The organism is Maribellus sp. CM-23 (assembly GCF_021354595.1).
Classification (GTDB): Bacteria; Bacteroidota; Bacteroidia; order Bacteroidales; family Prolixibacteraceae; genus Draconibacterium.
Genome location: NZ_JADWYJ010000001.1, coordinates 461,371 through 576,713, shown reverse-complemented (window position 1 = coordinate 576,713; position 115,343 = coordinate 461,371). Strand labels below are relative to the sequence as shown.

At 45.2% G+C, this 115,343-nt stretch carries 87 protein-coding genes and 1 tRNA gene (2 of these 88 only partly in view); 55 read left to right on the top strand and 33 right to left on the bottom strand.

What is annotated here, in order from left to right; genetic code table 11:
- The 4 genes from ruvA to INQ51_RS02155 all read right to left on the bottom strand — a co-directional run.
- Positions 1 to 89 carry the 5' portion of a Holliday junction branch migration protein RuvA gene (gene ruvA / locus INQ51_RS02170; RefSeq protein WP_119438126.1) on the bottom strand. It extends 493 nt beyond the left edge of the window, so the window shows 89 of its 582 coding nt (coding positions 1–89); its start codon is at positions 87 to 89; its stop codon lies beyond the left edge, outside the window.
- An 11-nt stretch (positions 90 to 100) separates the two neighbouring features.
- Positions 101 to 1,210, bottom strand: a complete 1,110-nt coding sequence (gene pdxA / locus INQ51_RS02165) for a 4-hydroxythreonine-4-phosphate dehydrogenase PdxA (protein WP_233376261.1) — start codon at positions 1,208 to 1,210, stop codon at positions 101 to 103.
- 143 nt (positions 1,211 to 1,353) lie between these two features.
- The gene (locus INQ51_RS02160; protein ID WP_233376260.1) at positions 1,354 to 2,772 is read right to left on the bottom strand and encodes a leucyl aminopeptidase family protein; all 1,419 of its coding nucleotides are present in this window, start codon (positions 2,770 to 2,772) and stop codon (positions 1,354 to 1,356) included.
- Positions 2,773 to 2,893: 121 nt separating this feature from the next.
- The gene (locus tag INQ51_RS02155; protein ID WP_233376259.1) at positions 2,894 to 3,820 is read right to left on the bottom strand and encodes a hypothetical protein; all 927 of its coding nucleotides are present in this window, start codon (positions 3,818 to 3,820) and stop codon (positions 2,894 to 2,896) included.
- 303 nt (positions 3,821 to 4,123) lie between these two features.
- Between INQ51_RS02155 and INQ51_RS02150 the strand changes: the two genes are divergently transcribed.
- Positions 4,124 to 4,197: transfer RNA gene (locus INQ51_RS02150), tRNA-Asn, on the top strand.
- A 202-nt stretch (positions 4,198 to 4,399) separates the two neighbouring features.
- Entirely contained in the window at positions 4,400 to 5,386 is a 987-nt protein-coding gene (locus tag INQ51_RS02145; protein WP_233376258.1) for a DUF1080 domain-containing protein, read from the top strand.
- A gap of 138 nt (positions 5,387 to 5,524) precedes the next feature.
- On the opposite strand, the gene INQ51_RS02140 is transcribed toward INQ51_RS02145, so the two are convergent.
- Both INQ51_RS02140 and INQ51_RS02135 read right to left on the bottom strand, forming a co-directional pair.
- Complete coding sequence (locus INQ51_RS02140) at positions 5,525 to 6,481, bottom strand: ester cyclase (protein ID WP_233376257.1); 957 nt, start codon at positions 6,479 to 6,481, stop codon at positions 5,525 to 5,527.
- Positions 6,482 to 6,615: 134 nt separating this feature from the next.
- Positions 6,616 to 8,787, bottom strand: coding sequence for an ATP-binding protein (locus tag INQ51_RS02135; protein WP_233376256.1), 2,172 nt, complete (start codon positions 8,785 to 8,787; stop codon positions 6,616 to 6,618).
- Between the two features lie 301 nt (positions 8,788 to 9,088).
- Between INQ51_RS02135 and INQ51_RS02130 the strand changes: the two genes are divergently transcribed.
- The 3 genes from INQ51_RS02130 (at position 9,089) to INQ51_RS02120 (ending at position 10,798) form a co-directional block, all read left to right on the top strand.
- Positions 9,089 to 9,640: a carboxymuconolactone decarboxylase family protein gene (locus INQ51_RS02130; protein ID WP_233376255.1), complete on the top strand. Its 552-nt coding sequence runs from the start codon at positions 9,089 to 9,091 to the stop codon at positions 9,638 to 9,640.
- A gap of 129 nt (positions 9,641 to 9,769) precedes the next feature.
- Positions 9,770 to 10,354 carry a peroxiredoxin-like family protein gene (locus tag INQ51_RS02125; RefSeq protein ID WP_233376254.1) on the top strand — a complete coding sequence of 195 codons (585 nt, stop codon included), beginning with the start codon at positions 9,770 to 9,772 and terminating at the stop codon, positions 10,352 to 10,354.
- 12 nt (positions 10,355 to 10,366) lie between these two features.
- On the top strand, positions 10,367 to 10,798 hold the full coding sequence (locus INQ51_RS02120) for a DsrE family protein (RefSeq protein WP_233376253.1): 432 nt from the start codon (positions 10,367 to 10,369) through the stop codon (positions 10,796 to 10,798).
- A gap of 72 nt (positions 10,799 to 10,870) precedes the next feature.
- On the opposite strand, the gene INQ51_RS02115 is transcribed toward INQ51_RS02120, so the two are convergent.
- A complete protein-coding gene (locus INQ51_RS02115; protein WP_233376252.1) occupies positions 10,871 to 11,698 on the bottom strand; it encodes a helix-turn-helix domain-containing protein in 828 nt (275 codons plus the stop codon).
- A 293-nt stretch (positions 11,699 to 11,991) separates the two neighbouring features.
- Entirely contained in the window at positions 11,992 to 12,612 is a 621-nt protein-coding gene (locus INQ51_RS02110; protein WP_233376251.1) for a YqaA family protein, read from the bottom strand.
- 338 nt (positions 12,613 to 12,950) lie between these two features.
- On the opposite strand from INQ51_RS02110, the gene INQ51_RS02105 reads away from it, so the two are divergent.
- From INQ51_RS02105 to INQ51_RS02095, 3 genes are all read left to right on the top strand, one after another.
- Positions 12,951 to 14,603, top strand: a complete 1,653-nt coding sequence (locus tag INQ51_RS02105) for a hypothetical protein (protein ID WP_233376250.1) — start codon at positions 12,951 to 12,953, stop codon at positions 14,601 to 14,603.
- A gap of 243 nt (positions 14,604 to 14,846) precedes the next feature.
- The gene (locus tag INQ51_RS02100) at positions 14,847 to 15,251 is read left to right on the top strand and encodes a hypothetical protein (RefSeq protein ID WP_233376249.1); all 405 of its coding nucleotides are present in this window, start codon (positions 14,847 to 14,849) and stop codon (positions 15,249 to 15,251) included.
- 10 nt (positions 15,252 to 15,261) lie between these two features.
- Entirely contained in the window at positions 15,262 to 16,485 is a 1,224-nt protein-coding gene (locus INQ51_RS02095) for an acyloxyacyl hydrolase (protein WP_233376248.1), read from the top strand.
- Positions 16,486 to 16,525: 40 nt separating this feature from the next.
- On the opposite strand, the gene INQ51_RS02090 is transcribed toward INQ51_RS02095, so the two are convergent.
- Together INQ51_RS02090 and INQ51_RS02085 are read right to left on the bottom strand one after the other, a co-directional pair.
- Positions 16,526 to 16,834 (bottom strand): hypothetical protein, encoded by a 309-nt coding sequence (locus INQ51_RS02090; RefSeq protein ID WP_233376247.1) that lies wholly within the window; start codon positions 16,832 to 16,834, stop codon positions 16,526 to 16,528.
- 170 nt (positions 16,835 to 17,004) lie between these two features.
- The gene (locus INQ51_RS02085) at positions 17,005 to 17,712 is read right to left on the bottom strand and encodes a FadR/GntR family transcriptional regulator (RefSeq protein WP_233376246.1); all 708 of its coding nucleotides are present in this window, start codon (positions 17,710 to 17,712) and stop codon (positions 17,005 to 17,007) included.
- 177 nt (positions 17,713 to 17,889) lie between these two features.
- Here INQ51_RS02085 and INQ51_RS02080 point away from each other — a divergent pair, with 177 nt between their 5' ends.
- The 10 genes from INQ51_RS02080 (at position 17,890) to INQ51_RS02035 (ending at position 34,140) form a co-directional block, all read left to right on the top strand.
- On the top strand, positions 17,890 to 21,243 hold the full coding sequence (locus INQ51_RS02080; protein WP_233376245.1) for a SusC/RagA family TonB-linked outer membrane protein: 3,354 nt from the start codon (positions 17,890 to 17,892) through the stop codon (positions 21,241 to 21,243).
- Positions 21,244 to 21,271: 28 nt separating this feature from the next.
- Positions 21,272 to 22,834 (top strand): RagB/SusD family nutrient uptake outer membrane protein, encoded by a 1,563-nt coding sequence (locus INQ51_RS02075; protein WP_233376244.1) that lies wholly within the window; start codon positions 21,272 to 21,274, stop codon positions 22,832 to 22,834.
- A 132-nt stretch (positions 22,835 to 22,966) separates the two neighbouring features.
- Entirely contained in the window at positions 22,967 to 24,598 is a 1,632-nt protein-coding gene (locus tag INQ51_RS02070) for a sialidase family protein (RefSeq protein WP_233376243.1), read from the top strand.
- A gap of 18 nt (positions 24,599 to 24,616) precedes the next feature.
- The gene (locus tag INQ51_RS02065; protein WP_233376242.1) at positions 24,617 to 26,581 is read left to right on the top strand and encodes a family 20 glycosylhydrolase; all 1,965 of its coding nucleotides are present in this window, start codon (positions 24,617 to 24,619) and stop codon (positions 26,579 to 26,581) included.
- Between the two features lie 9 nt (positions 26,582 to 26,590).
- Positions 26,591 to 28,711 (top strand): GDSL-type esterase/lipase family protein, encoded by a 2,121-nt coding sequence (locus INQ51_RS02060; protein ID WP_233376241.1) that lies wholly within the window; start codon positions 26,591 to 26,593, stop codon positions 28,709 to 28,711.
- Positions 28,712 to 28,792: 81 nt separating this feature from the next.
- Entirely contained in the window at positions 28,793 to 29,710 is a 918-nt protein-coding gene (locus tag INQ51_RS02055; protein ID WP_233376240.1) for a dihydrodipicolinate synthase family protein, read from the top strand.
- A 79-nt stretch (positions 29,711 to 29,789) separates the two neighbouring features.
- Positions 29,790 to 30,890: a hypothetical protein gene (locus tag INQ51_RS02050; RefSeq protein ID WP_233376239.1), complete on the top strand. Its 1,101-nt coding sequence runs from the start codon at positions 29,790 to 29,792 to the stop codon at positions 30,888 to 30,890.
- Positions 30,891 to 30,908: 18 nt separating this feature from the next.
- The gene (locus tag INQ51_RS02045) at positions 30,909 to 32,093 is read left to right on the top strand and encodes an AGE family epimerase/isomerase (RefSeq protein WP_233376238.1); all 1,185 of its coding nucleotides are present in this window, start codon (positions 30,909 to 30,911) and stop codon (positions 32,091 to 32,093) included.
- Between the two features lie 28 nt (positions 32,094 to 32,121).
- Positions 32,122 to 33,387 (top strand): MFS transporter, encoded by a 1,266-nt coding sequence (locus INQ51_RS02040; RefSeq protein ID WP_233376237.1) that lies wholly within the window; start codon positions 32,122 to 32,124, stop codon positions 33,385 to 33,387.
- 87 nt (positions 33,388 to 33,474) lie between these two features.
- Positions 33,475 to 34,140 (top strand): GDSL-type esterase/lipase family protein, encoded by a 666-nt coding sequence (locus tag INQ51_RS02035; protein ID WP_233376236.1) that lies wholly within the window; start codon positions 33,475 to 33,477, stop codon positions 34,138 to 34,140.
- A 380-nt stretch (positions 34,141 to 34,520) separates the two neighbouring features.
- Here the strand turns inward: INQ51_RS02035 and INQ51_RS02030 are convergent, their stop codons facing one another.
- The 3 genes from INQ51_RS02030 to INQ51_RS02020 form a co-directional block, all read right to left on the bottom strand.
- Positions 34,521 to 35,279: a YybH family protein gene (locus INQ51_RS02030; RefSeq protein WP_233376235.1), complete on the bottom strand. Its 759-nt coding sequence runs from the start codon at positions 35,277 to 35,279 to the stop codon at positions 34,521 to 34,523.
- A gap of 98 nt (positions 35,280 to 35,377) precedes the next feature.
- Positions 35,378 to 37,588: a patatin-like phospholipase family protein gene (locus tag INQ51_RS02025; protein ID WP_233376234.1), complete on the bottom strand. Its 2,211-nt coding sequence runs from the start codon at positions 37,586 to 37,588 to the stop codon at positions 35,378 to 35,380.
- An 82-nt stretch (positions 37,589 to 37,670) separates the two neighbouring features.
- Complete coding sequence (locus INQ51_RS02020) at positions 37,671 to 40,217, bottom strand: M14 family zinc carboxypeptidase (RefSeq protein ID WP_233376233.1); 2,547 nt, start codon at positions 40,215 to 40,217, stop codon at positions 37,671 to 37,673.
- Positions 40,218 to 40,565: 348 nt separating this feature from the next.
- Here INQ51_RS02020 and INQ51_RS02015 point away from each other — a divergent pair, with 348 nt between their 5' ends.
- The 3 genes from INQ51_RS02015 to INQ51_RS02005 are packed head-to-tail and all read left to right on the top strand — an operon-like array spanning position 40,566 to position 44,349.
- Positions 40,566 to 41,015 (top strand): (2Fe-2S)-binding protein, encoded by a 450-nt coding sequence (locus INQ51_RS02015; RefSeq protein ID WP_368077839.1) that lies wholly within the window; start codon positions 40,566 to 40,568, stop codon positions 41,013 to 41,015.
- A 44-nt stretch (positions 41,016 to 41,059) separates the two neighbouring features.
- On the top strand, positions 41,060 to 43,312 hold the full coding sequence (locus INQ51_RS02010) for a xanthine dehydrogenase family protein molybdopterin-binding subunit (RefSeq protein WP_233376232.1): 2,253 nt from the start codon (positions 41,060 to 41,062) through the stop codon (positions 43,310 to 43,312).
- Between the two features lie 26 nt (positions 43,313 to 43,338).
- The gene (locus INQ51_RS02005) at positions 43,339 to 44,349 is read left to right on the top strand and encodes an XdhC family protein (RefSeq protein ID WP_233376231.1); all 1,011 of its coding nucleotides are present in this window, start codon (positions 43,339 to 43,341) and stop codon (positions 44,347 to 44,349) included.
- 562 nt (positions 44,350 to 44,911) lie between these two features.
- On the opposite strand, the gene INQ51_RS02000 is transcribed toward INQ51_RS02005, so the two are convergent.
- Positions 44,912 to 46,117, bottom strand: a complete 1,206-nt coding sequence (locus tag INQ51_RS02000) for an MFS transporter (protein ID WP_233376230.1) — start codon at positions 46,115 to 46,117, stop codon at positions 44,912 to 44,914.
- 322 nt (positions 46,118 to 46,439) lie between these two features.
- On the opposite strand from INQ51_RS02000, the gene katG reads away from it, so the two are divergent.
- From katG to INQ51_RS01965, 7 genes are all read left to right on the top strand, one after another.
- Complete coding sequence (gene katG / locus INQ51_RS01995) at positions 46,440 to 48,659, top strand: catalase/peroxidase HPI (RefSeq protein WP_233376229.1); 2,220 nt, start codon at positions 46,440 to 46,442, stop codon at positions 48,657 to 48,659.
- Between the two features lie 433 nt (positions 48,660 to 49,092).
- Positions 49,093 to 50,265, top strand: coding sequence for a glycosyltransferase 87 family protein (locus INQ51_RS01990; protein WP_233376228.1), 1,173 nt, complete (start codon positions 49,093 to 49,095; stop codon positions 50,263 to 50,265).
- Between the two features lie 71 nt (positions 50,266 to 50,336).
- Positions 50,337 to 51,632 (top strand): acetylxylan esterase, encoded by a 1,296-nt coding sequence (locus INQ51_RS01985; RefSeq protein ID WP_233376227.1) that lies wholly within the window; start codon positions 50,337 to 50,339, stop codon positions 51,630 to 51,632.
- A 211-nt stretch (positions 51,633 to 51,843) separates the two neighbouring features.
- Positions 51,844 to 53,694 carry a helix-turn-helix domain-containing protein gene (locus INQ51_RS01980; RefSeq protein WP_233376226.1) on the top strand — a complete coding sequence of 617 codons (1,851 nt, stop codon included), beginning with the start codon at positions 51,844 to 51,846 and terminating at the stop codon, positions 53,692 to 53,694.
- A gap of 151 nt (positions 53,695 to 53,845) precedes the next feature.
- Entirely contained in the window at positions 53,846 to 54,562 is a 717-nt protein-coding gene (locus INQ51_RS01975) for a hypothetical protein (RefSeq protein WP_233376225.1), read from the top strand.
- A 62-nt stretch (positions 54,563 to 54,624) separates the two neighbouring features.
- Positions 54,625 to 55,137, top strand: coding sequence for a hypothetical protein (locus INQ51_RS01970; protein ID WP_233376224.1), 513 nt, complete (start codon positions 54,625 to 54,627; stop codon positions 55,135 to 55,137).
- 244 nt (positions 55,138 to 55,381) lie between these two features.
- Positions 55,382 to 58,192 (top strand): M16 family metallopeptidase, encoded by a 2,811-nt coding sequence (locus INQ51_RS01965; RefSeq protein WP_233376223.1) that lies wholly within the window; start codon positions 55,382 to 55,384, stop codon positions 58,190 to 58,192.
- A gap of 116 nt (positions 58,193 to 58,308) precedes the next feature.
- On the opposite strand, the gene INQ51_RS01960 is transcribed toward INQ51_RS01965, so the two are convergent.
- Positions 58,309 to 59,625, bottom strand: coding sequence for a TldD/PmbA family protein (locus INQ51_RS01960; RefSeq protein ID WP_233376222.1), 1,317 nt, complete (start codon positions 59,623 to 59,625; stop codon positions 58,309 to 58,311).
- Between the two features lie 107 nt (positions 59,626 to 59,732).
- Positions 59,733 to 61,148: a TldD/PmbA family protein gene (locus INQ51_RS01955; RefSeq protein ID WP_233376221.1), complete on the bottom strand. Its 1,416-nt coding sequence runs from the start codon at positions 61,146 to 61,148 to the stop codon at positions 59,733 to 59,735.
- A gap of 578 nt (positions 61,149 to 61,726) precedes the next feature.
- On the opposite strand from INQ51_RS01955, the gene INQ51_RS01950 reads away from it, so the two are divergent.
- Together INQ51_RS01950 and INQ51_RS01945 are read left to right on the top strand one after the other, a co-directional pair.
- Positions 61,727 to 62,740 carry a glutamine synthetase beta-grasp domain-containing protein gene (locus tag INQ51_RS01950; protein ID WP_233376220.1) on the top strand — a complete coding sequence of 338 codons (1,014 nt, stop codon included), beginning with the start codon at positions 61,727 to 61,729 and terminating at the stop codon, positions 62,738 to 62,740.
- Positions 62,741 to 62,816: 76 nt separating this feature from the next.
- A complete protein-coding gene (locus tag INQ51_RS01945; RefSeq protein ID WP_233376219.1) occupies positions 62,817 to 64,004 on the top strand; it encodes a pyridoxal phosphate-dependent aminotransferase in 1,188 nt (395 codons plus the stop codon).
- Here the strand turns inward: INQ51_RS01945 and INQ51_RS01940 are convergent.
- From INQ51_RS01940 to INQ51_RS01930, 3 genes are read right to left on the bottom strand one after another with little or no spacing between them, the layout of a single operon-like run.
- On the bottom strand, positions 63,961 to 64,818 hold the full coding sequence (locus INQ51_RS01940; protein ID WP_233376218.1) for an HAD-IIA family hydrolase: 858 nt from the start codon (positions 64,816 to 64,818) through the stop codon (positions 63,961 to 63,963). The genes INQ51_RS01945 and INQ51_RS01940 overlap by 44 nt on opposite strands.
- Positions 64,819 to 64,822: 4 nt before the next feature.
- Positions 64,823 to 65,869 (bottom strand): hypothetical protein, encoded by a 1,047-nt coding sequence (locus tag INQ51_RS01935; RefSeq protein ID WP_233376217.1) that lies wholly within the window; start codon positions 65,867 to 65,869, stop codon positions 64,823 to 64,825.
- A gap of 26 nt (positions 65,870 to 65,895) precedes the next feature.
- Positions 65,896 to 67,251 carry a glutamine synthetase family protein gene (locus INQ51_RS01930; RefSeq protein ID WP_233376216.1) on the bottom strand — a complete coding sequence of 452 codons (1,356 nt, stop codon included), beginning with the start codon at positions 67,249 to 67,251 and terminating at the stop codon, positions 65,896 to 65,898.
- Positions 67,252 to 67,493: 242 nt separating this feature from the next.
- Here INQ51_RS01930 and INQ51_RS01925 point away from each other — a divergent pair, with 242 nt between their 5' ends.
- Positions 67,494 to 69,683, top strand: a complete 2,190-nt coding sequence (locus INQ51_RS01925) for a glutamine synthetase III (RefSeq protein ID WP_233376215.1) — start codon at positions 67,494 to 67,496, stop codon at positions 69,681 to 69,683.
- Positions 69,684 to 69,727: 44 nt separating this feature from the next.
- Here the strand turns inward: INQ51_RS01925 and INQ51_RS01920 are convergent, their stop codons facing one another.
- The 11 genes from INQ51_RS01920 to INQ51_RS01870 form a co-directional block, all read right to left on the bottom strand.
- The gene (locus INQ51_RS01920) at positions 69,728 to 70,279 is read right to left on the bottom strand and encodes a DUF1697 domain-containing protein (RefSeq protein WP_233376214.1); all 552 of its coding nucleotides are present in this window, start codon (positions 70,277 to 70,279) and stop codon (positions 69,728 to 69,730) included.
- 65 nt (positions 70,280 to 70,344) lie between these two features.
- Positions 70,345 to 72,366, bottom strand: a complete 2,022-nt coding sequence (locus INQ51_RS01915) for an LTA synthase family protein (RefSeq protein WP_233376213.1) — start codon at positions 72,364 to 72,366, stop codon at positions 70,345 to 70,347.
- Positions 72,367 to 72,376: 10 nt separating this feature from the next.
- Positions 72,377 to 73,615, bottom strand: coding sequence for a YaiO family outer membrane beta-barrel protein (locus INQ51_RS01910; RefSeq protein WP_233376212.1), 1,239 nt, complete (start codon positions 73,613 to 73,615; stop codon positions 72,377 to 72,379).
- Between the two features lie 3 nt (positions 73,616 to 73,618).
- Positions 73,619 to 75,052, bottom strand: coding sequence for a glycosyltransferase family 2 protein (locus INQ51_RS01905; protein ID WP_233376211.1), 1,434 nt, complete (start codon positions 75,050 to 75,052; stop codon positions 73,619 to 73,621).
- Positions 75,053 to 75,055: 3 nt separating this feature from the next.
- A complete protein-coding gene (locus INQ51_RS01900) occupies positions 75,056 to 76,507 on the bottom strand; it encodes a hypothetical protein (RefSeq protein ID WP_233376210.1) in 1,452 nt (483 codons plus the stop codon).
- A gap of 39 nt (positions 76,508 to 76,546) precedes the next feature.
- Positions 76,547 to 76,915 (bottom strand): response regulator transcription factor, encoded by a 369-nt coding sequence (locus INQ51_RS01895; protein ID WP_233376209.1) that lies wholly within the window; start codon positions 76,913 to 76,915, stop codon positions 76,547 to 76,549.
- A gap of 396 nt (positions 76,916 to 77,311) precedes the next feature.
- Positions 77,312 to 78,829 carry an AbgT family transporter gene (locus INQ51_RS01890; protein ID WP_233376208.1) on the bottom strand — a complete coding sequence of 506 codons (1,518 nt, stop codon included), beginning with the start codon at positions 78,827 to 78,829 and terminating at the stop codon, positions 77,312 to 77,314.
- Between the two features lie 123 nt (positions 78,830 to 78,952).
- Positions 78,953 to 81,490 carry a TonB-dependent receptor plug domain-containing protein gene (locus INQ51_RS01885; RefSeq protein ID WP_233376207.1) on the bottom strand — a complete coding sequence of 846 codons (2,538 nt, stop codon included), beginning with the start codon at positions 81,488 to 81,490 and terminating at the stop codon, positions 78,953 to 78,955.
- Entirely contained in the window at positions 81,490 to 82,353 is an 864-nt protein-coding gene (locus INQ51_RS01880; RefSeq protein ID WP_233376206.1) for a FecR family protein, read from the bottom strand. Before INQ51_RS01880 ends, INQ51_RS01885 begins: the two co-directional genes overlap by 1 nt.
- Positions 82,346 to 82,849 carry an RNA polymerase sigma factor gene (locus tag INQ51_RS01875; RefSeq protein ID WP_233376205.1) on the bottom strand — a complete coding sequence of 168 codons (504 nt, stop codon included), beginning with the start codon at positions 82,847 to 82,849 and terminating at the stop codon, positions 82,346 to 82,348. Before INQ51_RS01875 ends, INQ51_RS01880 begins: the two co-directional genes overlap by 8 nt.
- An 84-nt stretch (positions 82,850 to 82,933) precedes the next feature.
- Positions 82,934 to 83,854 (bottom strand): hypothetical protein, encoded by a 921-nt coding sequence (locus tag INQ51_RS01870; protein WP_233376204.1) that lies wholly within the window; start codon positions 83,852 to 83,854, stop codon positions 82,934 to 82,936.
- 216 nt (positions 83,855 to 84,070) lie between these two features.
- Here INQ51_RS01870 and INQ51_RS01865 point away from each other — a divergent pair, with 216 nt between their 5' ends.
- Positions 84,071 to 85,705, top strand: a complete 1,635-nt coding sequence (locus INQ51_RS01865) for an alkaline phosphatase family protein (RefSeq protein ID WP_233376203.1) — start codon at positions 84,071 to 84,073, stop codon at positions 85,703 to 85,705.
- Between the two features lie 14 nt (positions 85,706 to 85,719).
- Here the strand turns inward: INQ51_RS01865 and INQ51_RS01860 are convergent, their stop codons facing one another.
- Entirely contained in the window at positions 85,720 to 86,124 is a 405-nt protein-coding gene (locus tag INQ51_RS01860; RefSeq protein WP_233376202.1) for a carboxypeptidase-like regulatory domain-containing protein, read from the bottom strand.
- 413 nt (positions 86,125 to 86,537) lie between these two features.
- Here INQ51_RS01860 and INQ51_RS01855 point away from each other — a divergent pair, with 413 nt between their 5' ends.
- The 14 genes from INQ51_RS01855 to INQ51_RS01790 all read left to right on the top strand — a co-directional run bounded on the left by INQ51_RS01855 (position 86,538) and on the right by INQ51_RS01790 (position 101,466).
- Complete coding sequence (locus tag INQ51_RS01855) at positions 86,538 to 87,023, top strand: complex I 24 kDa subunit family protein (protein WP_233376201.1); 486 nt, start codon at positions 86,538 to 86,540, stop codon at positions 87,021 to 87,023.
- Between the two features lie 10 nt (positions 87,024 to 87,033).
- Entirely contained in the window at positions 87,034 to 88,218 is a 1,185-nt protein-coding gene (locus INQ51_RS01850; protein ID WP_233376200.1) for an NADH-ubiquinone oxidoreductase-F iron-sulfur binding region domain-containing protein, read from the top strand.
- A gap of 18 nt (positions 88,219 to 88,236) precedes the next feature.
- Positions 88,237 to 90,027 (top strand): NADH-dependent [FeFe] hydrogenase, group A6, encoded by a 1,791-nt coding sequence (locus INQ51_RS01845; RefSeq protein WP_233376199.1) that lies wholly within the window; start codon positions 88,237 to 88,239, stop codon positions 90,025 to 90,027.
- 64 nt (positions 90,028 to 90,091) lie between these two features.
- Complete coding sequence (locus tag INQ51_RS01840) at positions 90,092 to 90,580, top strand: methylated-DNA--[protein]-cysteine S-methyltransferase (protein WP_233376198.1); 489 nt, start codon at positions 90,092 to 90,094, stop codon at positions 90,578 to 90,580.
- 236 nt (positions 90,581 to 90,816) lie between these two features.
- On the top strand, positions 90,817 to 91,776 hold the full coding sequence (locus tag INQ51_RS01835; protein ID WP_233376197.1) for an alpha/beta hydrolase: 960 nt from the start codon (positions 90,817 to 90,819) through the stop codon (positions 91,774 to 91,776).
- 145 nt (positions 91,777 to 91,921) lie between these two features.
- Entirely contained in the window at positions 91,922 to 92,755 is an 834-nt protein-coding gene (locus INQ51_RS01830; RefSeq protein ID WP_233376196.1) for an endonuclease/exonuclease/phosphatase family protein, read from the top strand.
- Between the two features lie 256 nt (positions 92,756 to 93,011).
- The gene (locus tag INQ51_RS01825; protein ID WP_233376195.1) at positions 93,012 to 94,433 is read left to right on the top strand and encodes an alanine/glycine:cation symporter family protein; all 1,422 of its coding nucleotides are present in this window, start codon (positions 93,012 to 93,014) and stop codon (positions 94,431 to 94,433) included.
- A gap of 106 nt (positions 94,434 to 94,539) precedes the next feature.
- Entirely contained in the window at positions 94,540 to 95,169 is a 630-nt protein-coding gene (locus INQ51_RS01820) for a YkgJ family cysteine cluster protein (RefSeq protein ID WP_233376194.1), read from the top strand.
- 46 nt (positions 95,170 to 95,215) lie between these two features.
- Entirely contained in the window at positions 95,216 to 95,824 is a 609-nt protein-coding gene (locus INQ51_RS01815) for a hypothetical protein (RefSeq protein WP_233376193.1), read from the top strand.
- A gap of 173 nt (positions 95,825 to 95,997) precedes the next feature.
- Positions 95,998 to 97,884: a DUF4139 domain-containing protein gene (locus INQ51_RS01810; protein ID WP_233376192.1), complete on the top strand. Its 1,887-nt coding sequence runs from the start codon at positions 95,998 to 96,000 to the stop codon at positions 97,882 to 97,884.
- A gap of 104 nt (positions 97,885 to 97,988) precedes the next feature.
- The gene (locus tag INQ51_RS01805; RefSeq protein ID WP_233376191.1) at positions 97,989 to 98,876 is read left to right on the top strand and encodes a LysR family transcriptional regulator; all 888 of its coding nucleotides are present in this window, start codon (positions 97,989 to 97,991) and stop codon (positions 98,874 to 98,876) included.
- Positions 98,877 to 98,951: 75 nt separating this feature from the next.
- Complete coding sequence (locus INQ51_RS01800) at positions 98,952 to 99,875, top strand: YeiH family protein (protein WP_233376190.1); 924 nt, start codon at positions 98,952 to 98,954, stop codon at positions 99,873 to 99,875.
- 27 nt (positions 99,876 to 99,902) lie between these two features.
- On the top strand, positions 99,903 to 100,613 hold the full coding sequence (locus INQ51_RS01795; RefSeq protein ID WP_233376189.1) for a sulfite exporter TauE/SafE family protein: 711 nt from the start codon (positions 99,903 to 99,905) through the stop codon (positions 100,611 to 100,613).
- A 283-nt stretch (positions 100,614 to 100,896) separates the two neighbouring features.
- Positions 100,897 to 101,466, top strand: a complete 570-nt coding sequence (locus tag INQ51_RS01790) for a DUF5362 family protein (protein WP_233376188.1) — start codon at positions 100,897 to 100,899, stop codon at positions 101,464 to 101,466.
- Positions 101,467 to 101,488: 22 nt separating this feature from the next.
- Here the strand turns inward: INQ51_RS01790 and INQ51_RS01785 are convergent, their stop codons facing one another.
- Positions 101,489 to 102,817 (bottom strand): saccharopine dehydrogenase C-terminal domain-containing protein, encoded by a 1,329-nt coding sequence (locus INQ51_RS01785; RefSeq protein ID WP_233376187.1) that lies wholly within the window; start codon positions 102,815 to 102,817, stop codon positions 101,489 to 101,491.
- 453 nt (positions 102,818 to 103,270) lie between these two features.
- Here INQ51_RS01785 and INQ51_RS01780 point away from each other — a divergent pair, with 453 nt between their 5' ends.
- From INQ51_RS01780 to INQ51_RS01750, 7 genes are all read left to right on the top strand, one after another.
- Positions 103,271 to 104,857: a hypothetical protein gene (locus INQ51_RS01780; RefSeq protein ID WP_233376186.1), complete on the top strand. Its 1,587-nt coding sequence runs from the start codon at positions 103,271 to 103,273 to the stop codon at positions 104,855 to 104,857.
- The gene (locus INQ51_RS01775) at positions 104,847 to 105,563 is read left to right on the top strand and encodes a 3-oxoacid CoA-transferase subunit A (protein ID WP_233376185.1); all 717 of its coding nucleotides are present in this window, start codon (positions 104,847 to 104,849) and stop codon (positions 105,561 to 105,563) included. Before INQ51_RS01780 ends, INQ51_RS01775 begins: the two co-directional genes overlap by 11 nt.
- Complete coding sequence (locus INQ51_RS01770; RefSeq protein WP_233376184.1) at positions 105,554 to 106,240, top strand: 3-oxoacid CoA-transferase subunit B; 687 nt, start codon at positions 105,554 to 105,556, stop codon at positions 106,238 to 106,240. The genes INQ51_RS01775 and INQ51_RS01770 overlap by 10 nt, the downstream gene beginning before the upstream one ends.
- The gene (locus tag INQ51_RS01765; RefSeq protein ID WP_233376183.1) at positions 106,224 to 107,558 is read left to right on the top strand and encodes an aspartate aminotransferase family protein; all 1,335 of its coding nucleotides are present in this window, start codon (positions 106,224 to 106,226) and stop codon (positions 107,556 to 107,558) included. The genes INQ51_RS01770 and INQ51_RS01765 overlap by 17 nt, the downstream gene beginning before the upstream one ends.
- Positions 107,559 to 107,624: 66 nt before the next feature.
- A complete protein-coding gene (gene pcaF / locus INQ51_RS01760) occupies positions 107,625 to 108,827 on the top strand; it encodes a 3-oxoadipyl-CoA thiolase (protein ID WP_233376182.1) in 1,203 nt (400 codons plus the stop codon).
- A gap of 173 nt (positions 108,828 to 109,000) precedes the next feature.
- Positions 109,001 to 110,548 carry an aldehyde dehydrogenase family protein gene (locus tag INQ51_RS01755; protein WP_233376181.1) on the top strand — a complete coding sequence of 516 codons (1,548 nt, stop codon included), beginning with the start codon at positions 109,001 to 109,003 and terminating at the stop codon, positions 110,546 to 110,548.
- 365 nt (positions 110,549 to 110,913) lie between these two features.
- Positions 110,914 to 112,263: a saccharopine dehydrogenase C-terminal domain-containing protein gene (locus INQ51_RS01750; protein WP_233376180.1), complete on the top strand. Its 1,350-nt coding sequence runs from the start codon at positions 110,914 to 110,916 to the stop codon at positions 112,261 to 112,263.
- Here the strand turns inward: INQ51_RS01750 and INQ51_RS01745 are convergent.
- Positions 112,260 to 113,060 carry an endonuclease/exonuclease/phosphatase family protein gene (locus INQ51_RS01745; RefSeq protein WP_233376179.1) on the bottom strand — a complete coding sequence of 267 codons (801 nt, stop codon included), beginning with the start codon at positions 113,058 to 113,060 and terminating at the stop codon, positions 112,260 to 112,262. The two genes, INQ51_RS01750 and INQ51_RS01745, sit on opposite strands and share 4 nt — an antisense overlap.
- A 96-nt stretch (positions 113,061 to 113,156) precedes the next feature.
- On the opposite strand from INQ51_RS01745, the gene INQ51_RS01740 reads away from it, so the two are divergent.
- Positions 113,157 to 114,431, top strand: coding sequence for a PQQ-binding-like beta-propeller repeat protein (locus INQ51_RS01740; protein ID WP_233376178.1), 1,275 nt, complete (start codon positions 113,157 to 113,159; stop codon positions 114,429 to 114,431).
- A 563-nt stretch (positions 114,432 to 114,994) separates the two neighbouring features.
- Positions 114,995 to 115,343: the 5' portion of a hypothetical protein gene (locus INQ51_RS01735; RefSeq protein WP_233376177.1), read on the top strand. The gene runs 1,319 nt beyond the window's last position; 349 of the gene's 1,668 nt are visible here — the first part of the coding sequence; the start codon lies at positions 114,995 to 114,997; its stop codon lies beyond the right edge, outside the window.

The following is a 115,343-nucleotide window of genomic DNA, read 5'->3' as shown; positions in this document are numbered from 1 at the left end:
ATATTGATGAAATACCCCAGCCCGCCGGCTTCAATTACAATGTTAGCCGGACTGATGTCAGCGATGTTTCCCCGGATGTATTCGTACATAATGGATGGCTTTATAACTCGTCTTCTTCGCTGGCTTCAATGTCAACGCTCTCGTCTACCTGGTTCGGGTTGATCTCGTATTTTCTTAGCGGATTACGTGTTATTTCCTCGTAAATTTCCCGGCTTTTGTAAATGTCGATGGCCAGATAAAGCGCCTGACGGAACGACTCGGGCGATGCTTTGTCTTCTCCTGCCAGTGCATAAGCGGTGCCATGCGCCGGCGAAGTACGGATTACCGGAAGTCCGGCAGTATAATTCACGCCTCTTTCAAACGAAGCCAGTTTAAACGGAATCAATCCCTGGTCGTGGTACATAGCCAGGATGGCATCAAATTTTCGGTAATCTTCCGAACCAAAAAATCCATCGGCAGGATAAGGTCCCAAGGCCATAATGCCTTCTTTTTTTGCCTGTGCAATGGCCGGAATAATGATGTCCTTTTCCTCGTTCCCCAAAAGTCCGTTATCTCCGGCATGCGGATTCAACCCAAAAACTGCGATGCGTGGCTTTGTAATGGCAAAGTCTTGCTGAAGTGATTTGGCAATGATCCGGATCTTCGAAAGGATGGCTTCCTTGCTCAGGCTTTGTGCCACCTGCGAGATCGGAATGTGCGTGGTAACAACGCCCACTTTCATGGTTTCGCTAACCATCAGCATAGCGTAATCATCGGTATTGAATTTTTGTGCCAGGTATTCGGTATGTCCCGGAAAATGGAAATTTTCATTCTGAATATTGTCCTTGTTGATCGGGGCTGTGATAAGCGCGTCGATGTATCCGTTCTGCAGGTCAGAAACAGCTCTTTCCAGCGCCTGAAAGGACGACATTCCGGCTTCGGCAGTTGATTTTCCCAACTCCACCCTGATGTTTTCATCTACACAGTTGATGATGTTCGCTTTTTGCGGATATACTTCCTTTGTATTGCGAATATGGTTGAAGCTTACGTCGTTAATGTTTAGTGCTTTGCGATGGTAGGCGGCAACTTTGGGTGAACCGTAAACAATGGGGGTGCACATTTCAAGAATGCGCGGGTCTTCCAGTGTTTTCAAGATTACTTCATAACCGATTCCGTTAATATCGCCGTGGGTTATACCTATTCTTATTGATTCCTGCCTATTATGTTTCATTTGATTATCTTTTCACTTTTAAGCCGTTTTTAAGCGAGCGGTGCAAAGTTAATTTTTTAATTGAAAGTTTCCTATAAGCGATGTACATGCGGATGTGTGTCAGAATATGCTGATTCTTAACCGCATGAAATCTGTTTTGCGGGTTAAATCATCGATTTTAGAAACTGGTACAAAAGCCTGGTTCCAAAACCGGTTCCGCCAGCTGGCCGGTAGGCATCAGCTTCCTTCAGAAAGGGGGTGCCTGCCGAATCGATGTGGATCCAGTTGTACGAGGTAAAGTGTTCCAAAAACTTTCCTGCGATGGTTGATTGCCCTTCGCGGCTACCCAGGTTGTTCAAGTCCGCTATTTTTGATTTCAGCGGTTTGGCATATTCTTCCCAAAGCGGAACTTCGATGAGGCGTTCGTAGGTTTGGAAACCAGCTTCCTTCAGTTTTTCTATGTTTTCAGAAGAATTTCCCATAACTACGGCAGCATGCGGTCCGGCCACTATGTCTGCTGCACCGGTTAGCGTGGCGTAATCGATCACCAGTTGCGGATCGTATTTCTTTGCATAGCTGAGTGCGTCGCCCAATGTCAATCTGCCTTCAGCGTCAGTGTTTAGTACTTCAACCGTTGTTCCGTCGAACATGGTAATGATATCACCCGGAACATAGGCATTGCCATCGGGGCGGTTGTCGGTTGCGGCAATTAATCCTACCACATGGAGCGGAAGTTTGTTCAGGGCCATTACATAAATAGCCGTTGCAATTACAGCAGCACCGGCCATGTCGGTTTTCATGTAATCCATTGAATTGGCGGTTGGTTTAAGGCTCAGCCCGCCGGTGTCGAACACAATTCCTTTGCCCACCAGTACAATCGGTTTTTTGTTTACCGCATTTTCAGGTTTCCATTCCAGAATATTGAATGTTGGAGGATCGATGCTGCCTTTGTTTACCGCCAGCAGTCCGCCCATTTTCAGCGTTTCTATTTTTTGTTTGTTAAACACTTCAATGGCAAATCCTGCTTTTTCACCCAGGCTTTCCAATTCGTTTGAAAGCTGAACGGCATTCAGAAACGAGTTGGGTTCGTTTACCAGGTCGCGGGCCGCAAAAACGGCACTTGTCAGGTTCAGGAGCTCTTCCGCGTCTTTGTCCGAAACTTCTTCGCCAACAACGAAAACCTCTTTTAGCTGAAACGTTTCTTTTTCTTTCAGGTATTTATCAAAAGAATAAGAGGCCAGCAGCAAACCTTCGAGAAATGCGCTTAAAAGAGGAGAGTTGTGCCGGTTCACCAGGTTGACAGCAGTAATGTGTGCATCCTTTAGTTCCTGGTAAAGTTTGGCCCCGGCTTTTCGGGCAGCTTCCTGTTCGAGATAAGCTTCTGCTGCTTTTATTTTGCCAAAGAAGCTTAGCTCGGGATATTTCAGGAACGAACATTCTGTGCCTTTTTTGAGCTTTTTCGAAAGAAATTCTTTCTCATTTTCGCTTAGACCGGCATGGCTTATTTGTTCCGTTTTTTCGAAAAGTGTTGCGGTTGAAATACCCTGTTTTGGGTCTTTTATAATTGAAATTGTTGGAAACATAATTTTAAAATTTCATCAAAATTAAACAATTAAGTGAATTCATAGGAATAACGTAAAAACACGAAAAATGATTTCCAAAAGGCGTTTCTCGTTTGTTTTTTTCGGATGGATGCAGTTCTGATTACTTGCTTTTGATGTATTCCTTCACATCGTTCATTCCCAAAACTTCGAAGCCATGCAAAAGATAAGCTTTGATAAAAGCATCGACTTTGGGAGTGCCGGCTGTTTTGGAAAGAACATTGTCCACTGCTTTTACATAGGCTGCCGACCGTTGTTCCTGGCTTAAGCCGGGTTGATTGAAAAGTACCAGGTAATCGAATATTTTGTCGGTATAGGCTGAGGAATGAATTAGGCTTTCGTCAGAAAAATCAACAGGATGGAGAAAGTTTTTCTGCAAAGATTCCTTGCGTTCGTCTTTTGATAAAAATGCGTCGGCCATGGGCTTTCTTTTAAGCGCAATAAGTTTTGCGGCAAAGGTGCCCTCGTTTTGTTGGGCGGTTTGTGCTACCCGAAGATCCCAATCCATTTGAAGCCGGTTAAATTCATCCGCGGTTTGAATGGCTTTGGCGGAGTCGTTCTTTTGCCAGAGCAGGTCCACTTCTTTTTCCATGAGGCTTAATGCGTTTTCGTATTCCATTTGGCGCCTCATAAAATCGTACCAAAGCCTGTTTTCTTCCGATCGAATAACTTTCAGACTGTTGACCGGATCTTTGAAGCTGAGAGCAAGCTCTATGTCTTCTTTGTTGAAAATCAGATCGATCTGTTGCGGGGCCTCCTTCATGATCCGGGCATAAGGTGTAAGTCCGAAAACCAGTCGAAGCACAGCGGGGGCGGCATCTTCAGGCAGCGAAAACTGAACTTGTCCGTTCACTGCCAGCGCACTGTCGGTTTTTGTAAGATTGTCTCCTTCCACCCAACCCAGTACCACCGGATTGTCGGGTTGGTTGCTGATTTTTACTGTAAGTGTATTGTTTTGCGCCTGTCCTTGTCCGGAAACTCCAAATAAAAGAAGGCAGAACGCCACTATGGATGCGAATGATTTGTTCATGTGAGCCGTTTTTGAGTGATCTAAAAATACAGAATCGGTGGAGAATCACGAAGAAGTACGAAAAGAAACTGTAAAAATAGATTTGTTGGTATTTTAATGCGATTTTTAGAAAAGAGAGCTTTTCTTTCAGAATGGTTTGATTGACAGGCACTCGTGAGAGAAAGAGCGCGTGGGGCTTGAAGCCCGGAGATTTTTTGATGAGAAAAATGAATGTTTTTTTAGAAAAATATTTTGAGTTTTAAGAAAAGCTATTACTTTTGCATCGCTTTTGAAAAGCAAACGTTCTACAGAACAACAAAATATTCCCTAGTAGCTCAGTTGGTTAGAGCGGCGGACTGTTAATCCGTAGGTCGTAGGTTCAAGTCCTACCTGGGGAGCTCAAAAAGGTCAATCAGAAATGGTTGACCTTTTTTGTTTCCGGATTTTGGAATTTGCAGTGCTCTAAAATCTTGAAATAATAAATAATTATCTTCAAAAACACCCTCGATTCGAATGTTGGAATTTAATCTGAAACAGTTTTTAAGTAGATTTGTACCTAAGCGAAAAAAATCGCATTTATTAATTGAACAAAATATTATCATGAAAAAATTAAAAGCATTCCTGTTATTATTTGTATTAGCCTTAGTTGGTTTCGTTCCTGCGCAGGCACAGCGCGTTGAAAGTGACTCGAAAGTGATCGGCAAATGGGATCTTACGATAACCATGGAGAAGGAACAGTTGGAGAATCTTGGAATTTTCAGACACGGTTTAATGGCTTCAGATGGTTTCCCCGGATGGCTGGAGATTAAATTATCTGGTTTCTCAACTCTTGTTGGATATTATGTTGGATATGAGGGAAGTGCAAGGCCAATTTCAGAAATTCATTACGATGCTGATAAGGATAAGTATCATTTCACAATCCCTCCGCAATGGATGGATATTGAAGACTTATATTTTGAGTTTTCTTTAAAAGACGATAAACTTACGGGGTATCAAATGCTTAAAGGCAATAAGCTGGAATGGACTGGTGTTCGGGCTCCGTCGTTGGAAAGAAAAGAACCACCGGTGTGGGGAAATCCGATCAATTTGCTTACCGATAACATGGACAGATGGATCATTCCGGCAAACAATAAATTTCAGATGGTTGACGGTGTGATGGTGAACAAAGAAAAGGGTGGCAACCTGGTTACCAATCAGAAATTTAACGATTTCAAACTGAGCATCGAATTCCGGTACCCGGAAGGAAGTAACAGTGGAATTTATCTTCGTGGCCGTTACGAACTCCAGATCGAAGATTCAAAAGGAAGAGCTGACGCGGTAAGTATCGGCGGTATTTACGGATTTATAGCTCCTTCGGTTAATGCAGCTAAAAAACCGGGCGAATGGCAAACTTATGAAGTAACGCTTGTTGGTCGCCATGTAACGGTTGTTCATAATGGTATCGAAACGGTTTCGAACCGTCCGATTCCTGGAATTACAGGAGGTTCGCTTGACAGCAAAGAAGGAGAACCAGGCCCTATTATGGTACAGGGCGACCATGGTCCTATCGAGTTCCGCAAATTCGTTATTACACCTGCTGTTAACTAAGCTACATTGCTAAGATTTGTTCCTTTAAAGAGATAATTGCTACAAGCAATTGCAAACCAGGTAGTAGTTTTCAACTGCCGGGAGAGCTAAAAAAGGCCGGAATCACTTCCGGCCTTTTTTTATTTGTTGGGGCCCGGCTTACGGAATAACACCGATCAATTGCAAAAAAGTGTTCCAGTCCCAGTAATCTTTGTTCCAGATTATTTGACCGTTTTCTATTTCCATGACAGAAATTCCCGGCAACTCAAAATATTTTCCAGTGGGCGGAATTCCCATCGATGGCCAGCCAACCGTGTTGGTTCCTTTCCAGATCCATTCAACAACAGCAAATCGTTCATTAGCCACGATGGAGACTACTTCAAAGCGGGTGTCGGGTATTCCGGCAATCGTGGCAGTGGCATACATGACAAGTGCATCTTTACTGGCATAAATATGTCCTGTTGTCACTTCGGTGTAGGTGAACTCATCGGCAAACAATGAAGTTAGCAGGTCGGTGTCATGTAGGTCCCATGCCTCAATAAATGATCCGGCAATCGATTCATTTTGTGTTACCGTTGCATTTTCGCCGCTATGGCTGCTTCCTACATTTGTGATCAGCCCCTCGACTTGCATATACATCGTGGCAATATTCATGGGATCATCGGCATAGCCGGTAAATTCCATGGAGCCCTGCGCCTGGCAAAACCGGCCGGTACCGCCATCAAAAACAGCTTGTCCTGTTATCTGATTATTTGGAATGCTAAACGCCCCGGAAAGTGTGTATTTCAGAAAATCGCCATTGGCTGCACAAACCGATCCAAACATTTCCCACGAAATCGTCCAGGTCTGCTCGTCCATTTCCACAGAAATGGTGTACCAGGTGCTTTTATCCATGATCAGCTTCCCCAGGTGTGAAATATTTCCGGATAGATTGCCAATTACCGGAACACCATTCAGGGATTCAGTTACATGCGATTGTATCTCGCCTTTGATGGGGACCATCTTCATTTCAGCTGATTTCAGGTCATTGTCGATCTCGTTAGATAAAGAATCGTTCATATCGCAGCCCGCAAAAAGCAGGCTTATGCTCCATAATAATAAAATCAATCGCTTCATTTTAGTTGAATTTTAAAGGATTAGAATGTTGATTCGTAAAGCAGAGAACGTACTGTTAAAGGTACGGCAACGCTGAAGCCCGTGCTTTGGTAATTGTCTCAGATGTTTTTGCTTTTGTCTCGAATGTGAGCTGGCTAACGGACAAGTTTATTGGGAGAGAAGCCAAACTCCTCGTGAAAGCAGGTGCTGAAATGTGATAGGTTTTTGAAACCGGTTTCAAAAGCTGTTTCAGTAACATTTTTGCCTTGGTTCTCCAGTAGCTCTTTTGCTTTGTACAGGCGAAACGAGCGAAGATACTTACCGATCGAATTATTGGTGATGGCACTGAACTTACGGTAAAGTTGTGCCCGGCTCATGTTCATCGAAAAACAAATGTCATTGATTCCAAAGTCTTCGTTACCCATTTCTTTTTCAATTAGTGCATTAATTCGTTTAATGAATAGGCCTTCCGGTTTAAAACTGGAATTTTCATCCTGGGGTTGAAAGGGGAGTGTGCCAAAGTGTTTTTGCATCTTCCTTCTTAATTCCAGCAGGTTGCCCAGTTTTAACCGAAGCTCTTTTTCGTTGAAGGGTTTAATCAGGTAGTGATCGGCTCCAATTGCGAGCCCGGCAAGTTTCGAATTGAAATCACCGCGGGCGGTTAGAATCACAACCGGAATGTGGTCGGTCCGAATATCAGCTTTCAACTTTTCGAGCATCTCAAAGCCGTCCATCAGGGGCATCATTACATCCGAAAGAATAATATCCGGGATGATTTCCATAGCTTTTTCATACCCAGCCTCTCCGTTGGGGGCAATTTCTAAATTGTATTCCTTTTGTAGAATTGTCTGAAGATATTCAACCACATCTTTGTTGTCTTCTACAATGAGGAGAACCGGTTTTTCCGCCTGTATCGTATCTGTATCATAGGTTCTATCATCGGCCTTGGCTTTCGTAATTCCCGCATGAGCCGTCTCTGAGCTTATCATGGATACACCATGGTCGGCAGCTTTTTCGGCCGTTTTCGAGACCGGAAGCAGAACGGTAAATACTGAACCTTTTCCTTCCCGGCTTTCTACACTGATCTTTCCATTCATCAACTTAATTAGTTCATAGGTAACTGCCAGTCCGAGCCCGGTTCCCGAAGTTTGATCGTGTTTGTCGGGGACCTGGTAAAAACGCTCAAAAATTTTACTCACTGATGCTTCGGGAATTCCCCGCCCGGTGTCACGCACTGAAATAAGAATGACTTCCTTGTTTTTTTCAGGTGCGATTGAAACTTCAAGGCATACAAGACCTCCGGGAGGCGTGAACTTAATGGCATTGGATAACAGGTTGGAAAGTACATGCATCAGTTTGTCGGGATCGTAATCGGTATAAATTGGGTCTTCCTGTTGATTCAGAATTAGTTCAACCTTCATGCTGTCCGCCAGACTTTGAAAGGTCCCTGCCACATAGCGGATAAACCTGCAAATGTCGCCATGGATTAACTCCAGGTGCATTTCATCGGCTTCAATTTTGGCAATGTTCAGCATCTGGTTTACAAGGCGAAGCAGAAGCTGACTTTGCATTTTAATCTTGCCCGGGCCACTTTGCATCCATTTTTCAGGATGTTGTTCCATCTGTTCCGCTATTCCTTGTATAACTGTTAGTGGTGTTCTGAATTCATGCGAAACGTTGGTGAAAAGTTTGGTTTTTGCCTCATCGATTTTTCGTAGTTTCTCTGCTTCTGATTTTTCATAACGGCTTTTGTCTTTCATAAATAAAATGACAATCAGCAAAATGCAGGCGTTAATCCAAACGGTAAGTCCGACAAAGGAGAGGGTATTAACACGTGGAGTAATGTATTCGGGTGTGGTGAGCGAAGATTGAAAAAGGCCGAGGATGATAATGGTCACACAGTAAGTGACAAACATGCCAATGGTCCAGCGCAGGTTTCCGGCCAGCATGGATCCCATGGCACAGTTCATCCCGATGAAAATAAATCCCAGTGAAGTGCTTATTCCTCCGGTTTGTAGCATGGCAAACAGTGCCGCGACAATAAAGACGGTAAAAAGAATGTTGATCACCAGATCGAAGCGTTTCATACGTCGGTACAGCGGAAAACCGATCAAATAGCCAGCCCAGAATATGAAGCCGAACCACCAGATAGGCCAAAGCTTCAGTATAACGAGTTCAACAAAAGAAGTGATAGCAACAAACACGCAGGTAACAACCATCCAAATCCAGGCCCAGCGCTTACGGAGTTGCGTTTCGGCATCAAGACGCGGATCTGCCAGGTAACGGTCGATCCGGACGATGATATCTTTTGTGGAAACGTATTTCATTCTTATGGGGCCTTTGTTAAAAACGGGTACCGAAATAAATACGTGAGGCAAACAGGAGAGTTTCGCTTTAGAAAGATTGATCCATAAAGAGTTGAGATGTTCTCCGGCCGTTCATCAACAGGAATAAGCATTTCTATTTTGCGGCCATAGTTCGGAAATCTCGGTTTCAATCAGGGAGTATGGGCGGCTTTTACACAAAAAGGGAAAAATTGATAAGCTCAAGGGAAAAACCTTCATTCCTGAGGTCATAAATCCGCCACATCTTTGTGCCGTAAATAATAACCTTTTAATTTTTAATAAAATGAAGAAAATTATCGTTCCAACAAAAGATGAGGTGGATGCAAAAGCAAAAACAATTTTTGGAGACCTTGAGAGTAAATTGGGAATAGTGCCTAACCTTTATGCCACAATGGGTTATTCGTCTGAGGTTTTGGCAGGGTACCTGAATTATGCGGAGGTGATAAGTGCCTCTAATTTTACCAAAAAAGAAACGGAAGCTATTAAACTGGCGGTTTCCGAAGTAAACAACTGCGAATATTGCAAGGCCGCTCATACTGCCATTGCCAAAATGAATGGCTTTACCGAGCAGGAAACCATTGCCATTCGGAAAGCACAACTTTCTGATAAACGAACCAACTTGCTTGTTGAAGCAGCGCAACAAATTGCGGCCAACAAAGGGAAGCTGAGTGAAGAGTTAAAGGAGTCGTTTTTTGAGGAAGGCTTTGATAATAAGGCTTTGGTTGATTTGGTTGCCATCGTTAATGTAACCAGTTTTACCAACTTCCTGCACAATGCAACACAAGTTCCGATCGATTTTCCTCTTGCCCCGGATCTGGAGAATTTCGCAGCATAACAAAAGATTCCTGAGGTTACGAGCATGAAAGCAATTGAGGTCATTTGGCTGTTGCCTGAAAGCCATGCATCATAAAATGGCACAGCTTTTAACGAATTAACAAACTGTACATCAAAACAATTACTTACCATGAAACACTTATTATTTTTATTCCTACTAATTGGCAACTATGCCATTGCACAAATACCGGCACTTCCGGAGCAGGTTTCGCCTCTGCTGATCGGAGAGCAAATTCCTGAAGCGGAACTAAAATCGGCAGGCAACACTACGCATCAGCTGAGTGAAATTCTGGCAGAAAAGCCAAGCATTTTGCTTTTCTACCGGGGAGGATGGTGTCCGTATTGCAATGCTCACTTGTCGGAAATACAGGAGGCAGAGCGTGAAATAATTGAGCTGGGATATCAGATTGTTGCGATAAGCCCTGATGCTCCGGAGAATCTGAAGATCACAGAAGATGATAAAAGTATACGCTATCAGCTTTATTCTGATGCCGACGGCCAGCTAATAAAAGCCATGGGTATTGCCTTTAAGGCCCCTGAGCAGTATTCTGGGATGTTGAGCGAGAAAAGCGGTGGCCTGAATAAAGGCATTCTGCCGGTGCCATCGGTTTTTGTTGTTTCTCCTTCGGGAAAAATACAGTTCGAGTACATTAATCCCGATTATTCTACCCGTTTGTCAGGGAAACTGCTATTGGCTATTTTGAAAAACATGTAAAATCCGCGAAGAATGAAGCATCTAAAATATTTGGTAGTTATTGTTGTGGTTTTTTTCTCAGTAAGCGCCGGTAATGCAATGAATCAGGAACAAAAGAATACGCAGGAAGACAAGTTGGTTGTTGTATGGACAAGTGACGATCCGTATGTGGCAGACAGGGTTGCCTTAATGTACACGCATGCCGCCAAAAAGAACAAATGGTTTGAGGATGTTACCCTGATTATTTGGGGACCATCAGCTAAATTGACGTCTGAAAACCGGAAGATTCAGGAGAAACTGAAAGCGATGAAAGACGATGGTGTTGAGATAAGGGCCTGCATTGCCTGTGCAAGTGCTTATGGTGTTACCGATGATCTGAAAGGACTTGGTTTTGAGGTAGCAGGCATGGGAAAGCCGTTGACTGATTATCTTAAAAATGATTCGGTAAAGGTTCTGACTTTTTAACTCGAATATCCGCAAGAGACCGGTTTTGTTGCTTACAAGCCGGTCTTTTTATATTATACAGGAGAGCTGCTGTTACTGAAATTCACTGGGGCTTTCACCCGTCACTTTTTTAAATAGCCTGCTAAAATGAGCCGGTTCAGAAAAACCCAGCTCAAAAGAAATTTCCTTAACCGATTTATCGGTGTAGTTCATTAATCTTTTGGCTTCGAGTACTATTCTTTCCTGTATTATTTGCAGGGGCGACTGACCGTTTAATTTCTTGAATGTGTTGGATAAAGTTTTAGGCGATTTATACATCATTTCAGCATAATCGGCCACTTTGTGTTTTTCCCTGAAGTACTTTTCTACCAGGGCCTGAAATTTCCGGATAATATCTGTTTCTTCCTGTGGAAGATCGGTGGCGATAAACAATTGTTTTTTGGCAAGCCTTACACACTTTATTATCAATTGCTTTAATAAAACACGCAGCATGTCGCCCTGGTTACTTTGGGCATAACTAAATTCTCTTTTTAGCATTTCAATCAGCCCGATATTGTCTGAGGCTTCTTCTTCCGGAAAATTCAAAACGGGAGGTTGAGGTAAGGCTCCGAAAAGCAAACCGTTGCACGATAGTTCTTTATCGTGTAACTCCAGGCAGTAAAAAGCCTGGTTGAAGTCAATGAAACAATGTCTTTGGTCCTTACTTTTTATCTTCGGAATGATGCTTCCGGGGTTTATACAGCAAATCTGATTATTCTGAATCTGGTATTTTTTTAGATCGATCTGAATATCGATTGCTTCCCCGTAGTTCAGTACAATACAAAAGGTTGATAACGGTTGACCGGCATTTCGCTGAAACCAGTTTTCGGCAACCGACATGGAGAAGTACCCGTTAAGTTTATCATTGTAAATCAAATTCATTGCTTGTGCTGTATTGGTAAAAATACTGTCAATAAGAAACATTGGTTTTTGTTGACAGAACGAAAATAAATTAAAAACGCAAAAACGGCTCTGTCTAAAGACATTTAAATCAGTGAGACTCTGATTTCAGGAGTGATAGTAAACTGAAATTATGAAGTCGAACTCTTGCCCGTTCCCGGCAGGACGAGGTAGCTCATTAAGTAAATGCGCATGCAATGGCTTCTAATATGAACAGGAGTAACAAGAACGTTTTTGTTCTTTTGTTTTGCTGATAAGAATGCCAAACTTTGGTTCTAAAAAATGCCAAAAATGATTAGTGCATAAATAATAAAACGCATGTAACGAAACAGAGCCCAAAGCAGGTAGTTTTTGAAGTTGTATTTGATCAGCCCTGAAGCCAAACTAACAATAGAGTGGGGAATAGGCGATACCGCACCCAGAAAAACGAAAATGCCTCCCCATTTTCTCAGGTTAATGATGTGCTTTTGTATTTTGGTTTCAATGTGTGTCTTAATAAAAGGGATGAGGAACAGGCGAGTACCCAAGAAGTAGGCAATTACTCCTCCAATGTATGATAACGAAGCCAGCACGAAAAGAGCGATCCAGGGAGTTTCCAGTTTCGCGGCCCAGGCAATAAACATCTCAGGTGGCAATAGTCCCAAAGCGGTTTCTGATAAAAGAAAAACCGAGTAAATTATTTTGGGCGAATACATCGTCACCAGGTTGTTGAGTAATAAATTAAAATCCAGTAGAAATATCTCCAGGCTAACCAGCAACAACACAAAAATGGCGGTAACCGTGCCTCCTTTATAAGCCGTGCTTTTCAAAAATGAATAAAACTGTGTGATTTTATAATATCGGTTCAGGATCGATAAGCGCCTGGGCGAAAAGTTGTACAACAGATTTTTTATCATCGTTTTATTTTGATCGGTATCAGTTCACAAAAAATGACCTTTTATAACAAGGCACCGCCGTGAAATGTTGCGCAAAACTAGTATTATTTTGTTCCGGTGAGTTGGTATTGATGCTGTGACAAGCACTTTTCCGCATTTTGTTTTTATGGGTGCAGGGAAAGTTAAGATTGATGAGAATATTTATTCGTTAGGAAGTCTCAAAATAAAGGTGGTAATTATGCCTGCAATCTTTTTCTGTAGCCTTTTGAGCGGTTTTTTAGAATTGGAAAGATGTAGCATAAATTTGTTGGTTTAATTTATAGTTTATATTTTCAAATCCTTACTAAACCATAATACCTATGAAACCTGCGATTTTATTTTTCAGTTTACTTTTTTTAGTAACGGTGTCTTTTGGCCAAACTGCCAGTAAATCACTTGATAATGTGGTGATAACGTTCAATAAGAACAAAACAGCAGTTCAGACAACCGGGAATGGGGAGATGCAAATAAACGTATCTCCCAAAGATTTAAGAAAGTTTAAAGCCGAAGGAGTTGTTCTGTATAGCGATTTTGGTGCTGCAGGCGACGGGAAAACGGATGACATGGAGGCTCTGGTAGCAACACACGCTTTTGCAAATCAGGAAGGTCTTGGAGTAAAGGCTGACGATGGAGCTACGTACTACCTGGGAGGAAAGAACCGCACCGCAGTTATTCGTACCAATACTGATTTTGGAACGGCCACTTTCATTATCGACGATACAAAAGTGGAGAACCGAAATGCGCCTGTTTTTCTGGTGAATTCCGCTTTGGAATCATTCAAGCCTGAGGGGATCGTTTCGTTGAAAGCAAATCAGAAAAAAATAGATGTTTCTCTACCTGCCACTTGCCTGGTTACTGTTACCGATTCAAATGTAAAACGCTACATCCGGTTTGGCCCGAATCAAAACAACGGATCTTCGCAAACTGATATTTTTATTGTTGACAAAAACGGAAATGTGAATATGGATGCTCCGATCATTTGGGATTTTGATCAGGTAACTAATGTAACTGCGCTTCCCATTGATGAGGAGACACTTACCATTACGGGCGGACGTTTTACGACCATCGCGAACTGTGCCGAATCGAAATACACGTATTACAGTCGGGGCATATCCATCAAGCGTTCCAATGTGTTGGTAGATGGATTGGAGCACCGTATCGTTGAAGAAGGAGACCACGGTGCACCTTACGGCGGCTTCTTCAATATCAGTGAATGTGCCTGGGTGACAATTAAAAATTGCGTTGTTACGGGGCACAAAACCTACCAGACAATCGGTTCAGCAGGTGTTCCGGTGTCGATGGGAACCTATGATATTACAGTGAATCGTGCGCTCAATGTTTCCTTTATCAACTGTAGCCAGACAAACGATATTAACGATAACAGGTATTGGGGCATAATGGGATCGAACTACTCTAAGAATCTTTTGTTCGACGGTTGTACGTTTTCCCGTTTCGATGCGCATATGGGCGTCGCCAATGCGACCATTCGTAACTCGACGCTCGGGCATCAGGGAATTAATGCCATTGGGAGCGGCACTTTTACGGTTGAAAAGTCAACCATTAGGGGACGAAGCTTGATTAATCTGCGTTCGGATTACGGCAGCACCTGGAAAGGAAAAATGATTATTCGCGATTGTGTTTTTGTTCCGGCAAACGGCAATAAAATCAGTGCCTCTCTCATTGGTGGTTCCAATTCAGGCAAGCACAACTTTGGCTACACCTGCTATATGCCCGAAGAAGTAATCATCGAGGGGCTTTATGTCGACGACACGAATCATCCCGATGAATACCAGGGACCCGCCATTTTTTCCAATTTCAATTCGAAAATGACCGACGAAACTTACGAAGAACCTTTTCCCTATGTCAGAACCCGGAAAGTGATCTTAAAAAAGGTAAGTACAGCCAGCGGAAAGAGTTTAAGACTTAGTGATAACCGCTACATGTTCAAAGATGTAGATATCATCAACGAGTAAAGGGGGTAGCTCTCTTTTTTGACGGCCTCTTGTGTAATTTTGAGAGTGGATGGTGAAGGTTTTAAGGCATTATTGTTAATCGTAGTGTTTCTTTTGGTATCAAACATTATCGTTAAAACATAAATGACACGTTATTTTAAGGAGAAGCCCGGCACCTTTCGTAAGGTCTAATAAAACCATTTTCGTAATTTGAAATAACTTTGCTGGCCACACATGACGGGAAAGTTCATTAATCCGGGTTTTATGAGAAATAGTGTTCAGAATTCATTCAGCAGGTTATTTCTCTCAATGGTAGCACTTTCAATTTTTAGCAGTTGTGCTACTGTTTTGGAGGGGAGGTCGCATCGCCTGGTATTTTCCAAAGAAAGTTTGCCAAAGGCTGAAGTTATTATTGACGGAGAGAAAGTAGGGGAAGCCCCTGGAGCCGTAATGGTTCCTAAAAAGAAAATACAACATGGAAGTATTCTTGTGCTGAAAGCAGAAGGTTACGAATCACAAGAATATGTTTTGCTTCGAAAACAAAGTGCGGCATATTCGGTTGTCGACCTGCTTATCGGGGGCGTTCCGCTTATTATCGATTACACAACCGGGAACATTTACCAACCCAGTCCCCGAAGATTCAGATACGAACTTATAAAGCAAAACTAAAACGGCAGCAATGAAAAGATTTATAAGTTCAGTTACGGCTTTATTTCTCTTGTTTGTAGTGAATGCACAGGAGTTTTCAACTTTCAAAAAAGAGGATTTAAAAAAGGATGATAATTACGGTTGGTTCAATTACATCCAGGTTACAGGCTATAAAGGCGGGCACATGGTGGAAGGAGGTGCTCCGGGTGTGTTACGCGATGGATTTTGGGGAACAGGGATTCGCTTGGGCACCCAATCAACCGGTAGAAAAGAATGGCAAAGGGTGCATGGATATCCGCAATATGGATTGGGAGTTTCGTATTTCGACCTGGGAAAAACAGTGGTTGATTCGCTGTTAGGAAAGCCGGCTTCTTTCTATTTTTTCTATGGAGCGCCCATTGCAAGGTTTGGCAAATTCAGGCTAAACGGAGATGTGGAGATTGGTATTGCTACTGATTTTGTGCCTTACGATGCCGAAACCAATCCTTACCAGAAATACATTGGAGCCAAGAGTAACCTGCATTCAAATTTTTCGCTTCAGTTGTATTACGAATGGTCAAATCGGATGGACATTGCGCTTGGCTTTTCGTTCCTTCACTTTAGTAACGGGCGGTCGTTTACTCCGCAAAAAGGCATAAACCTGGTGGGATTAAACCTGGCCACTGCCTATCATTTCAATCCTGTAAAAAATTTCACCAAACATGCTGACCCTGGTTATCAGCCGGCAGTTCGTCCTACCTACATCGATGCAGATGTAAGCGAATTTGAGCCAAAGCATGAGTTTATTCTGATGAGTAGCATCGGAACCATGCAGGAAAGTCCCGGAAGATTTAAAAATGAATTTGGCGAAGTGGATACAACCGGGGCCGAAGGTCCCAGGTATCTGACGAGTTCGGTTACTGTTGAGTACGCCTATCAGTTTTCGCACCGCTTAAAGGCAATCGGAGGATTGGATGTGTTTTACGACGGATCGGTTGAGAATTATTACGACAATTTGTTGCCACAGCAAACGGCTTTTTCCGACAAAACTTTTTACGGGGCGCATGTGGGATTTCATTACCTGATTGAGCGAATTTCCTTTATGTTTAATTATGGCCGGTACATTTACAAGCCGTTTACACAGCGCGGAAAGTGGTTCATGCGAGTCGGGGGCCGAATTGGAATTTCGGAACACACCGATATTCACATTGCACTGAAAACCCGCAACGGGGGAAGTGCCGATTGGATTGAATGGGGTGTAGCCTACAGATTTTAGGGAAGTTGGAGCCAGAAATATCAGTTAATGACTCTGGCTTTTAATCCCGCAATTGAAATAAAATACCGGCTACTTCTATGGACGGAGGTTCAACTCCCTGGTACGCCTGGGCAATGGTGGCTGCCAGTTCCGACTGCCGGAATTTCTGCAGCGATTCAGGAGAATCCCAGATGTAAACACCACCGAACTCGCCCGGCGTGTCCATTTTGATGTAATATTTCTGAACCAGGCCAGAAATAGCTTTAAACTGCGGTTCACGCTCGTGGGCTATTTTCAGCATCTCTTCTTCGCTGAGTTTTGTTTTTAGTCGAACAATCTGCATAATTGTTCCTTGTTTTTGCGCGCTCATACCTGCTTTTTTTGAATGAATAGAATCATTACCAACAACAATCAGCTATTTGTATGGTTTACTGATTGTTTGTTTGAGCGTTTGTGCGATGGCCTGCTGACAGGAAAAAGAGCTCTGTCCTGAAATTAGAGGCAGATCATTGTTGTTGTCAGTGAAAACGGGATAGAACTTTAATCAAACAAGCGGCTGAAATGATTATCCAGGTGCTTTCGCATGGCTTCCCTGAACTTTTTCGGATTGCCCGTTTTTAGGATTTCAACCAGACCCTTGTGTGAAATGTGTTTTTTCTTTTTGATGGGTTTGTTGATCAATCCACTGTCGTAAGTAAAATTGAAAGCCGGAAGTAAAATCGTCTGAAAGTTTTTCAGTGTTTCATTGTTCGTTATCTCATACAGTTTGCCATGAAATTTAATTTCATGATCAATATCAAACAAAACATCTTCGGTTGATGTCGGTTCCGAGTCTGTGATTTCTTCCAGCTCGCGGATATCGTCATCAGTGATATGATGAAAAATAGAATCGGCCATGCCTATTTCAAGGATCAGGCGAATCTCAAAAATGTTTTTCAGTGTTTCGTCGTCCAGTATCTTGGGAATCATGGAGCGCTGAAGTATTTGTGCCAGGTTGGGGCTGGTAAGAACGGTTCCTTTGTGTTTTTTTGAATCAATTAAACCCATTGTTTTTAAGCGGGTTAAGGATTCTCTTATTACGGTCCGGCTCACGCCCATGGCAGCGGCAAGTTCAACTTCCTTGGGAATAACATCCCCGGTTTTAAGCCCCCGGTTGATAAAAATTTCCAAAAGCTGCATTTCAACTTTGTCGACCAAACTGCTGGTATCGATGGTCGGTATATGATGGATCAAATCCTGGTTTGCCATAACGAATTAGATTTTAGCACTGTAAATGTGCTACAAATTTGGAAAATGATTTTGAATTAAAAAACTAATCTTTATATTTGTTGCGCATTATGTCATACATAAGGCAAGTTTGAAAAGGGCCTTTTGATCTTCTTTAAGTGAACGGCTCAAGTTAAATCTAACTTTAAAAAGAACTTTATGAGTAATTTGAGAGAAAAAAAACTAAAGCTTAGTGGGTTGGTTCTCAGGTGTAAGGGAATTCTTCTTGCTATTATTTGTTTGGTGCTTTTCCAGGCAGAAGGGTTTGCCCAGGCAAAAAGCGTTTCGGGGAAGGTGACTGCAGAAAATGGAGAACTTTTACCTGGGGTATCAATTGTTATTAAAGGAAAAACAGCGGGTACGATCACCAATATCGATGGTGAGTATCAGCTAAACGTTGATGAAAATGATATTCTTGTTTTCTCGTTTATCGGGATGGTGGCTCAAGAGTGGGGTGTAGCCGGAAAGCAAACATTGGATGTTGTTTTGAAAACCGCTACCGAGGCTTTGGACGAAGTTGTGGTAACGGGTTATGGAGGGAAGCAGAGTCGTGCAAAACTAACGAACTCAATTGCTTCGGTAAAAGAAGAAACACTAACCGGTGGTGTGCATGCCAACCCCGCACAGGCACTTACCGGTGCGGTATCTGGGTTAAAAGTTACCACTGTCTCGGGTAATCCGGGAGCAACCCCGTCTATTTATCTACGCGGAGGTACCAATTTTGATGGAACCGGTTCTCCTTTGGTGTTAATCGACGGTCAGGTTGGTGCATTTAATGATATCAACCCGAACGACATTGAATCGATTGAGGTACTGAAAGATGCAGGTGCAACCGCATTGTACGGAGCGCGCGCCAACAACGGTGTAATTTTGATTACGACCAAAAAAGGTGGACAACCCGAAATAAAAGTAAGTGCTAAATTCGGTTTAAACTACCTGACTCATGAGTATGACTTCTTAGGTGCCGAAGATTACCTGTACTGGGTAAGAAAGGGCTATCAGAATGCGGCTCAAATGTACCAGAATTCGCAAGGGGGCTGGGTCGGATATGGCAGCATGTCATCGTTGAGCGGCGCTGCACCTTATGGTATTGGCAACCGTTACTACGACGACAATGGTAATGCACTGGACGGAAACAAAACATCGTTGGCGGTATATAGCCCGATGGTTTATAACTCGGATTTGGCTTTCTTGCTCAACGAAGGCTGGCAAACCATGATTGACCCGGTAACCGGTCAGGAGATTATTTTTTCGGAGTTCAATAAAGAGGATGATGCTTTTAACAATCCCGCTTTAACGCAAGACTATAATGTTAGTTTTAGCGGAGCAAACGACCGGGGAAAATATTATGCCGGTATTGGTTACTACGATGCAGAAGGACAACCTGCCAAAACCTGGTACAAAAGGTTGAATTTTACGTTCAACGGCGAGTATAAGATTCGTTCGTGGCTTACTTCCAACAGTAATTTCCAGTTTACCGATGCGAAATGGTACAATGTTTCAACAACCAATGAAACGAACTATTTCGGACGAATTCAGAGTACACCGCCAACACAGCGGCAATACAATCCTGACGGTGAGTTGATTTTGGGAAACAACGTTGGCGATGGAAACCCCTTGGTGAACATTGACAAGCTGAAAAGAGATAACAATACCAATAAATTCATTATGGGACAAGGCTTCAGGATTGACTTCCTTTCGAACTTAAGCCTGAAAGTGAATGCCCATTGGTTGTTGGATCAGGGATATTACGAGTCATTTAACAAGGACTACCTGAGCAGACCTGGTATTTGGTCTACAAGCCGCAGTTCATCGGCCAGCTACGACAAAGAGCTAAGCCAGACTTATAATGCGGTATTGAATTACGACCTTACAAAAGGTAAACATGCGGGTAGCGCCCTGGTGGGTTACGAATATTACAACAAGAAATGGAACGGCTTAAGTGCCAGCGGTAGCGGTGCCCCAACCGACGACTTCAGCGACCTTGGACTTACTTCAACGGAAGAAGGAAAACGTTCGATCGACACCTATCATACCGAGGAACGGATTCGCTCTTATTTTGGGCGTGTGAATTACGACTATGCTGAAAAATACCTGGTTTCAGGGACATTCCGTTACGACGGCTATTCTCGCTTACTCGGTGATAACCGTTGGGGGTTCTTCCCTGGGGTATCAGCCGGTTGGATCGTGAACAAGGAAGATTTCATGAAAGACTACAGCTCCTTGATTTCTTTCCTGAAAGTAAGAGCCAGCTACGGATTAAATGGTAACGTATCCGGAATTGGCGCCTACGAATTACAGGGAAGTTATGGAACAAGAAACTACAATAACCAGGTTGGATATGTTGTTGGTAGCATCGCGAACCCCGGTTTGAAGTGGGAGCGTACCAAAACTGCTGAAGCCGGTATCGACATCAGTTTCCTTGAAAACATGATCAATACCAACTTTACGTATTACAACCGTTTGACATTGGATAAATATGCAAACATTCCTTTGCCCATATCTTCTGGAATCAGCTCCATCCGCTCCAACAACGGAGAGTACAGAAACAAGGGGCTGGAAGTGGATATGTCGGTAAAAGCCTTGAGAAAAGGAGACTGGAAATGGGATGTTTCAGCCAATATTTCGTACAACAAAAGTATTGTGGAAAAGCTTCCGGACAATGGTTTGGAAAGAAACCGCCAAGGTGCATTTCAGGTTTACGACGGAGCTTCTGGAAACCTGATTTGGGTTGGCGGATACCAGGAAGGTCAGCAACCCGGCGATTTGTACGCATTTAAGGCTTTAGGTGTATTCAGCGATTGGGACGAAGTGAACGCAGTGGCTGCTGACCGTAAAGACATCACAACCGGATGGTTTGGATCGAATGCCCGTCCGGTTTATGGACCAACGGCCTGGGATGCTTTAGGAGAAAGCAAAGGCAATGGCCTGGCTTTAAAACCCGGCGACATGAACTGGCTGGATGTAAACGAAGACGGAGTGATCGATAACTTCGACATGGTAAAAATAGGAAATACCCGTCCGAAATGGTTTGGTGGAATTACTTCTACGTTGGCTTACAAAGGATTTAAATTCTATGCCCGAATGGACTACTCGCTTGGTTTTGTACAGGTAGACGCTCAGCGTGCCTGGTTCCTGGCCATGGCGCAAGGTACCTACAATACCACTGTTGATACCAAAAATACATGGACTGTCGATAATCCGAATGCAGAATTTGCCGAATACCGCTGGGCTGACCAGTTGGGCTCAAGAAACTATGCCCGTCAGTCGACACAGTGGGTTTATAAAGGCGATTACCTGGCATTCAGAGAGCTTTCGCTTTCTTATTCTCTTCCGGGAACGCTGCTCGAAGGAATCGGTATGAAAGCAGTGACATTGTCAGTTACAGGACAAAACCTGGGCTATTTGACAGCATCTAAACTAAACAATCCTGAGAATTTTAGTTCGGGCGCTCAGTATGCTGCGTACTCTGTACCAAAGACCGTAATTTTTGGTGTAGATGTTAAATTCTAAGAGGCATTAATTTAAAAATTGAAAAGAAATGAAAAAGTATATAATAAAAACAAAAATTCTAATTCTTTTTTTGGTTTCATTAGTGTCTTGCGATTCGCTGGATTTGGGGCCGATAGACTACTATGGAAGTGAGAATTTCTGGCAGAACGAAGCACAGGTGAACGGGTATATACTTGGTCTGCACAGCCAGGTGCGCGACCTACACTCAACATTGTATCTTTTGGGAGAAGAAAGAGGTGGACTTCTGAAAAGTGGAACCGGATCAACCGGTACTTCTCTGAATGATTCAAGCCCGGTGAAAGATCAGGACTTTACAAAAGATAAAACCGGTATCAGCGGATGGGGCGGATTTTACCAACGAATCCTTCCGGTGAACCTGGGAATTTATAAGCTCGAGAATGAAGTAGATTTCCTGACTGATGCCAGTAAAAACTATTACCTGGGACAGTTGTACGGATTGAGAGCATTCTTATACAGTTACCTGTATAAAACTTACGGCGGTGTGCCAATTATTACCGATCCGAAAGTATTGCAGGGCGAAAACAGCGCAGAACCTTTGTATACCGAGCGAAGCACTCCAAAGCAGGTATTTGATTTTATCAAAAGCGACTTAACGCAGTCGGAAAACTATTTTGGATCGAACGTTGAAACCGGGAACCAAAAGGGAACATGGTCTAAATATGCCACTTTACTGTTAAAAGCAGATATCTACCTGTGGTCGGCAAAAGTTACCACCGGAGATCAGTCTCCTGCTTCTGGCGATTTAGCAGTTGCAGAAGCTGCCTTGAACGAAGTAAAGGGAAAATTCTCGCTGTTGGATGATTATTCTTCTGTTTTCGAATACGACAACAAGGGAAACAACGAAATCATCTTTACCCTTCGTTTTCTGGATACAGAATCAACAACTTTTCACTACTTGTTCCGGTATCAGCTAAACACAATTGCAACCAAATACTTAGCCGATGGTTCGGCCGCTGTAGACCCGCTTGAAACCAAAGGAAATGGTTTATTACGTCACGAATATATTTTCCCCTTGTTTGAAAGTTTCGATGAACTCGATTCACGCAAGTATTCCACATTCCTTGATATTTACGACAAGGATGGAACAACGGGAGACCTGATCAACGGAGGCTTAATCATGCGCAAATTTATGGGGCTGATTAATGCGGACGGCAACCGGGTTTATGCTGACGACATTCCGGTATATCGTTATGCCGATGTGTTGTTGATGCTGGCAGAGGTTGAGAACATGAAAGACGGCAACCCGGCACAATACATTAATCAGGTGCGCGAAAGAGCTTATGGAGATAATTACAACCCTGCCCTACATGCCTATACCAACGCCGGATTTGAAGCCAACGAAATGGCCATTCTTGAAGAACGCGACAAGGAATTTGTTTGTGAAGGGAAACGCTGGTTTGATGTGCGTCGCATGCAGGATGGTTCGGGAAAACCGTTGGTGTTTTCTGACGAGGTAAACTACGGAAACGATGCTGTTTTAAGTGCAAGTGAGTCGCACAAATTACTGTGGCCGGTTGATGTAAACACATTGAATGTGGATCCGAAGTTGGAGCAAACACCCGGATATTGACATGCTTTTTTTTCATAAATTATAAAAGTTTAGTTGGAATTAAATCAGGAGCAAGCCTGCTCCTGATTTACTCCAAAAAACAAATGCTGATGCGGAGTTTTTATATTTGTGATAACCATAAAATTAATTAACATGAAAAATTGCCTGCTTATTTTACTGGGGGTAGTTGCAGTAAGCCTTTCGGCTTGTACCGCTTCACTTCAAACAGAATTGGAAGGAGTGAATAAAACACAGTTTCAGGAAAAGAAAATTCCGTTGTTCATCGAAAAAGAGAATGCGGATGTTTTTCAAATAACCCTGGATGTTGAGCAGGGAATAAGTTATGATCTTAAAAAAATAAGCTTGGTACTTTCTGAAGGCAGTCAAACTGATTTCGTAAAATCAGCCGATGTTTCATGGATGGCTGCTTCAGCTCAGGATACTGTTGAAACCACCTTTGGAGCAGCAACACTTATGGCCGATCAGGAGATTGTTGTGGAGGGAAAAGGCAAGCTGGAAAGTGGAAGCCATACTCTTGCTTTTAACTTGCAGGTGAAAGAAGAGGCGGTGTTGACGCATCGTTTTTCGGTTGAACAGGTGATTTTGTCGCTAAACGGAAAACGACTGGCAATCGACGTTAAAGATCCCTTTCAGTACCGTCCGGCAAAGGTGGTGCGTGCAGCCGGACAGGATCAGGTGGATACTTACCGGATTCCCGGTTTGGTGACAACCGCAAACGGAACCCTGATTTCGGTTTACGATATCCGGTACAACAACAGCAAAGACCTGCAGGAAGATATCGATGTTGGCATGAGCCGTAGCACCGATGGCGGCCAAACCTGGGAGCCGATGCAGGTTATTATGGACATGGGCGAATGGGGCGGCCGACCGCAAAAACTGAACGGAATTGGCGACCCCTGTGTATTGTACGACAACGAAACCCAAACCCTGTGGGTAGCTGCCCTGTGGATGAGCGGTGTTACCGAAAAAGATATGTTGTGGTGGGCGTCCAAGCCCGGAATGAAACCCGAAGAAACCGGTCAGTTCATTCTTGTGAAAAGTACCGATGACGGGTTGACCTGGTCGGAACCAATCAATGTTACTGAACAAATAAAGGATCCGGCGTGGCAGCTGCTTTTGCAAGGCCCCGGCAGAGGAATTTGCTTGAAAGACGGCACCCTCGTTTTTCCGGCCCAGTTTAAAGCTGATATAGGTGAAAAATCGTTGGATGGCGGGCAGTTTACCTGTCACTCCACCATTGTTTACAGCAAGGACCAGGGCAAAACCTGGCACATTGGAACCGGTGCCAAATCCAATACCACCGAAGCACAGGTAGTGGAATTAAGTGATGGAAGCCTGATGCTGAACATGCGCGACGACCGCAACCGAAAGGATAAATCGGAAACAAACGGCCGCGCCGTAGCAGTAACAAACGACCTTGGCAAAACCTGGGAACTTCATCCCACGTCAAATTCGGCCTTGCCTGAATCCAATTGCATGGCCAGTATTATCGCTACAAACCTGAACCTGGATGGCGAAAGCAAACAGGTGTTGTTCTTTTCCAATCCAAACAACAAACAGCACCGTACCAACATGACCATCAAGGCAAGTCTGGATGAAGGAATGACCTGGCCCGAAGCCTGTCAGCTGGAATTGAATGAAGCCGGAGGTTTTGGCTATTCCTGCATGACAATGGTGGACGAAAATACTGTTGGGATTCTTTACGAAGGAGTGAAAGAGCTTTACTTTCAGAGTATTCCTGTTTCGGATATCATACCACAATAAAAACCTAAAACCTGAATCTTGAATACAAACCTACTGCATTACCGATTACTGACAGCGCTGCTGATTGTTGGAGGGCTCTTTTCGTGCAATTTAGAAAAAGACCTGACGCCGGCTTTAATACCTATGCCACAACAGCTGGAGTGGAGCACGCAGCTTTTTGATATGGCAGACAGCAGCAACTGTTTTGTACAGCGCATCGTTTCAAATATTCCGGATGCTCAGCTTAACTGTGATGAAGCTTATCGCTTAAAAGTTTCGGCCGATTCTGTAATTCTGGAAGCAACAACCGAAACGGGACTTTTTCGCGGGCAGCAAACCATAAAACAGCTGGCTTACGAAAAAAGCGGGAAGCGCTACCTGAAAGGTTGTACCATCGTTGATTGGCCTGCTTTTCGTATTCGAGGTTTTATGCAGGATGTGGGCCGGAATTTCCAGAGCATGGAAATGCTAAAAGAGCAAATCGATGTTTTGGCCGCGTATAAGCTGAACGTATTTCACTTTCATGTAACCGAAAATCCGGGGTGGCGTCTCGAAAGCAAAATATATCCGCAATTGAATTCGGCGGAAAGTATGAGCCGGCAAAAGGGCAAATACTACTCTCAGGAAGATTTTAAAGAACTTGTGAAATATTGCCGGGAGCGGAAAATTACGCTGATTCCCGAGTTCGACATACCCGGGCACAGTGCGGCCTTCCGCAAGGCCATGGGATTTGAAACCATGAGTGATCCCCGCGTGCAACCGGTATTGATCGATCTGCTTGATGAATTGTGTAGCCTTTCTCCGGCAGAAGTAATGCCCTATATTCATTTGGGAACGGATGAAGTTTGGCACAGCTACGAAAAACCGTCACCTACGCTGTTACCGGCATTGCTTGAACGGGTAACCCAACACCACGGCCGCGAATTAATTGTTTGGCGTCCTGGACAACATATTGAGGGCGATTCAGTTTCCATTACGCAACTTTGGTCCTCAGGCGGGCATCCAAAACCGGGGCACCGCTACATCGACTGCCGCTTAAATTACCTTAATCATCTTGATCCGCTGGCCGGTATGGCTCAGCTATATTTTGAGCGTATTAACGGCGCCGCCCATGATGACTCAATGCGTCTGGGGGGGATTTTGTGCTGCTGGAACGACAACAACGTGAACGACGAATACGACATTTTAAAACAGAATCCCGTTTACCCGGGAATCCTCACCTACAGCGAAACCTCGTGGACCGGGCAGAAAAGAGATATAGGCGAAAACTACCTTGCTAAACTGCCGGAAAAAGGAAGCGAACTGTTTAACGAATTCAGCGCTTTTGAAGACCGGATGATAGAACACCGCGATAAATATTTTGCGGGAAAGCCTTTCCCATACGTAAAACAAATGAATATTGAGTGGAAGGTTTTAGGACCGATTGCAAATGGTGGCGATGTTAATGCTAGGTTTTCAGTGGAAGATGAATTGCAAGAGGCTTATCAGATTGATACGGTAAATTATACCTGGCAAGGACCTTTTTATGGGGGCACGATTCACATGAATCACTTCTTCGGTTACCCGTCTTATTTTTCCAAAGAAGAGGGAACCTATTATGCGTACACGCAAATCTGGTCGCCAAAAGAACAAACGATGGGGGCTTGGATTGGGTTTCATGACTGGTCGCGCTCGGGAGGAAGACGTGGCGGACCATTTCCGCAAAACGGAGAATGGCACAATACGCATCCGAAAGTCTGGCTGAACGGAGAACTGTTGGCCGCACCCAAATGGAATCTGCCCGGTTTGGCAAGTAATACGGAAGAAATCCCATTCACCGATGAAAATTACTTTTTCAGAAAACCGCATTCCATTCACCTGAAAAAAGGCTGGAACAAAGTGCTGCTCAAAATTCCGGTAAAAAAAGATACATGGAAACGCATGTTCACTTTTGTGCCGGTTCTGGAAGATAATGGGACAATCAGAGAGGTTGAAGACCTGAAGTTTTCAGCCGAGATAAAATAACATTTTAAAATGAAAGTGCGTAGGATAACTCTTTTGGTTGGCTGGCTGATGCTCTCTCTTGGAGCGTTACAGAATGCCAGGGCTATTTCATTAAGCGAAAATGTTCAAAAGAAAATTAAGGTAGCTTGTGTGGGTAACTCGGTAACCCGCGGATACGGGTTGAGTGATCCGGAAAGCGATTCTTATCCGTCGCAATTGCAGAATTTATTGGGAGACGCTTACGATGTTCAAAACTTCGGGCACAGCGGAGCCACGCTTTTAAGCAAAGGACACCGTCCGTACGTCGAGATGCCGGAATATGTCGCGGCCCTGAAATTTGATGCTGATATTGTTGTAATTCACCTTGGCTTAAACGATACGGACCCACGCAACTGGCCCAATTACAGGGATGAATTTGTAGCGGATTATAGGAAGTTGATCGAGTCATTCCGAAAAGACAAGACCAACATTCCGCAAATTTATATCTGCAAAATGAGCCCGATATTTAACGCTCACCCGCGTTTCAAGTCCGGTACGCGCGACTGGTTTTGGGAAATTCAGGATGCCATTGAGCAAGTGGCGCAAAACAGCCAAACCGGACTGATTGATTTACACGAGGCTCTCTGTAGCCGTCCCGATTTGTTTGCCGATGCCCTTCATCCGAATGTGGAAGGAGCCGGCATTATTGCGCAAACGGTTTACGAAAACATTACCGGCGACTTTGGCGGATTAAGTCTGGCCCCGGTTTTTAGAAATCACATGGTGTTGCAACAAAACGAGCCGATCCCGGTGTGGGGAAAAGCAAATAGAGGAACAAAACTAAGGTTGACTTTCGGCCAGCAAACACGGTCATGTACCGCCAATGACAACGGCGAATGGAAGGTTAATTTTGATCCGGTGACTGCCGGAGGACCTTACAAGTTGGAAGTAAATAGCGATAGCAACGAATCAATTTCACTCGACGATATTTTGGTGGGCGAAGTCTGGATTTGCGCCGGGCAGTCGAACATGGAATTTCAGTTGCAACAAGCCGTGGATGCTTCAACGATGATTGACAATGCTGCTGACTTTCCAAATCTTCGCCTGTACAATTTAAAGGGCATTGTGCGCCCCGATAATGCAAAATGGGATTCAACGACATTGGTGAAAATCAATCAACTTCACTTTTTTGATGGTGAATGGCAGCAGAGTAATCCCGACGATGCGGCTACTTTTTCAGCCATTGGTTATTCTTTTGGAAGAAAACTGAATGAAACGCTGAATGTTCCGGTTGGACTGATTCAAATAAGTGTTGGGGGAGCCCCGACAGAAGCGTTTATCGATCGCAAAACACTGGAGTTTGATCCGTACATGGTGGATGTGTTGTACAACTGGAAGCAAAACGATTTTATCATGGACTGGTGCCGGCAGCGTGCTGCTACCAACCTGGAATTGGCGGAAAACAAGCTGCAGCGTCATCCTTTCGAACCTGCCTATATTTATGAGGCGGGCGTGAAGTCGGTGGTCGGAATCCCGGTAGCCGGTGTGCTTTGGTACCAGGGAGAATCGAATGCTCATAATGCAGAACATTACCAGCATGCTTTTTCGGCTTTGGTAAAATCGTGGCGATCGGCTTTTAATCAGGCTGACATGCCCTTTTATTTTGCCCAGTTGTCAAGTATCGACCGGCCTTCGTGGCCCTGGTTCCGGGAAACTCAGCGGGAATTGTCACTCAGTATCCCCCATACGGCTATGGTGGTAACAAGTGATTTGGGTGATTCGCTGGATGTGCATCCGAAGCATAAAATTGAAATTGGCGAGCGTTTTGCCCATCTGGCCTTATCACGCAATTACGGGGTGAAAGATGTTCCGGATGGCGGGCCCGAAGTCATTTCGGTGGCGCAAGACAACGGAAAAGTAGTTCTTTCTTTTTCGCACGCAATACAACTAAAAACCTCGGATGGAGCTCCTCTTCGGGAACTGGAAGTAGCCGAAGAGGATGGTTTGTTTAAGCCCGTAACTGGAGAAATAAAGGGAAATCAAATTAGTATCAATTGTGGAGAATCTGTAATAAAACAAGTCAGGTATGGCTGGAAACCGTTTTCCAGAGGGAACCTGGTAAACGAAAACGGATGGCCGGCATCTACCTTTCAGGTGGCCTGTCCGCTTTAGCTTGATTTATGTTAGGTTATAGAAAATAGTTATAGAAAGTATTTCGAAAGAAGATAAATGACGATTAAAAAAATTGACGAAATGAATAAAATTAACGGCCTTATCGCAGCACCTTTTACCCCGATGGATAGCAGGGGAGAAGTGGTTTTTGAAAAAATTCCGGATTACGTAAGATTGCTGGAAAAGAATAAAGTGGTTGGTGCTTTTGTAAATGGCTCAACCGGAGAGGGAGTTTCTCTTTCGCAAAAGGAAAAAATGCAAATTACAGAAGCGTGGGTAAAAGCGGCTTCTGAGAAAAAGGAACTTAAAATTATTAACCTGATTGGCGGCACTTCCTACAAAGAATGCATTGAAAATGCGAAGCATTCGGAAGAATGCGGGGTCGATGCCATTGCCATGCTGGCGCCTTATTATTTCAAGCCCGGTTCGGGTGCCCAGTTGGCTGAATTTTGTGCCAAAGTTGCAGAGGCTGTTCCTGCTGTGCCTTTCTATTTTTATCACATTCCGGTGCTCTCGGGATGCTTTGTTTCCATGTACGATTTCTTACAGGAAGCTTCCGGCATGATTCCGAACCTGGCAGGTATCAAATACACACACGAAGATTTTATGGATTTTCTGAGTTGTATCCACTTTGCTGATGGAAAATACGACATGCTTTGGGGCCGCGACGAGAACCTGTTATCGGCATTGGTGCTGGGAGCGCGTGGAGGAGTTGGAAGCACGTTTAACTATGCAGCGCCACTGTATTACCAGCTGATTGAGGCGTTTGATAACGGAGACCTGGAGAAAGCCCGCAAGTTGCAGCAGCAATCAATCGACATGATTCGTTTGTTGGGAAAATACGGCGGAATTGCCACCGGAAAAGCCTACATGCGGTACATTGGTTTTGAATGTGGGGAGTTTCGTTTACCCGTTAAAAATATGAGCAATGAAGCATACCAAAAGTTTGAAAAAGATGTTCAGGGCTTACAAATTCAGGAACTTTTCAGTACGCTTTAGGCGAAAAGCAAAAGTTTTTGCAGTCATCCTTTTTGGGGGAGTTGTTCTTCAGTGCTCCTCCGGTGAAAAAAATACAGCAATGAAAATCAATTGGGGAAGTTTACCGGATATACCGCCGGCCAGCGGGCAAACGGAACAAAAAGGGCTTGCAGGTGCTTTGGCCGGCGTATCTTCAGAAATGCTGATAGTGGCCGGAGGTTCCAACTTTCCGGATTCTTTGCCCTGGCAGGGAGGAACCAAAACGTATTACAACGATATTTTCTTTTTCAACCTGAACGGAAAGGAGACAACGTGGCATGTGGCCAGTGAAAAACTTCCGGTTCCATTAGCCTATTCAGCCTGTGTGTCGGTAAACGACGAGCTTATTTGCATTGGTGGCGAAAACCTGAACGGGACGATTCCCGGTGTATTGAAGTTGAAGTTCGACAAAGGCGAGATGCAAATAAGTACACTGACCGATTTCCCGGTAGCTGTTTCAAATTGTGGTGCGGCTGCCATCGGCCCGGTGGTTTATGTGGCAGGAGGCTTAGGAGCGGAAGGTTATTTGTCTTCGTTTTATAGCGCCGATGTTTCGAAAGACATGCCCGAATGGGCAAAACTTCCTGATTTACCACAGCCCGTATCCAATGCGGTAGTGGTAAGTCAGTGGGACGGAAACGAGGAATGTATTTATGTGTTGGGAGGACGGAACAGAAATGGTGAGCTAAGCACCTTTTTTAGTTCGGTGTTGAAATATTCACCTTCAAAAAAATCGTGGGAGTTAGCAGGTGAAATAAGCAATGCTCAAAAAGAACTAGTAACACTTGCCGCCGGAACTGGCGTTGCAGTTGGTAAAAATCTCATCCTGCTGTTTGGTGGCGACAACGGTCAGCTTTACAATAAAACCGAGGAGTATATCAACGCCGCAACTGCCGCTGAAACTCCGGAGGAGAAAGAAACTATCAACAAGCAGAAAATAAAACATTTGAAAGGACATCCAGGATTTAGCCGGCAGGTGTTTTGGTACAATACGCTTACAGGAGAATGTAAGGAGGAGGGAGAACTTTCTTTTCCGGCCCAGGTAACCACGCTGGCGGTAAAATTCAACAACAGGATATACATTCCCAACGGAGAAATCCGACCGGGCGTGCGCACTCCAAAAGTGAACGTTGCTGATTTGTCCGGCGACAATTTGGAGTAAGTATATTTTCATAAATAAATGAATCAGAAGATGGACATTAATACGCTTTCGGAACAATATAAAAATGAGCTTTTAAACAAAGTCATTCCTTTTTGGGAAACCAATTCGCCGGACAGGGAATTTGGGGGTTATTTCACCTGTTTAGACCGGGAAGGAAAGGTGTTTGATACCGATAAGTTTATTTGGCTGCAAGCCCGCCAGGTGTGGATGTTTTCAAAGTTGTACAACGAAGTGGAACAGAAACCGGAGTGGTTACAGATGGCTCTCGACGGTGCATTGTTTCTTCAAAAGTACGGGCACGACGGGCATCTGAATTGGTATTTTTCGCTCACACGTGAAGGACAACCTCTGGTGCAGCCTTACAACATTTTTTCTGATTGTTTTGCTACAATGGCTTTCGGGCAGTTGAGCAAAGCCTCCGGAAGTGACGAGTTTGCCGCTATTGCAAAAGATACGTTTCAGAATATCCTGAAGCGAAGTGATAATCCCAAAGGAGCTTACAACAAGTTGGTGTCAGGAACCCGCCCGTTAAAGGGTTTTTCGCTGCCCATGATTCTGTGTAACCTGTCGCTGGAAATCGAACACCTGCTGGCTCCCGAATTGGTTGAGAGTACAGTTGAAAAAGTATTGCACGAAGTGATGGAGGTCTTCTTCCAGCCTGATTCGGGACTGATCCTGGAAAATGTAAATCCCGACGGAAGTTTTTCCGACTCTTTTGAAGGGCGCCTGTTAAACCCGGGGCATGCCATCGAAGCCATGTGGTTTATCATGGACTTGTCGGAACGGTTGAAAAGGCCCGAGCTGGCACAAAAAGCAGTAGATATTGCCTTGCGAACGCTGAAATATGGTTGGGATGAAAAATATGGTGGTATTTTCTATTTCCTCGATATAAAGGGAAATCCGCCGCAACAGCTTGAATGGGACCAGAAACTTTGGTGGGTGCACATCGAAACATTAATTACGCTGATAAAAGGATACGCGCTTACCGGCAACGAGGAATGTTTAAGCTGGTTTGAAAAAGTACACGACTACTCCTGGGCGCATTTTGCCGATGCTGAGTTTGGCGAATGGTACGGTTACCTCAATCGCCAGGGCGAAGTACTGCTTAACCTGAAAGGCGGTAAGTGGAAGGGCTGTTTCCACGTTCCGCGCGGTATGTTCCAGGTATGGAAAACACTGGAGAAAATCAACAGCAACGGATAAACTGTAAATAGAATCAAATCGAACAAAAATGAACCAAAGCAAAGTAAAATCAATATATCCCTGGATTGTAGTCGGACTTTTATGGGTGGTAGCCCTGTTGAATTATATGGACAGGCAGATGTTGTCGACCATGAAAGTGTCGATGATGATCGATATAAAAGAGTTGGAAACCGCAGAGAATTTTGGCCGTTTAATGGCAGTGTTTCTGTGGATATATGGTTTTATGAGCCCGGTAGCCGGACTGATTGCCGACCGGATCAACCGCAAGTGGCTGATTGTTGGCAGCCTGGCTGTTTGGTCGGCTGTTACACTGTCGATGGGCTATTCAAATAATTTTCAGGTGTTGTATGTGTTGCGGGCCGTAATGGGGGTTAGTGAGGCACTGTACATTCCCGCAGCACTGTCCTTAATTGCCGACTACCACAAAGAAGGTACCCGTTCGCTGGCTGTGGGAATTCACATGACCGGTTTGTATTTCGGGCAGGCAATCGGTGGGTTTGGAGCTACAGTGGCGCATCAGTTTTCGTGGCAAACGGCGTTTCATTCGTTTGGTTTGATCGGAATTGCCTACAGCCTTGTACTGGTCTTCTTTTTGCGCGAGAAAAAAGATCGCTTTGCACCGTCTTCACAGCCCGCACCTGAAAATAAAATAGTAAAAATTAGCGGCTTTTCATCCGTAACCAAAAGTCTGGGAATGCTGTTGGGAACCATGAGTTTTTGGGTGATCCTTTTTTATTTTGCTGCACCCAGTTTTCCTGGGTGGGCTACCAAAAACTGGTTACCCACACTTTTTTCCGAAAGCCTGGGGATGGACATGTCAAAAGCAGGTCCGTTGGCCACCATTACCATTGCCGCGTCTTCGTTTGTTGGGGTGATTTTTGGTGGTATTCTGGCCGACCGCTGGATCATGAAAAACCTGCGCGGACGAATTTACACCGGAGCCATCGGCTTAAGTTTGCTTATCCCGTCACTGCTGTTGCTTGGATTCGGTCACGGACTTATTGGCATTCTCGGCGGGGGAGTTTTGTTTGGCATTGGTTTCGGAATGTTCGATGCCAACAACATGCCCATCCTTTGCCAGTTTGTATCACCGCGGCACCGGGCAGCGGGTTATGGTTTAATGAATTTGACAGGTGTTTTTGCCGGTGCTTTTGTTACCGAACTGTTGGGGAAATCTACCGATTCTGGTCATTTGGGCAGAGATATGGCCATGCTTGCCATTCCGGTGGCTGCAGCAGTTTTGCTCCAGTTGCTGACACTTAAGCCAACCACTGCCAACAAAGAGAACGATTAAAGAGGATACTGCATTCAGTATATTTTATTGAAAAATTATCGATGGGAAGGATTAACTTTAAATCGAAATTTTAAACAATATCAAACGATGAATAAAACCTTCTTTTCTTTGCTGGTGGCCGTTTTTAGTGTTTTTCAATTGACGGCGCAAACCAATAATTTTGGTACCTACTACAATCAGCGGTATACGCTTTTTGAAAGCCTGCCCGATACGCCCAACGAAATCGTTATGCTGGGGAACAGTATCACGGATGGTTGTGAATGGAGTGAGCTGTTTCAGAATCCGAATGTAAAAAACCGCGGAATCAGTGGGGATATTACCGAGGGCGTTTTGTGCCGTTTGGAAGAAGTAACCCGTTCGAAGCCCGCAAAAGTATTTCTTCTGATCGGCATCAATGATTTAGCGCGCAATATTGCGGCCGACACGGTTTACATGAACATTTGCAAAATAGCCAAGGACATACAAGGAGCATCTCCGGAAACGCAGGTGTTCGTGCAAAGTATTTTGCCGGTGAATCCCGCGTTCAGCAAATTTTCGAAGCATATTGGCAAAACGCCTGAGGTTCTGGAAATCAATAAAAAACTGAAAGAATGGTGTGCCGCCAACAAGGTTCATTTTGTAAATCTTTTTGATTCTTTTACCGAGGCCGGAACGGATTATTTAAACCCGGATTTCACCAATGACGGCCTTCATTTAACCGCGAATGGCTACCTGAAATGGGCCGAAATAATTGCCCCGCTTATTACGGAATAAGTAGAAGGAAAGATTTTCAGAAAATACACCAATAAAATGAATGTCCGTTCATCAGTGTTTTTGATGGACGGACATTTGTTTTTCTGTATATCCGAAATGGTACCACAATGAGAATTACGATTCTTTTGAACCTTCCTCAATCCCTTTCTTTGCAAAGAAGCATTTAACCATAATTTCCCCTCCTAAAAGGGGGGTGACAGCGACACCACGTTTGCCTATTAAAAGCAACCGTCAATTCGCTGGTGGGGTGGTACAATTTTCTTCTTCCAACGCAGATGATTAAACTACCACCTCCCTCATTCTCCGCAAGCTTCGACTGAGTACTCCTCCTCACCAGGAGGAGAAACGGACTTAATGATAACTCAAGTAAGCTTCGATGTTTACTTCATCTTCTCCACTTTCGCATAAACCTGGTCTTTAAAGTAGTCTTTCACCACTTCGGGCATGGTGCCGGCCACGCTTTTAAAAGCTTCGCTGTCGTGGATTATTTTATAGCTTTCCGCGTTGTTCCAGTTGCCTTTGATGAAATAGTTGTAGGTGTCGTTGCTGTTTTTCTCAACATTGAACAGGGTATAACCGCAATTCCAGTATCCGAGCGAGGAAATGGCTGCATTCAGTTTTTCGATGTTCTCCTGAAGTTTTTCGATGCTCAGGTCTTCAGTTATTTTTAGCAGATGAACAGTGGCAAAATCCGTGTCCTCCGGATTGGGCAGATGAGAACTGTGGAAATAATTCAGTAACCACTTGCCGTTTTCTTTTTCCAGGACATAGTTTTCATAGGTTGTAAAATGAATCTTCGCCGGATCTTTTATAAAGTGGGCGTCGAATTCAACCACCGAAGTGGCCATATTGCCGGACACCTCTGTTTTTACAAAATTCAATTTCATGTCAATGGTAGCTCCTTCCAGCGATTTGAAAACATCCATAAATTCGTTGATGTTGTTGAAAAACATGCCGTCTTCAAAAGCTGTAAAGTCAGAGGTGCAAAAAGTCGGGATCGCTTCGTAATCAAATTTCTGGGCGGCCGCGTAGAATTCCTGGATCGCGGTTTCAACTTTTGCTTTCTCCTGTTCAGGATCGGGTGCAGTGCAACCAAGCACAAAAAGTGCAATTCCGGCAATAAAAAAAAGTCTTCTCATATCAGTTAAAATTATGGTTTAACGATATAAGTTACGAAATAATGCACTGGAATACAATTGGATAGAAGACCGTGTTTGCAGCCCCTGTTTTCAGCCTGTTAAAACCAAAAGCCGAGACTTCCGGTAAACGTAGGTTTTTTGTTTTTTTCTGAATATCCCATTCCAACATCAAGCGGGCCAATAATTGTGTTGACCGAGTACTTAACACCCGCTCCGCCAACGGTGGAAAAATCGTCGGGCTCGCGCCAGTCGTTGCCTTGTACCATTAAATTGTACTGGAAGGTAAGGTACTGGAGTTTTGATACCTGCAAACGCAAGCCAAGGAAGCCGATGTTGGTAACACGGCCCGAAATGGTTACCGGCGACAGGCCAACAAAGGGCATGTGATAGTTGAAATACTGCGAGTAAGGCTCGCCTCCGACAAAGGTTGTTTTTACCAACGGGAAGTCAGGATCGAAAAGCGTACGGCTGTGAAGGTTGAAAAGTAAAACCGTTCTGGGTGAAAGCGGAATTACTTTGTTCATATTAAAAAGCAGGGCTGAGGTTATATTGCCGTTGTTTTTGAAATCGGAATACAAGGAAAACTCCAGCTCCAGCCGGGTTCCGTGGTTGGGAAAATAGAAATTGTCCAGGTTGTCGAAAGCAACCTGGGAATAGAGATTCCCCAGTACCATTTCAGTTTTTAATTCGCTGATAGTCGTTGTGTTTTGCGAAAAAATGTCGCCGTTAAAATATTCGAGTTGCCCTCCAATTCCTATGTTCAGATTACGTGGGAAACTTTTATTGATATAGGTCTTTAGCGAGCTAAAAAACAAATCGGCGTTGTAAAGCTTATCGCCGCTGTCAAAAATATGATAGTTCTGGTATTTGGCATTCAGCTCAAAACCCAGAGTCGGAAAATTCAGCCGGTTGGCTTCTGCTGTAAAAGTAACACCCGGATTGGCTGAAATCTCGGCACTTGCCGAAAGAAATGAAAATGTTTTTTCGTAGTTCCTTTTGGTGAAGTTAAGCAGCAAAGCCGCTGCATCCACCGTATTGGCTTTAAACCCTACGCGCTGGGCATATTCTTTTTGCGGCACTACATTTAAATTCAGCGTTTTGCCTGTGGTGTTGTCGGTTAGGTAATAATAAGCCAATTCAAAACCTCCGTGGCCGTAAAGCCTGTCGATCGCGTCTTTGATTTCTTCCGCTGAATATTTTCCGGGAATTTCGAGGTTGAGCAGCGATTTCAGAAAAGTTTTGTCGAAATGATAATCACCGTGAATCCGGACATCTGTTATTTGCCATTTGCCGGATACTACGTATTCGCGGGAATAAACAGGAGGCTGGAGCTTGTATTTATCTTTTATTTCCCTGATTTCACTCATATGGCGCAGGGCGGCTTTTTCTCCCCGGATGATCAGGGTATCGGCAGCTTCGCGCGAAAAACTACCCGTTGAATACCCGGAAATATCAGGGCGAATAAGGATGTCGCACAAACTGCTGTTGGCTGCATTTTTTTCCTTGTCCATAAATCCAACGATCTGTCCAAAAATTTCATCCATCGATTTCAGCTTTTCCTGGGGGAGGTAATCGCTTCGAATGTCAACACCGATAACAATGTCGGCGCCCATTTCTTTGGCCACATCCGCTGGGAAATTATTGATAAGACCTCCATCCACCAGCAGCAATCCGTTACGTTTTACGGGCTGGAAAACTCCGGGGATCGCCATGCTGGCAAACAAGGCAGTGGGGAAGAAGCCGTCTTTCATAACCACTGCATCGCCTGTTTCCATGTCGCCGGCCACGCTGGCAAACGAAATCGGGAACTGACGAAAATCGGTGTGGGGCGGAAGGTTGCCCGCCAGCCCGCAAAAAATATTCAGCACATTCTGTCCCTTAATAATGCCCTGCGGCAAGCCGATGGATTTTACATCGGAAAAGGGAAGCGACAGCAAATAGCGCTGTTTGAGCATTTTATCGTTATACGACAGGTATTCCCGCTGTACATTGTCCGAAAGAACTTCTTCCCAGTCGAGCTTTTTTACAATGGCTTCAATCTCCCCGGCAGTATACCCGATCGAATAAAATCCCCCGATCAGGTTGCCCATGCTGGTACCCACAATAATATCAATCGGAATTCCCTCTTTTTCGAGCATTTTCAATATGCCAATGTGGGAGAAACCTTTGGCCCCGCCACCGCTCAAAACCAGGGCAATTTTCGGACGATCGGGATCATTCTTTTGATCCGTTGGAGTGTTGGACAACGTTTGCTTAGATAAAAAAGCAAGCAGGATAAACAGCAGTATGATCGATTTCCGGAATTGCATTTCAGTTGTATTGTTCAGAATGAAAGATTGCAGCAATAGCAGCACATTCAAAAGTAGTGAAGCTTTTTAAAGCCTGAAATGATTAGCGGATAATATTCCCAAAAAATACCGAATTGGTAAAAAGCTTGGTCGTTCCAAGCCAGGTTCCTCTGAAATTCATATTGTCGTAGTAACTGATCAACCGGCCTTTTCCAATGGGCTGAACCGAAACCACCGGGGCATTGGCAATGCGCTCAATGTTTTCTTTCGAAACCCAACCACTCAAATAAGGAGACGATGTAAACTGAACGGGTTCAGCATATTTTCTTTCAAGTGAATTGGCCACCAGGGTAGTCGATTTAAAAACCGGCAGCTTGTTTTCGGTGTAGCCGTAGCACAAAGGATGGCTGAGGTCCATCTGTGCCTGAAAAATAGCGCCGCTGATGTAATTCAGGTTTCGTTCTTTGCCGCGTTCGTTGTATTTCAGGTACCTGGTTTTATCCGGCTCTGCCTGTTTTTTGAATGTTGCTGCTCCGAGTTTCATGCGCGAAGCCCACTCGCTGGCATTTTCACAGGCGATCAGTGTGCCTCCGTCCGAAATCCAGTCTTTTATCTTGGCAGCATCGGCTTCGGTCCATTCTCTGAAATTGCCTGCCAGGATAATGGTATTGTAACGAATCAGGTCCATTCTGCCCAGGTTTCCGGTTTCGGTCAGCGTAACCGGTATTTCAAAACGCTGGTCAAACAGGTGCCAGATTTCGCCTGCATCCAAACTGCTGGTGCTGCCGCCCACAAAAAGCAAAATTTGTGGCCGCGATAATTTTTCAAAACTGTTGCTCCCCAGATCAATGCCCTGCGGCGATAATCCGGAGGGAAGGGCATAAAAGTCGATCCCAGAGTTTTGAGCCACCGATGCCACCAGGCTTTTTATTTGATCGGGTGATTTTGGCTGGTCATACACCGAAACCAGGATGGTGCCGTTTTCAAACTGTTCATCCTGCGGGTTAACCCGAAACATAAATTCGCCGGTGGCTACTTGGGTCATTAATCCTGCCGCCTGTAATTGGTACAATGCCTTTGGGGCGGAGTATTCGTTCCACCGGAAGACATAGGCCACGGGCTGAGTGCTGCCGATTATTTTTCCTTCGCGTTGCTGAGCTTTCACAGGATCATTTGATAGGCTGACACCTGCCAGACTACTTAACGATGCACTTCGCAGGTCGTAGGCGTGTGCGAATGTCCAGGTCGAAACATCGTAAAAAGTGGTGTCGCTGAAATCGTGTACTTCCTCAAAAATGGAGGTTAGCAAGCGGTATTGCTTTTGCTCGGCAGGAACAACAAAGCTGCTTCCGGCTTTGAATTCTTTTCCATCGATCGTGGCGTCTTTGGTATTGGCATAAACCTTAATCTGATGACGGTTCAACAGATCGACAAACAGCTGGGTTTTCACCTTGTCGGTTTCGCTACCAAAAATGTAAGCCTTGGTTTTGCTTTGTTTCCCCAGTTTGATGGCGTCGTTGTAAAAATCCTTTTGCATGTCGAGCAACTCATCGTGCAAATTCATGGCTGTGTCGAGTGTTGATAGAGAAACCGTGAACTGGTTGCGAATGCCGTAGGCGAGTTTTCTGATTCCGTTGGATGTTTCGCGCACTCTCCCTCTGAATCCGGCCTGTTCAAACAAAATACCGATGCTTCCGTTGATGTCGGGATACGACGATCCTTTGCCAAAATAATAGTCGTCGAACTGTTCTTCCGAAAAATAAGGAACCCCGGTTTTATCCAGGTACCGGGCGTGGTATTGTGCAATCTGGTGGGTCAGTTCGTAGTTTCTTTCCGGGGTAAGCGGATTGTTGCGGCTCGGAACTCCGGGTTGAAAAAAGAAAGTAGAGTTCGCTCCCATTTCATGATGATCGGTCACAATATTGGGCTTCCACTCGTGGAATTTCTCCACCCTTCCGCGGCTTTCGGGATGAACCAGCAGCAGGTAGTCGCGGTTCAGGTCGAACCAGTAGTGGTTGGAACGCCCGCCGGGCCACGCTTCATCAAATTGCCGGGAATAAGAATCGCCGTTGGCCACGCTGCTCTGATGCATATTGGCCCAGGTACTGTGCCGGGTAAATCCATCAGGATTCAAACATGGATCCACAATCACGATTGTATTTTTTAGAAGCTGATCTATCTTCTCTCCTTCTGCCGCAGCCAGGTAGTAGGCGGTAAGTACCGAGGCATTTCCACCGCTCGACTCGTTGCCGTGTACCGCATAGGTAAGGCTCACCACCAGCGGAACATCTTCTTGGTCAAGTTGGCTGCCCGGCTCGGAATATTGATAGTGCCGTTCTTTTAGCTGATCAAGATTTTGCTGGTTCTCTTTCGATGTAAACACCAGGTGAACCAGCGGCCTGTTTTCGTACGAGCGCGCATATTCATAAACGATGGCGCGGTCGGAAAGCCGGGCAATTTCTTTTACGTATGAAAGAAGCTGGTCGTGCGAAAGGTGCCATTCTCCCATTTGCTGATGAAAAAAATCTTCCGGTGTCGGAATCTTTTCATTGTACGAAACATCATTGGGTAAAAAGTAGGAGAGTTTTTCCTGTGCTTGCGAAAATAAAACGGTAGCAACAAGAAGCAGCAATGGCAGCAATTTCTTCATAAGAGACTTTTTAGGTTTTATAAACAACAAGTATTAAAAACCTAAAGGTTGTAAAAAAGTTTTTTGGATGAGTGAATTGTCGGTAAAAAGTTGAGGGTATGTAATTTATTCCGACTGTTTTCAATAACCCGGTTCACTGTTTTTTTCGACGGTAGGGCTTTTCACGCTTTTCGTTCGGCACCTTTTGCAAGGTTCAGAACATTTGTTTGGAAATGGGTGTTTTAGGATAGCCTGCTTTATTACAGACAAAGTAGCTGGATTTTTTGCAAAGGCAGTACAGGTCTGCTATTTATTTACTATATTGATTATCTTTTATTTACTTAACCAGTAGAGAACAATCCTATGACAATTTTCAATCTTAAAATCAACAAAAAAGAATACCAGGTCGATGTTGATCCTTCAACGCCCGTGCTTTGGGTGCTTCGGGATCATTTGGATCTGATGGGAACCAAGTTTGGCTGCGGAATGGCTCAATGTGGCGCCTGCACCATTCATCTCGACGGGAAAGCGGTGCGTTCCTGCATTACGTTTGTCGATTCGGTGGGCGACAAGGAAATCACCACCATCGAAGGCCTTTCTGAAAACGGGGAACACCCGGTACAAAAAGCCTGGCTCGAACACGACGTGCCCCAGTGCGGGTATTGCCAATCAGGGCAAATTATGTCGGCTGTGGCTTTGTTAAATGAAAATCCAAATCCAAGCGACGAGGAAATTGAGACGGCAATGAACGGCAACATTTGCCGGTGCGGAACCTATACCCGGATTAAAGCGGCCATCAAAACGGCGGTCAATTCGTAGTGTTCCATTTTCAGAGATAACTGGTTAAACTAAAATCACAAAACATGACACTTGTAAAAACGACATACAACCGACGTTCCTTTTTTAAAACTTCGCTGGCAGCGGGTGGCGGACTGCTGATCGGTTTTAACTGGCTGGCTTCGGCCTGCACGTCCGATACGCCCAAAGGTTTGGTGATACCCGACGAGTGGTTTGACGTGAATGCGTACCTGAAAATCGGTGAAAACGGTCTGGTGACGATTCTGTCGCCCAATCCCGAAATCGGGCAGAACGTAAAAACTTCGATGCCCATGATCGTGGCCGAGGAGCTGAATGTAGACTGGAAAAATGTTATCGTCGAGCAGGCGCCGCTCAATACAAAAAAATACACACGGCAGCTGGCCGGAGGAAGCGATTCCATCCGAACCACCTGGACAGCGCTCCGCACCGCAGGGGCTTCAGCTTGTTATATGCTGAAGAAAGCAGCTGCTGACGCCTGGAGCGTTCCGGTGGAAGAAGTAACCACCGAGCTAGGTGTCATTCATCACAAAGGAAGTGGCAAAAAAGCCGGTTATGGCGAATTTGCTTCGGCAGCAGCAGCGGTTCCTGTTCCGGAAGAAGTGGAGCTAAAAGACCTGAAAGATTTTCGGATTGTCGGAAATTCACAGAAAAATGTGGACGGGCTCGGAATTGTTACCGGGAAGCCATTGTTTGGCCTCGATTACAAAGTGGACGGTATGTTGACCGCCATGATCGTTCATCCGCCGGCATTTGGTATGACGCTGAAATCGTTTGACGCAAGCGATGTAAAAACAATGCCCGGCATCAAAGATGTTTTTGCGCTGAAAGTATACAACGACGATTATGCCCGCCAATGGTGCGATACCTCTTCGTTCACCGAACTGGTGGCCATTGTGGGGAATTCTACCTGGGAAGTGATGACGGCCAAACTAATGTTGACAGTAGAATGGGAACCTTTTACCGAACAAAAGTTCTCTGCAGCCGGGTGGGGCGGAAATACACAGGATGTAACCGTCCCCGGAGGATTGGAGAGTACCACGGAGCATAAGAAAAAGATGATCGCTGAAGCCGCCAAAAGCGCCCGCGTTGTTCGTAAGGATGGCAACCCGGAAGAAGCATTTAAAAAGGCTGCCAAAGTGATTGAACGTACCTACACTGCACCATTTCTTGCACACAGCCCCATGGAACCCATGAACTTTTTTGCCGATGTAAAAGAAGACAGTGCGGTTTTGGTAGGCCCCATTCAGTCGCCCGAATACATGGCCAAAACGGTGGCCGACCGGCTGGGATTTCCGCTTGAAAAAGTGGAGGTACAAATGACCCGGATGGGAGGAGGTTTTGGCCGGCGTTTGTATGGTCATTTTATGGTGGAAGTGGCGCTGATTTCGCAAAAAATGAAAGCACCTGTAAAACTGGTGTACTCGCGCGAAGATGAAATGACTGCCGGTATTTACCGTCCGATGTACCACGCGATTTACCGTGCTGCATTGGATGCCGATAATAAACTCACTGCTTTCCATGTAAAAATGGGAGGAATTCCGGAGAGTGCGCTGCACGCGAACCGTTTTCCGGCAGGGGCACTGGATAATTACCTGGCCGAAAGCTGGTCCGTTGAATCAAATATAAGTGTGGGAGCGATGCGCGCTCCGGCTTCCAACTTTAATGCGGCAGCCGAGCAGTCGTTCCTCGACGAACTGGCCGAAGAAATGGGAGTGGATCCGATTCAGTTCCGCCTCGACCTCTTGAAGCGTGCGCAGGAAAACCCGGTGGGTGAGAACAACGATTACGATGCAGCCCGTTATGCCGGAGTGCTGGAGTTGGTGCGCGAAAAATCGGGATGGGATACAGATAGCCAGGGAAAACACCGCGGAGTGTCGGCTTATTTTTGCCACAGAAGTTACGTGGCGCAGGTGCTCGACATTGTGATGGAGAACGGCGAGCCTAAAGTGGATCATGTGTACAATGCAGTGGATTGCGGAATTGTAGTTAATCCCGATGCAGCGGTGAACATGACTGAAGGATCGGTGGTGGACGGGATCGGAACCGCGATGTATGGCGAGCTTACCTTTAACAACGGCGAACCCGAACAAAATAATTTCGACGGTTACCGTTTGATCCGCCATGCGGAGGCACCCCGGAAGATTGATGTCGCTTTTGTGGAAAACGAAATTCACCCAACGGGATTGGGCGAACCGCCTTATCCGCCGGTGATGGCCGCTTTGGCCAATGCGCTGTACAAGGCAACCGGAACCCGGTATTACCATCAGCCCTTTATTAAAAATACCTTTGAGGTTTAAAGTCTACTTTAACTAAAGACCAGAAAATGACACACGAGCTGAAGCTTCTTTTCCATACCCTCGCTTCGTGGCAAAAAAGAGGGAAAAAAGCCGTTTTTGTTTCTGTGGTTGCGCTTGATGGGACTTCGTACCGCCGGCCCGGAGTGCGGATGCTCATCGATGAGGACGGTGAAACGGTGGGGGCCGTAAGCGGTGGTTGTGTGGAGAACGAGATCGTGAGACAGGCCGCCAATGTATTCCGAAGCGGCAAGGCAAAGATCATGACCTACGACGGACGTTTACGTATTGGCTGCGAAGGAATTATTACCCTGCTGATCGAACCGGTGTTTATCTCCGAAGAACTGCTTCGCGATTTCGAAAAGCAACTTGAAAGCAGGCTGCCCTTTGAAATGGAATCGTATTTTAATCCCGAAGTAGGAGAATACGAAAATGCAGGATCTGTTATCAGCCTGGGTGGAAAGAAATACAGACTTCGTCCTTCTTTTGAACCCAAAGGTGATCTGCAGGTTTTCAAACAGGCTTTTGAGCCCTTGTTTCAGCTGTTTATTTTTGGTGCCGAACACGATGCCGTGGAACTCAGCAAGGCTGCCAGATTGTTGGGGTGGGAAGTAACCGTGGTGGCTTCACCCGATGAACAGAAATCCTGTGACTATTTTCCGGGAGCAGGTGCCCTGATTACTCCTGCCTACGAAGAAATCAACCGTCTCAGAATTGACGGGCAAACAGCCGTTGTACTGATGACACACAGCTTTAACAAAGACGTGCAATACCTGATGGCGCTAAAAGATAAACAACCTGCTTACCTTGGCCTGCTCGGATCGGTCAGCCGTCGCGAACGGGTGCTTTCGATGGTACTGGACTATATGCCCGGTATTCCACCCGAATTTCTGGATCAGATCCATGGCCCGGCGGGGATCAATATCGGAGCCGAAAGCGCTTCCGAAATATCGGTTTCCATTCTAGCCGAAATCCTAAGTGTGATCCGTCAGCAACAACCCGTTTCCCTGCGTGATAAAGTGGGGGCGATTCATGGATAATATGTTGAAATGAATAAAAGCAAAAACCGGGGCGCTCCCGGTTTTTTTGTATCGTTTTTACTGCGGAAGCTAAAGCATTGATATGGTTTTGTAGACATCAATAAAACGATCGGCGATTGGAGTGTCCCTGGCTTTGCTGGACCGTTTGGTAATAAGAATCCGGAGGATTCAAATGTCTGTAGCTGGAAAATGTGCCAAACGAACATCCGACTCCGGCCGGAGTCGCACGTTTTCCTGCTTCGATGTTTTTCTATAACCATGCAATCCCTCCGGGATTAAGTCTGATTGCCCCACTCCCCCGCCAGCTGCGGGTTTCAGTAAAAACACCGCCCATTGAAAAAAACCTAATTCACTGATAAAGAGAAGCCTCTAGCGACCGGATGCAACACTTTGCAAGCGTTACAAAATGTTGCCGCGCACCGTTGGCACGGGTTTGTAACTGTTACAAAGGGGTGCCATGCACCGGAAACATAGTCGCGAAAGCTTAAATTGTGCTGCCAATAAGCATTGGCAAAACTTTGTGTGAAAACAAAAGCATCCTTCCTCTGGGGAGGGTGTTTTTTTATGTTTTGGTGATGGCTGGTTCAGTTGTCCGGCTGTTCCATTTCAGGATAACAATCATCAGCAAAAAGACAAAGGGCAGGTTGAGCAACAGCAATACCTGCCAGCCCACCGCAAAAATAAACCACCCGGCAGAAAGCGAGGCAACCGCCTGCGTTCCGAATATCACAAAATCGTTTACCGCCTGTACTTTGAAACGCTCGCCTGCACGATAGGCTTGCGGCAGTAGGGTGGTACCGCCGATAAACAAAAAGTTCCAGCCAATGCCCAGTAAAACCAGCGACACCCAGTAATTAAGCAAATGATGTCCTAAAAAAGCAATGGCAATACAGGCCAGGTAAGCCACCAGCCCAATCATCATCATTAAGGGGATACCCAGTTTTTTGATGATCCACGCCGTAATCAGCGAGGGTAGAAACATGGCAATAATGTGGCTTTGAATTACCCACTTGGTATGTGCGAGCGAATGGCCTTCCATTACGTGCATGTGCACCGGTGTGGCGGTCATAATAAAGCTCATTACCGCATAACCGATGGTGGCGCTCAGCAAAGCCACCCAAAAAATACGCTGCTGAAAGATCGCTTTTAAAGGCCGTTGCGGACTTTCTGCTTTTTCTTCCCGGATCACCGGGTTTCTGAAACCCAGGAGAAACAGCATGGCCACCACAAACAAAGCACTCAGCAAAATAAAAGAACCGGCGAACTCCACCTTCAGCAGGTCTTTTCCGAAAACCGCGATCTCGGGACCCAGAAAAGCTGCCGCAATTCCGCCCACAAGCACCATGGATGCCGCTTTGGGAATCAGCGCCTCATCGACACTTTCCATCGATGCAAACCGAAACTGCATGACACAGGAATAGGTTCCGCCAAATAAAAAAGTGCTGAAACAGAAAAGGTAAAAGTTGGATAGGAGGATGGAATACCCCGCGAGAAATGCCACGGCAATGGAATAGGAAATCATGATAAAAAAGGATCGTCTGCGGCCAATGGTATTCATGAGCAAGGTAACCGGTGGGATGGCAACGGCGGTGCCAACTACAATGCTGGCAACCGGAAGCGTGGCCAGGTTTTCGACAGGCGCCAGTTGGGTGCCCACCAGTCCTCCAACAAATACTACCAGCGAACTTACCGATAAAATCAGCGCTTGTGCAATCGTGAGTATCCATACATTGGAAGGGAGACCGGCAATCGTTCTTGAATGATTCATAGGGTTCTGTACTTGTTGAAATTTGTTCAGTTTATTGAATTAACCAGAACAACAATCGGCATGTCGGGAATGTTTCAACGCAGATGTAGTGAGGGAGTTGATCTTCTGTAGGATCGGCCCTCTTGCTTTTCGGATGAGGATGGGAAGAAATAACCAGACCCTCACCTGTTTTGATGGGGGTTTTCTTGGATGCAGAGGCAAATCTTTTGTAAATTGAAACTTTCGTTGTTGAAGCCGGGGTATAAGTAATGATTATGAGAGCATAAGATTTATAAATAGAGGTTATTGTATCTTGAGTCAAACTACTTAAAATTCTGAGAATATGGAAAACAACAAGCATCCCGAATCATCCGCAAATAGCGAAAGCAAATGCCCGTTTCATGGGGGAGTCGCGCAGCACAGTGCCGGTGGTGGCACGTCTAACCGCGACTGGTGGCCCAACCAGTTAAAGCTGAATATTCTGCGGCAACATTCGTCGTTATCGAACCCGATGGGTGACGATTTTAATTATGCCGAGGCGTTTAAAAGCCTGGACCTGGCCGCGGTGAAAAAAGACCTGGAAGCCTTGATGACCGACTCGCAGGACTGGTGGCCGGCCGATTACGGGCATTACGGGCCTTTGTTTATCCGAATGGCGTGGCACAGTGCCGGGACCTACCGTACGGGTGATGGCCGCGGTGGAGCCGGAGCCGGGCAACAGCGTTTTGCACCGCTTAACAGCTGGCCCGACAACGTGAGCCTCGACAAAGCACGCCGGTTGATTTGGCCGGTCAAACAAAAATACGGGCGGAAAATATCGTGGGCCGATCTGATGATCCTGGCCGGAAATGTGGCGCTGGAATCGATGGGCTTTAAAACCTTTGGATTTGCGGGGGGCCGCGAAGATGTTTGGGAACCCGAAATGGATGTGTACTGGGGCGCTGAGAAGACCTGGCTCGAAGACGAACGCTATACCGGCGAACGGGACCTGGAAAACCCGCTGGCAGCCGTGCAGATGGGTTTGATCTATGTTAATCCGGAAGGCCCGAACGGAAATCCGGATCCTTTGAAAGCAGCTGTAGATATTCGCGAGACTTTTGCCCGGATGGCAATGAACGACGAAGAAACCGTGGCATTGATTGCGGGTGGTCATACCTTTGGCAAAACCCACGGAGCCGGGGATGCATCGCTCGTAGGCCCCGAACCCGAAGCAGCTCCGATTGAAGAGCAGGGCCTGGGATGGAAAAGCAGTTTTGGAAGCGGAAAAGGTGCTGATACAATTACCAGCGGACTGGAAGTTACCTGGACCAAAACACCCACCAAATGGAGCAACAACTTTTTTGAGAACCTGTTTGATTATGAATGGGAGCTTACCAAAAGCCCGGCAGGAGCTCACCAGTGGAAACCACGGGGGCAGGCCGGAATGGGAAGCGTACCTCATGCCCACGACCCGGAAAAACGAATTGCACCTGCCATGCTGACCACCGACCTTTCGTTGCGCTTTGATCCGGCTTATGAGAAAATCTCCAGGCGTTTTTATGAAAATCCCGATCAGTTTGCCGATGCATTTGCGAGGGCATGGTTCAAACTCACGCACCGCGATATGGGGCCCCGTGCCCGCTACCTGGGACCGGAAGTGCCCGGGGAAGAACTGATCTGGCAGGACCCGATACCAGCCGTTACACACGAGCTGGTAAACGAGCAGGACATAGCCGTTTTGAAAGAAAAAATACTGGGCTCAGGTTTGTCGGTTTCGCAGCTGGTATCTACTGCCTGGGCATCGGCATCCACTTTCCGTGGTTCGGACAAGCGGGGAGGGGCAAACGGAGCCCGCATTCGTTTGGCACCGCAAAAAGACTGGGAAGTGAACAATCCTGAACAGTTAGCCACGGTTCTCGGGACACTCGAAAGCATTCAAAAAGAATTTAACGGGCAGTCGGGGAACGCGAAAGTTTCGATGGCCGATCTGATTGTACTGGCCGGGTGCGCCGGTGTGGAGCAGGCCGCTAAAAGTGCGGGTGTGAATGTGTCGGTTCCTTTTGTCCCGGGGCGTGGTGATGCAAGCCAGGAACAAACCGATGTGGAGTCGTTTGGTGTGCTGGAACCGGCAGCCGACGGATTTAGAAATTACATGAAAAAGAAATACTCGGTATCGGCAGAAGAAATGCTGGTAGACAAAGCACAACTGCTGACGCTTACGGCACCGGAAATGACGGTTCTGGTGGGTGGACTGCGTGTATTGAATACCAATTACGATCATTCGCAGCACGGAGTGTTTACCCCAAAGCCGGAAGCTTTGAGCAACGATTTCTTTGTGAACCTGCTGGACATGGCAACCGTGTGGAAGCCGGTTTCGGAAGATGGAGACCTGTTTGAAGGACGCGATCGGAAAAGTGGCGAGTTGAAATGGACAGGTACCCGTGTGGATCTTATTTTTGGTTCCAACTCCGAGTTACGTGCGTTGGCCGAGGTATACGGAAGCGCTGATGCCAAAGAGAAATTTGTAACAGACTTTGTAGCTGCCTGGAGCAAAGTGATGAACCTGGATCGTTTTGATCTGTAATAAAAAAGATACATAGAATGGAAAAGGTGGTTCGAAAGATCCACCTTTTCTGTTTTATGCAGGTGTAATATCATCCTCTTACAAATGTTTTAAACCTTTATTCTGGAATAGGAAGGAAGTGTGACAAATTACATAGGTTGGCCTCGGTCGGTGAGCCGAAAAACAAGTGAAGACGGCGTTAAAAGAGTTCGGCTGTTTGACCCCGAGTATTCGGGGGAGTTCCGAACTATTAGCCGGCAATACGTAGTTTTTCGAGCGAAGCGGGCGCAGCCTTGGCTTTTCTGTTTACTCTTTGTGCTAAGACAAAGAGTAAAATCCGGCTGATAAGCCAAAGATTGGTAAAAAGAATCTTCTTATAAGTAGATAATCTAATCGGACAATAGTGCTTAGAAATCCGTAATTTTCATCTTCAAAACTACTTAACTATTGCAGAATGCTTTTTCCTGACAAGACCGGAAAAATAATCAGTCAACTGTTTGCTTCGCGCAGGTTTATCTTTTGGGTGGGTTTTGTTCTGGTGTTGCTGGTTACTACAGCCAAGGTAATGGACGAGCGCTACAAGGTTTTTCTGGTGTATAAGTTCGGAACGCTCGATTTTTGGAACAATATCGATCCATACGCCAACTGGCAGCATCCGCTCGACCAGTACATTTATGGCCCAGTGTTCTCTGTGTTTTTCTCGGTTTTTGCCTTTTTGCCTTCGTGGTTAGGAGCTGTGCTGTGGAATGCTTTCAACTATTCTTTGTTTTTCCTGGCTGTTTTTGCACTTCCGGCACCACAGTTTGATTTTAAAAAGAAACGTTTTGTTTTCTGGTTTTTGTTTCCGATTGCGCTGACGGATTTGGTTTATTTTCAGTCAAATTTGTTGGTGGCATCCCTTTTTATGCTGGTCTATTCGATGCTGGAACGAAACCAGTTCATGTACGGTATTTTACTGCTGTCGTTTTCAGGCTTCTCCAAAATTTACGGTTTGATACAATTGGCCACCTTGTTGTTTTACAAGCGCTTTACGCGAAATGCGGTCGTTGCTGTATTGTTATTGGCGGGCTTGTTTTTTGTGCCGTTAATTAAAATCCCGGGCTCACAACTGCTGAGTTACTATCAATCGTGGTTTACGGCTATCGGGGAGCGGCACAATCCCCTGGATTTTGAGGTGATCTATCGTTTGCTGTATCTGTTGGGATACAAAAGTGCAGTAGATCATGTAGCTTATATTCAGGGAATATCTTTGTTGTTTATTTGTGCGGGCACACTGTTGAATTACAAAAGATACCACGAAGTTACTTTCAGAACACAGGTGCTTGGCATTCTGTTGGGCTGGGTAATTCTGTTTAGCACCACCGCCGAAAAACATACCTATGTAATTGCAATGGCCGGACTAGTTTTGTGGTATCTTTCCGGGCCAAAACCTGTATTCGACAAAATACTTTTGTGGCTTAATTTTTTCCTGATTATACTGGTTCCGATCGATGCAATTTTTCCCAAAGCCCTGATGCGGTTTTTGTATTATACTTTAGGATTGAACCTTGTGTTGTTCTTGCTTACCTGGATAAGGATGTTCTCGTTTACTTTTGGAGCCCGCGTGTTTAGCCTGAAAAGTAAATAAACCGGGGAAAGCCTTTGCGGACAATCGAAATAGGCGTATTTTCAGCATCCGAAAATCAGATAAATTTTACCATGAATAAAATCAAACACCTGACCCTTGCCGCGGTTTTTACTTTGCTGGCAGTTTTTGTTTCCCTGGCCCAAAATGTTGTACTGAAACAAAGCAATGCAGACGGTATCTATTCGAAAGGAGAAAAAGTAAAAGTTAGTTTGCTGGTTAGTGAGGTGGAAACAGATTCAATTCTGGTGAAAGTGGATACAAACTTTTCGGAAAAAGCAGAATGGAAGCCAATTAAAACGCCCGGGGAGGAACTGGTTTTGCTGGACGAGAGATTTGACAAGCCAACATCGATGATATTTAGCGTAAAAGCAGGAGATGTAGTAACATCCACCGGTTTTGTAACTGATCCGGAAGGTTTTTCTCCGGCCACAAAACGACCCAAGGATTTTGACCGTTACTGGAACCGGCAAAAAAAGGAATTAAGGGCTTTGGCCGTAGAGATCGAAAGCGCACCCGTATCATCTGAAGCGGCTGGTTTTATTTGCTCTGATGTGGAGATCAATTGCCTGGGCCCGAAACCGGCTCGCGGGTATTTTGCCAAACCTGAGAACGCTGCGCCCGGCTCGCTTCCGATTGTACTGTATTTGCATGCTGCAGGAGTAAAGGGACATTGGTGTTTGTCAAGAGCTGAAACCGCTCTGAAATACGCTCAAATGGGAAAAGGGGCTTTGTCGTTCGATTTAAATGCCCACGGTATGCTGAATGGTCAGCCGCAGGAATATTACGACGGGTTGGAAGAAGGAGAGTTGAATCACTACTGGGAGGTTGGAGCCGGGAACCGCGACGAAAATTATTTTCGCGGGATGTACCTGCGTTTTTTGCGTACGCTCGACTTTTTGTGCAGTCAACCTGAATGGGATGGCAAACGCATTTTGGTGATCGGAGAAAGCCAGGGAGGGGGACAGACACTGGCAGCTGCGGGCTTGGACAACCGGGTGAGTGCGGCAGTGGCAGTTGTGCCGGCCATGTGCGATTTTGGCAGAACCCTCCATGATGAAGCCGGAGGATGGCCCAAACCTTTTGCTTTTTCAAAAGACCAAGAGAAAATGCTGGAAACGTATCCGTATTTCGATGCAGCTCATATCATAAAAGGATCAAAAGCAACCTTGGTGATTGAAATCGGTCTGATTGATTATACTTGCCCGCCAACCGGAATATATGCTGCAATCAATCAGGCAAAAGGAGAAAAGACCGTATTGGTAACACCGTATCGTGCGCACGCCCTGGAGCAAAAGAAATTTCAGAAACAATGGGAAGAGACTATTTTTCAGCCTCGTCTCGATTTTATAAACGATTACCTGAAATAAACATTTCCGCAGGAATCAGTTTGTGCGGATAGTGGAGTAATGATCATAATCTTGGCCTGATTTTTACAATTCTACTTTTTATTTCATTTTTTCGGAAGGGCATTGTTGAAGTGCGATGCTTATGGGGTTCCGTATGGCTCATTTCTGGTAATTCACTATTAAAATCACTAAATTGAAGAGAATGATTGCTATGCTTAACTAGTTGGGGCTTATGTCGGAAGTATTTTCCAATAAGGTTGAACAAATTGTATTAACCCATATTCAGAACGAAAAGTTTGGAGTAAATGATTTGGCTTCTGAATTGGGATTAAGCAGGTCGCAGGTTTTAAGAAAAGTAAAGGCAACAAGCGGAAAATCCATCAATCAGTTTATTCGCGAAATCAGGCTTCAGAAAGGCGCCGAGCTATTGCGAGACAAAGATCTTACTGCATCTGAAATTGCTTACCAGGTAGGTTTTAGCAGTCCTTCCTATTTTAATAAATGCTTTCTCGATTACTTTGGAACCACTCCCGGAGAATACAAAAAGCAGCCGGATTTGGGCAATTCGCTGGTTGTTGGGCGTGAAGGACGCGGGAAAAACCGGCGCCAGCGAAAAACGGCACTGGCCGGCGGTCTCTTTGTGATGATTATTCTGGCCACCTATTTTATGGGGGTAAATAACAATAGCTCGCAGTCGAAATATTCGGGGGCGTCCATTGCGGTGCTTCCTTTGCTCGACCTTTCGGAGAACAACGACAAGGAATACCTGGCCGATGGAATTACCGAAGCGATAACGCTGGAGCTTTCGCAGAACGAATCGATCCGGGTAATATCAAGAGGATCGGCCATGAAATACAAGGGGGAAACTAAATTGTATTCAGAGGTGGCCAAAGAGCTGGGCGTTACTCTTTTACTGGAAGGCTCCCTGCTTTCGAGCAAAGACACCTTGCGGGTGGTGGTGCAGCTGATCGAGCCTTTCCCGGAGGAAAAACACATTTGGGCCAATAGTTACGACCAGGGAGCGGCAAATATCCTTGAGCTGGTCCACAATGTGTCGAGCGAAATTGCAGAAGAGATATTTTCGGTGGTAAAACCCGATCAGAAGGTCCGAAAGAAAAAGGTGGATGCAGAGGCCTATGATTTGTATTTACGTGGCCGCCATCTTTGGAATTCGCAGAGAACACGGTATTATTCGTTGCAGAAAGCACTGGAGTACCTGGACAAATCAATCGAAAAAGATCCGGGTTTTGCTCCGGCTTACGTCACTCTGGCTGAGACTTATCTGGCGATCAATACTTTGATCCTTGATAACGAAGAGAAATTCAGAAACCGCGAGAATGCACGAAAAGCCATTCAGAAAGCCTATGCGCTGGATCAGTCGCTGGCCGAGGTGTACACCACGCAGGCAAACCTTGCCGGTAAAATGGATTGGGACTGGGAGTTGATGAAAGACCTGGCCGCCAAAGCGCTGAAGCTGGACCCTTCGAATGTTGGCGCGCATTTAACCTTGTCGAATTATTACGTGGTAAAAGGCGCTTACAAATGGGCAATTGATGAAGCAGCAACCGCCGAAGCATTAGATCCGGTGAACCCGGCAGTTGGATGTGTGGTGGCCGAAAGATATTATATCGCCGGGGATTTTGAGAAAGCGATTGAAAAGTACAACGATGTTATTGAACTGAACCCCAACTATGGATTTGCCTACAATGGAATTGGCTTTGTTTATTTTAAGGCAGGTTTTCCCGATAAAGCGGTGGAAGCCTGGCAAAAGTTGCAGTCGATTCTGGGAAACGATGAGCTTGGGAAGTGCTACGACGATTATGCATTTCAGGATTGCTTTAAGTTTTACCTAAGTAAGGCGAAGCAAAACGAACCTCGCTTTTGCTCCAACCCGGTGATTATTTCTACAGTAGAAATGTTGATCGATGATGAAAAAGGCGCCCTGGAATACCTTGACATTGCCTACCGGTACAAGAATGAGGATCTGCCGGTAATGCTTACTTATCCCGATTTTTATGCTTTGCATGCGTCTTCGGCCTTTCAGGAAATTGCAAAAGGCGTGGGAGTTTTGTTTCCCAATTAAACACAGATAGTTCATTGAAATACCTGTGAAAGAGGGCATGCTTCAAAATTTAAATGCCTGCTTCAAAATTGATAGTTTATGTACGTTGCTTGATAAGTGGCAGGTTGCCGAAAGCCGGAACTTTGTTTCATAGACTTAAAATCAAACAATCATGAAACGAGTAATTTACTTAATCGGAATTTTTGCAGGCCTGCTTTTATTTCTCTTTTCCTGTTCGGAAGGAGTTTTGAACGAATCGGTTGAAGATCTTTCCCTGAAAAGCGGGAATAAGGGAAATGAGAAACTGACCGGCTTTGATGAATGGGGTTTTAACTGGCAGGCACAGGCATTTACAGGATATACAATCAATATGTTGCTTGGCGATCATTATTACTATGGATGGCCGCACTTTAGAGATACGGTTTACCGGGGAGAAGGTGAAGCGTTCTGGGACATGGTAGTTGAGAAATATTACCTGGAAATGGAAAATGGTTTTCAGTGGCATTATTTCCCCGAGTTAATGCCGGGTGATTTGCTGGACACAAGGTTGGTGGCTCACTGGAACGATGGAATCATCAGCAAAGAAGGGGTTTATCCGCCCACTTTTGCAGGAACAAATGGCTGGATTACCTTTCATTATTTTGGAGAGTCGGCTGGTCAGCCATGGTCGTCGTTTCGAAAGCTGGTTTCGGTAAAGGAAGGTGATACAATGGAAGACGGGGTTTGGTACAACCACGAGGGAAAAGAGATTGGCCTGGCTTCGGTATTTTGGCCCGATCTGGTTGTGGTGCAGGTGGTGAATACAGGAGATGTGCCTCCGTATTCTTTCTTTTATCACGATTATGTTAGTCCGAACGGACCCGGTTTCGGGCATTATAAATCAAAATGATGATCCGCTGAAGGATGTGTGAGTTCAATTTGTTACGACATAAAACAAACAATTATAAGCCGATGAAATTATTGACCTTGATTATTGCACTTGTTCTGGCAGGCAATGTTTTGTTGAGCCAGGAGAAATTTGTGGCTCCTGAGCTGACCGATGAGCAAAAATGCGAAGTTTTATACAGTCACGTGGTAGCTTATGCGGTAAGCGGTATCAGTTTTGCAAAGTCTCAGGGCCTGAGTCCTGAAGAATACGGAAGGTATATAGGAAAAAAGTTTAGTGCTTACTGGAATCCCGAAGATGGTTTCCCGGTACTGGTAACCCGGATGATGTACATTCTGGCCGGGCTTCATCCTGACAATCAAATGCAGATTGTGAAGCAAAGCGGGAAAAGTATCACCTTCCAGTTAATGAATGTAGACCTCTCTTTCAAGCAGGGGCCAATGTTTGACGTTACCTACCAGGATTTTCTGAATTGCTCGTACGGAATAATTGAGGTCATTGCCCACCATATGAATGCAACCTTTTCGCAAAGTACAACCGCCGACGGATGGTATATTGCAACCTTATCCCAAAAGTAACAGTGTAGCTGAATCATTTTTTTTACCACACCTGACGCGGAATATAGAAAAAGAGAGGTCGAATGTAGTTTTGACCTCTCTTTGTATGTTGTTTTTCGTATCCTGAAAATGACTTTTGTTCAACATAAAACTTCTCAATATAAAATATATTTTATTTCATCTCGTTGATTTAATGAGTAATAACAGTTTTATCGTGTCCATTTTATATTAACTTCGTTCAAAACAAAAAATCTTCCTTTTAATCATGAAAAAACTAAATCTCCTCCTTATCGTAGTTGTTCTTAGTTTGATCTCATGTTCAAACCGACAACAAAGTGATGAAAAACTTTCCGTGCCTTATGAGCAGTACCAGTTAGATAACGGCCTCAGCGTTATTTTGCACCAAGATAAATCGGATCCGATTGTTGCTGTGGCAATTATGTACCACGTAGGTTCGAACCGCGAAGTTCCCGGGAAAACCGGATTTGCTCATCTTTTTGAACACATGATGTTCCAGGAATCTGAAAATGTTGGGCAGGATGAATTCTTCAAAAAAATCCAGTCGGCCGGTGGAACGCTCAACGGTGGAACCGGAAACGACCAAACCATTTATTACGAAGTTGTTCCGCGAAATGCACTGGAAATGGTGCTTTGGATGGAGTCCGACCGTATGGGCTACCTCGAGAATACCGTTACCAAGTCGGCTTTTGCCAACCAGCAAAATGTGGTTCAAAACGAAAAACGTCAGTCGTACGATAACCGTCCGTATGGTTATAACAGCTGGCTGATTGCCACGAATCTTTATCCTGAAGGGCACCCATACAGCTGGACCGTTATTGGCGAAATGGAAGACCTGTTTAATGCAACGGTTGACGATGTAAAAGAATTTCATGCAAAATATTATGTGCCTAACAATACAACCATTGTGCTGGCGGGCGATTTTGAACCGGAAGATGTGAAACCACTGGTTGAAAAGTACTTTGGTGAAATCCCGGGGGGTGAAAAAGTAGAAGATTTGGAGCCTCAGCGGGTAACACTGGCAGAAATAAAAAAGCTTTATCACGAAGACAGTTTTGCCAAAACACCGCAGTTAACGATGATCTGGCCTTCGGTGGAGGAATATTGTGATGATGCTTATGCACTTGATTTTCTTGCCCGTGTTCTGGGAGATGGCAAGAAGTCGCCGTTTTACCGGGTAATTGTAAAAGACAAAAAACTGGCTCCGCGTGCCGGAGTTTACAACAATTCAATGGAACTGGCGGGTCAGTTCACCGTGTCGGTCAATGCCAATGCCGGCACTAGTCTGGCCGAAGTGGAAACAGCCGTTTTTGATGCTTTTAAACTTTTTGAAGAAGAGGGAATTACCGAAAGAGACCTCGAAAAACACAAAGCAGGGCTTGAAACACAGTTTTACAACGGCATGAGTTCGATATTGTACAAGTCTTTCCAGTTGGCTATGTACAACGAATTTACCGGGTCGCCCGGTTATATCGAGCAGGATATTGAGAAAATTAAGGCGGTGACCATCGAGGATATTAACCGGGTTTACGAAACTTATATAAAAAACAAACCTTACCTCGCAACCAGTTTTGTTCCGAAAGAACAGGTTGATTTAATCGCCGAAAATTCGGTAGATGCCGGTATTGTTGAAGAAGATGTTTTGACTGCTACAGAAGTAGATCAGTCAGCCATTGCTGAAGAAGAAGTGATCGGGAAAACACCGTCCAGCTTCGACCGCTCGGTAGAACCCGCCAAAGGCCAGGATCCGGAAATTACCGTGCCGGCTGTTTGGACGGATAAAACGGAAAACGGAATGAAGGTGCTGGGCATTAAGCACGACGAGCTTCCGTTGATTCAGTATTCCATAGTTATGGACGGCGGACACATTCTTGAATCGAAAGAAAAAGCAGGCGTTGCCAGTTTCCTGGCCAGTATGCTTACCGAAGGTACCGCCACCAAAACACCAGAAGAACTGGAAGAAGAGATCGACTTGTTGGGAGCGCGCATCGGAGTTTATTCCGGAACCGAAAATATGACGGTGTATGTGAATTGCCTGACCCGGAACTACGAAAAAACACTGGCGTTGGTGGAAGAAATCTTGTTGGAGCCACGTTGGGATGAAGAACAGTTTGAGTTGACCAAACTTCGGATGATCAACAACATTAAACGCAACCAGGCGAATCCGAATTATCTGGCGAGCCTGGCTTTTGACAAGCTGGTTTACAGCGATGATCATATTTTGTCGGTACCGGGAAGCGGCACGCTCGAATCGCTGGAATCGATCACGATGGATGATCTGAAAGAGTTCTACAATAAATCAGTATCTCCTTCGGTGGCACGGATGCATGTTGTCGGAAAAATTGACCAGGACCGCGTGATGGCTGGTTTGGGTACCTTGGTGGCCAACTGGAAACCTTTTAGTGTAGAAATCCCAAAAATAGAAGTTCCCCAGGGACCTGAAAAATCGGCTATTTATTTTGTAGATGTTCCGGGCGCCAAACAGTCGGTAATTAATATCGGTCACTATGCAATTCCACGGTCTTCCGCTGATTTTGAACAGGCAACCGTAATGAATTACAAACTTGGCGGAAGCTTTAACGGAATTGTGAACCTGATTCTGCGCGAAGAAAAAGGCTTTACTTACGGTGCAAGAACCTATTTCTCGGGAGGGAAAAATTACGGAACGTTCAGAGCCAGCTCAAGCGTACGAACCACGGCTACCGGCGAATCGGTTCAGATTTTCAAAGACGAAATTGAAAAATACAGAACCGGTATTTCGGATGAAGACCTGCAGTTTACCAAAGATGCGCTGGTGAAATCGAATGCCCTTGAGTTTGAAACACTGGGAGCACTTCATTCGATGCTGAGCAATATTAGTGCTTACGATCTGCCTTTCGATTATGTAAAAAGAGAAGAGGCATTTGTTAAGTCGCTGACACCTGAAATGCACAAAGAACTGGCGCAGCGATTGATCAAGCCGGATCAGATGTTCTATGTTGTGGTGGGGGATGCCGCTACACAACTTCCGGAATTAAAATCCATCGGATTGGGCGATCCTGTTCTTCTGGAGCTGTAATACCGGTTGTTCAAAATCCCATACGGTATTTGAGGGTACAATTGGAATAAAAAGAAAAGCCGTTCTTCTGTCGGTTGACGGAAGAACGGCTTTTTTTATGCCTTTTTTTCTATATTCTATAGTCCGCTAAAATCAATATTCTCAAAAAGAATAGAAGGAGTTCTCCAGGATGAATTCTGGTTAACATCGTTGCCAACCTCCCCAATACTTGACCACAATTGTTTCATGTTTCCGGTGATGTTCATTTCCGCCACCGGTTTAGTAATTTTGCCGTCTTCGATTAGGAAACCTTCGATTCCGTATGAAAAATCGCCCGAAGAACCGTTGCTGTTTCCCCCGTTAAACCCGGTTACCAAAATGCCTTTGTTAACCGAAGCAATCAAGCCTTGAAGATCTTTGTCGCCGGTTTCAAAAACCAGGTTGGTGGTGCTCCCACTTGTCGGTTCCATTTCCAGCTTTTTGCCGTAGTAGGTGTCTATGTAATAAGTTTTCAAAACACCTTTGTCGAACACGGTACGTTTTTGGGTGGCAAGCCCTTCGCCGTCAAACAAGCGCGAGCCGCGGCCTCCAATAATAAAAGGGTCATCAGTTAGTGTAAGTTTTTCAGAAGCTACCTTCTCTCCCAGTTTATTGATGAGGAAAGAGTTCTTTTGCTGAATTTCCGATCCGCTCAGTGCATTGATCAGTGGCCCGAAAATGCGGCCTACCTGGCGGTTCTCCACAATCATGGGCATGGTGCCCGAATGGATCTTTTCCTGGCCTATTTTGCTCAGTGCTTTTTCCAGCGCAATATTCCCGGAGCCTTCTTTTTTAAGATTGGCATATTGAATGGCACTTTCGTTCCAGCCTGCTTCGGGGCGGGCGTCACCGCCTTTAACCGATACCGAAGTGTAAACACCAAAAACCGAATTGGAGGAATCGCCTTCAAAACCGTTGCTGGTAACCATTACACGTTCGTTTTTGTTGTCGTAGTAACCGGCTGAAACCGAAATAAGCCGCTCGTCTTTTCCAAAAACTTCGCTTTCGGCATCAAAAGCCAGCTTTATTTTTTCCTGCGGATCAACCTTATCAAAATCCTTGTCGAGCAATTCCAGGTTGGCGCCGCCGCCTTTGTAATACAATTCAGGTTCCGGCAATGTCCTGAATTCATCTTCCGAAAGAAACCGCGTTCCGGCAATGGCTTCTTCGATGAAATGTGCCAGTTCTTCTTTTTTCAAGCGGCTGGTGGAATGTGCCGAATATCTTCCGTCCACAAACAGGCGAATTGAAAGTCCGCTCTGAATGGCTTGTTCCAGTTTATCAATTTTTTGTTCGCGTACTTCCACGCTGCTGCTTACGCTGTTGGCAATGGTTACGCTTGCCTGCTGGGCGCCGTTTTCCAGTGCATGGTTCATGGCCCACTTGGCGAGATTATATTTTTCTTCTTTAGTCATTTTTTTAGCTTTTAGCGGCGAGCTTCAGGCTGCAAGTTGAGGAAATCGTTAAAATATTGCTTTGAATAGCTCGCACTTTAAACTTTAAACACTGAACTCTAAACAAATTACGCGTTGGTACCGCCTACCGTCATTTTCTTAACCAGAACAGTTGGCAGACCCAGCGTTACCGGCACCGATTGTCCGTCCTTACCACAGGTCCAGGTACCGCTGTCGTTTTTGTAGTCGTTGGCAGTCATGCTAATGTCGGCCAAAGCCTGCGGACCGTTCCCAACAATGTTGATGTCTTTGATCGGGCGCGTAAGTTTGCCCTTTTCTATAATGTAGCCCGATTTTACAAAGAAGGTAAAATCGCCGGCACCGATTTTTACTTCGCCGTTGCTAAAGTTATCTACATAAACGCCGTAATCCACTTGTGCGAGAATATCGTCGACAGTATGCGGGCCGTTTTCCATGTAGGTGGAACGCATACGCGGTAAAGGCATGTTGCGGAAAGATTCGCGCCGTCCGTTTCCGGTTGGCTCAACTCCATAATATTGCGCACTGATGCGGTCGTGGATGTAGCTGTTCAGAACTCCGTCTTTTACTAGGTAGGTTTTCTGCACGTCGTTGCCTTCATCATCGATATTGATGGCACCACGGTCGTAAGGCAGCGTTCCGTCGTCGATGATATTGATGAAATTCTCGGCTACTTTCTTGCCAAATTTATCGCTGAAAATGGAGGTGCCTTTGCGGTTGAAATCCGCTTCAAAAGTATGTCCGATGGCTTCGTGAAGCAAAATTCCCGAGCCTCCTGCTCCGAGTACCACCGGCATTTCACCGGCTTTGGGTTTGCCTGCCTCAAAAAGGAGGTTGGTTTTTTCGATGGCTTCTGTTGCTATCTCGTCCAGTAGTTCGTCGGTCATTACCTCAAACCCCGAACGGAAAGAGCGGGCCACATAGGAATTTTCGATCTGTCCGTCTTTTTCCATTACGCAAACAGCTCCCAGCCGCATCATCGGGCGGTAATCGTACGTCAGTCTTCCTTCTGAATTGTAAAACAGCACATACGATGTTTCGTCTCCCAGAAAAGCATTGACCTTGCTCACTTTTTCATCAAGGCTAAAAACCTTGTCGTTAATTTTTTGTACGAAAGGAACTTTGTCTCCAATGGTTACATCGGTCCACTTTTGTTGGATGGGATAAAAATTGGCAGGCGCTTTTTCGTTCACGCCTATTGGGGCGAATTCCTTTGGCTGGTCGGCAATGTTGGCTGCCAGTTTTGCAGCATTCAACATGTCTTCCAAACTGATGTTTTCGGAATAGGCAAATCCGGTCTGGTCGCCTTTCAAAACGCGTATTCCTACTCCAAAATCAACATTGGAGTATGCACGGTTCACTTTTCCGTCTTCCAGCGAGATGCTGTTGGTGATTTTGTGTTCAAAATAAAGGTCGGCATAATTGCCTCCCTTGCTCATAGCTGCTGCAATTACCTTTTGCAGCATTTCGGCAGACACTTCAAAATGATCTAAATAACTCTTCACGTTCGCTGAAATTTGTTCGTTATGGCACGATTGCAAAAATGAGGGAAGCATAACACTCCCCGCTGCAAACATACCACTTGTTTTGATAAAACTTCGTCGATCCACATTCATAGCGGTTTATTTTAAGTGATTTTTGATTTTCATAAATATCCTGATAAGTATTGTTTTACCCGGTATTGTTACAAAAGAACCTTGTGTTTTTGGGGCAGACGATTTTTGAAGGTGGTTGGTTTATGGTAAAGTGATCACAAACGTTTTTTTCTGAAGCGTTCCCGATGCAGAAAAGCAGAAATTATTTTCTTAGAGGTCAGGGTGTGTTTTTGTGGGGGTGTTGTTGGTAAATGTACATGAAAAATAAAATAAGTATTGTATTTTGATGGTTGTTTGTGGTATGTGTCTTATTTTTGTATCGATGATATCTTCGGAAGTGGGGGGTGTGACAAAAAACTGATTTTAATGTAAATTTTGTATTAATTTTTTACATTTTGTCATGAAACAACCGAAGTCAATTTCATTTAATCATACTTTTGCGTCGAACAGTTATAGATTATCCATAATTTAATATAATTTATTACACTATGAAATCAAAGTTGGAATACATTTGGCTGGACGGTACTGTACCAACCCAGCACCTGAGAGCAAAAACCCGTGTTGCAGAAAACTTCAGTGGTAAGTTGGAAGATTGCCCGGAGTGGTCATTCGACGGTTCTTCAACTAATCAGGCTGCAGGTGGTTCTTCTGACCTTTTGTTGAAGCCGGTATTTATTTGCCCCGATCCGGACCGCAAAAATGCTTACCTGGTATTAACCGAGGTTTTGAATGCCGACGGAACTGCACATGATTCCAATGGTCGTGCTCATATCGAGGAAGAGGATGAAGATTTCTGGTTTGGTTTTGAGCAGGAGTATTTTCTGTACGATCCTCAGACCCGTCTTCCATTAGGTTTCCCCGCAGGTGGTTTCCCGCTGCCACAAGGACCTTACTATTGTGGTGTTGGTGGTTCTAAAGCTTTTGGTCGTCAAATCGTAGAAGAACATTTCGATCTTTGTTTGGAGGCTGGTTTGAATGTTGAAGGGATCAACGCAGAAGTAGCTGCCGGACAGTGGGAATTCCAGATTTTTGCCAAAGGTGCACACAGTGCCGGCGACCAGATTTGGATGGCTCGTTTCCTGTTGGAGCGTACAGCCGAAAAATACGGTGTGGATGTAGAATGGCATCCAAAACCACTGGGTAAAGACCTTGACTGGAACGGTTCGGGTATGCACGCCAACTTTTCTAACGGTTTAATGAGAACCTGCGGCGATGAAAAAGTATTTACGGCTATTTGCGAAGAATTCGGGAAGCATATTCCGGAACACATTGCTGTTTACGGTGCCTACAACGATCAGCGTTTGACCGGTAAGCACGAAACAGCTGCCATTACTGATTTTAGTTACGGTGTTTCTGACCGTGGTGCTTCAATCCGTATCCCTGTTGGTACAATCGAAGCCGGTTGGAGAGGTCGTTTGGAAGACCGTCGTCCTGCTTCTAACGGAGACCCGTATAAAATCGCGGCCCGCATTATCAAGACAACGAAACAAGCGAAAGTTTAACTTTATAGTTGCAAAATAAAGAAGGCTGTACCGTTCGCGGTGCAGCTTTTTTTGTGTTTTTTTGTGTCCCGAAACTATGGATAAGAACAGACTAAAAATAGACCGGCATTTGTTTGAGGAAACTTCACATTCCCCATCGTTGGTGGATATTGTTGGTGAAGACAGGTTGGAACAGGTGGTGGATTTTTGTTTTATTGAAAATCCCTATTTTCCGGGGAAGGCGTTGTTGCGAAAAATTCAGCAGAAACTGCCGGTGCTTATTAAGTTCTATCCGTCGAGCAACCCGGTATTGGCGCAAAAAGAACTGGCTTCGGTGGTACATGCGCAGCCCGAACATCTGGTGATCGGAAACGGGGCAACCGAGCTTATCACGATCATTCAAAATCAGCTGGTTTCCGAAATGGGGATTCCCGTTCCAACTTTTAGTGAGTACATCGAAAAGCTTGAGTATTCAGGAAAAGTGAAGCTGTTTCAGTTGCCTCCAGAAAAAGGATATCTGCTCGATTTGGACGCGTATGCCGAGTGGCTGGAGCAGGAAAAACCAGACACTGCGCTGATCATCAACCCGGGAAACCCGACGGGGCAACTTATTGGGTTGGATGAAATGCTGGGTTTTCTGAGACGGATGCAACACCTGGAGCTAATCCTGGTAGATGAGTCGTTTATTGATTTTGCAGCGGATGAAATTCCGTCACTTATTCCACATGTGGCTGAATTCTCAAATCTGATTATTGTGCGCAGTATGAGCAAACACTGCGGAGTTCCCGGCCTGCGGTTGGGCTATTGCTGTACGGCCAACGAGGTGTTTCTGAGAAAGATCAGAAATGTGCTTCCAGTCTGGAATATCAATACTTTGGCCGAGTATTTTTTAACGCAGCTTCGCGAAACGGACAAAGAATACCACGTGGCCAGGAAGAAAGTGAGAGCCGATGTGGAGTTGCTATTCAATCAACTGAAGGGGATTGATGGATTTGAAGTGTATCCCTCCGGGAGTAATTTTATACTGCTAAAGATCAAGGGCGGTTCAACGGCATACGAGGTACAAATGCGTTTGCTGGAGGAGTTTGGAGTGTACGTGCGTGATTGTTCCAATAAAACCGGAATGGATAAATTTCACATCCGGGTTTCATCCAAAGGGAGAAAAAAGGATAAGGTGCTGGTAGAAGCCCTTCGCCAGATCTCAAAAGATCTGGGTAGCAACCCTCAGCCGCTATTGAATGTTAAGGCTCAATTACGGCCGATTCGCACACATAAGTGGGGATAATTCCTGAACTTCCAATGCGGATGCTTGCCATTTCGGGCAGCGTGTTTCCTGAAAGAACCAGTGCTGTATCCAGACCGAACTTGTTTCCGCCGATAATATCCGTGTAAAGAGTGTCGCCCACCATCAGAATTTCATCTCTTTTTACGCGAATATCCTGAAGGGCACGTTCGTAAGCAAGCAAAAACATCTGGGCATCGGGTTTTCCGAAGCGGATGAATTTTTTCCCGAGGATTTTCTCCACCAGGTCGGCGAGGCCACCAATGGCTATCGAGATGTCGTTTTTGTTTACCGGGTAGTTTTTGTCCGTGTTAGCAACCACCACGTTCATGTTCTTTTTGCGCAACAGGTTGATCGACTTGTTGATGTCAACGTTCCAGTCGAAACCTTCGTCGTCCAGAAAGGCAAAGGATTGAATGTGGTCGATGTTATTTAAGTCGATATCGCCGATCGGAACGGTATGTAAGCCCGCGGTTTCAATGTAATGTGCCGATTCCCGGGTGCCAAGGTAGGCCACCGAATTCCCGTCTTGCAACTTGGTTTTAAAGAACTCCATGGCCAGCATCCCTGACGACAGAATTTTGTCGGTGGTAATACAGGTCAGGCCGCGTTTTATGTACCAGTTGGAAAGCTCTTCCGGGCTGCGCGACGAGTCGTTGGTAAGTACATAATAGTAAATACCGTTCTTCTCGAGGTACTCAAAAGTCTGGTGAATATCCTGGATCAATCCACTGTGGTTTTTAAGCACTCCAAAGGCATCAAAAAATACGGCTTTGTAATTATTTACAATACTTTTAAAACTTTTTGTTCGCAACATTCTGCTATAATTTTAAAGTCTTCAATATTTTTTCCACCCGGTAATTGGCATCCATTGCCGGGAAATAAGTGTCGTAAGCCTCTTTGATCAGTTTGTTGGAATAGTATTTCCTGAAGAAGTACGGACCGTCTTTGATCACGTAATTCAGGATGAAAAAGCGATAGGTTTCTTTGATCAGGCGGACTTCTGCTACACTTAGCGGGAAGATCCGGTGGTATTCTTTCAGGAATATCATAAAGCGGTCTTCCATCAAGGTGTCGACCAGGTAGCTAAAAACAGTGCGGTCGCCCACATCGGAAACCACGCGGCTGAAAAAGTAAAAATCCATTACACGCGACGACATTCGAAACCAGTCGTAGTCCCAGCGGGAATAAAACTTACCGTCGCCGGTTACCGAGAAATTGCCAATGTTCCAGTCCACAAAAACCGGGATCGTTTCAATTTCGGTCATGTAGTAGGCTTTGTCGGCATTTTCCAGAAAGCAGTCGGCATGACGAAGAATCATATCGCGGTGCGAGTCGCACATTTTTATTTCGTCCTTGTAGATCGATCGTTTCAGCCTTTGAATATCGATGATCACATTTTTGGATGAATGCGGCAACTGGTTGGATACGTTTGTGCAGGCTTTGTGGAAACGGGCCAGTTCGCGCCCGAGCTTTTTTATGTGCTTTTCTTCCAGGCGGCGGGGCAGTTTATCGCGTATCAGGATCGGGTTGTAGAAAACCACCCAGGCGCTTCTGTTTAACTCATGATAGCGGTAAATAAACAACTCGTTGCGTTTTACGAGCGACTGCGCCAGGAACATCTGGTACGGATATTCGAGGTTGTTGGCCAGGTTGTTTATGATGATGTGGTCTTCCCTGAAATCTTCAAAATTGCCGTATTCCGAAAGTTTGGCAAAAACCGGTTCGCGTTTGTAGAACGATACCTTGTAAACGTGGTTGGTCGAAACCTGGGCGCTAACATCAAACACTCCTTTTATCTCGTGCCGGTCGCCGTCCAGTTCCTGCCACGCCAGCTTAATTATTTGTGCATAATCGCGTATTTCCATTGCCTGCTGTTTGCTCCAAAATTAAGCTAAATAATTTCAAAATATCTTCTTAGTTCCCACTTCGGATCATTCTTGTCGATTTGCCGGCATTCCCATTCGCGGGTGGCGGTAAAGTGTTTTACAAACTCGTGCCCGAAAAGTTCAGTAGCAATCTCCGATCCTGCCATTTTTTTTGTGGCCTCCTCTAAAGTGGCGGGTAGTTCACCTCCACCTTTGTTTTGATAGCCGTTGCCGGTAGTGGCTTCGCCCAGTTTTAACTGCTTTTTTATTCCGTATAAGCCCGATGCAAGTGCGGCGGCCATTACCAGGTAAGCATTGGTGTCGGCGCCCGGTACCCGTGTTTCAATGCGGGTTGACTGTGGTGCCCCGGGAATGGCACGAATGGAAGTGGTGCGGTTGTCGATTCCCCAAGTGAGGGTCGATGGTGCCCAGTCGCCACCGCTTAACCGCCGGTAGCTGTTGGGATTGGGTGCAAACATCGGCAGAATATCGGGCAGGCAATACAGTTGTCCTGCAATGTATTGCTTCATGGTTTCGCTCATTTTGTGTGGATCGTTCGCAGCAAAAAACAGGTTGTTTTTATTTTCCGGATCCCATAAACTCTGATGAAGATGCCCGCCACTGCCGGGTAGTTTTAAGTTCCACTTGGCCATAAAGGTGGCTACAAAATTATGGCGGTAGGCAATCTCTTTTACCGATGTCTTGAATAAAAGAGCCTTGTCGGCAGCACTAACCACTTCGTCGTGAATAACGGTGGCTTCCATTACTCCCGGCCCGGTTTCGGTGTGCATTCCTTCCAATGGAATGTTAAATTGCTCCAGCAGGTCAAACAATTCATGAAAATAATCCTGGTTGAGCGAGGTCCTAATAAGTGAATATCCAAACATTCCCGGGGTGATGGGGGTTAGTTCATCAAAATTACCGGCACTTATTTCGCCGGGCGTTCCTTTGAAGTTGAACCACTCAAACTCCTGCGAGAATATGGGAGTAAAACCCATTGCTCTGCTTTGGTCGGCGATTCTTTTAAGCAGGCTTCGCGAGCAAACGGCTTTGGCGTATTGGGGATCGTTACTGAAATCTCCCAAAAAGAAAGGGATGTTTTTTTCCCATGGAATTTCGCGAAAAGTAGAAAGATCGATGTGGGCTTTGGCATCCGGGTAGCCGCTGTGCCAGCCCGTTATTTCAGAATTGTCGTAGCATTTGTCGTTGCAGTCCCATCCAAAAATTACATCGCAAAAGCCAATTCCGTTTTCCACTGAACTCAGGAATTTGTCGCGGTGAATGTATTTTCCGCGCAAAATTCCATCGATATCGGAGAAAGCGATCTTTACTTTTTTAGTCTCTGAATTTTGAATTTTATATAGAATTTCAGCCTTGTTCATTCATTTTTTGATTTTGGTTGAAAAATACTGCTTGTTGAAGCAAATATCAAATCAAGGTTCAGCTCTTTCTGTAATCAAAGATCGTTCTTTTTTATCTGTTTTTGACTTGGTAGCCCCTTTGTGGATAGAGTTAAATGAGAAATAATGATAAATTTTTAAGATAGTGCCCTGTTGTGATATGGGAATAGGTTGATTAATGCTATTTTTGAGTCCAGACATTTATCAGACAAAAACATCATACAATGGCACAATTCAGATTTAAAGCACTCGAAGAGATGCTAAACCGCAAACCGGATGATATCGTCAGGGAAGAAAACCTGGTGTCGGATTATTTTGGAATGCTGGTTTTCGATAAAGCAAAGATGAAGAAATACCTGTCGCGCGAGGCCTACAAAGCAGTAATCGATGCGATTGAGAACGGCACCACCATCGACCGGAAAATGGCCGACCAGGTAGCGCAGGGAATGAAAGCCTGGGCGCTTGAAAACGGAGCCACGCATTATACGCACTGGTTTCATCCGCTTACCGATGGGACAGCTGAAAAGCACGATGCTTTTATTGTACACGGCGCCGACGGGGGAGTGATCGAATCGTTCTCGGGCAATTTGCTGGCGCAACAGGAACCCGATGCCTCTTCGTTCCCCAATGGCGGTATTCGTCAAACATTCGAGGCGCGTGGCTACACGGCCTGGGATCCTACTTCTCCGGCTTTTATCAGCGAAACGACCTTGACCATCCCTACGATTTTTATTTCGTACACCGGTGAGGCGCTCGATTACAAAACACCTCTTTTGCGTGCGCTGCAGGCTGTAAGCAAAGCGGCAACGGAAGTGTGCCAGTATTTTGATAAAAATGTGACGTCGGTGCAGACGAACCTGGGCTGGGAGCAGGAGTATTTCCTCATTGACGAAGCCTTGTTTATGGCGCGTCCCGATCTGCTTCTTACCGGAAGAACACTGATGGGGCATGCCTCTTCCAAAGATCAGCAGTTGGCCGACCACTATTTTTCATCGATCCCGACGCGTGCCAATCGTTTTATGCAGGATGTGGAAAACGAAGCGTACAAGCTGGGGATTCCTGTAAAAATCAGGCACAACGAGGTGGCTCCGAATCAGTTTGAGTTTGCGCCGATTTACGAAGAAGCCAACCTGGCCAACGACCATAACCAGCTGATGATGGATATTATGCAAAAGATTGCCCGGAAGCACAAGTTCCGCATTCTTTTTCATGAAAAACCATTTTCAGGAATCAATGGTTCTGGGAAACACAACAACTGGTCGCTTACTACCAATACGGGGGTAAATGTTTGTAAACCGGGAAAAAATCCAAAGTCGAACCTGCAGTTTTTGACGTTTGTAATAAACACCATCCAGGCTGTTTACGATGGACAGGATTTGTTGCGGGCAAGTATTTTAACCGCTTCCAACTCGTACCGTTTGGGTGCCAACGAGGCACCGCCGTCTATTTTGTCGGTTTTCCTGGGCACGGAGGTTTCGAATATGCTCGACCATATGGAAGAAACAGTGGTAGACCGGAAAATGACACCGGACGAAAAAACAGCCCTGAAGCTTAACATCGGGCGCATTCCCGAAATTATTCTGGACAATACCGACCGCAACCGGACATCACCGTTTGCTTTTACTGGCAACCGTTTTGAGTTCCGTGCCGTGGGCTCATCGGCCAATAATGCCTCAGCAATCATTGTGCTGAATACCTTGGTGGCAAATCAGTTGCAGAAGTTTAAAGTGGCCGTTGACAAGCTGGTTGAAAAGGGAGTGAAAAAGGATGAGGCAATCTTCCAGGTTTTGAAGGAGCTGATCATCAAATCGAAACCGATTCGTTTTAACGGTGATGGTTACAGCGATAACTGGGTGAAAGAAGCCAAGAAACGCGGCCTGTCCAACGTAAACGATGTGCCGGAAGCACTGGAAGCCTATTTGCGCCCGGAGAGCAAAAAGCTGTTTAGTAAGCTGGGAGTACTTAATGAATCGGAACTGCGCGGAAGAGTGGAGGTTGAGTTCGAGAAATTCATCATGAAGATCCAGATTGAAGCGCGTGTTCTGGCAGATATGGCGATCAATCATATTGTTCCAACTGCGGTTGAATACCAAACCATGTTGTTGCAAAATGTGAAGTATCTGAAGGATGTTTTCGATGCGGAAGAATACGAGTCAATGGCGGGCGGACGTCTTGATTTGATTCGCGAGATCGGGAATCATGTCTCGGCCATTAAAGCCAAGCGCAAGGAAATGACGGAGACACGGGCACGTGCCAACAAAATTGAGGATATTCACAAGCGGGCAAGGGTTTACAACGAAGAAGTGCGACCTTTCCTTGATGATATTCGAGAGCACATCGATAAGCTGGAATTAATTGTTGACAACGAAAAATGGCCGCTTCCGAAGTACCGGGAGTTGCTGTTTGCAAGATAATTTGTAATGATGAAACCGCTCTTTTATGGGCGGTTTTTTTGTTTCTATTGCTGAATGTTTTGGGCTATTTCCAACAGCTTTTGTGTGGTTTTCCAGTTGCGGGTGGTAGCCGAAACTCCCAGCCTGGCTTCCAGAAAAGTATTGTTTAGTTTGGTTCGTCCGTAACCATGCGGACAATACAAATAAACTGCTTCGGGCGTTATGTGGATTTCTTCGCCTTCCATTGCTTTGGAGAAAATGGTGTCGGGATGATTTGATTCCGGTGCAGTCGCCAGAAAAGTTACATGCAAAAATGCCGGATCTTTTGAGGCGTCCTTTGCAAAAGGATTATTAGCAACGATATTGTGCCAATGTTCAATTGTACGCACAAGTATCGGGACGTCGTAACCGTAAGTTGACTTAATCTGGCTGTGGATTTGTTCTGCCAGCGTTTCTGTATTCTGCTCCGAAGCGGCAAAAACTACATTTCCGCTTTGGATGTAAGTGCTCACCTGCCGAAAACTTAGCTGTTCGTACAGCTTTTTCAAATCAGCCATTTTTAGCAGGTTTTGCCCGCTTACATTAATACCCCGCAGAATGGAAATGTAGGTTTGCATCGTGTTTTATTTCCAAAATAAACGCGGTGCCGGAACGATGGTTTACAAAAGCCTGTTTTTAATGGCTATTGGCCCGAAAACGTGTAGCGCTTTAAAGAGTCGGGGATGAGCTTGTTGTTTAAGCAGGCATAATTGTTTTTTCGGATAAAGTTCTCCAGCAGGGCACTAAGTTCTTCTTTTTTGAGTGTTGCTTTTTTGGGCTCAATATCCATGTTTTCGTATACCTGGTATAGCACACCGTTTGCCAGCATCAGGTCGTTGCCAATGAAATCGAGAATTTCATTTTTATTGCGCATTAAGGGGTAGGAGTTCTTGTTCCGGAAATCTTTATGGTCGTCAAGTCCTTGCCCAATCCATGATGCGGCTTTGGGGCGCTCGATTATGTTGTGTTTGTCGAGCATGGCCACAAGCGAAGGTGTAATGTCGAAATGGGTTACAAGAGACGAAAATTTTTCTGCCCTTTTAAGCATTTGAGAGTAAATCACCAACGGAACATGAAACCTGTCAAGCTGTGTGGCAATTGGTATTTCCGGCATACGGTGGTCGCCGGTAATTATAAAAATGGTGTTTTCAAACGATGGTAGTTGGCTGTATTCCCGGAAGAAATATTGTAAGGCATCGTCGAAATAAAGAATGGTCGAGAATTGTTTGTCGTATCCGTGGTTGAAAGTGCGGGTCTTGTCATCGAGCTTTAAGCTGTTAACCCGTTGCTGGAATTCAGCAATGTAGTTATCCTGGTCGGGAATGTTAAACGGATCGTGCATGGCAAGTGTCAGCATCACATCTACCCGGGGTTGGGTGGTGTCTGATTGTATTTTACTTATGTAGCGCCTGAAAATTTCGCGGTCGCCGTATCCCCAGGTGAAACCACTCGATGAGGCAGGGAGTTTTTCGTACCCTTCGCCAAAACCGGAGTTGTCGATAATTTCATCCACCCCCTGACGGTTCAGAAACACATCCATGTTGTCGAAATGAGCTTCGCCCCCGTAAACAAAGGAACTTTTGTAGCCGGCTTCTTTTTTAAGCAAGCTGATTAAACTGATATGGTCGGGCATGTCTTCTCCCAGTTCGGCAAAGCCATTTTTTCCGAAAGGAAGCGATGCCAGGGTTGAAGGCAATACCTCAAATGTTCGTCCCGAAGTACTTAGGCAGTTTTCCCAGTATAGGCTGTGTTGCGTCAGCGAATCCAGAAAAGGAGTGAAGCTGCCCAGGTAGGCATCTTTCCCACTGTAGGCTCGTCCCAGGCTTTCAACAATGATAAAAACAAAGTTCGGAGGTGTTTGTCCCAGTTCAAAATACGGACTTAAAACATCGGGGGTGGTTTCAGTACGCAAAAACGGAAAGTCCTCGTCAATGTATGCGAAAGCTCCGTCTTCAGTTTTATTTACTACTTTGAAAGTATAGTTCTGCTCCTGTTGTTTTCCTTTGTACAGGTAATGATTGAATACACTTTCGCCAAAAAAGTTCAGCTTATTGGTAGCTGCAAACATGCTGAATTCGTTGTTATAGGCCGAGGGCTGTTGTTTTAGGAATGGAATCGGTAGTAACGAGGCAAGCATCAGAAGGCAAAAAATGCCGAGCATCCAGGGTTTGAGTTTATAGTACACATGCCGTTGAAAGATGCGAACCATGTACAACAGAAAAAGCGCCATAAAAATGAACGGTAAAATTTTAAGTTCGCCGGATACCTGTACCGTTTGTTTAATCTCTTCTGCCGAGTAGCCAAACAGGTCGGCACCCAGCGGTACCATCGAGGTGGAAAAGTATTTTAACAGCAACATGTTGCCCAGTACCAGCAAAACCGAAAAGGTGATAAAAAAGAAACGCGCTGCCTTTTGGCTGAAATAGGCAATCAGCAAAAAAGGAAGAACCAACAGTGCTGAGATTCGCAGGAAAAGTATGAGGTCGTATTTTAGCCCGAAAAGCAAATAAGGCAAAGTTCCGGGAGGGTAGTTGTAATAGTTGGATGTGATCACCAGTTCGTATAGCCGAACGATGAGGATCATGGTAGCCAGGATGGTGCTCAGGCTGGCAAAGCGCCGGAACGACCGGAAGATCAGGTGTAAAGAATCTGTACTTTTTCCCATGGATCAGTTTTTAAAACAGTCTTGAAATTCCGATATCAAAGGTGTAGTAACCCGAGTAGGTACCCGGCTGGCGCTCTTCGCTTCCCGCAACTACGGCGGCGTTCAGTATCCATATTTTTTTGAATAGGTGGTTGTATTCTACCTTAAGCGAACGTGCTTTCAATGTCAGCTTGTCGATGTTTTCAATCGAATTTCTGCGGTCGTCGGGCGATATCCCGTACCCTGCTTTTAGCCCGATGTAGTTTTCGGCATCCGAAAAATACCGGCGAACTGACAGGGAACCGGATACCGAAGTTCCGTCAGCGTCTGGAGTTACAAAAGAACGCAACGAAATCCAGTAATTTCCTACGTACTTTCCAAAGGTTGCTGTGTATATATCTACGGTGGAGCTGCTAAAATCAAGCAAGCGAATTCCGAGAGAGCCCTCAAATGCGCGGGGGAAACTATGATACCATTCAGCGCCGTAGCGGTTTTTGGGGAACAAGGCGTTGTCCGAAAAACCGTAATTCAGGTAGCCGTAGTTATTCTCGCTTATTTTCGGGTAGGCATCCATTTCGAGCTGAAGACCGGTTTCTCCAAATCTTTTGGAGTAGTTGGCCCTTCCGATTACGGTGCCCAGTTTTGTTTTTCGCCCGTAAGAGAATGCCAGCAACTGCCAGGGATCGCGGTTGAAATCATCGTCAAAAAGGTCGAGCGTGTAGATAATTTTGATGTTGTTTTTTAATAAATCCAGTCGGTATTCACTCAGTTTGCGCACAAAGTCGGTTTCTCCCGGATGTTGCTGAAGAAAATCTTCCAGTACATTCACTGCTTCTTCTGTTCGTTCACTGCTGTACAATATCCTGGCTTTTTTTAAGGCAAAGGGGTGAGAATCGGGATCTGTTTTGAGCGCTTCATTGCAATATTCGATAGCCTTTTCATTGTTATCTGCCCAAAATTCAACATCCGAAAGAGCATCGTAAGCTTCCATATTTCCGGGGCGCTGTATCAGAACATTCTGAAGCACCACCCGCGCCGAATCGTATTTTCCATCCCAGGCGTAGGTTCGCCCCATCAACAAGGCCACATCCGAGTTAAATCCGTCTTTCAGGATGGCGCGGCAAATACTTCGGGCCTTTTCTCGCTCTCCGTTAAAAGCATGTGTTCTTGCCTCTTCAAATGTTTGTGCTTTTAGTGAACCTGAAATTCCGCCGGTATTCAGCAAAATTACAAGTGCAAGGAAAAGTTGGATGTATATTTTATGCTTCATTGTTTATCGTTTTTCCTTTTTGTAACTGGGCATTTCAAAACCCGACCGGGTCATTTTTCCCCACGATTTTTTCTTTTTTATGAAATAGTCGAAATTGCCTCTTAAACCCCAGTAAACAATGAGAGGATGGTAAAAAAACGGCTCAAGCCAGGCCGTTAGCAGCAATTTCATAATCATTCGTTTCTTTTTGTAGCGGTTGTAGGCCAGGTGGTCGAAAAGAATGGCATAGGTTGAAAACATAATGGCAAAGAAATAAACAAAGCCAAGCATCACATAAAAAAACGACCAGCTCGCCCAACCAAGCATGGCGATAATGATAAAGTATAAAATGCCGGAGAATTCAATAATGGGAGCCAGCCATTCGAAAAACACCCAGTAGGGGTGCGATACCATGCCCATAAAACCATATTTGGAATTCATGAAAACATTGCGGTGCAGCATTATGGTGTCGATGGTACCTCGTGTCCAGCGATTTCTTTGGCTGCCCAGAACTTTTAGAGTGGAAGGTGCTTCTGTCCAGCACAAAGGGTCTGAAATGTATACAACCTTGTATTTCAGGTTGTTGTCGGCCATGTATTTTCGCATTCGTACCACCAGTTCCATGTCTTCTCCAACTGTTTTGGTGTAGTAGCCGCCGCAGTTGATTACCACTTCTTTGTCAAAAAGTCCCAGTGCCCCTGAGATCAGTAAAAGTCCGTCCATCCGGCTCCAGGCCAGGCGGCCCATTAAAAACGAACGGCTGTATTCAATTACCTGGCAGCGGGGCAGAAATTTATCAGGTACATTAACCTCCACCAACTGTCCGTTTTCGATGATACACGAATTGGCGATTTGAATAACGCCTCCGGCGGCAATAACGCGTTTGTCAGTCTCTTCAAAAAATGGTTTGATAAGTTTCTTTAGTGCGTGAGGGTCAATGATGGAATCAACATCAATCGAAATAAAGTAATCACCCTTGGCGATGTTGATTCCGGCGTTCAGGGCATCGGCCTTTCCTCCGTTCATCTTGTCGATAACCGTGAGGTTTGAATAGGCCTTTACCTTCGATTTATAGATGCCCCTGATGGTTTGGCACTTGATTTTGTAATCAATCGCAAACGGAACCAGTTCGAGGTCGAAAGCTTTGATGGTTTTTTCAAGCGAATCGTCTTTGCTGCCATCGTTGATAACAATGATTTCAAAGTTTGGGTAATAAAGCCCGAGCAGTGCACGTATGTTGTCGACTATGGTAAGCGATTCGTTGTAGGCCGGGGCAAGCAGCGAAATAACCGGGGCAAAAGACGACGACAGCAAGGCATCGAAATTGGTGGTTTTTGATTCGCGTACATTCTTTAGCAGTTCTTTTGCAGAAACCACGGCAAGCCAAAAATAAAAACTGAGTATGCTGATGGTGTACAGCAAAAAAAGAACTTCTATGATCGTTTTTATAATTGACATAATTTAGTTTCTCGGGTCTGTAACGTGTGCAATTAATAGTTCCAGTTCCTCCGACGGCTGGCTGTTTATCTCCAGCAGGCGTTCCCTGCCTTTGGAACTCATAAAATACATCGAGCGGCAGGCTTCGGTTTTTAGCGACATGTTTTCGCTGATCATCACATTTTCCAGGAATTCAAAATCGTCTTCTGTGCCAATATTTTTGAGTGCCTTTACGATTTCAAGCTTGTTTTTTCCAGTCTCGTTTTTAAAGCGGCTTTTTATCAGGTCGCGGCTGTCGTACAAGCGTAGGTCGTTGATGGCTTTATAGGTCAGGAAACGTGTTTTATCGAGCTTGTTGTCGACCATTTTCAGGATGTCCGGAACATTCTCCAGCTGTTGAAAATAGGTGATCATCCGAAGGCTGAAGTTTCGGATGTTTGGGTGGCGGATATTCAGAAATTGCGCAAACGAAGGCACGGGCAGTTGGTGAACACGGATCAGGTTGAAAACCGAGAGCTGGGTCCACATGGCAAATGGTCGTTCCAGTTGGTGAAAGAAACTGAACGGCGTTTCCGGGTTTAGTTTCACATAGGCGGTTTGCGCTTCGGCACGCACATAATCGCTTGGATCGTTGATTAGTTCATTAATGATTTCCCTGGCTCCTTCGGGATAAAGATGGGTGAGTTCAATTATTCCCGCCACTTTTTTATGGTTGTAGACCGACCGGGTTAGCTTCAATGAATCGTGTTGCAATCCCAGGCGGGTATAAATTTCCGGAATCAGGCTTTCAAACTCTCCCTTAAAATTTGTGTTGAAGTTCATCAAAACAGAGGTGAGTATTCTTCTGTTTTTGCGTTTGTTCCTTTTCCTTAATTTCAGAAATGCGGTTTCCCAGTCGATGCTTCCAAAAAGGTAGGAAAGCAAAACTTCCTCGTACATTTTCCGGTAAACTTTCTCAAATTTCTCGTTGTAGCTTTTTCTTTTTATGGTGTAATTCAGGATAAGAAACACAAAAGCGATGTTGGCGATAAAAACCAAAATAAGTATTACAAAAAGGAAGATAATCGAGTATTCAAAAGCGTTTTCGATTACCGAAATGTAAAACGAACGTACATTCCGGGGAAAGTGATTGTTCCCGTATGTAATCAGGTTTTTCTTTATGCTGGCAATTTTATCTTGCGTAAAGAATACTCCCAGTATCGAATTTCGGTGCGTTTTTTCTGCCGGTAAATCAGAGCCGGTTTTTATTTCTTCAGGTTCTCGGAGAAGGGGGCTTGCGGTAAAAACGGCGTTGTTGTTTTGTGTCGCTGGAGTTGAATCAATGAGAGCCAACTGACTTTCCCGAACAGTGTCCTGGGAAAAAGTAACTAGCTCTTCTGCCTTGCTGTTGTGAACAGAAAGCAGAAAGCATAAAAAACAAAAAAGGACATAACAGTTAGTTATCAACTTTACAGGCGTAAATTTGATACATCCCATTTAATTAGATTTAGTAATTGAACCTAAGGGATAAAAATACTATTTTTTGGATGCCAGCAATCTTTTTACCCTGACATTAAGTTCAATTAAACTAAATGGCTTCACCATGTAGTCGTCAGCTCCCATATCGAAAGCTTTCAGTACATTTTCTTCTGCACCGGCTGCCGAAAGTACCATAATCGGCATCAGGCTTTTGTAGTTGCTGTTTAACTTCGAAATCACTTCCAGCCCGTTTAGGTTGGGCATATAAAGATCGGTGATAAGCAAATCCACCTCGTTGTTTTCGAGTTTTGTTAAGCAGTCTTTTCCGTCTTCTGCTTTAATAATGTCGTACCCTTCGCGGGAAAGACTATGTGCTACCGTCTCCAGAATTAATCTGTTGTCTTCTGCCACTAAAATCCGTTTCATACTATTCCGTTTTAGTAAAACAATTAAAACACAGACTGCAACGATAAGAGACTTTTACAGCGTAAAACTGTATGTTTTTGCATACAGCAATGCCTGTAAAACTCTGTTAATCTAATTTTTACTAAGTTCTTTTTATAATTGCGTCCAATGCAAAAATAGATTTTTTTTGATATATCCTACATTATCTTCAATTATTTTGAATAAAAATCAACCTTTTTGTCTTGATTACGAGCAAAATCCGGCGTTTTTACCTGCTACTCGTATTCTTCGCAGAATATCAAGGGGTGAAATAAAAGCGCCACTCTGCTTGTTTTGAGTGCAACAGAGGACAATCAATACAGAGCATGTGTTAAACATGCCCATGAATAAACCAGTACGGGGCAGCAAGCAGGATTTTTATCCTGCTGCCGGGTAAAAAAGTCCTGAGTCGGGTCCTACGGGCCAGCCAAGTAATAACCAAGCGACCAGCAACAATACCCAGACGATAAAGAAGAAAATCGTATAGGGCAGCATCGTGGCAATGATTGTCCCAATTCCGGCGCCTTTATCGTAACGCTGAAAGAATGCCACAATCAACGCAAAATACGACATCATGGGCGAAATTATATTCGTAACCGAGTCGCCAATACGGTAGGTGTTTTGCACCAACTCCGGAGAATAGCCCAGCAACATAAACATGGGGATAAAGGCCGGTGCCAGAATGGCCCACTTGGCCGAAGCGCTTCCCATAAAAAGGTTCAGAATTCCCACCAAAACAATAAAAGCAATCATCAACGGGATCGATCCCAGTTCCAGTGATTTGATAAAGTGTGCCGATTCGATGGCAAAGATCAACCCAATGTTGGTCCATTTGAAATAAGCCACAAACTGAGCTGCAAAAAAGGTAAGAACAATGTAAATACCAAGGGTTTCCATGGCTTTCCCCATGCCTTTCATTACATCGGTGTCGTTCTTGTAGGTTTTTGCGCCAATACCGTAGGCCACACCTAAAACGGCAGCCGCAATAAAAATAATGGCTACAATTCCCCGTAAAAAGGGCGAATGCAGAACATCGCCGTTTTCGCCTCTCAGGAAGCCGTCTTGCGGCAAAATTCCGATTAAAATAAAGGCCGTTAACGCAGCACCGGCGACAATGGAGAATTTGAGCCCGCGCTTTTCGTAATAATTTAGTTTTCGTAATTCTTCCGGTTTTTCATCGCCTTCGTAAACACCCAAACGGGGAACAATAATTTTTTCGGTTACCCAGGTTCCGGCAATGGCGATAAAGAAGGTGGAAACCACCATAAAATAGAAGTTGGCAGCTGGGTTTACCATGTATGTTGGATCGATAATGTGGGCAGCTTCTTCTGAAAGACCTGCCAACAGAGGGTCGATGGTGCCCAGTAGCAGGTTGGCGCTGTATCCGCCCGAAACTCCGGCAAAAGCGGCAGCCATTCCCGCCAGAGGATGTCGTCCAACAGCCAGGAAAATGATAGCGCCCAGTGGCACTAGCAGTACATAGCCAACTTCGCTGGCAGTGTTTGATAATATGGCGGAGAAAACGATGACGAATGTTAACAGGCGTTTGGGTGCTGATGTTACCAGCAAACGTAGTACGGTGGCAATAAAACCACTGCTTTCTGCAATTCCAATTCCGAGCATGGCTACCAGAACGGTTCCCAGAGGAGCAAAACTGGTAAAATTGGTGACCATTTGTTCCAATATCCGGCCTATGCCGTGTTTCGACATCAGGTTCACCGGTTCTATCATTTCACCGGTACGGGGGTGTAATGCATGGATATCGAAAAGACTGAGGAATCCCGATAGAAGTACTACCAATAAAGCAAAAAGAGCAAATAGAGTTGCGGGATGCGGAAGGGTATTGCCGCCCTTTTCTACGATGTTTAAAAATCTCGCAAGGTATTTGTTATTCATATAAATGTATTAAAGAACTTTGTTTTGCCTAAACTAACCATTTTGATGAATTTTAGTTCAGCAAAAATTAAAAAACGGAAAAATATCCTTGAAGTTTAACACTTATCTTTCCTGTAACGGATATCAGAATTCAACCTTCAGAAAGATGGCCGGGGTAAAGGAAACAGCATCGGTATAAACGCCTACCACATCCAGATCGTCGGTAGAAGTTAATCGCAGGTTGGAGTATTTGATGTTTTTGGTATCAAGCACGTTCAAAACGGAAATTCCTGCTTCGGCTTTCACTTTGCCAGGTTTGAATTTATAAACCAGCGATGCATCCAGACGTTTGTAGGGTTGATCCAGTTTTTTACCACTCTCGGTTTCAATGTCAAAGCGCTCGAACCCCGATCCGTAGACATAACTACTTGAAAAATAAAAGGATTTGTAATTCAGGATTCCTGCCAGTTTTAGCTCATGCTTTTGCTGTTGAGGAGCCGGGAGGTAGTATTCCCGCAAATAGACAGGGAAATGCTCGTCGGCCTGGCAATACGAGTACGACACCCAGGCCATGTGGCGTTTGTATTCTTTTTTCAGAAAAACATCCATGCCGTAAGTCCGGGCTTTGCCTTCATAAAAACCGGCGTCGAAACGTTTGTTCTCGGCGTAATAGCGCGTTAGTCCGTTGGTGGTTTTGTAATATCCTTCAATGCTGGCGGTCCAACCACTATGGTTGTAGGCCAGCCCGGCAACCGAGTGCATTGCATTCAATACCGGAATGTTCCCTTCGTCGGCATTGATCCAGAAGTCGGTAAAATTATTCAGGCTATCCACCACGGTTGTTTTTACCAGAAACTGGTGGTAGGTTCCCCACGCAACATTGAATTTTACATCGTTTGTAATATTTAGCGAGGCTGATACCCGTGGGTCAACGTACCATTTCCCTCGATCGGTGGCGTAGTTGGCTCGCACGCCTGCCGTCAACTTCAGAATATTGCCAAGCGGAAGCTCGTCCTGGAGGTAGGCGACAATCCGAGAATAGGAGCGGTCGTAATTTAAGGTGTTTGTTTCCAGTGTCGTTCGGTTGAGTTGTACGCCGTTGCTTACCACTCCCAACGCAGAAATAAGCTTGTGCCCTTCTCTGAATGAAAAGGTATGTTCTGCGTTGACCCTGATTTCATCCACATGGTTTTCCGAATCTGCTTGTCGTGTAATCCGCGAAATTTCTGTCCGGGTATTAAAAAGCTCATTTTTCTCAGAGAATTTCTGTTGAAAGTAGGAATAGGCGGCAGTTATATTTGTAACGCTGCCGTTGTGCCACGGGTAGCTGAGTTGAGCTGAACTTCCAATCTGCTGGTTTTTTTCTCCTTCCGACTGGGTAATGATGGTTCTTGCTACTTCTCCTTCCATGTCGTAGTTAAAATCGTCGCCACCTCCGTATAAACTGAGCGAAAATTGTCCTTTGTTTTTTAGTCGGTGCGAAAATTTCAGGTTGGCATCGCGAAATACATAATCAGGTTTTACGTTGAAGTCGACCGAAGATGAAAGGATGTTTTGCCCGGGGTTGTTGCCTTTTCCGGAGCCACTGGGGCGGCGTGTGAAAAAGGAAAGATTGGCCGGATCGTAAAGCGGGTAATAGGTTTGGCGGTAGGCCGCAATCAACGACGATCTTTTACCGATGGGCGTTTGCACCATGGTATTCACGGTGTTGGAATTAATGTTCAGGATAAAACCGGATTTTTGAAGCGAGCCGTCTTTGGCTGTAATATCAATGATTCCACCCACCCGGTCGCCGTAACGGGCTTCGTACCCGCCTTTCATCACTTCAATATTTTTTACCATGAAAGGGTTGACAACACTAATGTTGTCGTTGAAATTTTTTAACCCGAAAACCGTAAAACCATCAAACTGAATTTTGCTTTGCCCTTCGTAGGTACCCCAAATCAACAGGTTGTTGGATTGTTCGCCAGCTGCCAGAATTCCGGGCATCAGCCGTAGTAAATTGAAAATGGAATTGTCGCCGTGCCCGGGAAGGATGGGAGCAATCTGGTGGTTGATCTTCATGTAACCTGCGCGGTCGCCGATCAGGGTTGATCTTTCGATGGGATTGCCACGTACCTTGACTTCGCGAATACTCTCTATGCGCGGCATCAAAAAGAATCTCCGGTTTAAGCTGTTTGAAACCACCGTGTCGTAAACAAAATAACCAAGGTGCGATATTCGCAGGGCAAAGCTCGAATCGGTGGAAGCGATAAAATTGAAGTTCCCGTTTTGGTCGGTTTGCACCGGGGTGCGGTTTACCGAAACGTAGGAAAAAGGCAAAGGCTCGCTTGTAAATGCTTCCAGTACCTGGCCGGAGATTTGGGTGTCGGTTGTTTCGGGTTCTGGTTGCCGGGGGATGATCAGAAATACATCGTCCGATTTTTCAAGCTCCAGCGGAAGGTTTTTGATTAAAAAGAGAAGAGTCTCTTCTGCCGTTTTAAATTCGCGGTTGGCTGAAACCGGGTATTGGGAAAGCAGGTCGTTGTCGAAAGCAAACTGAAAGCCATAACTTTCTTTTAGATCAAGCAGCACCTGATTCAGCGGGGTTTTTCGGGCAGTTACGTTTATTCTTTCGGGTGTTTGCGCGGCCAGCTGAAACACGAGCAGCAGCAAAATTCCCAGATAACCTGATTTTAGCATTAACTTTTATCAACGATCCGGTATACGTTTTCCGATTGTTTGACAAACTTAAGGTTCATGGGTTTGCAAACAAGACCCAGCACTTCTTCAACGTTGGGCTTTTTTGAAAAATTGCTTCCAAAGTTACGATTATTTAACTGAGGGTCAAGTTCTATGGTAACAGCATATTGTCGTTCAATTTCGTCGATTACTTCCTTTAACGGGCGTCCTGCAAAAAAGAACTGGTTGTTGGTCCAGCCAATGGTACTTTCCGGATTAAACATCTTTTTCACCACGAGTTTTCCCTCTTCCAGTTCAGCGTGGTTATTGGGTAAAAGTACAATGTGCTCGCCTGTTAAAGTGCTAACATCCACTTTCCCTGTTAGGCAGGTAACGCGGTAGTTTTCGTCGCGTGCATAAATATTGAATGAAGTTCCCAGCACCTGCGTTGTCCCGTTGCTTGATTGAACCAGGAATTTTTTCCCCTTCTGTACATTGAAAAATCCTTCTCCCTCAAAATCCAGTTTTCGTTGCAGTTTCCATCTCAGCGGATAATAAGTGAGTGTGGAGCCGGCATTTAGTTCCACTTTTGAGCCATCGGGCAAAAGAGCGGTAAGGTGTTCTCCGGGCAGGGTTTCAATGGTTTTTGAATAAAAGGCAGCTATCCCGGCCAGCCCAACAAGAACCAGGAATACCGCTGCCACCGACCACCGGGTAGTTTGCGTGCGAAACTGTACTGTTTTTCCGGCTGGTTGAGCTGTGATTTTCTTTTCCAGTTCGGCCCACACTTCCGCATCCGATTTTTCCCAGGCAATTTTTCCTTTCCCCAAAAAGGAATGTTGGTTGTTCAAAGAATCTTCGCTATGTATACTTTTATTATTCATTGGTTTTCAAATTCACCTGAAGATATTCAAGTGCTTTTTTCATTCGTTTTTCCACCGCTTTTACACTGATCATACACATTTCTGCAATTTCGGTGTATTTCAGGTTTTCAACCCGGCTCATTAAAAATACTGTTCGCTGGTTTTCCGGCATGTGTAGCAGAGCCTTGTCGTACCTGCTTTTTAACTGTTCAAATGCCATTTCGTCTTCCGGTGAGCGGGTTTCTTTTTCGGGCCGGTAATGTTTAAAAAACTGGAAAGAACGTTGCTCCTTTCGGTAATGCGAGATAAAAAGGTCGTTGGCAATTTTATAAAGCAGGCCGGTTATCCGGTCAGGAGAAAAAGATCCATTCTTTTCCCACACTTTCATAAAAGTTTCCTGGGCAATGTCGGTAGCAATTTCGGTGTCTCCCGATCGGTAGAAAACATAGTTGCGAACCCGGGCAAAATGCAATTCGAATAGTTCTTTAAATTCCTGTTGCGTCAAAATGGCCTTCAATCAATGGTGTTTCCTCAAAGATAAAGCAGAATTCAGAATAAAGCACCCGGAAAGTTATACTTCCCGGGCACTCTTTTATATACTTTATTTACCGGATTGATGCTTGTTTCTGAATTGATGCCTTGCCAGGTCTATTTCCTGCACATTGCCCTCGCTGTCGGTCATTGTAGCAACCTCGTCGCACTCGCCATTGCCGTAATCCAGTGTACTTATCACCGTGCCGTTCAGCGTAATCGTAATGGTTCCTTCCACAATGTAGCGGCAATCGTACACTTTTTTAAGCGGATTAATAATTTCTTTTACATAGGTGTCAGTTACTCCGTCTTTGGTCATCGTTGCCGTGGCTCCGCCGGTAATTATTATTACGTCGTCACTCTGATCATCTTCAGTGTCCATGCCTGCCAGCCATTGCCAGATGCGTTCCGACGACCTTTCAATTACGGTGCCATCGGCCAGAGTAAAGGTAAGTTCCGAAATGTGCTGACGGAATAGAGTGTCTACCTTGTCGACGATGATGGATGTATAGCCATTGATGGTTACCGAATCAACCGTGAAATTGGTGTAGGTAACTGTTTTTTCGAAGTCCTGCGAATAGCGCGGAGCCGAAATGTAGATCTCAATAATTCCGCTCAGCACTTTCCCGTTCCGAAGAACTGTGCTGTCGCCATAATCAAGTGTAAGCGTTTTCGGGTAGTCTCCTTCTACCTCCATACCAATGGAAACATTAGGGCAGTGGCTGGCTTTGTACCTGAGTTTCTGGTTCCATTGAAAACGGTTGCCAAAATGCCACCAGCGGGTAAGTTGTCCTTCCATGTTGGCAAAAAACTCCACCTCGTATTCCGATTCGGCAGTGGCAGCTTCTATTTTAACTTCGTTCAAAGTAACCTGTGCCGATTTCTCAGCTAGAAGTTCGTCGTCGGGTGTTGGTGTGTTGGTGTCGTCGTTGTTACACGCAAACAAAAACACGGCTAAGCCCAAAAATAAGATTCCAAAAATTCGTTTCATGACATTATTTAATTTTGAGTGTTTTGTTGGTAAACCGTCTCCCAAAGCGTTTACCCTACCTCGGTTAAGTATTTTTTTTCGATTATTTTTCTTCGGGGGCAGAAACGATTGATATCCAGGAAAATATATTTTCAGAAAAAATGTAACACGGCAGATTCTGCCTTTGTATGAACCATTTCATTTCGTATTTTTGGACGCTTAATAGTGGAAGGAAATATGAGAGTTAAGGTATTTATTGCAGGGCTTCTGGCCCAGTTTGTTTTTACATCGGTAGTTGTTGCCCAGGAAATATTTCAGGAATCGCGCCCCAAAGTAGTAGTCGGTATTGTGGTGGAGAACATGCGCCCGGATTACGTTCAGCGTTTTTGGAACAAATTTCAGCCGGGCGGATTTAAAAAGCTCTATTCGAACGGTGCTGTTTGTACCAATGTAAAACTTACGCTACACTCTCAAAACTATGCCAGCGGAATGGCTACTTTGTACACCGGGGTTACTCCTTCCATTCACGGAATTGTTAACAATACCTGGTACGACAGGCTTAAAAAGAAAGAAATCGATTGTACGGAAGACGATTACTACATGACAGTAGGCGCAGATACGGATGAAGGTGATGCTTCGCCGGTTCGGTTGCTGTCGAATACCGTAACCAATAGCCTGAAGATGTTTACGATGGGGAAATCGAAGGTATTTAGTGTCGGGTTGAACCGCGAGTCGGCCATATTCAGCGCCGGTCATGCTGCCGACGGAGCTTATTGGTTCGATATTGTTTCGGGAAGGATGATTTCCAGTTCTTTTTATGTGAGTAATTTTCCGGATTGGGTGAGGTTGTTTAACAGCGAGAACTACGCGGCCCGTTACAGTTACCGCAACTGGGTGACCTTATTGCCCGAGACCGAATATACCGAAGCTACGCGTGATGATTATTTGCTGGAAAGAGGATATTTTGGCGAGTTCAATACATTTCCGCACGCCGTAAATAAATACATCAAAAAAACGGAAAACTTCCGGCCATTTAAAACAACGCCTTCTGCCAACCTGATGATCAAGGATTTTGCCCTGCAGCTGATGGACAACGAAGGGATTGGTGATGACGATGTTACTGATTTTGTGAGTGTGGTATTCTCTTCAATGGATTATGAAAACGGCTCGTTTGGACCGTCTTCGCTCGAAATGGAGGATTCATACCTTTACCTCGATCAATACCTGGCCGAGTTGATCGACGGGGTGGAAAAGAAGTACGGAAAAGGAAATGTGTTGTTCTTTCTGACTTCCAATTCTTCGGCCTCGTACCCGGTTGAATACCTGAAAGACGAATTTCATTTGCCGGTTGATTATTTTAACATCGACCGGGCGCTTGCTTTGCTGACATTGTACCTGAACAATACTTACGGTTCCGAAGAATGGATTGAACATACCAGCGATCTTCAGATTTTCCTCGATCATGAGTTGATCAAGAAGAAAGGTTTCGACCTGAACGAGATCAGTGAATCGGCTGCCAATTTTATCAACCAGTTCGAAGGTGTTCAGCTGGCGTTGCCGGCGCATCAACTCGAGCAGGGAAGTTCTGCCAACGGCTTGCTTCAGCCTTTGTACACTTCGTATTACAAAAACCGCTCGGGCGACTTCCTGTACCTTTTAAAAGAAGGCTGGCAGCCCGGATACAAGTTTAAACGTGTAAACTACAACGACCAGTCGCATATTCCGCTGGTATTTTACGGATACGGTATTTCGCATCAGATCATTCGGGGCAAGTACGAGGCGGTCGATTTAGTGCCTACGCTTTCCCAATTACTGAATATACCGATACCCGATAAATGTCAGGGAAAAATTATAAAGGAAATGATCCCGTAGTAACGTAAGATGGATTAAAACAGTCTCCAGGTTTTGCTGTCTGTAGCTTTTTTCTCCGGCTTTACTTCTGCACGTATGTCTTCCACTTTTTTCTGGCGACGTTTGTCATCAGCCTTGGGTTCGAGTTTTACAACTAATATGGTGTCAGAGCTTAACGCAAGCTGCTGGGTGAAGTCTTTAAACCCATCGGTTGTAATTTTCAGCTGAATATCGCTTCCGTGTAAAACGAGCCGGTAAAATCCGTTTTTGTTGGAGATGGTGCCAATTCCTGAGTTGGATTCCAGGATGCTTACATTCTCAATGGCTTCTCCGTTTGTACTGTTATTGACATATCCCGAAACGGTCACAACCTGCGCCCGGCTTAAGTTAGGGAATAGCCATAAGATAAAAATGACATTGGTGAGGATAACTGTTTTCATGATGTATTGTTTTCTTGTTTTCTGGCCCTCTAAAATTAAGCAAAAAAAACCGAATACGAAGGCTTATTTTGACATTAAAGATTAAAAAATCCTTAATTTTTTGAAGCTTATTTAGACTACATAGATAGATACGTTCAGAAAATGTATTGTATAACATATGTTCACATGATAAATGTTAGTTTATTGGGTCGAATCTGCGTTGTTTGTGGATTAAATCGCTAAACCTGTTGAAAAACATTATATTACAGGATGAAACTTCTGTTATTTTAGTTTTTACCTCCTTATTTTTGTTAGAGAGCGATTGTTAGAAATCGTAAAAAAATCAACCAACTTTCAACGACTGACCCAGCCTCTTCGGGCGCTCTGCTTAACAATAACAACTAATAGCCATTTTACAACCAAAAACTTATCTCATGGATCCGATCCAAACTTTAGTCAAAGACCTGGCTGATATCCACGGACGCAAAAGAGAAAGTCTTTTGCCGATTATGCAAGGAGTGGTGGAAAAAGAAAATTACCTCTCCGAGTTATCGATGATCGAGATTGCCCGGGAGATGGACATTCCCGCTGCCGATGTTTATGGAACAGCCACTTTTTATTCTTTTCTCGAAACCAAATCAACCGGAAAGTACACCATCAGGGTGTGTAAAACCATTACTTGTGCCATGAAAGGGAAGAACCAGGTACTGTTTGCCATCCAGGACATGCTGAAGATCAAACTGGGGGAAACAACCCCCGATCATCAGTTCACGCTCCTGGAAACCAACTGTCTGGGTTGGTGCCACAAGGCGCCGGCCATGCTCATAAACGACGAGGTTTATACGGAGCTTACGCCCGAGAAAGTACGCGAAATACTTTCTGAGTACATGAAACAGAATGGCAATAACGGTTACCACTAAAATTACATCCATGGCAAATTCACACCAACTGAAACGTGTCGACTTCATTTTTAGAAATGAAAACGACTGGGAGAAAGTGCTTTCCAATACAATAAAAAAGAGTCCCCGCGACCTGATCAACGAGCTAATTAGTTCGGAACTGAAAGGGCGGGGCGGAGCTGGTTTTCCTACGGGATTAAAATGGAAACTGACTTCGGAAGCCGAATCGGATGAAAAATACGTGATTTGTAATGCCGATGAGGGAGAGCCTGGTACTTTCAAAGACCGCGAGATACTTTCGCGTGTTCCTTACAAAGTGTTTACGGCAATGGCCATTTGCGGCTATATTACCGGCGCCCGCGAAGGTTTTATTTACCTGCGGGGCGAATACAAGTTTTTAAAGGAAGAACTGGAAAAAGTGATCGATGAGTTTGATTACTACTGCAAGGAGATCAGACTTGATTTTAAAATAAAGGTGTTCATGGGCAGCGGTGCCTACATTTGCGGCGAAGAAACCGCTCTGATGGAATCGATGGAAGGCAAGCGCGGCGAACCCCGGAATAAGCCTCCGTTTCCCACTCAGGCCGGTTATCAGGGAAAGCCAACGGTGATCAATAATGTGGAAACGCTTGTGCACACCTTTACCATATTTAAATACGGCGCCAAAAAATTCTACGATCTCGGAGTGCAGTATTCCCGCGGTACCAAACTGTTTTCGGTTTCAGGAGATACTCCCAAACCCGGAATTTACGAGTTGGAACTGGGAATGAGTCTTCAGGATTTCGTGTATGAATTTGGTGACGGAGATACCAAAGCGGTGCAGGTAGGCGGAGCTTCCGGCTTTTTGGTGCCGCGTAAAAAATTCAAAGATGCCGCTATCGGATTTAAAGGCAAACTCACCGGAATTTCTCTGCCAACCGGGGGGTCGATGATGCTTTTCAATAGCTCGCGGTCGATGTTCAATGTGCTGGACAATTACCTGGAATTTTTCAGGGAAGAATCGTGCGGGCAGTGTACGCCTTGCCGGGTGGGCTGCCAGCAGCTTTTGCTGGGGATAAAAGCCGTTAAACGGGGCGACAAACCAGCTGCCTATCTCGATAAGCTTTTGCGTTTGACCGAAACCATGCAGTACACCGCCAAGTGCGGGTTGGGGCAGTCGGTGGCCAATTCGTTTTCTTCCATTGTCGAAAATTTTCGCGAGGAAATGATCTATTAACCAAAACGGAACATCAAAATGAGTAAAAAAGTCAATATAACCATCAATGGATACCCCGTGGAAATAAAAGCGGGTGAAACCATCCTGGAAGCAGCCGAATCAGAAGGGATAAAGATCCCGACTTTGTGCTACCACAAAGATTTGTGTGTGGCCGGAAACTGCCGCGTTTGTGTGGTGGAAGTAGTGGGGCAAAAGCGATTGTCGGCTGCCTGTGCTACGCCCTGCGAAGACGGAATGGAAATTCTTACCAATAGCCTGAAGGTGCGAAACTCGCGCAAGCAGATCATCGAGCTTTTATTGGCAGAGCACAATGCCGATTGTACCAAATGCTACCGAAACGGAAACTGCGAACTACAAACCCTGGCTTCGGAGTATAAAATTATGACCCAGGAATTCATTGAGCTGGTTCCGCTGAAGAAGTTTTCGATCGATATGTATTCACCGTCCATTATGAAAGACGACAGTAAATGCATTCGTTGTCAGCGTTGTGTGCGGACCTGCGCCGAGTTACAGGGAGTAAATGCGCTTACTGTGGCACACAAAGGTGACCAGATGAAGATCACGACGTTTTTTGAAAAGGCGATGCGCGATGTGGTGTGTACCAATTGCGGGCAGTGTGTGAACCATTGTCCTACCGGAGCGCTTGTAGAGAAAAACTACATCGAAGAGGTTTGGGAAGCTATTGCCAATCCAAACCTGCACGTTATTGTGCAAACGGCTCCTGCAGTGCGTGTTGGTTTAGGCGAAGAGCTTGGAATGGAGCCCGGTGAAAGTGTTACCGGTAAAATGGTGGCAGCTTTGAAGCGGCTTGGATTCGATTCGGTGTTGGATACCGATTTTACAGCCGACCTTACAATTATTGAAGAAGGAACAGAGCTGCTTACCCGTCTGAAAAAAGTGTTGGTTGACAAGGATGAAACGGTGAAATTACCGATGGCCACTTCTTGCTCGCCTGGATGGATCAAATACGTCGAACATATGTATCCCGAATATTTGAAGCATCTTTCAACCTGTAAGTCGCCGCAACAGATGTTTGGTGCGTTAGCAAAAACCTATTATGCCAAAGCCCGGAACCTGGAGCCCGATAAAATTATTTCGGTTTCGATAATGCCTTGCACAGCTAAGAAATACGAGGCTTACCGCCCGGAAATGCACGACAGTGGCTACCGCGACGTGGATTATGTGTTAACCACACGCGAGTTGGCTATTCTGATCAAACAAGCCGGGTTGGATTTTAAAAAGCTGGAGCCTGCTAAATTTGACCGTCTGATGGGAGAATCAACCGGTGCAGCTGTAATTTTTGGTGCAACAGGCGGAGTGATGGAAGCTGCTTTAAGAACGGCATACGAAATTGTTACCGGCAGAGATGTCCCCTTTGAAAACCTCGATATTACACCGGTTCGCGGAATCGATGGGGTTCGCGAAGCTTCCGTGAAAATTGAGAACCCGGTAGAAGAATGGGCATTTTTGGATGGTGTTGAACTGAAATGTGCGGTTGCGCACGGGCTTATCAATGCCAAGAGTGTAATGGATGCCGTAAAAAGCGGTGAAGCCAATTATCATTTTATCGAGTTTATGGCTTGCCCGGGCGGCTGTTTGGGCGGAGGAGGACAACCCATCCCTACCAATGCCGAAATCAGGCGAAAAAGGGCAGAAGCTATTTATGCGGAAGATAGAGGACTGCCGATCCGTAAATCGCACGAGAATCCGGAAATCCACAAGTTGTACAAAGATTTTCTGAAAGAGCCGCTGGGCGAAGTATCGCACCACTTGCTGCACACGAAATACACCAAACGAGAGCGTTATTAGTGAGTAATATAGTTGAATTTGGATGAAATCCGGTATCTTCGGGGGTACCGGATTTTTTTATGTTATGGAAGAAATTTTTGATCAATACATCTCATCACCGGTAGGGTGGCTTAAGATAAGTGTAACAGAAAACGCACTTGTTTCGATTTCGTTTTGCGGGGATGAAGAAGATTCTTCTCCTGAGCCACCTGCAATGATGGAGACCGTAATTCAGCAATTGAAGGAATATTTTGAGGGGACCCGTTTGACTTTTGATCTCCCTTTAAGTCCGGAAGGGAGTGAATTTCAGAAAAAAGTATGGACCTTGGTGGCTGAGGTGCCGTTCGGAAGTACTGCGTCCTATCTCGATATTGCCCTTCGGTCGGGATCGGAGAAAAATACCCGCGCCGTAGGCCTGGCAAACGGCAAAAATCCAATCCCGATAATTATTCCCTGTCACCGGATCATCGGTTCAAACGGAAAGTTAACCGGGTATGCCGGAGGTCTCGATAAAAAACGTTGGCTGTTACAGCACGAACTTCGTTATTCGGATCGAAAAAATCTGCTGTTTTAGTCCCATGTCGGGATTGAAATTCCCAATGTGATCACCTGTGGTTTTGTTTGTCTTTTGCAGAGGCTTGTTTTTCAGTATTTTGTGTTTTTGGCCCGCCGTTTGGTAAAATAGAAACCGAAATCAGGAAGATAAAAAGATAAGAAATAGGGACCTCCCTAAAAAATGGAATTCAATACGGATTCCATTTTTCTTTTGCACACCTTCGCCCGAAATTATATATTCACCACAAAAACAGCATGTATAAATACTGGATAGCAAGTATCTTTTTTGTGTGTATTGCGTTTGTTGCCGCGGCACAGGAAAGATACCAGGGAGTTTGGTTTGATGAAATTTCAACAGAAACAGCTACGTATGCAACCAAAGACGGAGAGAACCTGGATCTGGATATCTACCTGCCACAGGGAGATTCTGAAACGGAGCGACCTACGGTTATTTTTGTACATGGTGGTGGCTTTAGCGGCGGAACTCGGAATGGGCAGATGATTGTGGATTTTTGTACACAGGTGGCGAGCCGTGGTTATGTGGTGGCTTCCATTTCGTACCGGCTTACCCGGAAAGGAAAACCCGGCGGTTTTGGCTGTGAATGCCCTGCCAATGAAAAACTGAATACCATCAACGCAGCGGTGGAGGATCTTCAGGATGCTACCTTCTTTTTAATTGAAAACAGGGAGCAGTTTGGGATCGACCCGCAGAAAATAATCCTTGCCGGGAGTAGTGCCGGAGCCGAAACGGCATTGGTAGCTGCCTACCAGCCTCCCTATTGTTACGGGCTTGAATCGGGGCCGGTATCGTTTGCCGGAGTTATCGGAATGGCCGGTGCCATTGTTGACACAGCTGCCGTGTACGACGAGTCGGCAGTGCCCTCGCTCTTGTTTCACGGAACCGATGATAACCTGGTGCCTTACGCAACAGCTCCTCACCATTATTGTGCGGAAGATGCGCCCGGCTACCTCGTTTTGCACGGGTCGTACACCATTGCGCAAAAGCTCGATAAGTTGGGAGTGCCTCACTGGCTGCATACTTCGTGCGGTGCCGCGCATGAAATAGCGAATAAACCCATGACGGAATACATAAATGAAATCGTGGATTTCTGCTATCATTTTGTTGTTAAGGGCCAAAAGGAATTCAGACGCACGATTATTGAGGGAGTTCAAAAAGATACTAAGTACGAGCAGTTTAAGTTTTGTGAAGAATAGGTTTAAAACGAACATGAAAAGCAATTGATCGGAGAGAATAATGATCTGTCAGCTGAAGGATGTCGGGTACTCCGGGGATTGATACATAATTTATGTTCAAAAAATATTTGATAGAAGAATAAAATTTTAACTAAAATAGATTCAGGTGAAAAAGATTTTCGCGTTCCTCTTATTCTTATTTCCATTTACATTATTTGCACAGGAAATGAACATCATGAGTTTCAATATTCGTTTAAACACCTCGGCCGACGGGGAAAATGCCTGGCCCAACCGGATTACCATGGTAAATGGCCTGCTGAGGTTTCACGACGCTGATATTTTTGGTTTGCAGGAGGCTTTTTACGGGCAGATTACGGACATTGAGAACGGTTTGCCCGGTTTTGAATGGATAGGTGTTGGCCGTGACGATGGCGAAAAGGAAGGCGAGTTTTCTCCTATCTTTTTTAACAAAGCCAAATTTATTCTTCTGGAAAACGGTCATTTCTGGCTTTCCCAAAATTGCGATAAGCCTGGTTTGGGCTGGGATGCAGCCTGCAACCGGGTGGTTACCTGGGGAAAATTTCAATCAAAGGTAACGGGTAAGAAATTCTTTGTTTTTAATACCCATTTTGATCATATTGGAGTGGAAGCACGTAAAAACTCTGCTTTGCTGATCCGCGATAAAATAAAGGAAATTACAGGGAACAATGGTTTCCCGGTGATTCTGACAGGCGACTTCAATCTTACTCCGGACTCAGAGCCGATTGGTATGATCAAAAAATACATGGCCGACAGCCGCGATATTACCGAAGAGCCGCCTTATGGACCAACCGGAACTTTCCAGGGATTTAAAATGGATGCTCCACAGGAGAACAGGATTGACTATGTGTTTGTGAACTCGAAAGTGAAAGTGCTGAAATATGCTACCTTAACTGATTCTAAAAACCAACGTTTCCCTTCGGATCATTTTCCTGTTTTTGTGAAAGCTGTTTTAAAATAAGGAGGCTGTCCTGTAACATTTTTTCCTGTCCTGTAGCTTTTTTTCTGTTTCCTGTAGGATTTTTAACGATCCTGCGGCTTTTTTTGAAATTTCTGCATCATTTTTTCTCGTCCTGCTAAAAATTTTCAAATTCCTGCGCCGCAGGAAAGCATAAAATCTGTGCAGGGAGGGGTAAAAGCAAGCAGGACGCCCCAAAACGATGCAGGATACTGTTATACCTATTGTTTTTCTGAGTGAGCCTTACGTGAAATAGCCATTGCGGGTAATTATTGCATTTCTGAATGATTTCTCCTTTCTTAGCGAGATGTTTGAAGAACTGGGCCAGCTTATAATATCTGTATCGGACGGAATTTGGGGAACACCCATACTGATCCTGCTGCTGGGCGGCGGGTTTTACTTCCTTGTTTATTCGCGGCTGGTGCCTTTGCGCTACATTGGACATGCACTGAAAATTCTCACCGGAAAATACGACGACCCGAACGAGGCGGGGCAATTGCGGCATTACCAGGCTTTATCGACCGCGCTGGCAGGTACTGTAGGAATGGGAAACGTAAGTGGAGTAGCCGTGGCAATTACAATGGGCGGGCCGGGTGCCATCTTCTGGATGTGGGTTTCGGCCTTGCTGGGGGTGAGTACCAAGTTTTTTACCTGTTCGCTGGCGGTTATGTTCCGCGGCAAAGATTCTGCCGGAGAAATTCAGGGAGGACCGATGTACTACATAACTGAAGGCCTTGGGAGGAATTGGAAACCCGTGGCGGTGTTCTTTGCTGTAATGGCCATGGTGGGGGTTTCGCCTTTGTTTCAGGCCAACCAGCTTACCCAGATGATTCGCGACGTGCTGTTGGTTCCCAACAATATTCCGGTGTCGTTTGGCAGCGACCTGGTCACCGGAATCGTTATTTCAATCATCGTTGGAATAGTTGTTATTGGCGGGATCAAACGAATTGGCAATGTTACCGGTAGCTTGGTACCAACCATGGTGGTGGTGTATACCGTAACAGTTTTGTACATTATTTTCTCTCATCCGGCGCATATTATCCCGGCTTTCCAAACCATTTTCGAAGATGCATTTACAGGAGATGCGGTACTGGGAGGTGCTGTTGGAGCGGTGATTATCACCGGGGTGCGACGGGCAGCTTTTTCCAACGAAGCGGGACTGGGTACAGCCCCGATGGCACACGGCGCTGCCAAAACCAACGAACCCATTCGCGAGGGCCTGGTGGCAATGCTGGGGCCCATTATAGATACCATTATCGTTTGTACCATGACCGCCTTGGCGCTGATTATTACCGATACCTGGCTGATAAGCAATGCCGACGGAATTACGCTTACCGCACAGGCTTTTGATTCGGCTATTCCGGGAGTTGGAAAGTACATCCTGGTGGTCTGTGTTATTTTCTTTTCCATGTCAACCATGTTTGCCTTTCCGTACTACGGCGTTAAATGCCTGGGTTTTGTGGCGGGGGCAAAGTACCAGCATCTGTACAATTATGTGTTTGTGTTGGTGATCATTGTCGGGGCGGTGTCGAACCTTCGCGTCATCATCGGGCTCATCGATATTGCCTTTGCGCTGATGGCGTTCCCCACTGTAATTTCAACCATTCTTCTTTCTCCGCATGTAAAACGTGCCTCTATCGATTATTTTGCGCGGTTAAAATTGGAAAAAAACAGAAAATAGCTGCTGTATGCCAGGTGTTTTATTTCAGAAATTATGTTGCCTGTTCCATTGAATATCTGTTAAAAATGATCTATTTTTCCGGAAGAATCCTTTAACAAAAAAAGACTTGAGCATTCAATCCGAAAACTTCGAAAAAGCTTTTTATCACGACGGTTACCAACTGGGAATGAAAGCCTGTAAGGAACCCGTTTCCGAAGAAAATTTACTGGCTGCATTGGTCGAAATGCTCCGAAATATCGACGATCTGACGGATAGTCTTTTGGTGTATGCCCGGCAACAGGGGAAGGCGGTTGAGTGCAAGAAAGGGTGCCACTGGTGTTGTCACCAACCGGTTTTTGCGATGGATTATGAACTAAAGTATCTTCGAAAATATGTAAGCGAGAAGTTTAGTTTGCCGCAACAAACCGAAATAAAACAACGGGCCGAAGAGAAGAACAACCGTCTGAGGCAACTAAAAGGAAACGATTTACTGAATGCCAAACATCACTGTCCGCTTTTGATGAACGGAGCGTGTATGGCTTACGAGGCACGCCCGGTAGCCTGTCGCATCTACCTTTCTTCGAGTGTAGATTCCTGTCAGAAATTCTTTCAGTCGCCCGATGATAAAAGCAATTATCCGGCTTTGCTCGATTTTCCGATGCGCTTGGGACGAATGATGAACGAAGGTTTTAAAGCCGCCCTAAAGGCCAACGGAATAGTGGCCAGAGAATTTCGGATCGAAGAGAAATTAATGTAATTTCAACGTTGACAATTTGCTTAATCACTCAAAATCAGCTTAACATATGAGCTTCGGTGGTTCCGTTTTAGCAATGATTCAGTCGCTACGGGCCAATGCACGGCCCAAGCACAAGGCTTACCAGGATTGGACAAAAACCGAAAACAGACGTTATTCAAGCAGTCCTCAGGTATTCTTTAAAAAAGTTTCGGCCGAAAAACTGGCTGAGATAAAAGCCAAAAACCGGGAGGAGACAGAACGTGAACAAAGAAGAAGTTATTGGAAAATTACTTTGTCGTTATTAGTTATAGTTCCAGTTGTTACCCTCTTTTTGTTTGAGTTCTTCTTTCAGCCAGACCGAATAAATCGCAATCCAGCCAGATCAAAGACCGTAGAGGCGACACTTTCTGCTGAGCAGATTGATTATCTTTTGAATTCGGGTTACAGCTGGTTGAACAAGAACCATTACAAAAATGCGCGTTTTCAGTTTGAACGGGTGCTTGAAGTGCAGCCCCGAAATAAAATAGCGGTTTACGGAATGGCTGCCAGCTTTGTTTACGAGTGCAAAAAAGAACGGCAAAAATGCGACGAAGCCCAAAAGCGGCTGGATGAATACATCCGGAAATACGGAGAAGATTCAACCACTGATTATCTGAAATTAATGCTTGGGAATTAACAGTGAACCTCTTTAATAAAAAATGCACTTATTTTCTTTTACATATCCTTACATTTTCTTCTAAAGAGATAATATGTTTCAATAGATATTTTGCATAATTTTTAATACATTGGCTCAACATCCCGGATTCGTTTTAATAAGAATTATTCTAACCAATAAACAATATAGAACACATGAAGGCATTGATGACAATTCTCCTCGGTTTTTTATTTACACAGGTATTTGCCCAGGAAGTAAATGAAAGGGAAATTACCACAGAAATTTCAGAAGTAACAGTCTTTATTGATGGCGCTCAAATTGTCAGGAACAAAACAATCGACTTTCAGAAAGGAATAACTTTATTGAAGTTTGTAAATCTATCGCCTTTTATTGAAGCGAAAAGTGTACAGGTGAAAGCCAATGGTGCCATTACGGTTTTGGCGGTAAATCATCAGCAGGATTTTTTGACTGAGCTCGAAAAACCAAAAGAAGCAGTGGCGATTGAATCGGAAATCGAAGCTGTAAATGCCCAGATTGAATTGGAAAAAACTTACCTGACCATAGTGGGGGAGGAAGTTGCATTTTTAAGAGACAACCGGGTAATAGGAGGAAAGAACAATGATGTAAATGTGGGGGTATTAAAGGAGGCGTCAGAATTTTACGGTACAAAACTCACCGCTTTAATGCTAAAAAGAATAGAACGGGAAAGTACATTGAAACAGTTGGAAGAGAAAAGGAACAAGCTTCAAAGTCAGTTGAGTATTTTGTCGGGCACAAAGCAATATGCACAGGGTGAAATTCTGGTAAAAATTGATGCAAAGGCTACCACTTCTGCCAAAATAGAACTTTTGTACCTGGTTACCAATGCGGGGTGGTACCCGTCTTATGACATAAGAGCTAAGTCGATTACTGAGCCGCTTGAGGTGGTTTACAAAGCCAACCTGAGACAAGACACAAAGATTGACTGGAAAAATGTGAAGCTCAAATTCTCATCGGTTGATCCGGGGACTTCAGGTGTCGCTCCTGAACTGAGTCCCTATTTCCTTAATTATAATATTCTGCCTCCGGTATACAAAACACAAATTAATTCGGTAAGCGGACGGGTGGTGGATCAAAACAATGAGTCAGTCCCTGGTGTAAGCATAAATATTCCGGGAACAAGCATGGGGACTATTAGCGATATCGATGGGAAGTACTCAATTATGCTTCCGGCTGATGCCCACCAGTTAAATTTCTCGTTTATTGGATTCAAGCCATTAATATTACCCGTTTCGGGGCCTGTTTTGAATGTTGTGATGGAAGAAGATATTGTTGCGATGGAAGAAGTAGTTGCTGTGGGATTCGGGGTTGTAGCCGATGATATTGAGGTAGCTTTGCCAGGCCGAATGCCGGGTGTTTCTGTCAGGGGAGCTTCAACTTTAAAAGGGAAAAAAAATGAAAGCATCGCCATTCCATTTGAACAAACTGAAAATCAGACCTCGGTTGAATTTGAAATAAAAACGCCTTATTCGGTGAAATCCGATAACAATGTTTATTCGGTTGATATGGCTGTATATGAAATACCTGCTATGTTTCAGTATTATTCAGTTCCTAAAATAGATAAAAATGCCTTCTTGCTTGCGTATATAAGCGATTGGGAAAAGTATAACCTGCTAGAGGGAGAAGCCAATGTATTTTTTGAAGGAACTTTTGTCGGAAAAACCTTGCTTGATGTAAGATTTGCTTCTGACACTTTGCAGGTGTCTCTGGGCAAGGACAAAAATGTTAGCGTTACCCGTGAACTTAAAAAAGAATACACTGCGCGTCGGTTTATTGGTGCCAACAAAGAAGAGACGAGGTATTGGGAAACGCTCGTAAAAAACAATAAAAGTTCAGAAATCAGCATGATGATCCTTGACCAGATTCCTGTTTCAACCTTAGCCGAAATAGAAGTAGAGGTTCTGGATATTTCAGGAGGAAAGCTGGATAAGGAAAGCGGAGAGGTTAAGTGGGAATTTGATCTTCATGCAGGAAAATCAAAAGAAATGAATCTGAAGTATTCGGTAAAATATCCAAAGTCGAAGAAACTGCTGCTGGAGTAAAGAATCTCAGTTGATAAAAACAGGAATACCCCATTCGCTCATATCCTAAAACCATAAAGCGTATCTTTATGGCTGCGGGATGTTTCCTGAAAAAAAGCATTGACATGGATTACAGAGATAGTGTTTTTATTGCTGTTGCCGAAAACCTGAGCTTTTCGAAAGCGGCCGAAGAGCTGCACATCAGCCAGCCGGCAGTTACCAGACATATAAAAGAGCTGGAAAGTAAGTACAACATTGGCCTGTTTGAGCGGAAGGGAAACAAAATTTACCTGACACGCGCCGGCAAAACAGTCTACAATTCGCTCAAAAAAGTCGAACAGCTTTACCGCGATCTTAGCTTTGAAATCGGACAGTTGAACAACACGGTTTCCGGCGAATTTATCATCGGTGCAAGTTCCACCATTTCGCAATACGTAATCCCCCGGGTGATTGCTTCGTTTCATAAACGCTACCCCAAAATCAGGATACATCTGGTAAACGGTAATTCGCTGGAAATGGAGCAGCTACTGCTGGAGAACAAGCTGGATGTGGCATTGGTGGAGAACGAGTCGTCACTGGCCGGAATCCGGTACAAAAGTTTTCTGGATGATGAGCTAATTGTGGTTACAGGTGCCAAAAGCGTGTATGCAAAGCGAAAAAACATCAGTGTTGAAGATTTTACCAAGTTTCCGATTGTGCTTCGTGAGCATGGTTCGGGTACTTTGGAAATAATAAAGCGAACGCTCGAAAAACAAAATATCGATTTTAACGGACTGAATACAGTCGTACATTTGGGGAGTACCGAATCCATTAAAAATTTTCTGCAGGATTTTGACGGGATCGCAGTCATTTCAGAAAAAGCCGCTACCATCGAACTATACCTGAACAGCTTGATAAAACTCAATGTTGCGGGTATTTCCATTCCCCGGAAATTCAGGATCGCACTGCGGCAGGGATACGAAAGCAAACAGGTGGAATTGTTTGAAAACTTTCTGCTTCAGTATGATTTTTAGTTATTCAGTATAATTATTTAGTATTTGATTTGATTATGATGTCGGGGTACTTTTGCGTTGTCAAAAGTTCTTGATATGAATAAGAAAATCAAAAAAACAAGCTGGTTATATACCGTAATTATTTTTGTTTGCTTTTTGCCTTTTGTTTCACCTGTTGTTGCACTGGGAACGGGCATTTTGCTTTCCGCTTTAGGGATAAAATCGGACAGTGCGGGCAAGTACACCGCTAAAGTGTTGCAGGCTTCGATTGTGCTGATGGGCTTTGGAATGAGTCTGCATGAAGTGCTTGCTGCTTCCAAAAGCGGGTTTCTCCATACAGCGGTGTCCGTTTCCCTGGTTATGATTTGCGGAATCCTGTTGGGGAGGCTGTTCAAGGTAGAGAAAAACATTTCGTTGCTGATTGCTTCCGGTACTGCTATATGCGGCGGAAGTGCCATTGCTGCTGTGGCTCCGATCCTGAACAGCAAAGATTACCAAAATTCGTTTGCGCTGATTGTCGTGTTTGTTTTAAACGGCCTGGCTTTGTTGTTATTCCCCTTGGTTGGATGGAAGCTTGGGTTAAGTCAGGAAACCTTTGGGAACTGGGCGGCTATTGCGATTCACGACACCAGTTCGGTGGTGGGGGCGGGTGCTGTTTATGGCGACAAGGCACTGCAGGTTGCCACCACTGTAAAACTGATCCGGGCCCTTTGGATTATTCCGCTTTCCATTGTGCTGGCCCTGCTTGGCAAAAACACTTCGCGGAAATCGATCCGCTTCCCCTGGTTTATTCTGTTTTTTGTGCTGGCCATTGGTTTTGCCAACTTATTTCCGGCTTTTGCTACCACCTATTCGCATTTTAGCTGGCTCGGAAAGCGTGGAATGATGGTAGCGCTTTTCCTGATAGGTTCCAATATATCGTACCGCGAGATGAAACAGTCCGGAGTGAAAAGCTTTGCATTGGGAATTTCTTTATGGGTGCTAACCTCGGTTGCATCGCTGTTAATGCTGAGTTTGTAAAATGGATTTCACCTTTAACTTATAGGTATGAATATTTGGGTTGTACTGGTTATCGTGTTCTCGAGTTTGCTGAAAGGTGTAACAGGTTTTGGTTTTGCGCTGGTTTCTTTGCCGGTTCTTATGGCGTGGTATCCTCCCCGCGAAATTATTCCGGTGTTGATGATTTGTAACCTGATTGCCTCACTGTTCATTGTTTTGCAGAAGAAACAACACCCACTGGTAACGCGTCCCTATCAGTCGCTGATTGTGAGTGGCGGGCTGTTTACAGTTTTGGGAGTCATGGCTCTGAAAACCGTTTCGGAGCAAACGCTGGTACATATTACCGGACTCGTATTTATTGTACTTACCCTTTTTTCGTGGCGAAAACTACCCGAGGTAAAATTGCCCCCCAATGCTTTTTCTTTGGCAGGCGCCCTTATTGGTTTTATCACCGGTGCCATATCGGTGAGTGGCCCGCCGCTTGCCTTGTTTCTGAATATATCAAGAGTAGATAACCGTGGTTTTCGCGAAATATTTGCATGGTTTAGCATTGTTACAGCAGTTGTTGCCATTGCGGGCTATATTCAAACGGGCTTGTTGTCTATGCAGTCGTTAAAGATGGCTCTCGTTTTTGTCCCTATTCTACTGCTTGGCACCATTGTGGGGAAACGTCTGAACTCTTTATTCTCAGTGAATGCTTTCCGGAAAATAAACATGGCCATTACATTGCTTGCCAGTTTTTTGCTGCTGGTTTCCTAAAACGCCCGAAAGAGAGGATATAAATCAGTGAGACTCTGATTTCAGGAGCGATAGTGAACTGAAATTATAAAGTCGAACTCCTGCCCGTCCGGCAGGCGGGGATCCCGATGCACAGCCATCGGGATCTAATGGGTTATATTCCCCACACCTTGGTGCGAATAAAATAATGATTATCCAATGTTATACCTCGTCAACTTGCTGCGAGGAGTTTTATTTACCCGCTTTCCGCAGATACTTTACAATAAATGTTACATTTAAACCTGAATTGAAAAAACACGCATCGATGAACACAGAAAATCAAGAATCAATGGCTCCGCAAAGCGAAGACCAGAATCACGAAAATCTGGAACAACAAATTCTTCCAACGGAAAGTGAACAGGCAAAACCAGCCGTGAAAAACCTGGAAATTACAGGTGATATAAACGCGCACCTGACAGAAGCCGGGAAATGGGGTAGTTTCTTATCCATCCTGGGCTTTGTATTTGTGGGTCTGATTGTGATGGTCGGATTTGTGGTGAGTATCGTTTTTGCGTTTTTGCCGTCGGCGGCTTTAGGAGGCAGTCCGGATTTTCCGTTTCCTACTTTTCTGTTTGGATTGATTTACGTGGTGATGGGGGCTCTTTATTTTTTGCCGCTTCTTTACCTGTTCCGGTTTTCATCGCGGATTAAACAGGCACTAAAGTACCAAAGCCAGGAAAAACTGTCTTCGGCATTTCAGAACCTGAAAGCGCACTATCGTTTTATCGGTATCTTAATGATTGTTGTTCTGGCGCTCTACGTGCTTATGTTTATTGTTATGATATTTGCGGGCTTATTTGCCGGTATGGCCGGTTTTTTAGGAATGCCGGCATAATCATTTCTGTTTTCCGGGTAATTTACAACATCTCGTTTTCGGGTAATCCCCATTCTTCTTTCATGGTAATTCCGAGCTTTTGCAGTTCGTCAAGGACCGGCTCGTAAATGGTTTTTGAAATGGGAATGTGTACGCCCGTTTCGCTGAATTTCCCTTCCAGAATCATTTTGGCAGCAATGCCTGCCGGAAGTCCTACCGTTCGGGCAATGGATGTGTCTTCTGCCGTGGCAAAGTCAAGAAGGCGCGATTTGATCACCTGCCTGCTTCCATCGGCGTTTTCAACCAGGAATGCATGCAGCATAATTACCATATCGCGGGCTCCTTGCGGCAGCATCATTTTTTTGAGCATTCGATCCGTGGTTAAATCAAACGGCGATCCTTCATTTATTTTTACCAGGTCATCGCTAAATAGTCCCAGCCATTCCATCGCAACAATTGCCGGACTATTGATGGAAAGATTCAGGCGTTCTGCTACTTTTTCTTTCATATTTGCAGGATAAACATCAAGTTCGCGTGCCATTGCTTTTTTGTATGTCTTTCCGTCAAAACTTTTTCGGTCGTAGCTCAACATTCCCAGTATTTTTAAGGCATCCATAATCTCACACCAGTTTTTGTAGCGGAAAGTACCGCGGTACATAGTCTCGATATTTTTTAGCCCGTAAATGTCAATGTACGACAAGGAATCCCGGTTGGAGTACACTTCCATTTCACCCACCTCGGGGAAATCAATTTTCAGTGGCTGTTTAAACAGATCGTTCGATGAAACTTCCACAATAGTGCCGTTTCTTAGGTATTTAGCGCTGTTGTTGCCGGCCATGATCACTCCCCGTGGCGACCAGGTAAATTTATAATGAAAGGGATTATCCGCCTCCTCAGGGGCAGCTAGGGCTCCGCACAAGGAATAGAACCCCTTTACTTTTCCGCCCTCGGCACGCACTTTATCGATAATGCGCATGGCAGTCATATGGTCAAAGCCCGGATCAACCCCCATTTCATTTAAAAGAATAATACCGGCTTCTTTGGCGGCTTTATCCAGTGCTTTCATTTTTTCGGAAACATACGACGTGGTAAGCATGTTTTTCTGATGCTTCACACAGAGTTTTGCCACTGCCACATGGTAGGTGTAGGGAAGCAGGCTAACGACCAGGTCGTGGTCAGCAATCAGCAAACTTAGTGCTTGCATATCGTCAACTGTCCACGAAACAGCTTTCGCATTTCCGTGCCCGTTAATCAGTTTTAGGGCTTTTTCTACGGTTCGGGTGGCTATGGTAAGTTGAATCTGATGGTTCAAAAGATAATCGACCAGCGGTTTGGCAACCATTCCGGCTCCCAATAACAGAACTTTCTTCATTTTAATCTTGTAATCACGTAGTTAATACCAGCGGTGTTGCCGGTATTTCTCACGTGCAGTTGTTTATATAATATGCATTAAAGGTGGTGAAAATTTTTGGATTTGTATTTGGGTAGATGTTGTGAAATATGTTTGTTGTCAGAATTTGTGTCAATCACATTTGTTAACTTTAGGGCTATGGTACAATCGTATTATTGTCCGGTGTTTTTCTATCCCGGGATGCCAGAGTGTCTCGATGACGATTCGGTTTCACATTAGCTGCAGCCGCAGCTACTACATTTATTCTGCTTTAATCAACTTCCGGTTTTTGAATACCGGTGTCATTTCCTGATAGTTTCTGATTGATTCATGAACGGGATCGCCGGAATTCGGTAACCGGGGTTTACATAACCTGCGGGTGGTAGTCACCTGCCATTATTCAGCATATAAATCTTAATCGGAACTTAAATCTGTATGAACTCAAAAGAAATTAAAACAAAGGTCGATCTTTCTGATATTCAGCAAATGGTGAAACGGTATCACCTCGGGGCGGAAGCGGTTCGCACCATCAACAATGAAAATCTCCTGCCTCCCGGATTAATTCAGAGGTTACACAATAATTACCCGAAATATTCCGGGTTCTTTTACGAAGACGATGCCATTTTTAAGGACAAAGAGCATTATTCCGGTCTGAAAGGATTTCGCGAAATTGTTCAGACGCTAAAGGTGCACGGCATTGAACTGACGCATATTAAAGACCGGGAGTTTTTTATTGAAGTATATCGTTTTCTGGCAACGCGGTATGTGTTAAATACCATCGACTGGAAGAATTATGAGAGTGACTCCAATTACCAGCTGGTATTTCCGCAGCCGGGCATGATTCATCCCGATGAGGTGAAGAAATATGCCGATGCTCCTGATGAGGAGGCAAGAAAGCGGGTGGTGGAGGACTACATGCACAAGACCAATCCGCACGATGGGAAGCAAAAGCTGAATAAACCCTGGTATATTAACGACGAAGGCCACCTGGAAATTCTGGAGGGCAGTCAGCACAAATACCCGCCGGTAAAACTGATTTTGGACAAGACCACGCAAACCTGTTTTTCGTTTTGCACTTATTGCTTCCGGCATGCGCAGGTACGTGGCGACGAAGATATGTTTGTGCAGCGCGAGGTATCGCAGGTACACGAATACCTGAAACGCCACAAAGAAGTGAGCGACATTCTGATTACCGGCGGCGACGGCGGTTATATCCCTTACGAAAGATTGCTGGAATATGTCCAACCTTTGATCGACGATGCGGAGCTGAGGCACATTCGCACGGTGCGGATTGGTTCGCGGGCCATCAATTTTCATCCTGAATGGCTGTTGACCGATGCCTTTAAGCGGATTTTGGAATTGCTGCAAAAACTGACCGAAAACGGAATCCAGACGGTTTGGGTTGCTCACATTTCCACGCCTCACGATGTGATGAATCCCGCTTCTGTTGCAGCCGTCCGGCGTTTGAAAAAATACGGAGTGGCTGTAAAAAGCCAAAGCCCGATTATGAACCATATCAGCTTGTTTTACGACCAAAACGGGAAAGTTGACATCGATCGTTCGGCACAAAACTGGATCGATTTGGGGAATGTGCTGGCTATGCTGGGCATTGGTTTCCACTCGATGTACTGTGCGCGGCCAACCGGAGAACACCATTATTTTACTGCACCGCTGGCCGATATCTCGAAGATATTTAATAAAGTATACCGAAGTCTGGCTTCGATCAACAGGCCTTCGCGCTACATAACCATGACTTCTTCGGCCGGGAAAACCTCGTTGATGGGAACCGCCGAAATCAATGGTGAAAAGGTTTTTGCGCTTAAATTCAACGAAGCAAGGAACATGGAGTGGATGGATACAACTTTCTTCGCCAAATACGACGAACAGGAAAATACGATCGAAGAGTTGGTTCCGTATGGAAGCGACAGGTATTTCTACGAAGATGAACTGGTAAAAATTGAAGAGCAGCTTTCGAAAGCTTTGGAAAAGGAAATGAAATTGGCAGCAGATCATGATCAATAAAATCGTTGATTCGGCGGCAGAAGCCGTGGCGGACATTTTTGACGGGGCCACGGTAATGATCAGTGGATTTGGTGAAGCCGGTAGTCCGGTAGAACTGATTCACGCGTTGGTGGACCGGGGGGCAAAAAACCTTACCATTGTCAGCAATAATGCGGGGAGCGGGCATGTGGGACTTGCCGCTTTGATTGAAAACCGCCAGGTAAGCAAAATCATCTGTTCTTTCCCGCGAACAACCATTTCGGTGGTTTTTCCGGAAATGTACCGCCGCGGTGAAATCGAACTCGAACTGGTACCGCAGGGTACGCTGGCCGAACGTATTCGTGCAGGCGGTGCCGGAATTCCGGCTTTCTATACGCCTGCTTCGGTGAATACACCGCTCGCAGAGGGCAAGGAAGTAAAGACATTCAATGGACGCGATTATGTGCTGGAACATGCCATCAAAGCCGATTTTTCGCTGGTAAAATGCCATACGGCGGATAAATACGGAAACCTGGTTTACAACAAAACTGCCCGTAATTTTGGGCCGGTGATGTGCATGGCGGCGAAAACCACGATTGTTCAGGCACGTAATATAGTGGAGTTGGGAGAGATTGATCCCGAGTGTGTGGTCACTCCCGGCATTTTCGTGCACCGGGTTGTGGAAGTTGCAAATCCTGCCGACGAATCAAAACTGGTAGCCGAAGAAAGGAGGTATCCATGGACATAACAACGCAAAAAGTGGGGTGGAGCTCGTCAGAAATGGCTCAGAATGTAGCCCGCGATATTCACGACGGAGCCTATGTGAATCTTGGTATTGGAATGCCCGAAATGGTAGCCGGCTTTATTCCTGAAGGCCGGGAAGTAATTTATCACACCGAAAACGGATTGTTGGGAATGGGGGCGGTAGCCGCTCCGGGAACAGAAGATCCCGAATTGGTAAATGCAGGCAAAAAGTATGTCACTGTCATTCCGGGGGCTGCCTATTTTCATCATGCCGATAGTTTTGCGATGATCCGCGGCGGACACATTGATATTTGTGTGCTGGGTGCTTACCAGGTTTCGGCTGAAGGTGATCTGGCCAACTGGTCGACCGGTAACGCGGAGGATATTCCGGCAGTGGGTGGCGCGATGGACCTGGTGGCCGGTGTACCCTCTGTTTTTGTGATCACAAAGCACTGCACCAAATCGGGCGAGGCAAAAATTGTAAAAGAATGCAGCTACCCTTTAACGGGGAAAAAGGTGGTGAGCCGCATCTATACCGATCTGGCCATTATCGATGTTCTGAATGAAAAACTATTTGTCAGAGAGCTGGCACCGGGGGTAACATTTGAGACCTTGCAACAGCAAACCGGTGCTGAATTACATTTAACTCAACAAACCAAAACTCATGACGAAAAAAAGTAGTAGTGAAAAATTGTATAAGCAGGCACAAAAGGTTTTGGCTGGTGGTGTAAGCCGGAATACGGTTTACCACGAGCCTTTTCCTGATTATGCAAATGTAGCTTCGGGGTGCTACATTACCGACATTGAAGGAACTGCCCGGATTGATTTTGCCAACAACATGGCAGCGTTGATTCACGGGCATTCTTTCCCCCCGGTTATCGATGCCGTGATTGAACAGCTGAAAAAAGGAACAGCTTATACGCTGGCCTCCGAAATTGAAGTGGCTTATGCGAAACACATGATCAAAAGGGTGGAAAGCTTCGAGCGCATTCGTTTTGTAAATTCAGGAACCGAGGCGGTAATGGCCATGATAAAAGCCTCGCGGGCATTTACCGGGCGTTCAAAAATTGCCAAAGCCGAAGGAACCTATCACGGCACTTATGATTTTGCGGAAGTCAGTCAGACGGCCAATCCCACCAATTGGGGCGACATTAATCACCCGGCCAGTGTTTTGCTGGCCCACGGAACACCGAAAAGTGTATCGCGCGATGTGATCATTTTTCCCTACAACGATGTGGAGCGTACGCTTTCCATTCTCGACCGGCATGCCGATGAGATTGCCTGTGTGATCATCGATCCGGTTCCGCACCGCGTTGGATTGATGCGGGGAACCGACGAATTTATTGAAGCCGTTTACGCCTGGACGCGAAAAAACGATGCTTTGCTGGTGTTTGACGAGGTGATCACTTTCCGGGTAAATTATGGTGGAACCCAGGAAGATTATAAGGTAAAACCAGACCTTACTTCGCTCGGGAAAATTATCGGAGGCGGCTTTCCGGTGGGGGCAGTGGCCGGAAGGGCTGAGGTGATGAAGGTGTTTGATCCGCACGAAAAAAATCTGCTGTTGCCACATTCCGGAACTTTTTCTGCCAATCCGATCACTATGACTGCCGGCTACAAAGCCATGCAGTATTTCGACAGAAAAGCAGTAACAAAACTAAATGCGCTTACTCAAAAGGCAGTTGGTCAGATACGCGAAGCCATCCAGTTGGCCGATGTTCCCGTATCAGTAACAGGCGCCGGATCGATGTTCCGAATGCATTTAAAGGCGACTCCGCCCACCTCTTACCGCGAAGCTTATCTTTCAAAAGAAGCCGGTGCTTTGGTAAAGGAACTGCTGGATTACATGTATTACCAAGAAAAAATACTGATGATCAATACCTTTTCGTGCATGCTTTCAACGGTGATGACACAAAAGGAAATTGACCGCTTAACAGAAGGTTTGTTCCGGGCTTTTAAAGCCTTTAAACCAAGAATTGAAAAAGTGAATAACAGTTGATACAGGTTGTAACAAAAGAAACAAAGAGCTTAAAGCTCAAGGCTCGAAGCTCATAGCTAAAAGAATATGAAAGAAGTTTTTATATGCGATGCCATCCGAACTCCGGTGGGAAAATACGGAGGAGCCTTATCGTCGGTACGTGCTGACGATCTGGCGGCGATTCCTTTAAAAGCCATTTTAGAGCGAAATCCAAATCTGGATAAATCGGCCGTCGACGATGTGATTTTTGGATGTGCCAACCAGGCCGGGGAAGATAACCGCAACGTAGCGCGAATGGGACTTCTGCTGGCCGGATTTCCTGAAACCGTGCCCGGTGTAACAGTAAACCGCTTGTGTGGCTCCGGAATGGAAGCAATTGCTTTGGCGGCGCGTGCCATCCGGGCTGGCGAGGCAGAACTGGTGATAGCCGGCGGTGTGGAAAGCATGTCGCGCTCGCCTTTTGTGATGCCCAAACATACCAGTGCTTTTTCGCGGGAGGCCGAAATTTTTGATTCCACCATCGGCTGGCGTTTTGTCAACCCGGAATTTCAGAAACAATTTGGAACCGACGCGCTGATTTGTACGGCAGAAAACCTGGCGGATGAATACAAAATAAGCCGCGAAGACCAGGACCGCTTTGCGCATCACAGTCAGCAAAAAGCCGATAATGCACAAAAGAACGGTGCGCTGGCTCACGAGATTGTTCCGATTGTTATTCCACAGCGAAAAGGCGATCCCATAGTCGTGGATACAGACGAACATCCAAGGCTGACTTCGCCGGAAAAACTGGCTTCGTTAAAGCCGGTGATGCGGTCTGAAGGTACCGTAACTGCCGGAAATGCCTCGGGAATAAACGATGGTGCAGCAGCTTTGATCATTGCTTCAGCAGAAGCGGTTAAGCGTTTCAATCTGGTTCCGAAAGTGCGGATTTTGGGAGCGCAGTCGGCCGGAGTTCCTCCAAGGATCATGGGAATCGGACCCGTTCCTGCAACTGAGAAACTGTTCAGGCTTCTGGGAAAGTCGATGGAGCAAATGGATATCATTGAGCTGAATGAGGCATTTGCAGCGCAGTCACTGGCCTGTATTCGTCGGTGGGGACTGGATGATCTTGATCCGCGAATCAATCCGCTGGGAGGTGCCATCGCATTGGGGCATCCACTCGGTATGTCGGGTGCACGCCTGGTAACTACCGCATTTCATCAGCTGGAGCACAGCCGTTCAAAATACGCACTTTGTACCATGTGTATTGGCGTCGGGCAGGGGATTTCAATGGTCATCGAAAAAGTATAGTATAAATCGAAAAAGAACAATGAAGAATGCCTTTGGTGTTTACAATTTGACCCCTCTTAATCTCCCCGAAGGGGAGAAAGAGTCCTCTTTAGGGGAATGAGGGGGTGATTTTGGAACCAGGTATTAGTTGAGTCTTTGTAGAGAAAAAATCAATCAATCAAAAAATAGAAAAAATGACACAGGAAATAGATTTTAAAGCAGTATTACAGGAACTTGGAATTGAGTCGGTGAACCCGGGAGTTTGCACGGGAACAAAGTGGAAATCAACCACGGGTAAATTTATGGAGTCGTATTCGCCTTCTGACGGGAAACTGATTGCCGGTGTGCAACAATGCGGCATTGAAGATTACCAGGAAGTGATTGAAACCGCCAAAACGGCTTTTAAAAGCTGGCGAATGATTCCGGCACCCAAGCGGGGTGAGATTGTTAGGCAAATCGGGTTGGAACTTCGGAAATACAAAGAACCGCTTGGTAAACTGGTTTCGTACGAAATGGGGAAAATCTACCAGGAAGGTTTGGGCGAAGTGCAGGAAATGATCGACATCTGCGATTTTGCCGTGGGGCAATCGCGGCAGTTGTACGGTTTTACCATGCACTCAGAAAGAGCCCGGCACCGTATGTACGACCAGTACCATCCGCTGGGAGTGGTTGGAGTGGTTTCAGCCTTTAATTTCCCGGTAGCAGTGTGGGCGTGGAATGCCATGATTGCGCTGATAGCCGGTGATGTGGTAGTTTGGAAACCTTCGTCGAAAGTGTATTTGTGTGCGGTGGCTGTTCATAAAATTGTGGCCAACGTACTAAAAGAAAACGATGTTCCTGAAGGTGTACTGAGCCTGGTGGCTGCCGAGTCTAAAGTATTGGGCGATACGATGTTTTCTGACCGGAATATTCCGCTGGTTTCGTTTACCGGTTCTACACGGATCGGGCAGAAAGTCGGGCGTTTGGTGGGTGAGCGTCTGGGGCGTTCGATCCTGGAGCTGGGTGGAAACAATGCCATCATCATTACGCCGGATGCCGATATGGAAATGGCACTTCGGGCGGTGGTTTTTGGCGCCGTCGGAACTTGCGGGCAACGTTGTACCTCAACCCGGCGAATTATTTTGCACGAATCGGTTTATGAAGAGTTCAAACAAAAGCTGGTGGCTATTTATCAGAAACTGCCGATCGGTCATGCGCTGGATTCTAAAACGCTGGTTGGTCCGCTGGTGGATAAATATGCAGTGGCAGATTTCTGTAATTCGCTGGAACGGGTAACGGAAGAAGGCGGTAAAATTTTAACCGGCGGAGATGTGCTGAGTGGAGAAGGATATGAATCGGGATGCTTTGTAAAGCCTGCCATCGCTGAAGTGGAGAATCATTTTGCCATCGTACAGGAAGAAACGTTTGCTCCGCTTCTGTATCTGATAAAATATAAGGATTTAGAGGAAGCCATTCAGCTGCACAACGATGTGCCGCAGGGATTGTCTTCGGCCATTTTCTCCCGGAACATTCTGGAAACCGAGAAATTTCTGTCGCATGAAGGCTCTGACTGCGGAATTGCCAACGTGAACATTGGTACTTCGGGTGCCGAGATTGGTGGCGCATTTGGTGGCGAAAAAGACACCGGAGGTGGCCGTGAATCGGGGTCCGACGCTTGGAAAGCGTACATGCGCCGTCAAACTAACACCATTAATTACAGTACGGAACTTCCACTGGCACAAGGGATCGAGTTTAATGTTTAGAGTTCAGTGTTCAGCGTTCACAGTTTAGAGAACTGAGCAAAGAATTAAGAACCGATAGTGTTGTCATCCATGCGATCTGGAAAGGTGATGCTGTCTGGTGACTGACGGATTCAGCAATTATCTTTTGTCAGAGGAATGCGTCGGTAGTGTAAAAAGAAAGCCCTGAAAGGGTTCAAAAATAATAGCCCCGGGTTTTAACCCGGGGTTAGGTAAGCGAATGAAAATCGGCGCACCGGAAACTGCTGATCGAAGATCAGGCAATCTTGCGCCGAAATGCGTTGAAGTTGTTCAATGGAAAGAATAGTAAAAAACAGTTCGTCATAGTCTTACTTTAAGTGATGCTGTGACCAGGATATAATTGATTTATGAAGAACATTTTGATTTTCGGAGCCGGCAGATCCAGTATCTTTCTGCTCACTTATTTGGCTGAAAATGCATTAAAATACAGTTGGCGGGTTAAAGTTGCCGATACGCAGGAAAGCGATCTGGTGCAGTCGCTGGGACTGGCTTTTGCCTTGCTGGATGTGCACGATGAGTTTGCCCGCGATGCCGAAGTGAAAGAAGCCGACCTGGTGATTTCGCTGCTTCCCGCAAGGTTTCACAAATATGTGGCACAGTCGTGTGTGAAATTCTCAAAAAATCTGCTTACCGCATCCTACGAAACGGCAGAACTGAAAGCTTTTGAGGCTGAAGTGAATGAGAAGGGCCTGTTCTTTTTAAACGAGTGTGGGCTCGATCCCGGCCTCGATCACATGTCGGCCATGAAAATTATCAACCAGTTAAAAAACGACGGCTGTGTGATGGAGTGCTTCGAATCGTTCACCGGTGGTTTGGTGGCACCTGAATCGGACGATAACCCGTGGAATTATAAATTCAGCTGGAACCCGCGCAACGTGGTTTTGGCTGGACAGGGAGGCCCGGCCCGTTTTATTCAGAATGGAAAAATCAAATACATTCCTTACAACCGCTTGTTTCGGAGAACAGAAATGATTGATCTCGAAAAGTTCGGGATGTTTGAAGGTTATGCCAACCGCGATTCGCTGTATTACCTGCAAAAATACAACCTTCAGGGAATCCCGACTATTTATCGAGGAACACTCCGAAGACCCGGATTCAGCAAAGCCTGGAATGTTTTTGTTCAGCTGGGGGCTACCGATGATTCCTATTATCTCGAAAACGTCGAGAACATGACTTACCGGGAATTCATCAATTCCTTTTTACCTTATCATCCAACCGATTCGGTAGAACTGAAGCTTTTTCATTACCTGAATATTCCGCAGGATTCGGAGATCGTTTACAAGCTGAAATGGATGGGCATTTTTGATAAGACACCAATCGGGCTAAAAAAAGCGACACCCGCGCAGGTACTGGAACACATTCTGAAACAAAAGTGGCAGTTACAAGCCGACGACAAAGACATGATTGTGATGTGGCACAAGTTTGTCTATCGAAAAGAGCCTGACGGAGAGTTGTTCCGGAAAACAAGTTCGCTGGTGGTTACCGGTGAGAACGCCGACAAAACAGCCATGGCAAAAACGGTTGGCTTGCCGCTGGCGGTGGCGGCCAAGCTGGTTCTTACCGGGCAGCTGAACCTGAAAGGCATGTATATTCCCACCATCCCGGAAATCTACGATCCGATTCTGGCAGAGCTGGAGGACTTTGAAATCACTTTTCAGGAGGCTGAATCGCTGGAAACCGAACTTGTTTATTATTAGTTTTTCTTTAAGCGGAGAACCGAAAGTACAGCGCAGTGGTCCGATGCTATGGTGTCGCAAATCGCTCGGCTTTCAACGATTTCCCATTTTTGTGCCGGGCTGAACAGAATGTAGTCGATTTTTATTTCCGGTGCATCCGAAGGGAAGGTAAGAAAAGAAGTCTTTTGCGAACTGTCTGTCCAGTGCTTTTTCAGGATGGAAAGGGGCTCACTTTCAGGGGTGGCGTTTAAATCACCCGCCAGAATGGCTGGAAACCGGTCGTTTGCAAATACAGCATTGATCTTTTTTACCTGATCGATACGGTCGGTGCTGTTTTCCTGGTGTTCGAGGTGGGTGGCTATAAAACGAATGGTATCGCCCGACGCCAATTGAATCAAAACTGAAAGCGCTGCCCGTGGTTCGTTGCCCGGAGAATGGGGAAGTGCCACGTTTTTGCTTTCCAGTATCGGTGTCTTAGTCAGAATACCTTCGCCGTAAGCTCCTCCGTTGTATGGCATGGCGATCCCAAAAAGAGGCGACATTTTGGTGCGCCATCCAAGTTCTGTAACCAAATCATATCCTTTGGCCCGTTGGGTCTTAAAGTCCACTTCCTGCAGGGCTACAATGTCTGCATCGGCGTCTTTTATAAGAGCAGCCAGCTTATCCAAATCAAAATCTCCTTGGGTGGTAGCGCCGTGTAAAATGTTAAAAGTCAATACGCGGACAGTGTTGTCCTTTTGTCCATAATTCTGTGAATAGCCTGAAAAGCCAAGCAATACAAAAATCGCAATAACGGTTGTAACGGTAAATGTTCTCAAAACTTCCAATTTTTAGTGAGTTCCAAAAGTAGTGAATTCATTTTCATATTCCTTTTTTCGATTAACTTTGAGACAGATCAACTAAAACCTTATTCAATGAAGCGTTTCTTAATTACCATTCCTTTTGTGATAGTTTTCCTCTTTTTTTCTTCATGCAATTCAAATACGCAGAACTGGACACATTTTAGAGGTTCGGAAATGAACGGGCACGCCAATGTGGAAAAAGCTCCCTTGCGTTGGAATGACACGGAAAACGTAGTTTGGAAAGTACCGGTGAAAGGTGTAGGTTGGTCGTCGCCGGCAGTATTGGGGAACCAGGTTTGGCTGACTTCAGCAGAAGAAGACGGTACCCGGTTTTATACCTATTGTTTTGATTTAAAAACCGGAAAGCTACTCGACGAGAAAACAATTTTTACTTCGGAAGAACCACAGCGTATACACAGTACCAACTCGTATGCAACACCAACTCCGTGCATTGAAAAGGGAAGGGTTTATGTTCATTACGGAGATTTTGGAACAGCTTGCATCGACACCAAAACTTTTAATGAGGTTTGGAAACGCGAAGATTTGCGTTGCAAGCACATGCAGGGACCGGCTTCTTCGCCAATTATTTACAAGAAACTGTTGATTTTGCATCTGGAAGGTACCGAAGATCCTTATGTGGTGGCCTTGGATAAAACCACGGGCGAAACCATCTGGAAGAGTGTGCGCCCCAAGGAAATTTATGATCCGCTGGAGCCCGTTTACCGGAAGTCGTACCAGACGCCGATTGTGATAAATGCAGGCGGAAAGGAACTGCTCATCAGTAATTCGGCTTACATGTGTTTTGCGCACGATGTAAATACCGGTGAAGTGATCTGGACTTTCACTTACGGCTACGACTCCACGGTTAGTCAGCCACTGTATTACAACGGGCTAGTGTTTGTTAATTCGGGTTGGATTTTCGAGGATAACACGCCGTTCTTTACCAGGCAGTACGCGATTGATCCGACAGGGAGGGGAGATGTTACCAAAACTAATCAGGTGTGGATGTACGACGATGAAGTTCCGCAAATTCCAACTCCTGTAATTGTTGACGGACTTATGTACATGGTTCATGACCGCGGCATGGTCACCTGTTTGGACGCCATGAGTGGAAAACCGGTCTGGAAAGAAAAGCTAAAAGGAAACTTCAACGCTTCACCCATTTTTGCAGCAGGCAATATCTACTTCATGAATGTGAAAGGCGACTGTACCATTATTAAACCAGGCAATTCATTCCAAAAAGTGGCCGAAAACAGCATCAACGAAACCGTTAAAGCCGTTCCTGCCTTTGTGGACGATCAGATGATTTTGCGTACGAAGGATAATCTTTATCTGATTCGGGAGTAAAAGATATCATCATAACGAGGAGGTTTTATAGAAATAGAACCTTCATTTCCTGTACTTATCAACTTGGAAGTAGAACGCAGATGACACAAATCTTAGCCGATAATCACTAAACGGCGAAACCCAGTTAAATCAGAGTTGTCTGTGTGCCGTTTTGGGGAAATTGTTAGTATTACGTTTATCGTTCTAGCTTTTGATATAGCCTCAGCGTTTTGTATTTCTATAACACCAAACACTTCCATTAAATTATTTTCAAAAAAAATAAGCCTCAATATGCTTGTAGCTCAGTTCTTATGCAACTGAGTGTTGAAAAATACAACACCTGTTGAATTTTTCAACAGGTGTGATAACGTTCACTAAGTCAGTGATATATCTGAATCGCTGAAAATGACTGTAAAGATATTCAACACTTCATGTGTTGAGATTATTGTTGGTTTCTTGTGTAAGTTTCAGTATGTGAGGGTCTTGTAGGTTTGGTCTCAAAGTTGGATAAGGTATTTCGGGTGGAAAAAGAATCCAAAAATTGGGTTCAGGTACCCATAAAAAACGTTAAAATCAATTCAACAATGAAAACCAGGATTTTTATAACAGTAGTGCTGCTCCTGCTGGTAATTGGCGGAGCGAGCAGCCAAAATGCCGGAACACCGGCAGCAAGCGACGAGCCTGTAAAGATTTTTGCAACACAGGAAACACACGGTCTGGTTGATTCGTGGATCACCGAATACAGGAAAAGTAATGCCGGGTTCAACTGTGAGCTTTCTTCTGTGGGGCTGGCGGAAATCAGCAGCAAGGTAAGCGACGAAGGTTCGCTTGGTTTTGTTATGCAGCAGCCCGGCACATCCATGTCGGCCGAATCGATGTGGCTGATGACACTGGGCCGCGAAGTGATTGTGGCTGTTTACCACGAAGCGAATC

What these genes read in the sequence shown, in the direction of transcription:
- INQ51_RS02060 (WP_233376241.1), top strand. Translation starts at nt 26,591, where the DNA reads ATGAAAGTGCGTAGGATAACTCTTTTGGTTGGCTGGCTGATGCTCTCT.
- INQ51_RS01970 (WP_233376224.1), top strand. Translation starts at nt 54,625, where the DNA reads ATGAAATTATTGACCTTGATTATTGCACTTGTTCTGGCAGGCAATGTT.
- INQ51_RS01805 (WP_233376191.1), top strand. Translation starts at nt 97,989, where the DNA reads ATGGATTACAGAGATAGTGTTTTTATTGCTGTTGCCGAAAACCTGAGC.
- INQ51_RS02010 (WP_233376232.1), top strand. Translation starts at nt 41,060, where the DNA reads ATGACACTTGTAAAAACGACATACAACCGACGTTCCTTTTTTAAAACT.
- INQ51_RS01870 (WP_233376204.1), bottom strand. Translation starts at nt 83,854, where the DNA reads ATGAAACGAATTTTTGGAATCTTATTTTTGGGCTTAGCCGTGTTTTTG.
- INQ51_RS01895 (WP_233376209.1), bottom strand. Translation starts at nt 76,915, where the DNA reads ATGAAACGGATTTTAGTGGCAGAAGACAACAGATTAATTCTGGAGACG.
- INQ51_RS01900 (WP_233376210.1), bottom strand. Translation starts at nt 76,507, where the DNA reads ATGGGATGTATCAAATTTACGCCTGTAAAGTTGATAACTAACTGTTAT.
- INQ51_RS02040 (WP_233376237.1), top strand. Translation starts at nt 32,122, where the DNA reads ATGAACCAAAGCAAAGTAAAATCAATATATCCCTGGATTGTAGTCGGA.
- katG (WP_233376229.1), top strand. Translation starts at nt 46,440, where the DNA reads ATGGAAAACAACAAGCATCCCGAATCATCCGCAAATAGCGAAAGCAAA.
- INQ51_RS01855 (WP_233376201.1), top strand. Translation starts at nt 86,538, where the DNA reads ATGGATCCGATCCAAACTTTAGTCAAAGACCTGGCTGATATCCACGGA.
- INQ51_RS01770 (WP_233376184.1), top strand. Translation starts at nt 105,554, where the DNA reads ATGGACATAACAACGCAAAAAGTGGGGTGGAGCTCGTCAGAAATGGCT.
- INQ51_RS01965 (WP_233376223.1), top strand. Translation starts at nt 55,382, where the DNA reads ATGAAAAAACTAAATCTCCTCCTTATCGTAGTTGTTCTTAGTTTGATC.
- INQ51_RS02055 (WP_233376240.1), top strand. Translation starts at nt 28,793, where the DNA reads ATGAATAAAATTAACGGCCTTATCGCAGCACCTTTTACCCCGATGGAT.
- INQ51_RS02115 (WP_233376252.1), bottom strand. Translation starts at nt 11,698, where the DNA reads ATGAATTTGATTTACAATGATAAACTTAACGGGTACTTCTCCATGTCG.
- INQ51_RS02050 (WP_233376239.1), top strand. Translation starts at nt 29,790, where the DNA reads ATGAAAATCAATTGGGGAAGTTTACCGGATATACCGCCGGCCAGCGGG.
- INQ51_RS01795 (WP_233376189.1), top strand. Translation starts at nt 99,903, where the DNA reads ATGAATATTTGGGTTGTACTGGTTATCGTGTTCTCGAGTTTGCTGAAA.
- INQ51_RS01750 (WP_233376180.1), top strand. Translation starts at nt 110,914, where the DNA reads ATGAAGAACATTTTGATTTTCGGAGCCGGCAGATCCAGTATCTTTCTG.
- INQ51_RS02160 (WP_233376260.1), bottom strand. Translation starts at nt 2,772, where the DNA reads ATGTTTCCAACAATTTCAATTATAAAAGACCCAAAACAGGGTATTTCA.
- INQ51_RS01845 (WP_233376199.1), top strand. Translation starts at nt 88,237, where the DNA reads ATGAGTAAAAAAGTCAATATAACCATCAATGGATACCCCGTGGAAATA.
- INQ51_RS01985 (WP_233376227.1), top strand. Translation starts at nt 50,337, where the DNA reads ATGAATAAAATCAAACACCTGACCCTTGCCGCGGTTTTTACTTTGCTG.
- INQ51_RS01880 (WP_233376206.1), bottom strand. Translation starts at nt 82,353, where the DNA reads ATGAATAATAAAAGTATACATAGCGAAGATTCTTTGAACAACCAACAT.
- INQ51_RS02030 (WP_233376235.1), bottom strand. Translation starts at nt 35,279, where the DNA reads ATGAGAAGACTTTTTTTTATTGCCGGAATTGCACTTTTTGTGCTTGGT.
- INQ51_RS02045 (WP_233376238.1), top strand. Translation starts at nt 30,909, where the DNA reads ATGAATCAGAAGATGGACATTAATACGCTTTCGGAACAATATAAAAAT.
- INQ51_RS01810 (WP_233376192.1), top strand. Translation starts at nt 95,998, where the DNA reads ATGAAGGCATTGATGACAATTCTCCTCGGTTTTTTATTTACACAGGTA.
- INQ51_RS02125 (WP_233376254.1), top strand. Translation starts at nt 9,770, where the DNA reads ATGAAACACTTATTATTTTTATTCCTACTAATTGGCAACTATGCCATT.
- INQ51_RS01865 (WP_233376203.1), top strand. Translation starts at nt 84,071, where the DNA reads ATGAGAGTTAAGGTATTTATTGCAGGGCTTCTGGCCCAGTTTGTTTTT.
- INQ51_RS01910 (WP_233376212.1), bottom strand. Translation starts at nt 73,615, where the DNA reads ATGAAGCATAAAATATACATCCAACTTTTCCTTGCACTTGTAATTTTG.
- INQ51_RS01835 (WP_233376197.1), top strand. Translation starts at nt 90,817, where the DNA reads ATGTATAAATACTGGATAGCAAGTATCTTTTTTGTGTGTATTGCGTTT.
- INQ51_RS01800 (WP_233376190.1), top strand. Translation starts at nt 98,952, where the DNA reads ATGAATAAGAAAATCAAAAAAACAAGCTGGTTATATACCGTAATTATT.
- INQ51_RS01920 (WP_233376214.1), bottom strand. Translation starts at nt 70,279, where the DNA reads ATGCAAACCTACATTTCCATTCTGCGGGGTATTAATGTAAGCGGGCAA.
- INQ51_RS02075 (WP_233376244.1), top strand. Translation starts at nt 21,272, where the DNA reads ATGAAAAAGTATATAATAAAAACAAAAATTCTAATTCTTTTTTTGGTT.
- INQ51_RS02100 (WP_233376249.1), top strand. Translation starts at nt 14,847, where the DNA reads ATGAGAAATAGTGTTCAGAATTCATTCAGCAGGTTATTTCTCTCAATG.
- INQ51_RS01975 (WP_233376225.1), top strand. Translation starts at nt 53,846, where the DNA reads ATGAAACGAGTAATTTACTTAATCGGAATTTTTGCAGGCCTGCTTTTA.
- INQ51_RS02120 (WP_233376253.1), top strand. Translation starts at nt 10,367, where the DNA reads ATGAAGCATCTAAAATATTTGGTAGTTATTGTTGTGGTTTTTTTCTCA.
- INQ51_RS02145 (WP_233376258.1), top strand. Translation starts at nt 4,400, where the DNA reads ATGAAAAAATTAAAAGCATTCCTGTTATTATTTGTATTAGCCTTAGTT.
- INQ51_RS01850 (WP_233376200.1), top strand. Translation starts at nt 87,034, where the DNA reads ATGGCAAATTCACACCAACTGAAACGTGTCGACTTCATTTTTAGAAAT.
- INQ51_RS01755 (WP_233376181.1), top strand. Translation starts at nt 109,001, where the DNA reads ATGACACAGGAAATAGATTTTAAAGCAGTATTACAGGAACTTGGAATT.
- INQ51_RS02000 (WP_233376230.1), bottom strand. Translation starts at nt 46,117, where the DNA reads ATGAATCATTCAAGAACGATTGCCGGTCTCCCTTCCAATGTATGGATA.
- INQ51_RS01885 (WP_233376207.1), bottom strand. Translation starts at nt 81,490, where the DNA reads ATGCTAAAATCAGGTTATCTGGGAATTTTGCTGCTGCTCGTGTTTCAG.
- INQ51_RS01925 (WP_233376215.1), top strand. Translation starts at nt 67,494, where the DNA reads ATGGCACAATTCAGATTTAAAGCACTCGAAGAGATGCTAAACCGCAAA.
- INQ51_RS02090 (WP_233376247.1), bottom strand. Translation starts at nt 16,834, where the DNA reads ATGAGCGCGCAAAAACAAGGAACAATTATGCAGATTGTTCGACTAAAA.
- INQ51_RS02105 (WP_233376250.1), top strand. Translation starts at nt 12,951, where the DNA reads ATGAAACCTGCGATTTTATTTTTCAGTTTACTTTTTTTAGTAACGGTG.
- pdxA (WP_233376261.1), bottom strand. Translation starts at nt 1,210, where the DNA reads ATGAAACATAATAGGCAGGAATCAATAAGAATAGGTATAACCCACGGC.
- INQ51_RS01980 (WP_233376226.1), top strand. Translation starts at nt 51,844, where the DNA reads ATGTCGGAAGTATTTTCCAATAAGGTTGAACAAATTGTATTAACCCAT.
- INQ51_RS02020 (WP_233376233.1), bottom strand. Translation starts at nt 40,217, where the DNA reads ATGAAGAAATTGCTGCCATTGCTGCTTCTTGTTGCTACCGTTTTATTT.
- INQ51_RS01905 (WP_233376211.1), bottom strand. Translation starts at nt 75,052, where the DNA reads ATGTCAATTATAAAAACGATCATAGAAGTTCTTTTTTTGCTGTACACC.
- INQ51_RS02070 (WP_233376243.1), top strand. Translation starts at nt 22,967, where the DNA reads ATGAAAAATTGCCTGCTTATTTTACTGGGGGTAGTTGCAGTAAGCCTT.
- INQ51_RS01840 (WP_233376198.1), top strand. Translation starts at nt 90,092, where the DNA reads ATGGAAGAAATTTTTGATCAATACATCTCATCACCGGTAGGGTGGCTT.
- INQ51_RS02025 (WP_233376234.1), bottom strand. Translation starts at nt 37,588, where the DNA reads ATGCAATTCCGGAAATCGATCATACTGCTGTTTATCCTGCTTGCTTTT.
- INQ51_RS01780 (WP_233376186.1), top strand. Translation starts at nt 103,271, where the DNA reads ATGAACTCAAAAGAAATTAAAACAAAGGTCGATCTTTCTGATATTCAG.
- INQ51_RS01915 (WP_233376213.1), bottom strand. Translation starts at nt 72,366, where the DNA reads ATGGGAAAAAGTACAGATTCTTTACACCTGATCTTCCGGTCGTTCCGG.
- INQ51_RS01990 (WP_233376228.1), top strand. Translation starts at nt 49,093, where the DNA reads ATGCTTTTTCCTGACAAGACCGGAAAAATAATCAGTCAACTGTTTGCT.
- INQ51_RS02005 (WP_233376231.1), top strand. Translation starts at nt 43,339, where the DNA reads ATGACACACGAGCTGAAGCTTCTTTTCCATACCCTCGCTTCGTGGCAA.
- INQ51_RS01945 (WP_233376219.1), top strand. Translation starts at nt 62,817, where the DNA reads ATGGATAAGAACAGACTAAAAATAGACCGGCATTTGTTTGAGGAAACT.
- INQ51_RS02085 (WP_233376246.1), bottom strand. Translation starts at nt 17,712, where the DNA reads ATGGCAAACCAGGATTTGATCCATCATATACCGACCATCGATACCAGC.
- INQ51_RS01785 (WP_233376187.1), bottom strand. Translation starts at nt 102,817, where the DNA reads ATGAAGAAAGTTCTGTTATTGGGAGCCGGAATGGTTGCCAAACCGCTG.
- INQ51_RS02155 (WP_233376259.1), bottom strand. Translation starts at nt 3,820, where the DNA reads ATGAACAAATCATTCGCATCCATAGTGGCGTTCTGCCTTCTTTTATTT.
- INQ51_RS01740 (WP_233376178.1), top strand. Translation starts at nt 113,157, where the DNA reads ATGAAGCGTTTCTTAATTACCATTCCTTTTGTGATAGTTTTCCTCTTT.
- INQ51_RS01765 (WP_233376183.1), top strand. Translation starts at nt 106,224, where the DNA reads ATGACGAAAAAAAGTAGTAGTGAAAAATTGTATAAGCAGGCACAAAAG.
- INQ51_RS01940 (WP_233376218.1), bottom strand. Translation starts at nt 64,818, where the DNA reads ATGTTGCGAACAAAAAGTTTTAAAAGTATTGTAAATAATTACAAAGCC.
- INQ51_RS01890 (WP_233376208.1), bottom strand. Translation starts at nt 78,829, where the DNA reads ATGAATAACAAATACCTTGCGAGATTTTTAAACATCGTAGAAAAGGGC.
- INQ51_RS02140 (WP_233376257.1), bottom strand. Translation starts at nt 6,481, where the DNA reads ATGAAGCGATTGATTTTATTATTATGGAGCATAAGCCTGCTTTTTGCG.
- INQ51_RS01790 (WP_233376188.1), top strand. Translation starts at nt 100,897, where the DNA reads ATGAACACAGAAAATCAAGAATCAATGGCTCCGCAAAGCGAAGACCAG.
- INQ51_RS02080 (WP_233376245.1), top strand. Translation starts at nt 17,890, where the DNA reads ATGAGTAATTTGAGAGAAAAAAAACTAAAGCTTAGTGGGTTGGTTCTC.
- INQ51_RS01930 (WP_233376216.1), bottom strand. Translation starts at nt 67,251, where the DNA reads ATGAACAAGGCTGAAATTCTATATAAAATTCAAAATTCAGAGACTAAA.
- INQ51_RS02135 (WP_233376256.1), bottom strand. Translation starts at nt 8,787, where the DNA reads ATGAAATACGTTTCCACAAAAGATATCATCGTCCGGATCGACCGTTAC.
- INQ51_RS02130 (WP_233376255.1), top strand. Translation starts at nt 9,089, where the DNA reads ATGAAGAAAATTATCGTTCCAACAAAAGATGAGGTGGATGCAAAAGCA.
- INQ51_RS01950 (WP_233376220.1), top strand. Translation starts at nt 61,727, where the DNA reads ATGAAATCAAAGTTGGAATACATTTGGCTGGACGGTACTGTACCAACC.
- INQ51_RS02110 (WP_233376251.1), bottom strand. Translation starts at nt 12,612, where the DNA reads ATGATAAAAAATCTGTTGTACAACTTTTCGCCCAGGCGCTTATCGATC.
- INQ51_RS01960 (WP_233376222.1), bottom strand. Translation starts at nt 59,625, where the DNA reads ATGACTAAAGAAGAAAAATATAATCTCGCCAAGTGGGCCATGAACCAT.
- INQ51_RS02095 (WP_233376248.1), top strand. Translation starts at nt 15,262, where the DNA reads ATGAAAAGATTTATAAGTTCAGTTACGGCTTTATTTCTCTTGTTTGTA.
- INQ51_RS02035 (WP_233376236.1), top strand. Translation starts at nt 33,475, where the DNA reads ATGAATAAAACCTTCTTTTCTTTGCTGGTGGCCGTTTTTAGTGTTTTT.
- pcaF (WP_233376182.1), top strand. Translation starts at nt 107,625, where the DNA reads ATGAAAGAAGTTTTTATATGCGATGCCATCCGAACTCCGGTGGGAAAA.
- INQ51_RS01860 (WP_233376202.1), bottom strand. Translation starts at nt 86,124, where the DNA reads ATGAAAACAGTTATCCTCACCAATGTCATTTTTATCTTATGGCTATTC.
- INQ51_RS01935 (WP_233376217.1), bottom strand. Translation starts at nt 65,869, where the DNA reads ATGGAAATACGCGATTATGCACAAATAATTAAGCTGGCGTGGCAGGAA.
- INQ51_RS01775 (WP_233376185.1), top strand. Translation starts at nt 104,847, where the DNA reads ATGATCAATAAAATCGTTGATTCGGCGGCAGAAGCCGTGGCGGACATT.
- INQ51_RS01815 (WP_233376193.1), top strand. Translation starts at nt 95,216, where the DNA reads ATGAGCTTCGGTGGTTCCGTTTTAGCAATGATTCAGTCGCTACGGGCC.